The organism is Agrobacterium tumefaciens str. B6, from assembly GCF_001541315.1.
GTDB lineage: Bacteria > Pseudomonadota > Alphaproteobacteria > Rhizobiales > Rhizobiaceae > Agrobacterium > Agrobacterium radiobacter.
In genome coordinates, this window is sequence record NZ_LMVK01000034.1 from 57,672 (window position 1) to 173,014 (window position 115,343).

The window sequence follows — 115,343 nt, forward strand, 5'->3', positions numbered from 1 at the left end:
CCGGCGCATGGGCGCGGCGCTCACGGATGAAAAGCTCGATATCACCGATGATCTCCACGCCCGCTGCCTTCGCAAGGTCAACCGACCAGTGCGGCTTCGGATGCGTCAACGGCACGCCGGGCGCCAGCACAAAGGAAGAAAACGAGGCCCAGTCTATCGTGTGCAGGTCCGCCGTGGTGATGCCTTCGGCCTCGGCCTTCGCGACGCTGTCGGGATTGTCGTCGAAAGCCACGACATCAGCACCGCCGGCAACCAGCGCCCGGGCGGTAACGAGGCCCGAACCGCCGAGCCCGAAGAGAGCGACTTTCTTACCCCTAAACGACGTGACCGGGATCATCGCTCACCTCAGCTTCAGGGTGGCGAGGCCGAGCAGCGCAAGGCCCACGGAGATGATCCAGAAACGGATCACCACCTGGCTTTCCGTCCAGCCTTTTTTCTCGAAGTGGTGATGGATCGGCGCCATCAGGAAAACGCGCCTGCCGGTGCGCTTGAACCAGAATACCTGGATGATGACCGACAGCGTTTCCATCACGAAGAGACCACCGACAATCACCATGACGATCTCGTGCTTGGTGGCGACAGCGATCGAGCCGATCAGGCCGCCGAGCGCCAGCGAACCCGTATCGCCCATGAAGATGGCGGCAGGCGGCGCGTTGAACCACAGGAAGCCGAGGCCCGCGCCGATGACCGCGCCGACGATAACGGCAAGCTCACCCGTGCCAGGCACGAAATTGATCTGCAGGTAATTGGCAAAAACCGCGTTGCCGGCGAGATAGGCGATCACGCCGAAGGTAGCGGCAGCGATCATGACGGGCACGATGGCAAGCCCATCGAGACCATCCGTCAGGTTCACCGCGTTACCCGCGCCGACGATGACGAAAGCACCGAAGAGCACGAAGAAATAACCGAGATTGATCACGAGTTCCTTGAAGAAGGGAAAGGCGATGGAGCTGCCGAGCGTGCCGCCATGCGGTGCGGAAGCTAGCGCCATCTTCATCATGAAGAACACGGCAATCGCCGCAATCAGGAATTCGATGCCGAGACGGGCCTTGCCGGAAAAACCCTTGTCGCTCTGTTTCGTGACCTTGAGATAATCGTCGTAAAAGCCGATTGCCCCGAAACCGAGCGTCACCATCAAAACGGCAACGACATAGACATTCGAGAGGTCGCCCCAGAGCAGCGAACCGCCGAGGATACCGGCAAGGATCATCAGCCCGCCCATGGTCGGCGTGCCGGCCTTCTTGAAATGCGTCTGCGGCCCATCGGCACGGATCGGCTGGCCCTTGCCCTGACGCACGCGCAGCGAGGTGATGATGGCCGGTCCAAACAGGAAGACGATCAACGCAGAGGTGAACATCGCCGCCCCCGCCCGGAAGGTGATGTACCGGAAGAGGTTGAAGACTTGAATTTTATCCGACAGTTCGACGAGCCAGATCAGCATAATTGCCCTTTCAAAAGGCTATTTCAGACTTGGCGTTCCGTCTCGGGGAATGCCGGATACTTGTCAAGCAGCGCGGCGACAATCTTGCCGAAACCGAGGCCAAGTGACGATTTTACCATCAGCGCGTCTCCCGGTTGCACCCATTGCAGGGCGAAATCGGTGAGTTCCGCCGTCGTCGGGAACCAGATGACGGTCACGCTATCAGGCAGCGCATCGCGCAGCGCCGCCATCGCCTCGCCCGCAAGCCACACATGTTCGATACCGGCTGCGAGCAACGGCCCGGCCAGTTCCTCATGCAGCTGCGCGGAAAACTCACCCATCTCCAGCATGTCGCCGAGAACCGCGACCCGCCGGCCGTGACCCTGCGTTTCCGTTTCCGCCAGCACGGCAATCGCGGCGCGCATGGAGGCCGGATTGGCATTGTAGCTTTCATCAATCAGCAGGAAGGAGCCGCCATTGATGGAGAGATGGTGGCGCTGGCCGCGCCCCTTCACCGCCTCGAGCGATCCCAGCGCCTCAAAGGCGCGGTCGAGATTGGCGCCTGTTACGGCAACCGCGCCAAGGACCGCCATGGCGTTATCGGCGATGTGCCGGCCGGGAATATTGATGTGCAACTCGCTGGTTTCGCCGTTCAGTATCGCCCAGATCGTCGAGCCCGTCGCCGTGCTCTCGAAATCCGCGAGGCGGAAATCCGCCTTGGCGTGCTGCCCGAAGGTGAGGATATGTTCGATGCCCTGTTCCTGCGCCGCCTCTTCAAGCTGCTCGAACTGGGCATTATCGCGGTTGAGGATGACGGAACCACCCTCCTCCAAACCTTCGAAAATCTCGGCCTTGGCTGCGGCGATCTCTTCGATATTCTTGAAATTGCCGAGATGGGCAGGCGCAATCGTGGTGATGATCGCCACATGCGGGCGGACCATCTTCACCAGCGGCCGGATTTCGCCGGAATGGTTCATGCCGATTTCGAACGCGCCGAATTCCGTATCGGCGGGCATGCGCGCCAGCGTCAGCGGCACACCCCAATGGTTGTTAAAGGAAGCCACTGCCGCATGCACCCGGCCGGATGGGGCGAGCGCCTGCCGCAGCATTTCCTTGGTCGTCGTCTTGCCGACCGAGCCGGTCACCGCGATGATGCGCGCTGACGTTCTTTCACGCGCCGCAATGGCGAGTTTACCGAGTGCGGTAAGAACATCTTCCACGACGATCATCGGCACCGTCAGACGGCCAAGAGCCGGCAGTTTGCCTTCGGCCACGACGAGCAGACTGGCCCCGTTGGCGACGGCAAAACTCGCATAGTCATGGCCGTCAACCCGGTCGCCCTTGATGGCGAAAAAGGCCTCGCCGGCTTTAACAGTCCGGCTGTCGATGGAAATGCCGGTGATTCCGGTCGACAGGTTGCCCACGGGGCGTCCTGCCGTAATGGCGATCATGTCGGCGACTGTCCATAACCAGCTCAAATTTTCGATCCTTCCAGCCCTGCCAGTGCAGCGCGCACCTGTTCATGATCGGAAAACGGCAGCGTCACGGAACCGACGATCTGCCCCTCCTCATGCCCCTTGCCCGCAACGATCAGCGTATCGCCATGCGACAGCATCGACACCGCATGCCGGATCGCCTCCGCCCTGTCGCCGATTTCCAATGCGCCGGGTGCCGCCGCCATGACTTCCGAACGGATCGTCGCGGCGTCTTCCGAGCGCGGATTGTCGTCGGTGACGATGACGATGTCGGAAAGCCGCGTCGCAACCTCGCCCATGATCGGGCGCTTGCCCTTGTCACGGTCGCCGCCGCAGCCGAAGACGGTGACGATGCGGCCAGAGGTGAAAGGCCGGACCGAGGTCAGCACGTTCTCCAGCGCATCCGGCTTGTGGGCGTAATCCACATAGGCGAGCGCACCGTTCCCCGTCTGGCCGACAAGCTCCAGACGTCCGGCAGCACCGATCAGCTTCTCAAGCGCCTTGAGCGCTGTTGTCGCGGCAACGCCGGTGGACATGGCGAGACCTGCAGCGACGAGAGCATTCGCAACCTGAAAATCACCCGCCAGCGGGATGTCGACTTCATGGATCACGCCGTCATGATGCACTTCGATCATCTGCTTGTGACGGAAGTGCTCCACCCGTTTCAAGGTCAAATAATCACCCTTGCGGCCGACGGTGCGCACATCGAGACCCGCTTCGCGCGCCGCCCGTATTGCTTGGTCCGACCACGGATCGTCAGCAAATATCACTGCGGGAGAGCCCTTCTCCATCAGCGTATCGAAGAGCCGCATCTTCGCGGCCATATAGTCCTCGACGGTCGGATGATAATCCATGTGGTCGCGGCCAAGATTGGTGAAACCGGCGGCTGCCAGCTTCACTCCATCGAGACGGCGCTGGTCGAGACCATGGCTGGATGCCTCCATCGCCGCGTGGGTCACGCCTTCGGCCGCAAGTTCGGCCAGAAGCGCATGCAGCGTCACGGGATCGGGCGTGGTGAGCGCGCCATAATCCTCGCGGCCGGGAGCGATGACACCCGTGGTGCCGATCTGTGCGGCGGCGTGGCCGGCGAAAGCCCAGATCTGCCGCACGAAGGAGGCGACGGACGTCTTTCCCGCAGTGCCGGTGACGGCGACCATGGTTTCCGGCTGTTTTCCGTAAAAACGGGAAGCGGCAAGGGAGAGATAAAGGCGTGGGTCCGTGACGGAAAGCACCGGCACATCAGCCTCCAGCGCGTGTCCGGAAACGACGGCAACCGCACCCTTGGCAACCGCGTCCTTCACATAGGCCGCGCCATCCGCCCTGGTGCCCGCAACCGCCACGAACAGGCTGCCGGGCGCAGCCTTGCGGCTGTCTGCGGTGACCCCCCCGATTTCGATCGCCCCGATCTCAGACAGGAGCAATTCTTTCAATTCCGGAAACGCATTTCCGGATATATCTCGCAAATTCATCGACTGTGTCCGTCTTGTCCCCCCGGCGCGAATCGCCGGAACATCATAAGCTAACAATCAATAAGACACGAGCAAGGCCGAGCCATCCTTGCCGAACTTCGGCTTCACGCCCAGCACCGCCGCCGTGCGGGTGATGATATCGCGCACCATCGGCGCCGCAGAGGTGCCGGCAAGCGCTGCGCCGTTGCCCTTGTCCGTCTTCGGCTCATCGATGAAAGACAGCACGACATATTGCGGATCGTCCATCGGAAAGGCCGAGAGGAAGGCGTTGAAGTTCTTGTCGTGCACGTAACGTCCGTTGACGACCTTGTCGGCCGTACCGGTCTTGCCGCCGACGTTGAAACCGTCGACGCGCGCATTGCGGCCCGAACCGTTGACGCCGTTCCACTCGAAGAGGAAACGCATGTCCTTGCTGGCGCCGGGCTTCAGAACCTGCTTCGCCACCTGATCGGCCTGTTCGCGGGTACGCGGCAGGAAAGTCGGTTCGATCAGTTTGCCGCCATTGACGAGTGCTGCACCGGCGACTGCCGTCTGCAGCGGTGTCGTGGAAACGCCGTGGCCGAAGGAAATGGTGATGGAGTTGATCTTCTTCCATTCGCGCGGCTGCGACGGCAGCGCCACTTCAGGCAATTCGGTCTGCATGCGGGTCAAAAGGCCAAGCCGCGTCAGGAATTCCTTGTGGCCTTCCGTTCCCACGGTGTCGGCGATCTTGGCCGTGCCGATGTTGGACGAAAACTGGAAGATTTCCGGCACCGAAAGCATTCGGCCCTTGCCGTGGAAGTCCTTGATGGTGAAACCGCCGATGCGGATCGGATAACGCGCATCGAAAGTATCGCCGAGACGGACGCGGCCCGAATCGAGACCCATGGCAATCGTGAAGGACTTGAAGGTGGAACCCATTTCGAACGTGCCGTTCGACATGCGGTTGAGCCAGCCTTCCTTGGCACCTTCGGCCGGGTTGTTCGGGTCGTAATCCGGCACGGAGGCCATGGCGAGCACTTCGCCGGTATGCACATCCAGAACCACCGCGCCAGCGCCGATCGCCTGGAACTTGGTGATGGCCGAGGTCACGACTTCACGGACAATGGACTGCACGCGCAGATCGATGGATAGCTTCACCGGTTCCAGCGGCTGGTCGCTGGTCATGCCGAGCGCCGTCAGATCGGCAAGGCCCTGGCTGTCGACGTAACGTTCCATGCCGGCAACGCCACGGTTGTCGATGTTGACGTGGCCGACGACATGCGCAGCGGTCGGCCCGCCGGGATAAAAGCGGCGCTTTTCCGGACGGAAGCCGACGCCGGGAATACCGAGCGCAAGAATCTGGCTTTGCTGCTTCGGCGTCAGCTGACGGCGCAGCCACTGAAAGCGCGAATTGGAAGAAAGCTTCTGATAGGTGCCGCGCTGGTCGAGATCCGGCAGGACAGTACGCAGCTTCTCAATGGCCTCGTCGATATCGACGATGCGATGTGGCTCGGCAAACAGCGAGACGGTGCGGATATCGGTGGCCAGAACCTCGCCGTTGCGATCAAGAAGATCGGGGCGCGACGCCATCAGCCGGTCTGCGGGCGCAATGCTCGACACTGTTTCCTGTTCCGCCATGCCATATTGCACGAGACGGCCGCCCACGACGGCATAAAAGGCGACAAAACCGAAAATCAGAAGGCCGACGCGGCTTTTCGCCTGGGCGGCCCGCTTCTTGCGGGCGCCCTCAAACGCCGCATGGTCGGTATAGACACCGGTGGTGCTGGCGGAAAAGTGAGCCTTGCTCTTCAAAACCATGACGCGGGAGAGAAAAGACATCAGCGGTTCACCGATCCTGTTATGGTTTCATCCATATCGCCGGTTTCATCACCAGCGGCGGCGGAGGCGACCGGTACAGGCGCCGGTGCCGGACGTGAAACGCGCGCACGTGGCGTGGGCACCGGAACGCCGTTGACAGCGATCTGGCCCGCAGGCGGCGATTTGGGCTTCGAAGCGCCACCGAGGGTAGCCCCCGGCTTGGAGCCATTGACGGCGGCGGCGATGACATCCTCGACGCTCATGCCTTCAGGCTCGGGCGGCTGCGGCAATTGCGAGCGCAGCATGGGCAACTCGCGCGGCTGCGCCAGCTGCGTCGGCAGCGTCGGTGAAAGACCAAGCTCCGTTTGATAGGCATTCACCAGCCGGTGCAGACGGTTCGGCTGCGTCAAGAGAGCCCAGTCGGCCCTCAAAAGATCGATCGTATCCTTTTCAAGCTTGATCTCGGCCTCCAGCTTGCGGACTTCCTCAAGCTTCAGATCGGCCTTGTGCTTGATCGAATAGGTCACCACAGCCGCAGCGACCATGACCCCCATCAAGATGACATCGAAAGTGCGCAGCATATCAGCCTCCCATCTTTTCAAGGCTGGCGAGATCAGGAAGCTCGAAAATCGAGAAATCTGCAGCGCGCGCCGGGGCTGTGGTGCGCAGGCCAGCGCGAAGCTTGGCCGAGCGAGCCCGCGGATTAAGTTCCGCCTCCTCGTCGCTGGCGGCGATCATTGGCTTGCCGATGTTCTCGAAAATGGCCGGCTTATCCTCCACCATCGGCAGATGCCGGGAACCGGCGGCCTTGCCCGAACGGTCGGAGAAGAATTTCTTGACGATACGGTCTTCCAGCGAATGGAACGTGACGACGACCAGCCTTCCGCCGGGCTTCAAAACCTGCTCGGCGGCAAACAAAGCCTGCGCCAGCTCGCCCAGCTCATCATTGACGAAAACGCGCAGCGCCTGAAACACGCGCGTTGCGGGATGGATCTTGTCCTTCGCCTTGCGCGGCGTGACGATCTCGATAAGGCCCGCCAGATCACGGGTGGTTCGGAACGGCTCTTCCGCCCTCTTCTTTTCAATGGCGCGGGCAATGCGGCCGGGCTGCTTCTCTTCACCGAGAAACCCGAAGATGCGGATCAGATCGCTGACTTTGGCGCGATTGACGACATCGGCCGCCGAGACGCCGGAAGCGGACATGCGCATATCGAGGGGGCCGTTCTTCTGGAAGGAAAAACCGCGCTCGGCCTCGTCGATCTGCATGGAAGACACGCCGATATCAAGAACGACGCCATCAAGCCCGCCTTCAGGCGCATGCTTCGCGAGCGCGGAAAACTGAGACTGAATAAGCGAGAGCCGGCCGCCATTGGCGGCAACCATGGCCTGGCCGCCGGCGATCGCAGTCGGATCGCGGTCGAGCGCGATGACATTGGCGCCCTGATCGAGAATGGCCTGGCTATAACCGCCGGCGCCGAAGGTACCATCGAGAATGATCTTGCCGGGCGCAGGCTCCAGCGCGGCAATGACTTCGCGAAGCAGGACAGGGATGTGACGCTGAGGTCCGCCATCGGCATCAGAAGATCGTCCGCCAGAATTCGCCGCCATCCCGTGTCCCCGTCCTAGGCGGGGCGAGCAGCCGAAAAACCGCGCCCCGCTCTTGCTTCCGCCTGCGCCGCCAAAAACGCATCCGGTTGCCAAAGCTGAAAATGATCCGCCCGCCCGACGAAGGTGACCTCGGTGGATATGCCGGTGAATTCCCGCACAAAATCCGTCACCATCAATCGACCTTCCTGGTCGAGCTTCATGAAAACGCCGCCGCCGTGAACCAGCAGCGACATTGCGTTCGCCTCTGGCGAGAAAGCATCCATGGACGCAATCTGCCGCTCGTAGCGCTCCAGCAAATCCGGACCGCCGACACTGATTGCCGGAAACGCAAAATCCTGGAGACAATAAAGCTCCTGAATGCCGCGCTTCGCCAGCACCGAACGAAACGGAGACGGAACCGAGACGCGCCCCTTGGCGTCGATCCTGTTCGTCACGTTCGATAAAAAGCGGTCCATTACTCAACTCGCCAAAACCGCATGCCGCAAAGCGATCCATCCGCTCCGCAGCCGACACCGGTACGCACGACACATCGCCAAGCGCCAGGGCGACATGCCCTGCAGCAGCCCCTCGTAGGCTCCTCACTCGTTTCAGCGATTGCGGGTCAAAAACACGACCCAATGTGGTGTGCATTTGGGATATCATGGGACACTATGGGCGTCAATGGGAGAAGCCGGCACGATACCGACTTCGCATCGGAAATTCATAAGCCGTTAAGTTTAACGAATGGTTTACTTGACGCGCGACGATGCGCTTTCGCTGCGTGAAAATTCGCCGCAAAACAACAATTTCTCTTTTATGAAACAACGGGATAACTAAATCCCACACGAGACCTGCACTTCAGTGCCGGAAAGGAAAATTCGCCAGTTGGCCTGTAAGCCGGGTTCTGTATGGCCCCGGTTTGACCCGGAACGTGGCAGCCATTCATCTGGGACGGCATTTGCATGCCGCCTCGCGCAACCCACCCGGATGACGGGCCTGGAAACCGGCTGTGAACGGGCTTTCGCCCATCCCGTGTCATCCCTATTCGGTCTTGCTCCCGGTGGGGTTTACCTTGCCGCCGCTGTTACCAGAAGCGCGGTGGGCTCTTACCCCACCCTTTCACCCTTACCATGCGATGCATGGCGGTTTGCTCTCTGTGGCACTTTCCCTGGGGTCACCCCCGCCGGACGTTATCCGGCACCGTATTTCCGTGGAGCCCGGACTTTCCTCACCTTACCGTCTTTCGACATTGGTAAAGCGCGGCTGCCCGGCCAACTGGCATGGGCTCCATAACCATGTTCCGAGGCGAAAGCCACTGAAAAGCGCAGGCAAGGATCAAAGAAATGCCGGTTTGAAATCCGTCGAAAAGGCCCCGTCAACGATTTCTCCGTCCCGCAGCAGCCCGGCGCCAAGCCGACCGATCTCGTCAGAGCTCTTGGCCGCCGTGCCGTTGCCGCCGGTCAGAACCGCGATGCGCGGCGAGGCGGTGAAACCGATGGCCGGATAACTGCTCCCCGTTTTGGAGACGACGCAGGCGGCCATCGAGACACGCGAGAGATCAATGGAAGGCACCAGCGTTCCGACGATGTCAGAGAGATGATCCCGCACGCTTTCACGTCCGCCGGAGCGGAACCATTCCCGGATTTCCGGATCGCTACCGAGCCTCTTGTCATCTGGATCGCCGCCGATCTTCAGGTAGAATTTGCCATCGGGATAACGCACTGGCGGCAGCAGATAGATATGTTTGGTCGGCTCACGCGGCTCATAGATCAGCGATGGCATGTCCGCATATTGCGCAAGGTCACCCTCGTCTATCTCGAAGAAAGCGACGGTGCGTGCATAGACATTAAGCGCCACCGGCTGCGGCAGAAGATCTTTCATGATCGAGAAGCCGCCGGCCGCCACCAACACCCGGTCTGCGGTATAAACCGCGCCCGAGGCCGTCTGAACCGATGCCCGGCCACCCTCTTCCCGCGTCGAAACGACGATATCGTCAATAAGCGTGACACCTGTTTTTTCAGCGAGAATAGTTTGCGCCTTCACCAGCGCCCGTGGATTGACGTATCCGGCATTGTTCCTCTCGAACACTCCCTCGCAACCCGGCTCGAAGGAGAAATAGGGAAAGCGGTTTTCGAGGCTTTGACCGTCCAGCAGTTCCGTCGAAACGTCGAGCCGCGCCGCCGCCTTGCGGACATCGTCAACAAAGGAATTGTCACCGCCCCGCTGAGGCCCCACCATCAGGCAGCCGACCGGAGCATAAAATTCAACGCCGCTTCTGGCCGCAATATCGGCATAACGCGCGATCGAGCGGTTGGCGAGCAGCGCCCAGTCTGCGTCACCATCGATGGTGCGGGTAATCCGCGCTTCGTCATAGTGGCTGGCGAAAACACCCTGATGCGATTTGATGTCGGCAGGTTCACCGGGACCGATCAGCGCGACGCCATCCACCGTTTCCGCCAGATGGCGGGCGGCGGCCGCACCCATCATGCCGCGACCCACGACGATATATTTGAAATGCTCCGACATGCCGCCCTCTTTACCCGCTCACTTCCGTCGCAACCTTTTAGCCGCTTCGTCCGTAAATGTCAGACGAAAACCGGCGACATTTCAGCGGCGAATTCATCCTCGGTCAGCTGGCCGTTCAGAAGCAGCACAGCACCCAGCCGTCCAATCTCGTCCGAAGACTTGGCGGAGACGAAATTGCCGCCGGTCAGAACCGCGATATTGGAGGATTGCGTATAGCCGATATAGGGATAGCCGCTACGGGTAATGGAGGCGACACAGGAGCCGGAGGTCACGGGGCAGCCGGCAAGCTCCGGCATCAGGGATAGCGCCCGCTTTTTCAAAAATTCCACCTCACCCGGCGTACCGTCCGAGTGGAACCAGTCTACCGCTTCGGTGAGCGTTTCAAGCCTGCCCTTCTCGCTTTCTCCGCCGATCTTCAGATAGACATTGCCATCGGGATAACGCACCGGCGGCAGGATATAGACGATGTCGTCCTCGGTTTCCGCGAGCACGATGGTGGAAGGCATCGCACCGAACAGGGCCTGCCTCGCCTCATCCAGCTCGAAAAACACGATGGTACGGCCCGTTGCCGCCATATCGACCGGCGATGGAAGAAGTTCCGCCATGTTGGTAAAACCGCCCGCCGCGACAATGACCTTTTCGGCGGTATGGACGGCCCCTTCGCGGGTCGAAACCTCCACGCCATGGGAGGTGTCGCGAATATGCGCCGCCGTCTCACGCAGCAGTTTCGCGCCCTGCACCTCGGCAACGGCGCACTGCGCTTTCACCAGGGCGCGTGGATTGACGTGACCGGCATTCTGCGCCTCGAAATAACCGTCGTGATCGGCCGGCAGGGAGAACATCGGAAACCGGTCTACCAGCACATCACGGCCCAGCGTCTCTACGCCGAGACCAAGACGGTCGGCCGAGGAAAGGGCGCGCGAGACATAATCTCCCGCAAGACCCTTGCCGTTGCCGGTGAAGAGGCAGCCTGCTTCGGTGAAAAAGCGGATGCCGCTTTTGGCCTCAATTTCCCCATAACGGCGGATGGAGCGCTGCGCCAGTTCCGCCCAGACCGGATCGCCGTCAAACCCACGGGTGATGCGCGCCTCATCGTAATGACTTGAAAACACACCTCGATGGGTCTTGCGATCGGCGGGCTCGCCCGGTCCGATCAGCGCCACGCCATCCGTTTGTGCTGAGAGATGCCGCGCCGCGGCGGCTCCCATCATCCCGGCCCCGACGACGATATATTTGAAATCCGGCATGTCATGCTCCGTATCAGCTTTGCTTCTGACTACAGCATGCTAGGCCGAACCGGAATCGCTTTTCGCAATTTAACAGACAATACAAACCGGCCTCAGCCGGCCAGCAGCGCCTGCACCTTGCCGCAATAACGCTTGGAGACCGGGTTCATACGGGTGGCGCCGTGGCCGGCATTGTAACGCAGGATCGTGCTGCAGACCTGGCCCCCGCCCAGCTGATGCGCCGTCGCCAGATATTGCATGCCCCAGCGAATATTGGTCTCGGGATCGTAGAGCGCCTTGGTGGTGCCGCGATAGCCCATCATCCGCGCCGTTGCCGGCTTGATCTGCATCAGCCCGACCTCGCCTGCGCTGCCGCGGGCCTTCGGATTGAACTTGCTTTCGACCGAAACCACGGCATGCGCCAGATTGGTGGGAACGCCGTAACGCTTGGCATATTTGACGATCAGATCGGAATAATCGTTCCTGAGCGAGGAAGGCAGGCTCTTTTCGGGGATGGGATAACCGGGCTTGCGGAAGAAGGTCTCCAGCGTCACGGTTTTGGTCTTGACGTCCTCGTCTTTGGCAAAAGCAATCCCCGCCTGCGAAGCGAGCATAACAACGCCCGCCACGACAGCAACAACAACCCTGTTCATATGTAGAAAAATTCTCCAGATCGGATGACCGGAACAATGAAACGACACAAATAGTCTGCGCCCGGAAAGTCGATCGCGACCTTCCGCTGTCCGGTCTCCTTGATTGATATTGACGGTAAGTTCCCCTGAAGAACGACACCGCATGCAGTGACGTTCTTAAACTTCCTCAATGCGGATTAACTGTGGCACAAGAAAAAAAGCGACTTGAACACGCTGGAAAAGCGGGAATGCTTTTCCAGAATCGGCGGTTAAGCGCCCGAAAATCTCGGCAGGCTGGCGATCAGCCGGTGCAGCGTGTCAATGGTGGAGAAATCGGCGATGCCATCCACCAGAGCAGGGCGGAAATGCCGCTGGAAAGCAGCCACGGCGCCTTCGGTTTTTTCGCAATAAGCGCCTGTTATTTCAACGCCATAACCATAAATGGACAGCATCGACTGCAGCGCTTCGACCGGCTGGCCATGGTCCCCGCGCTGAAAAAAGCGCCCGCCACGGATCGGCGCAGGCTCCACCCAATGGCCGACACCCTGCTGCGACAGGATGTCCCACGGGAATTTTTCACCCGGATCGACCTTGCGGATCGGGGCGACATCCGAATGCGCCAACACCCTTTCAGGGGCGATATTCCAGCGCTGGCCGCAATCGCGACACAATTCGATGACGGCTTCGATCTGCTTTTTCGGAAATTCCGGCAGGCCGCCTGGATGGCCCTGGTTGGCGATCTCGATACCAATAGAGCGGGAATTGATGTCTTCGTCCCCCGCCCAGGTACTTTTGCCCGCATGCCAGGCACGGCGGGTTTCCGACACGAGCTGGATGACGCGCCCGTCCTCGAAGACGAAATAATGGCTGGAGACCTGGCTTTCGGGATTGCAGAGCCATGACAGCGCACCATCGGCCGTCGTCATGCCGGTATAGTGCAGAAGAATGATATCAGGACCGGCTACACCCAGCCTTTCGCCATGATTAGGCGAAGGCGCAACGGCCGCGCCCCCGAAATCCGGGGTAAAATCCGGCAGACATTCACTCATGCGACGCGGCGTTCTTTTTCAATGGCCGCATAAGCGGCGTTGAGAGCCGCCATACGCTCATTCGCGGCCGCATGCAATTCCATGGGAACGCCGCGGGCGATGAGCTTGTCGGGATGGTGTTCGGCAACCAGCGTGCGGTACCGCTTGCGGATATCCAGAAAATCGTCCGAAGGTGAAACACCGAGTACGCGGTAAGGGTCGCGCCCGTCCATATGCACATGCCGCGCCATGATCGTTTCGAAATGATCTTCGGTGATACGGAAGATTTCCGCGATCCGGCCGAGGAAGGCCAACTCCCGCTCGTGGATCAGCCCGTCGGCCTTGGCGATGTGGAACAGGCCGTCGATGACACTTTCCAGCATCTCGCAATTGGCGTGCCCGGAACCACAAAGACCCGCCAGCCGCTCCGCATAGGCTTCGTAACCGGCAACGTCCTGACGCGCGAGGTTATAAAGACGAGCGACGTTCTTGGCTTCTTCTTCCGGGAAATCGAAAATCTGCCGGAAAGCGCGAACCTCGGCATCGTTGACGACCCCGTCGGCCTTCGCCATCTTGGCGGAAAGTGCAATGATGGCCACGGAAAAGGAAACCTTGCGGCGGGTTTCCGGATCACCTTCGAAAAGGGTGCGGATGGCTTCCACCACGCGCCCGAGTGCACCGCCTGCCGCGTCGCCGATTGCGCCGAGCAGCCGTTCCCACAGGGATGAAATTTGCAGACACGCGAAATCGAACATCATGCGACAAGCATGACGGGATATTGCCGCGAATGCAATATGTCCAGCGGTCCGGCGGCATTAACTTTTATTCATCTTTGCGACAGTTTTGCTTCAGGAACAAGAGTGCGGCAGACGATGGGACCACGGTTTTCCACAGACGGCGGATAGCCGGCCACCGGCTATGCCGATTGAAACGATTATATTTCGCCACTTTGCTCAAGCCGCTGAAAAACCGCGAGAAATCCGCGTTTTTCTTCATAAATTCACTTTACACCTACACGCGGCTGTCGCATCCATTTGCCAGACATGTCTTTGGGTATATGTGAAAAGGAGAGCCATGATGGCCAAACAGAAAGTCGCAATGCTGACCGCGGGTGGCCTTGCGCCCTGTCTCTCTTCGGCCGTGGGCGGCCTGATCGAGCGTTACAGCGACATTGCGCCCGAGATCGACATCATCGCTTACCGCTCGGGTTATCAGGGCGTGCTTCTGGGTGACCGTATCGAAATCAACAAAGACATGCGGGAAAAGGCGCATCTGCTGCACCGTTACGGCGGCTCGCCGATCGGCAACAGCCGCGTCAAGCTCACCAATGCCGCCGATTGCGCCAAGCGCGGTCTGGTCAAGGAAGGCGACAATCCGCTGCGCGTCGCCGCTGACCGGCTGGCGGCCGACGGCATCACCATTCTCCACACCATCGGCGGTGACGACACCAACACGACGGCTGCGGACCTTGCCGCCTATCTCGGCGCGAACGGCTATAACCTCACCGTCGTCGGCCTGCCGAAGACGGTGGATAATGACGTGGTGCCGATCAAGCAGTCGCTCGGCGCCTGGACGGCCGCCGAAGTCGGCGCCTCCTTTTTCGACAATGTCAGCAACGAGCAGAGCGCTGCACCGAAGACCTTCGTCATCCACGAAGTCATGGGCCGCCATTGCGGCTGGCTGACGGCCGCCACCGCCCGCGCCTATATCCAGAAGACCAGCGGCAATGAATATGTCGAAGGCCTGATGATGAACACGCAGATGAAGAACATCGACGGCATCTACCTGCCGGAAATGGCCTTCGACATCGAGGCGGAAGCCGAGCGCCTGAAGGAAATCATGGACAAAAACGGCTATGTCACGCTGTTCGTGTCGGAAGGCGCCGGCCTTGATTCGATCGTTGCCGAACGCGAAGCGTCCGGAGAGGCCGTCAAGCGCGACGCCTTCGGCCACGTCAAGATCGACACGATCAATGTTGGCGGCTGGTTCCAGAAGCAGTTCGCCAGCCTCATCGGTGCTGAACGCTCCATGGTGCAGAAATCAGGCTATTTCGCCCGCTCCGCCGCCGCCAATGGGGACGATCTGCGCCTCATCCAGGGCATGGTCGATCTCGCGGTCGAAAGCGCGCTCAACAAGGTCTCCGGCGTCACCGGCCATGACGAAGACCAGAATGGCAAATTGCGGACGATCGAGTTTCCGCGTATCAAGGGCGGAAAGCATTTCGACCTCTCTGCAAAATGGTTTACCGAAGTGATGGAACACGTCGGTCAGCCGTTCACAGCGGCCTGATTTTACGATAGTCTAAAATAAGACGGCGACAGGGAGGGCAAGGAGGAAGAGAATGTCTGGACAGGCCTGGCTGATTTTTTGTGCAGCATGTGCCGTTGTGTTCGCACTCCCCTCTCCCCTTGTATTCTCTGTTGCCTCCTATGCCGCCATCCGCGGCAAAAAGACGGTCTTCGCCTCCGCTGTCGGCGGCGCGCTCGGCATCGTCACGTCCGTGACGATTTCGACCATTCCGGTGGCCGGTCTCGCCTATCTGCCGCAATCCTTCGTGGAAATCGTGCAATGGGCCGGCATCGGCTGGCTGATGCTGTTTCTGTTGTGGACCTTCGCCACGCCGGCCGCCCAGGCGGCCAATGCCGACAATGACAATCTGCCGGGCAAATCCTGGAGCGGCATTTTCCGCGATTGTTACGCCATTGCCGCTTTGCGCCCGCGCTACTTCACTTTCTTTCTGGCGTTGCTGCCACAATTCGTTTCCACGTCAGGCAACACAATTGAAACGCTCGCCATGGCGCAGGCCGCCATCCTGCTTCTGGCGCTTGTGATTCTGACCGCGCAGGCGCTGTTTGCCGGCCCGACGCTCGCGCTGGTGCGCCGCATGTCGGGCGACAAGAAAATCCGGCCGAAATACCGCACTCACTTCATTTCCGGCCGCGCTGTCAGCGCCGGATACAGGCGCATCGCAGCCTGAAAAACCGGGTCGCCACGTCCCGGCTTGCCGCTATCCTTACAATAGGTTAATGAAGGCTCGACGGGACACTGCCTGCTTCGCTCGACGCGGGGGTATCGAAAGACAGGCATAACGAAGGCGGCAACATGCGAAATTCGGGCAAATTCCGCGGAAGAAGTGCACTTCTTCTGTCTTCCACCGTGGGTCTGGCACTGGCATTGAGCGCATGCACAAGCGTCGAATATACCGCGAAGGAAGGGCCTAACGGCCCGAAGATCGCGACGGTCAATCCCGCTACCACTCCTGCGCAAACATCGACGCAGCCGGCAACGGCCGAAGCCGCAGCGGGCGCAACCTCTTCCCAGCCAGCAGCACTTCCCACTGCCGTCGCCGTCAAGGGCGGACGCGTGGCCCTGCCGCCGGCGTCCGAAATCGCAGCCGCCGCAGCCATCACCGCCCAGATGCAGCCGCACCAGACGGAAGTGGCTCAGGCCGCAGGGGCGACATCCGCACCCACCGCCGTTGCAGCGCTCGCACCGACAGGCGCTGCTCCCGCGGCAGCAGCCATCGAAACGGCGGCCAAGCCGGCCGCCCACAATCGCGCCGCCGATCTGCCGCAGGTGGTTGCCATCAAGGGCAGCTTCCCTCCCGCACCGCCGCCGCCCGGCTCGCCCTCCATCGGCACCGAACTGACGGCGGAACGCAAAGTCATTCCGCTACCGAAGCCGGACAGCACGGTTCTGGCCTATGCCGCCGGCCCCACCAATGCCGCACTTGCCGCCATCCGGCAGAACGAATCAATGACGGCGCCGCTCAATTCCGCGCCGGCTGGACGCGAAAAGCTGAGCGGCCTTATTACCAAATACGCCACCATGTATGATGTGCCGGAAGATCTGGTTCACCGCGTGGTGCAGCGCGAGAGCCGATACAATCCCGGCGCCTATAGCAGCGGCAATTTCGGCCTGATGCAGATTCGGCACGCCACGGCCCGCTCCATGGGCTTCGATGGCCCCGCCTCCGGCCTCTTCGATGCCGAAACCAATCTCAAATACGCCGTCAAATATCTGCGCGGCGCATGGGTTGTGGCTGGTAACGACCGCGACAATGCCGTCCGGCTTTACGCACGCGGTTATTATTACGATGCCAAGCGCAAGGGCATGCTGCACGTTCTGCGCAAGTGATGGCCTCTGGCGGCGCTGGGAGCGCCGTGCAGCTAAGCGGCCTTTCCAAATAAACGCCGCGACGTTTTTTTCGTCATCCTCGGGACCAGCCCGAGGATGACGCCGTATCCAATGGAAGCTTATCGGCAATCCGAGATACGGGCTGGTTTTCCACCGTCTCCTTTATTCCCCGCCTTTGCCCACAGCCCCTGTCATCAAATTGTAGTGTCACGGCTGTAGACGCCTCTCAATCGACTGAGAGGTGAACATATGACGAGTGCGGCACCCAAGACCGGCTTCAGCAAGAACACAAAACTGAAGTCCGCATTGCTCCAGCACAAGGCGCTCTCCAAAAGCGGATTGTCCGAGCGCTTCTTCGGCGTCCTCTTTTCCGGCCTCGTCTATCCGCAGATCTGGGAAGACCCTGAGATCGACATGGAAGCGATGGAGCTTGGCGAAGGCCACCGAATCGTCACCATCGGCTCAGGCGGCTGCAACATGCTGGCCTATCTCTCCCGCAACCCTGCCAGCATCGATGTGGTTGATCTCAACCCGCATCACATCGCGCTGAACAAGCTAAAGCTTGCCGCGTTTCGCCATCTGCCGGCCCATCAGGATGTGGTGCGCCATTTCGGCCGCGCCAACACCCGCAGCAACAGCCACGGTTATGACCGCTTCATCGCCGAGCATCTCGACGCCACGACCAAGGCTTACTGGTCGAAGCGCACCCTTTCCGGCCGCCGCCGCATCTCGGTGTTCGACAGGAATATCTACCGTACCGGCCTGCTCGGCCGCTTCATCGGCGCCGGCCATCTCATGGCCCGGCTGCATGGCGTGAAACTCACCGAAATGGCCAAGACCCGGACGCTGGACGAACAGCGCCAGTTTTTCGACAGCAAGGTCGCACCGCTATTCGACAAGCCGGTGGTGCGCTGGCTGACGAAGCGCAAAAGCTCGCTTTTCGGCCTCGGCATTCCGCCCCGACAATATGACGAGCTGGCAAGCCTTTCCGACGACGGCACGGTTGCCTCCGTGCTGAAGGAGCGGCTCGAAAAGCTCGCCTGCAACTTCCCGCTCAGCGACAATTATTTCGCCTGGCAGGCCTTCGCGCGCCGTTACCCCGAGCCGCATGAAGGCGCACTGCCTGCCTATCTCAAGCCGGAATATTATGAGACGATCCGCAACAACACGGCGCGCGTCGCAGTGCACCACGCCACCTATACCGAGCTTCTCTCGCGCAAGCCGGCAAGCGCCGTCGACCGCTACATCCTCCTCGACGCACAGGACTGGATGACGGACGTGCAGCTCAACGAATTGTGGTCGCAGATCAGCCGCACCGCCGCCTCGGGCGCACGCATCATCTTTCGCACCGCCGCCGAAAAGAGCGTCATCGAAGGTCGGCTTTCCCCTGATATCCGCAATCAGTGGGTCTATCTCGAAGAGCGCTCCAACGAGCTCAACGCCATGGACCGCTCGGCCATCTACGGCGGCTTCCATATTTACGAGAGGGCTATGGCATGAAAACCATCGGCGAGAATGTGGGCCTTGCAGACAGCGCGCATGCGAGCCTGATGGACCGCATGTATCGCCACCAGCGGCATATCTACGATATCACCCGCAAATATTACCTTCTCGGCCGCGACAGGACCATTTCCAGCCTCAACGTGCCGAAGGGCGGCACGTTGCTGGAAGTGGGCTGCGGCACCGGTCGCAACCTGCTGCTGGCCAGCCGCAAGTTTCCGGACGCGAAACTGTTTGGCCTCGACATTTCCGCCGAAATGCTGCTGACCGCATCCGAGAATTTCGCCGGCAAGGCGGAACGCCCCATTCTGCGCGTGGCCGATGCCACCGCCTTCCGTGCTTCTGAATTCGGCCAGTCCGAAGGCTTCGACCGCGTCATGATCCCCTATGCGCTGTCGATGATACCGGACTGGGAAAAGGCGATCGAACAGGCGCTCACGGCGGTAAAACCAGGCGGTTCGCTGCATATTGTCGATTTCGGCCAGCAGGAACAGTTGCCGAATTGGTTCCGCACGCTTCTGCAAGCCTGGCTCACCCGCTTTCACGTTACGCCCCGCGCCAATCTCCGCTATGTTCTGGCCAATATGGCCGGCCGTTTTGACGGTAACCTCGAATTCGAGGAAATCGCCCGGGGCTATGCGTGGCGGGCTGTCATCACACTTCCGGTCGTTGAAGCGCAGCAGCCGAAAATCCACCGCATATTGGCCGACGCCTGATTCCCGGGGGCGGTGCGAATCTTTGGGGGCCAAAGGGGGGGCGACCTCAAGGCTCCTGCCGGGCCAGATTTCGGCGTTAAAACCGCAAACCGCTTCGAATCCAGCGACTTGCGGGGTGCAAAAAGCACGTTGCCCCTTGCCATATCAGTTTGTTTACCATGTTATGCATAAATCGGGAGATACGGCGCGCCATTTTGCGGCCGTGGGATGGGCAACATTTTCATCAGGATTCCAATGCGGCTGCGTTTATCGGCACTATTGTCGGCTTTGCTGTTGATCGGCGGCTGCACCTCCACCAGCTATGACCTGCTGGAAACCGCATCCGTTTCCAAACCGAAGTTTTCCGATACCGATCCGCAGGATTTCGGCATGAACAACCCGCACCGTCATGAGGTGCACGGCATCGACGTGTCCAAATGGAATGGTGATGTCGACTGGCAGACCGTCCGCAAGTCAGGTGTTTCCTTCGTCTTCATCAAGGCGACAGAGGGATCAGACCGCATCGATCCGAAGTTCGGCGACCATTGGCGCAGCGCGGCAGCCGCGGATATTCTGCACGCGCCCTATCATTTCTATTATTTCTGCTCGACAGCGGATGCCCAGGCGGACTGGTTCATTCGCAACGTGCCAAAGGATGCCGTCACCCTGCCGCCGGTTCTCGACGTGGAGTGGAACCCCTCCTCGCCCACCTGCAAGACGCGCCCGGCGCCGGGCGTCGTTCGCACCGAGATGCAGCGTTTCCTTGATCGTATCGAGGCCCATTATGGCAAGCGCCCGATCATCTATACCTCTGTTGATTTCCACCGCGACAACCTCGTCGGTCAGTTCAAGGATTACCATTTCTGGGTGCGTTCCGTTGCCGCCCATCCGGCCAAGATCTACGAAGATCGCAAATGGGCCTTCTGGCAATATACGGCAACCGGCGTCGTGCCCGGCGTAAACGGTCCAACCGACATCAATGTCTTTGCCGGCACGGAGAAAAACTGGCGGAAATGGATTGCTTCGGCCAAATAAGACGGCCAAGAAGCAACACTTTCGAAAAATCGGCGTTGTTCTGCAACGTCAGATCGCACGGTCCGTTTTTTTGTCGCAAACATATGGGTAAAGCGGGCTAACAACCTATCGAGGAAATTCCCATGCCCACGTTCCGGTCGCGCAGCATCGTTTTTGCCGCCGCTTTGTCGCTTCTTTCCACCGCCTCCGCCTTTGCCACCCCGCCCGTTGCCTCGCCTGAGGATCCCAAGCAGGTTGCCTGCGGCGGCGATCTCGGCGCATTCCTTGAAGGCGTGAAAGCCGATGCGCTCGCCAAGGGCATTCCGGCCGATGCTATTCAGAAGGCGCTTGCGGGCGCGCAGATCGATCCGAAAGTGCTCTCGCGTGACCGCGCCCAGGGCGTCTTCCGCCAGACCTTCCTGGAATTCTCCCAGCGCACCGTCAGCCAGGCCCGTCTGGATATCGGCCGCAAGAAGCTGCAGGAACTCTCCTCCACCTTCGCCCGCGCCGAAGGTGAATATGGTGTACCGGCCGGCGTCATCGCCGCCTTCTGGGCCATGGAGACGGATTTTGGCGCCGTGCAGGGCGATTTCAACACCCGTAACGCGCTGGTGACCCTTTCGCATGATTGCCGCCGCCCGGAACTCTTCCGCCCGCAGCTACTGGCATTGATCGAAATGGTCCAGCATGGCGATCTCGATCCCGCTGCCAACACCGGTGCGTGGGCCGGTGAAATCGGCCAGGTGCAGATGCTGCCCAAGGACATCATCGCCTTCGGCGTCGATGGTGATGGCGACGGTCACATCAACGTCAAGAGCAGCGCCCCGGATGCGATCCTGACGGCTGCGAAATTCATCCAGCATCTCGGTTTCAAGAAGGGCGAACCCTGGATCCAGGAAGTGTCGCTGCCGGAAAACCTGCCCTGGGAAAAGTCCGGCCTTGGCGGCCCGCTGACCGCCGGTGACTGGTTCGCGCTTGGCGTAACCCCGCGCGACGGCAACAAGAACTTCGCCACCCTGCCCGCGGCCCTCATCATGCCGCAGGGGCGCAAGGGACCGACCTTCATCACCTATCCGAACTTCAACATCTATCTGGAATGGAACCAGTCGTTCATCTACACGACCTCGGCCGCGTATTTCGCCACCCGCCTGATGGGCTCCCCCGTTTACAACAAGGGCAATCCGGAGCCCGGTTTCGATGACGCGACGATGAAGGAGCTTCAGACCAAGCTCGAAGCGCGCGGACACAATGTCGGCAAGGTGGATGGCATTCTCGGTTCCGGCACCCGCGTCGCCATCCAGAAGGAGCAGCAGCGTCTCGGACTGCCCGCCGATGGCTGGCCGTCTACCGCACTTCTGCAGGCGCTTTAAGCAATCTTAACGGCGCCTTCCGGCCTTTAATCTATCGGCCGGAATCAAGGCATAAAGTGTTAATCTCGACCTGATGACTGGGGATAACACCCCGGTCATTTACTTTTTTTAAACATATGAAGCACTGCGTGATAAGAAAATAATCTTTTATTTTCAATTAATTACAGAAAATCCTTTTTTATATCGCCTGGCGACGTGCTGCACTGCATCACAAAAACCGCTTTTCAACCGCCACAAAACGGTCATATTATCGAACCTGTCAACAAGAGGAGGCACCCATGGGACTTACAAAATCTCTCAATGCCTTGGCAGTCGGTTTGGCGTTTTTGTTCGTAGCGATGATGCTTTTCATCTGACGCGACGTGAAGACCAAACGCAGATAAGAACCGTAGATGACACGAGTTTAAAAAGCGCAGGCCCCGAGGGACCTGCGCTTTTTTCATGTCGGTACTCTGCTGCTTTAAGTCAGGCGGCGCTGCGGCGCAGACGCTCCAGCCCAAGATTTTCAAGCACAGCGTCGACCAGGGGCGCGCGGTTCATGGTGTAGAGGTGGAACTCATTGACACCGCGACGCTGAAGATCGGCGATCTGTTCGGCGGCAACCTCCGCAGCCACGCGGGCACGACCCTCCAGATCGTCGTCATAGCCTTCAAAACGCTCATCCAGGAAACCGGGAACGCTGGTGCCGCAACGGCCGGCGAAACGCTTGAGCTGGGTGAGGTTCTGGATCGGCATGATGCCCGGAACCACCGGTATGGTGATCCCCGCCGCCGTCACCCGCTCCATATAGCGCTCGAACACGTCGTTATCGAAGAAGAACTGCGTCAGCGCACGCGTCGCGCCATTATCCGCCTTGCGCTTCAGCATATCGATATCAACGGCATCGCTCGCGCTCTCGGGATGTTTTTCCGGATAGGCCGAAACGGAAATCTCGAAATCGCCGATCTCGCGCAGTCCCTTCACCAGAGCCGCCGCGTTCTCGTAACCTTCCGGATGCGGCTGGTAAGCCGTGCCGATGCCGGTGGAGGGATCGCCACGCAGCGCCACGAAATGGCGAACGCCGGCGTTACGGAACTCTTCTATGACCTGATGCACGTCCTCACGGCTGGCATCCACGCAGGTCAGATGTGCTGCGGTCGACAGATGGCTGTCACCGATCATGCGGCGCACCGCATCCAGTGTCGGCGCTTTTGTGGATCCACCGGCGCCATAGGTGACGGACACGAAATCCGGATCCCACTTCTTCAGCTCGGCAACCGTTTCCCAGAGCTGGGTTTCCATCTCGGCATTCTTGGGCGGGAAAAATTCGAAAGACAACCGGATATCGCCATCACGGCGTGCGGTTTCCGACCTCAACATATCATGCCCTCCCGGCAGCAAGTAAAACGGCCTCTTGCACCACATCGTCTGCCATCAGCAGCCGCTGGTTTCGGGCAACCCAGATCGTCACGTCCAGAGCTTCGTCAGACGCTTTTTCAGAATGAAGATCGACGGCGCGGTCCGGAGCAAGTCCGGCCTTTTTCAGCCATTCTTCCATCAGCGGATGCGAGAAACCGAGCCGCACATGCGCATGTTCATCGCGCAGATATTCGAAGGAATGCGGCGCAAGGTCGATGACGATCAGCCGCCCACCGGGACGCAGCATGCGCGCGGCTTCCGAAAGCGCGATTTCCGGCTGGTCGAGGAAATGCAGGACCTGATGGATAACAATCAGATCGAAATCCTGTCCTTCCAGCGGCAGATTGAGAATATCGCCATGACGGACCGAGGCATTGACCACGCCCGCCTTGTCGAGATTGGCACGCGCCACCGACAGCATGTCACGGCTGGCATCGACGCCGATCGCGCGGCGATAGATGCCGCTCAGAAGCTGCAGGATACGGCCGGTACCGGTGCCCAGATCGAGAAGCGAATCGACAGGCGTGGTGCCCACCAGCTTCAGGAGCGCGCCTTCCACGGCCTCGTCACTGACATGCAGGCGACGCAGTTCGTCCCAGGCGGAAGCATTGCGGCTGAAATAATCCTGCGCCCGCTCCGCCCGCACCCGCTTGACAGTGGCAAGCCGTTCACTGTCACGCTGGAGAACGGCATCCGACGGCGACGCGGCGCCAAGCAGCTGCCGAACGACACCCGCAGGTTCGCCATCCTGCCGCAAACGGAAATAGGCCCATGCGCCTTCCTGATAACGCTCGATAAGCCCCTCTTCCGTCAAAAGCTTGAGGTGACGGGAGATACGCGGCTGCGACTGGCCGAGGATTTCGGTAAGATCGGTAACCGTCAGATCGCCTGCCGCCAGAAGCGCAAGCAAGCGAAAGCGTGTCGTCTCACCCGCCGCTTTCAACAGATCCACCAATTTGTCCAGACCGAACGTCACTCTGCCGTGCCTCGCAAGCTAATCAAGATATAAAGATATCTTTATGTCGATGTGGCGTTCGATGCAAGCGTAAAGTGTCGTGCGAGACGATCATGTCCACTTATTGCACGGAAAAAGGCCCGCTTTACGGCGGGCCTTTCTTGAAGAGATGATGAAAGGATCAGCGTGTCAGGCGCTTGTAGCTCACGCGGCCGGGCTTGATGCTTTCCGGGCCGAGGCGGCGGACCTTATCCTTTTCGTAGTCTTCGAAGTTGCCTTCGAACCATTCCACGTGGCTGTCACCCTCGAAAGCGAGGATGTGTGTGGCCAGGCGGTCGAGGAACATGCGGTCGTGGCTGATGATAACGGCGCAGCCGGCGAAGGCTTCCAGCGCTTCTTCGAGCGCTGCCAGCGTTTCCGTATCAAGGTCGTTGGTCGGTTCGTCGAGCAGCAGCACGTTGCCGCCGGCCTTCAGCATCTTGGCGAGGTGCACGCGGTTACGCTGACCACCCGAGAGGTTACCGACCTTCTGCTGCTGATCGCCGCCCTTGAAGTTGAAGGCGCCGCAATAGGCGCGCGAGTTCACTTCGAACTTGCCGAGCTTGATGATGTCGTTGCCGCCGGAGATTTCCTCCCAGACGGTCTTGTCACCCGCCAGCGTATCGCGGCTCTGGTCGACATAACCGAGCTGAACCGTCTCGCCGACAGTTACCGAACCGCTATCCGGCTGTTCCTGACCGGTGATCATCTTGAACAGCGTGGACTTACCCGCACCGTTCGGACCGATAACGCCGACGATGCCGCCGGGCGGCAGCTTGAAGGAAAGGTTTTCGATCAGCACGCGGTCGCCATAGGACTTGGTGAGGTTCTCGGCCTCGATGACAACGCGGCCAAGACGCTCGGCAACCGGAATAACGATCTGCGCGTCGCCGGGACGGCGGTTTTCAGCTGCTTCCACCAGTTCGTCATAGGCCTTGATACGGGCCTTGGATTTCGTCTGGCGTGCCTTGGGGCTGGAGGCGATCCACTCGCTTTCGCGGCTGATTGCCTTCTGGCGCGATGCATCTTCGCGGGCTTCCTGCTGCATGCGCTTGGCTTTCGCCTGCAGGTAAGCGGAGTAGTTGCCTTCATAGGGAATGCCGCGGCCGCGGTCGAGCTCGAGAATCCAGCCCGTGACGTTGTCGAGGAAGTAGCGGTCGTGGGTGATCATCATCACGGCGCCGGGATAGTCGCGTAGGTGCTTTTCAAGCCACGCGATGGTTTCCGCATCAAGGTGGTTGGTCGGTTCGTCGAGCAGCAGCAGGTCCGGCTGCGACAGCAGCAGGCGGCAGAGCGCCACACGGCGACGCTCACCACCGGAAAGGCCTGTTACGGCTGAGTCACCGGGCGGGCAACGCAGGGCGTCCATGGCCATTTCAACCTGGTTTTCCAGATCCCACAGGTTCTGGCTGTCGATGATGTCCTGAAGCTTCGCGCCCTCATCCGCCGTTTCGTCGGAATAGTTCATCATCAATTCGTTGTAACGGTCGACGATTGCCGTCTTGCTCGCCACGCCTTCCATGACGTTTTCCATCACGGTCTTGTTTTCGTCGAGCTTCGGCTCCTGCTCGAGATAACCAAGCGTCGCGCCTTCGGCCAGCCATGCCTCGCCGGTATATTCCTTGTCGAGACCGGCCATGATCTTCAAAACAGTCGACTTACCGGCGCCGTTCGGGCCGAGGATACCGATCTTGGCGTCGGGGTAGAAGGAGAGATGAACGTTCTCCAGAACCTTCTTCGCGCCATAGGCCTTGTTCAGCCCGGCCATGTGATAGATGAATTGACGTGCCATTGTAGCGAATGCTCCACATCGGATTTTTAAGAGTACGTATCGGGAAATTTGCCGCTATGTAGGGTAAATAGGACCTTGGGGCAACCTCTGGCACGATTATGACCCCATGATTATGACAAGGGATGTTATGGCAGGACAGGCGCGATCATGAATGAAACGACCGACGACTTGGCCTTCAGCCGTATTGAGAGACTGGAAGCCCCCTCCGGCGCATCCATCGCCTTTCGCCACCAGCCCTCCGCCCTTTCCCCGGCGCGCGGCGTGCTGATGATCTGCCATGGGCTGGTTGACCATGCAGGCCGCTATCGCCGGTTCGTGGATGTGATGTCGAAGCAGGGTTTCGAAGTCTATGCCCACGACCATCGCGGCCATGGCCGCACGAGAGCGGCAGATGCGCCTCTCGGCCGTTTTGGCTGGAAGGACGGCGCGGAAAAGGTCGTTGCCGATGTCATGGCGATGCGCCGGATGGTTGGCGAAAGGCACCCCGGCCTGCCGGTGATCCTGTTCGGCCATTCCATGGGCGGCCTCGTGGCGCTCAACACCGCCGTCAGCCATCCGGATGCCTTCGACGGCCTGTCGATCTGGAATTCCAATCTCAATGCCGGCCTCATGGGGCGTGTCGCACAGGTTCTGCTGCGGCTGGAAAAAATGCTGAAAGGCTCGGATGTGCCGAGCGCCATTCTGCCGAAGGCAACCTTCCGCGTATGGAATGCCCGAATGCCGGAAAAGCGCACCCATGCGGATTGGCTTAGCCATGACAAAGCGGCAGTGGACGCCTATGTGGAAGATCCGCTCTGCCAGTTCGAGGCCAGTGTTTCCCTGTGGCAGGATGTTTTCCAAATGTCCTTTCGCGCACCGAAACTCATCGGGCGCCTGCCAAAAGCCTTGCCGCTTCTGCTTGTCAGCGGCGATCAGGACGCCGCCACCAATGACGGCCAAGAGATCGTCTGGCTGGCGGAGCGTTTCCGGGAGGCCGGCTTCAGCCATGTCGAGCACACGATCTACAAGGGCATGCGGCACGAGACCTTGAACGAGATCGGCTGGCAGGCCGTGGCGGCGGATTTCGCCGCCTGGTGCGGGCGCGTCGTCGGCGATTGAGGCGGCCTTTGCCGAAACGGAATAAGTCCATGAGATAAAATCACATGCGACGCGGCAAGCAGCGGTCTATAAACCGGCAGACACAAATACCGGGGGACAGATGACCGACATGCCGAACAGGAAACCGCCGCTATCAGGCATTCGCGTCATCGAGCTGGCGCGTGTTCTGGCCGGTCCCTGGGCGGGGCAGATGCTGGCCGATATGGGCGCCGACGTCATCAAGGTGGAAAACCCTGAGGGCGGCGACGATACCCGCGCATGGGGACCGCCCTTCGTCGAAGATGCCGATGGAGAAAACCTCTCTGCCGCCTACTATCACGCCACCAATCGCGGCAAACGCTCCATCGTTGCCGATCTGAAGACGCCCGAGGGTTGTGAGCTGGTGCGCCGGCTGGTGCGCACCGCCGATGTCGTCATCGAGAATTTCAAGCGCGGCGGGCTTGCCAAATATGGCCTCGATTACGAGAGCCTGCGGGCGCTCAATCCGAAGCTGATCTATTGCTCCATCACCGGCTTCGGCCAGACCGGGCCTTATGCCGATCTCGCCGGATACGACTATATCGTGCAGGGCATGTCCGGCTTCATGTCGATCACGGGCGAAGCCGACGGACAGCCGATGAAGGCGGGTGTTGCGGTTGCCGATATCTTTACCGGCATCTATTCCGTGTCAGCCATTCAGGCAGCCCTGATCCACGCCATTCGATCAGGCGAAGGCCAGCATATCGACATGGCGCTTCTCGACGTGCAATCGGCCGTGCTGGCCAACCAGAACATGAATTACCTGATTTCCGGCAAGCCTCCCGTCCGACTCGGCAACGCCCACCCGAATATTTCCCCCTATGAGGTGGTGCCGACGGCCGATGGCTTCCTCATCCTTGCGGTCGGCAATGACGGCCAGTTCCGCCGCCTCTGCAATATTCTCGGCATCGGTGCGATTGCCGATGACGAGCGTTACGCGACGAACAAGGCCCGCGTGGCCCATAAGGTCGAGGTGCGGCAGATCGTGTCCACGGAAACCTTGAAATGGCAGAAGCGCGATCTTCTGACCGCCTGCGAAAAGAACGCCGTCCCGGCCGGGCCGATCAACTCCATCGAGGAAATGTTCGCCGATCCACAGGTTCAGGCACGTGGCCTTCGCATCGATCTGGAGGCCGAAGACGGCACCGTCATCCCCGGTGTCCGCACACCGATTATCATGTCGCAAACGCCGCTGCGCTATGAACGCCCGAGCCCGAAGCTCGGCGAACATCAGGCGCAGGTGCTGGCCGAACTGGAAAACATCGAAAGGACCACGACGCCATGACTGCAGCCGGAATGAAAAGAACAGGCGGGCAATTGATCGTCGAAGCGCTGAAGGCCAATGGCGTCTCCCGCGTTTCCTGCGTTCCGGGGGAAAGCTATCTCGCCGTGCTGGATGCGCTTTATGAAAGCGGCATCGAAACCGTGGTCTGCCGCCAGGAAGGTGGTGCCGCCATGATGGCCGACACCTGGGGCCGGCTGACCGGCGAACCAGGCATCTGCATGGTGACCCGTGGTCCGGGCGCAACCAACGCCTCGGCCGGCCTGCATATCGCAAGGCAGGATTCCATTCCGATGATCCTCTTCATCGGCCAGGTGCAGCGCGAAGCGCGTGAGCGCGAGGCCTTTCAGGAAGTGGAATATCGCCGCGCCTTCACCGAATTCGCCAAATGGGTGGGCGAGATCGACGACGCCCGCCGCATTCCCGAATTCGTCACCCGCGCCTTTGCCGTCGCAACCTCCGGCCGCCCCGGCCCGGTGGTGCTGACGCTGCCCGAAGACATGCTGGTGGAAGAGGTCGAAGCGCCCCAGGCGAAGCCCTACACACCCGTCGAGGCACATCCCGGCCCGTCGCAGATGGCCGCCTTCACAAAAATGCTTGATGAGGCAAAGCGCCCGGTCTTCATCATCGGCGGCACGCGCTGGTCCGAGGAAAGCGTCGCAGGCTTCAAGGCTTTTGCGGAAAAGCACAAACTTCCCGTCGGCTGCTCCTTCCGCCGCCAGATGCTGTTCGATCATCTGAGCCCCTCCTATGCGGGCGATGTCGGCATCGGCATCAACCCGGCGCTGGCCAAGGAGATCAAGGAATCCGACCTCGTGGTTCTGCTCGGCGGCCGCCTCTCCGAAATGCCGTCTTCCGGCTATACGCTGCTCGACATCCCCTACCCGTCGCAGAAACTCGTCCATATCTATCCGGAAGCGGAAGAACTTGGCCGCGTCTATCGACCGGATCTGGCAATCTGCGCCGCGCCGGATGATTTCGTTAGCGCCCTCTCCTCGCTCACGCTTTCTGCAAATGCCGCATGGGCGGATCGCACCGCCGCCATGCATGCGGCCTATCTGAATTGGTCCGCCCCACCGCAGACCGGCCCCGGCGCGGTGCAGATGGGTCCGATCATGGACTGGATCGAGGCCAATGTGCCCGAGGATGCGATCTTCACCAATGGCGCGGGCAACTATGCGACCTGGGTGCATCGCTTCCATCGTTTCCGTCGCTACAACACGCAATCGGCGCCAACATCAGGCTCGATGGGTTACGGCCTGCCGGCGGCGGTTGCCGCGAAGCACCTTTTCCCGGAGCGTGAGGTGATCTGCTTTGCAGGTGACGGCTGTTTCATGATGCACGGACAGGAATTCATCACCGCCGTGCGTTACGGGCTGCCGATCATCACCGTACTGGTCAATAACGGCACCTATGGCACCATCCGCATGCATCAGGAGCGGGAATATCCCGGCCGTGTCAGCGGCACCGATCTCGTCAATCCGGATTTCAACGCCTTTGCCAAGGCCTATGGCGGCCACGGCGAAACGGTGGAAAAGACCGAAGACTTCGCCGCCGCCTTCGAACGGGCCCGTGCAAGCGGCAAGCCGGCCATCATCGAAGTAAAGCTGGATGCGGAAGCGATCACGCCGACACGTACCCTGACGCAGATCAGGACCCGAACCTGACATTGCCCTCCGATATTGGTGATAGACACGGCTCCGGCATGGTGTAAATCCTGACTGAGACTCACAGCTTAGGATACGACATGCCGGCCGCAGCCCCGCCCGTCCTCACTCCACGCGGCGCGAAGATCGACCCCTCGGCCGGCGCGCCTTTCGAGGCGGTGCGCGTACCCCGCGACGTGCTGCACACATCCCGCACGGCAGCGCTCGCCACTCTCGATCCCGTCAGCGGTTATCCCTATACGACCGCAACCAATATCGGCATCGAGCCGGATGGCACGCCGTTCTTCTTCGCGGCCGGGCTGACGCTGCACGCCCGCAACATGGAGGCCGACCCGCGCATCTCGCTGACACTCGCGCCGTTTGGCAAGGGCGATGCGTTGACGCTGCCAAGGCTGACACTGGTGGGCAAGGCGGAACAAATCGGCCCGGATGAAGTGCCGCTCGCCATCGGGCGCTACATTGCCCGTTATCCCAAGGCCAAGCTCTATCTCTCCCTGCCCGATACGCGGCTTTACCGGCTGCGGACAGAGGGCGTGCAGATCAATGGCGGCCCGGCCCGCAATGCCAGCAACATCACCCCGGCCGATCTGCGCACCGATCTATCAGGCGCGGAAGAGTTGATGGCTGCGGCGGAGAGCGAAGCGACCCGCCTCAACGCCATCAGGGGCGAAGCGGCCCGGCTTGCCGTTCTGGCCGGCGCAAAATCAGGCCGCTGGACGATCACCTCCATCGACCCGGATGGCATCGATCTCGCCTCGGCCAGCGGTCTGGCGCGGCTGTGGTTTGCTGAGCGGGTGACGACGTTGAAGCAATTTGAGAAGGCGCTTGCTTAGCCGGTGAGGTGACAGGCGCAAGCGATTCAAAAACCATGAAATTGCTTCTACTTGGCATTTTGTGGCCATGTCGCCCCATCACCCCGGACTGGATCCGGGGTCCAGCGCGATCAAGTCTTTGATCGCAAAAGACTCTTTTTACGGCGCAGGCGCGGCGTGGCTGGATGCCGGGTCAAGCCCGGTATGACGGGGAGAGTTTTTTGACCCCATCCCATCAAAAAAGGCCGGGCTGCAATCCGCAACCCGGCCTTTTCTCAGAAATCAAACCGTTGCTCAGAGAGCAGCGGTCACGATGAACTCGACCTTGTAGTCCGGCGTTGCCAATGGTGCACCGCTGGTGGCGCGGGCCGGCGGGTTTGCCGGGTCGATCCAGCCTTCCCAGACGGCGTTCATTTCGCCGAAGGTGGACATGTCGGAGAGATAGATGATCGTCTGCAGGATCTTCGACTTGTCGGAACCGGCAGCGGCCAGCAGGCGGTCGACTTCAGCGAGAGCAGACTTGCTCTGTTCCGTAACGCTCGTGCCTTCGCCAACCTGGCCGGCCAGATAAACGATGTTGCCGTGAACGACGGCGCCGCTCATGCGCTTGCCCGGCTCGATACGCTTGATGGTCATGAAAAACTCCTGTTGATTGGCATTAAAAATCTAGATGCGCGGAAAATCAGCCGCGCAGGTGATGGGTCTTTTCGTAGATGGCCGTTGAGCGCGCGCCGGAGCGGCAATAACCAAGCATCGGGCGCTGCAATTCGTCCAGCGCATCCACCATGCCCGTAACGGCATCGGCGTCGACGCCGTAACGTCCAACCGGCACATGCATGATGGTGAGGCCAAGCTGCTCGGCACGCTCGGCAATATCGGCAAAAAGCGGCTGGCCCTCTTCTTCGCCGTCAGGGCGGTGGCAGACAATCGACTTGAAGCCGAGCGCCTTGATCTCGTCCAGATCAGCAACGCTGATCTGTCCCGTTACCGAATATTCGTCGTCTATGCGCCTGATATCCATGTCATACCTCCGCTGAAACCGGCGTCCGCGCCGCTGGCTGTCATCCTTAAATCCGCATCCGATGTAAGCGGTCAAACCCCATGCGTCAATGATGCGCGGCCTTCATTCGGTACGGCTCAGAGGATGGAAAAGCGCAGGCCGAAGGAACGGCTTTCGCCCGGCTGAAGAATATTGAACTCGCCCGCCGCCTCAAGCTCGCTACGCCCCACCCAGCGATGCGAAACCGGCTCGATGCCGAGCACATTGGCAGGCTCCTGCTGGTTACGCCACATTTGCAGATAGGGCAGCGTCTCCGTGCGAAAACGCACGGTCAGCGTCTTCCCGCCGATGGCCGCAATCGGGCCAAGCTTCAATTCCGCCCATTCGTCCTTGCCGGCGGAAACACAGAAAACATTGCCCGGCTCCTCGCCAAAACGCCAGCCATGGCCGCCGCCCTCCAGCATCGCGCCTTCGAGCCGCACGGCATCATCAAACAGGCGGGCGCCGACATTCATGTGATACATCAGGAACACCGGGATCGGCCGCTCGGACGTATTGACGATCCTGTCATCAAGGCTGACTTCACCGCTTTCGCCATCGATGCTCCATGTCCGTTCCAGCAGCGCTGTGCCGCCATCGGCAAGCTTCACGGGAACCTCGACACGCGCCAGCGCATTGGACTCTTGAACATCGAAGACGATGATCGTCGCGGGATGCGAGGAGAAGGAGCCATGCAGCGGATATCGACGCCCCTCACCGTCGCCATCGATCGGTTCGGGATGGCGGATATGGTCGGGACCGCAGGTGAACAGAAAGCCTTCCAGCGAATGGTCGATACGCGCATCGCCATCATCGGGAATGGCGCGGCCGGGCGCGATATCAATGCCATCGACGACGCAGGCGCCGATATCGAAAACGGAGGTTTCATCGAGGAAAATGCGTGGCGACCTGCCAGCCTGAAACGAACGCAAGATAACCTCCCTGTGGCACTAAAAACGCATGGTTCACGGAAACGCTACTAACCGTGACGGAAATTAAGATTGCATTAACCGCGAATTCACCTTTTTCACAATAGGGTCAAGATTGCGGTGTGTTTATCGGTGAACAAGCAAGGGATAGCAGAATCGTGAAACAGTTTCTTAACGCAGCTCTGGGTCTGACGGTCGCGCTGGTGGCGGTTTTCGCCCCGCTGCAGGCTGGTGCGCAGCAGCGTTATGGCGACCAACAGCAGACAATGCTGGTCACTCCGGACGGTCGTGTGCTCGACTTCATGCCGGAGCGCGGTGATATCGTCATCAGCCGTGATGCGATGGGTCGCACGGTGTTTTACGACCAGTACGGCAATCTCCTGGCCACCGAAATGCCCTCCGGTTATCAGCAGCGTCAGCAGGCACGCCAGCGCGACACCACCTATTATCCGCCCGCCCCCGGCGGCCAGTATCGCGAGCCGCAGCGCGACTATGGCTATCAGGACAATGGCAGCGTGCGCGATTACCGCGAATATCGCGGCGACGGCTCCGACGACAATTTCTATACCGGTTCCGTTCCCGCGCCCGGCGCGGTTGAAAGCGGCCCACTCGGTCAACCGATGCCCGGCGAGAGCACCACGGCCGCCGTTCCGCAGCCGGATCACCTGATTGAGCGGCATACGCCGGTGACCACACCTGTCAACCGCTCGCGTCAGGAAATCGTCGCGCTGCAGACCTTCCTCGATCGCGAGGGCATCTCGCCCGGCGTCATCGACGGCAAGATGGGCGACAACGTCAACAAGGCGATTGCCGCCTGGCAGGACATGACCGGCGAAAAGCTCGATCCGAACAACTCCGATGATATTCTGGAGCGGCTGCGCGCCTCCGGCGGCATGCCGATCGTGGATTATACGATTACCGCCGCCGACGCCGCCGGTCCCTATGTCGCCTCCATTCCGGACGACTATGCCGCAAAATCACAATTGCCGGCCCTCTCCTTCACCTCCACGTCCGAGGCGCTGGCCGAACGCTTCCACATGGATGAGAACTACCTGAAGGAACTGAACCCCGGCATCGATTTCTCCGTGCCCGGCACCATCATCAAGGTGGTCAATCCGGGTGAGACGAAGAAGGGGCAGGTCGCCCGTATCGTTGCACACAAGGGCATCAAACAGGTCTTCGCTTATGGTCAGGACGGCAATCTGATCGCCGCCTATCCCGCCACCATCGGCTCCACGGATACGCCGTCGCCGAGCGGCACGCATACGGTGGAGCGCATCGCGCTCAATCCGGGCTACACCTATAATCCGAAGATCAACTTCAAGCAGGGCCAGAACGACAAGATCCTGCAGATCCCGCCGGGTCCGAACGGCCCGGTCGGCACGGTCTGGATTGCCCTGTCGAAGCCGACCTACGGCATTCACGGCACGCCGGAACCGTCCAAGATCGGCAAGACCAACAGCCACGGCTGTATCCGCCTGACCAACTGGGATGCGACCGAACTGGCGAAAATGGTCCGTCCCGGCGTGGTGGTCGAATTCGCGGAATAGATTGACTGGAACAAAAAAAGAAAAAGCCCGGCGGTTTGGTCCGCCGGGCTTTTTTCGTTGATGGAGTTTCAGTCGCGCTTTTCCGTCAGGAAATATAGAAGGGCCGCCACCGGCAAGGCGAAGCCGATCCACGAGGCGGCCTGCCATTCGCCGACAGCATAGGCCCAGCCGCCCACGGCGGAACCGATCGCACCGCCCATGAAGAACGTCGCCATGTAGATGCCGTTCAGGCGGCTGCGGAATTCCGCTCCGAGCGTAAAGATCGCCCGCTGGCCGAGCACCAGATTGGTGGTGACGCCGAAATCCAGAACGATGGCAGCGACGACCAGAATGGCGAGCGCCAGATGTGAGCCTTCAGGCGCCAGATGGGTGACGGCGAAGGAGAGCGCCACCGCCACCAGTGCAAAGAAGGTGGCCGCACGCGTCCAGCCGCGATCGGCCATCCGCCCGGCGATTGGCGCGGCCACGGTGCCGGCCGCACCGGCCAGTGCAAAGAGCGCAATCTCACCCTGGCTCAGATTAAAATGCGGTCCGCTCAGATAAAGCGGCGTCGTGGTCCAGAACAGGCTGAAAGCCGCAAACAGGAAGGCATGATAGATCGCCCGCCGCCGCAGGATCGGCGTGTGAAGCGCCAGCCGGCCCATCGAGGCCATCAAGGCCCCATAGCTCAGCCGCGCATCGGGCATGCGGGTGGGCAGAAGCCGGAAAAGCACCACGGCAAGAAGCGCCATGACTGCCGCAGATGTCAGAAAAACACCGCGCCATGACACCACTTCCGACAGGAGGCTGGATACCGGCCGCGCCAGCATGATGCCGGCCATCAGCCCGCTCATGACATTGCCGACGACCCTGCCGCGAATGGCGTGCGGCGCCATATGGGCGGCATAGGGAACGATGACCTGTACCGCGACCGAACTGACGCCGACGAGAAAGGCCGCAATCAGAAACGGGGCCGCATGCGGCGCGAATGCCGCTCCCACAAGGGAAAGCACCGCCATCGCGACGGAACTGACGACCAGCTTGCGGTTTTCAACGAGATCGCCAAGTGGCACGACAAACAGCAGACCGATACCGTAACCGATCTGAGTCAGGGTTACGATAAGGCCGGTAGCGCCGGCGGAAAGACCAAGTTCCGCCCCGATAATGCCGGCAAGCGGCTGGCCATAATAAAGGTTGGCGGCAATCAGTCCGCAGGCTGTCGCCAGCAAGAAAGTCAAAGCCGGGGAAATGGATGTTGCCTCAACATCATCCCCTTCAATTACACGCGTCGTCATCATTTTCTCCAATATGGAAACAATCGTTTCCTAAATAATCACAAAAATCAATCGGCAAGCTTCATGGCGATATCCACCACGGCCACCATGTCTTTGAGGCTGCGCCCCGTCTTTCCCACCACGCGCATGCCGTACATCATGCACAACATCGCCCGGGCGAGATCATCGGGATCAGCCTTTGAACGCACGGAACCATCCTTCTGCCCGTCGGCAACGAGACGGGCGACAATGCGCTCTCTCGCCTTCACGGCCCGCTCGACCACAACTGCAATGTCGTCGTCCAGGGCCGCCAGATCGGCAGCAGCACCAACCACCAGACATCCATCAGAACCGACACCGCCATGCGACCGTTCAGCATAGAACATCAGGCCTGCCCTAAGACGCTCGTAACCGGTATCGAAACCGGCCACCGCTGCCTCGAAACGCTCGGTCTGTACGATCCTGTAGCGCTCCATCGTGGCGATGAACACGGCCTTCTTGTCCTTGAAGGCCTTGTAAAGACTGCCCTGCGCCAGTTCCATCGCATCGGTGAGATCGCCAACGGAGGTGGCGTGGTAACCGCGTCTGGAAAAGACACCGATCGCGCCATCAAGCGCATGATCGAGATCGAACTCGCGTGGCCTGCCGCGATGGCGCTGTTCCTGAGAATTGGGTTGGGCGATATTGGTCATGGCCGCAATATAGGAAACGATCATTTCCAAATCAAGCAGATAATTTGTCGCCTGCGCCCGGTTAGTCGGATGAAGCCGGGCGTCTCGCTATTTCCCGATACAACGCCTCGGCAGAAACGCCTATTTCAGCTGCGAGGCCCTTCCATTGACCCTTGGGCGGAAGCCTGCCTTCGTTGACGGTGATCCATGCATCGAGCCGCGCACTGACCGAGCGCAGCGCCAATATTTCCGCACGCGTTCTGACATTTTTCAGCTCGCCGGAAATATGGCTTATCCATTCCAGCGCGAATGCTGGCTCGCGTTCAAGCAATTGCCGCAGCGTGCCGATTGGCACGAACAATGCGCGCCCTGCCGTCATCGCAATGGCGTCGCAGTGATATTGCTGCGAGAAGACCGAGGCTTGGGCAAGAATCGCCAGGGGCCCCGCGCGCTGCAACACCGCACTATGTCCATCCGCCTGAAACCGCATCAGGTGGACGTAACCCTCGGCGACCAGCGCCAGCATGTGAATGGGGTCGCCCTGATGAAAAAGGTATTCACCTTTTTCAAAGGATCTGGAGATGGACGCCCTCGGGCGAAGCTGGTCAAAAATCGAACTCGACATGATTTCTATCATGTCCGGCAAACCGGCCGGCTGGCAAGCTCAGGGGATCGCAACAGCTCGGACAGCACCCATGAAATTCACGGTTCCTGTATTCCTCACCGCCCTTATCCCCCTCTCCGCCATGGCGGAAGAGCAGCATCGCCACCAGTCTCCCTATGCGGGCCAGCAGAGCCGAACCATCAAAAGCCTGTCGGCCGAGGATATGGCCGAACTGGAACAGGGAGGCGGATGGGGCTTTGCGAAGGCCGCCGATCTCAACGGCATGCCGGGTCCCTCACATGTCGGAAAGATGGCGACCGAACTGGCGCTGACGGTGGAGCAGAACACCGCCGTCGAGCAGCTGTTTCAAACCATGCGAAAAGATGCCGCGACAGAAGGCAGGCAAATGATCGCCGGCGAAGCGGCGCTGGATGCGAGCTTCCGTAACGGCGCAATCGATGCGGATCAACTGCGCGCGCAGCTCGACCGTATTGAAGAAAGCCGCGCCAGGCTGAGATACATCCACCTTGCCGCTCATCTCGAAACGGTGAAGCTGCTGACCAAGGAACAGATCGCACGTTACAACAAGCTGCGCGGCTATGCGCCTTGACGAGCCGGAGATGTCCTCTGGCCTTAAGCAGGCGGACGGAACCGTCCCTGCGTTTACGGCAGCTCCGGCTCTCAGGCGGCTTTGCGGGCGAAGAGGCGCGCAGGTTGCGTGCCGAGCCGCAGAAGCCATTGCGGCAGAAGGTCGACGACCTCAGTCGCGAAGGCTTTCGCGTTCTCCACGGCCTTGTCGATATTGCTGACCTTGTCCTTGTCGAGACAGAGAAGCGTGCCGCCATAATCGAAAATATCGCGATAGGCCGCTCTCTCGACAATCGGCGTATTCAGAACCGATACGTTCTTTTCCGCGAGCAGCATCTTGACGAGAAGCAGGGAGCGTGTCGCCACCATGGCATTGACCCGCGTCAGCACGATGGAATGGGCGATCGCCTTGCCCATCTTGCGGTTCAGGAATTCGATATGATCGAGAACCTCGGCAGCGCCGCGCGCATCCATGGCTGAGCCCTGTACCGGGATCAGCACATGGTCGGAAATACCGAGCGCCATGGTCAGAAGCGGGTTTTTCGCGCCCGGCAGGTCGATAATGAAACAGTCAGTGTTGGCCTTGTTTTCGCGAATATGGCCCTCGAGCGAGGCCATCGTCACATGCGAAATCACCGAGAGATTTTCGATGTCGCCTGATAATTCGTGCCAGCGGGAAATCCACAATTGCGGATCGGCATCCAGCACCGTCACACGGTGGCCGCTGCGGGCAAGTTCGGTTGCCAGAAGCAGTACGGCGGTGGTTTTTCCCGCGCCGCCCTTGGTGTTGGCAAAAGTAATGACAGGCATGATATTCCCGATTGATCAGAGCCGTTTCATGCTCATTCACGCACCGAAGCAATTCATGGTGCTTTCCGTAATCTTAACGAACAGGGTTAATAAAAGGCTAAGAACGGTTATGCCGCGCAACGAAAAGCCCGCGATGGAGTATCGCGGGCTGTCGATAATTGGCAGCGTCCTCTTCGGGCTTACATCGCACGGCGTGAAGGCGCGGCATATTTCCTCTCCCCGCTGGGGAGAAGCCTCTCGAGCTCTCACAAGCCTGACGAATAAAGGCTATCCCTAAAAGCAGTCCTCGAACAGTTTCCTGGTATTCTCCAGCGTCATCGGCACCGGATTGCCGCCGCAGCTCGGATCCTTGATCGCTTCCGCCGCCAGCTCATCGATGCGATCAGGCTTGATGCCCATGGCGGTCAGGTTATCAGGCACGCCGAGTTCCTTGCGAAGCTCCAGCACATAGTCATAGAACCCATCGAAACCGCCGGAAATGCCGAGATAGGCAGCCGCGCGGGCAATCTTGTCTTCGATGGCCGGGCGATTGAAGCACAGCACCGCAGGCATGACAACAGCATTGGTCATGCCGTGATGGGTGTTGTAGACCGCACCGATCGGATGCGAGAGCGAGTGAATGGCGCCAAGTCCCTTCTGGAAGGCAACCGCCCCCATCGCTGCCGCCGCCATCATATTGGTGCGTGCTTCGATATCCGTGCCGTCCTTATAGGCGCGCGGCAGAAATTCCTTGACCAGACGCAGGCCTTCAAGCGCAACGCCGGCGCTCATCGGATGGAAGAACGGCGACGAATAGGCTTCGAGGCAATGGGCAAAGGCGTCCATGCCCGTGCCTGCCGTGATGACCTTCGGCATGCCGACAGTCAGTTCCGGATCGCAGATGACGACGCCGGGCAAAAGCTTAGGATGGAAGATGATCTTCTTCACATGGGTCTGCGAATTGGTGATGACGCTGGCGCGGCCGACTTCCGAACCGGTGCCCGCCGTCGTCGGAACCGCGACGATGGGCGCAATCTTCGAGGCGTCCGCCCGCGTCCACCAGTCACCGATCTCCTCGAAATCCCGGACCGGGCGCGTCTGCCCGGCCATGAATGCGATGGTCTTGCCAAGATCGGGGCCGGAACCCCGCCGAAGGCGACGACGCCGTCATGGCCGCCATCGCGATAGGCTTTTACGCCGGCTTCCATGTTGATTTCGTTGGGGTTCGGATCGACGTCGGCGAAGATCGCCCGGCCGAGCCCAGCCTCTTCCAGTACATCGAGCGCATGCGCGGTAATCGCCATATTGGCAAGGCCGCGATCCGTGACGAGAAGCGGCTTCTTGATGCCGAGCGTCTTGCAGGCTTCCGCCAGTTCCTTGATCCGGCCACGGCCAAGCTTGACGGCGGTGGGATAGCTCCAGTTGGCGACGATATTCATTTCGTGACTTTCTTCAGATGGTAGGATTTCGGTCGGGTCAGGTTCTGGAAACCGAGAACGGAGAGCGAGCCGCCACGGCCCGTTTCCTTCACACCTGTCCAGCAGAGCGCGGGATCGAGATAATCCGCACGGTTCATGAACACGGTGCCGGTTTCGATCTCACGGCCGATACGCCCGGCACGCGCTGCATCCTGCGTCCAGAGCGAGGCGGTGAGGCCATATTTGCTGTCATTCATCAGGGCGATGGCCTCGTCGTCGTTCTTCACCTTCATGATGCCAAGAGCGGGGCCGAAGGTTTCTTCGGTCATGAACTCCATGGAATGATCGACATTGACGAGCACTTGCGGAGCGACGTAAGCGCTCTCGCCGTCATCGGCAGGGAAAAGCTTGGGATCGACCAAAGCCTTGGCGCCCTTTGAGACGGCATCAGCGATCTGTGCGCGCACCACCTTGGCGAAACGCTTGTTGGCCATCGGCCCGAGTGTCGTTTCCTGTTCCAGCGGATTGCCGAGCTTGTAGTTGGACACCCACGCCACGGACTTCTCGACGAATGCGTCATAGAGGTTTTCGTTGACGTAGATACGCTCGATGCCGCAGCAGCATTGCCCGGAGTTATAGGTCGCGCCATCCATCAGCGTATCGACGGCAGCGTCGAGATCAGCATCCTCCATCACATAGCCGGGGTCCTTGCCGCCGAGTTCAAGCCCGAGACCGGTGAAGGTGCCGGCAGCGGCGCGCTCGATGGCCCGGCCGCCTTCCACCGAACCGGTGAAGTTGACGAAATTGAACAGGCCCTCGGAAATCAGCGCCGAGGTCGTGGCATGATCGAGGAAGACGTTGATGAAGACATCTTCCGGTACACCAGCCTCGACGAAAGCCCGCACCATGCGCTCGCCGACCAGAAGCGTCTGCGCCGCGTGCTTGATAACAACCGTATTGCCGGCCATCAGGGCGGGCGCGACGGTGTTGATCGCCGTCATGTAGGGGTAGTTCCACGGGGCGATGACGAAGACCACGCCATGCGCCTCACGCTCGATGCGGCGTTCGAAATTGCCGCTCTCCTCGATGACGAGCGGTGCCAGTGCATCTGCCGCGATGGAAGCGACATAGTTGGAGCGCTCGTTGAAACCCTTGAACTCGCCGCCATAACGAACCGGACGGCCCATCATATGCGCCAGTTCCGGCACGACTTCCGCCACCATTTCATTGAGGCGCGCAACACCCTTCAGAACCAGCTGAACGCGGTCCTCAAGCGGACGTCGCGCCCAGTCCTTTTGCGCCTTGCGCGCTTTCGAAACGGCGGCGCGCGCCGCTTCCAGCGACATCGCCTCCCGTTCGGCATAAACCGAGCCGTCGATGGGCGAGATATTCTGGATCATGGTCATGATGTTTTCCCGTAATGATTAGGCTCGTTCGAAACCGCGCGCCACTTCCCAGTCGGTCACGCGGCGGTCGTATTCTTCCTGTTCCCACCGTCCGGCATGGACATAATGGTCGATCACGTCGTCGCCGAAGGCCTTTCGCAGCATTTTCGATCCGTCCAGAAAGGCGGTGGCGTCACGCAGGGTCTTGGGTATCTCGCGCACGTCCTTGCCGCCATAGGCGTCGCCGACAAAAGCGGGCTCAAGTTCGAGTTTATTTTCGATGCCGTCAATGCCTGCCGCAAGCAAAGCCGCCATGGCGAGATAGGGATTGAGATCGGAGCCGCCGACGCGGCATTCGATGCGGATGCCCTTGGTGCCTTCGCCGCAGAGGCGATATCCCGCCGTGCGGTTGTCGAGGCTCCAGATCGCCTTGGTGGGCGCAAACGTGCCAGCCATGAACCGCTTGTAGGAATTGATATAGGGGGCGAGAAAATAGGTGATCTCGCTGGCATGAGCGAGAAGCCCGGCAACATAATGCCGCATCAGCTCCGACATGCCGTGCTTGGCGTCCTTGTCGAGGAAAGCAGGCGTCTTGCCGTCGACGCTCCACAGCGACTGATGAATATGCGAGGAACTGCCGGCGGCATTGTAGTTCCACTTCGCAAGGAAGGTCACAGCCTTGCCCTTCGACCAGGCGATCTCCTTGGTGGCGTTCTTGATGATGGCGTGCCGGTCGGCCATGGTCAGCGCATCGGCGTAACGAACGTTGATTTCCGCCTGGCCGGCGGATGCCTCACCCTTGGAATTTTCGACCGGAATACCCGCACCCTGCAGGCCCTTGCGCAGCGCCCGCATGACGTCCTCTTCCTTGGTCGTCTGGAAGATATGATAGTCTTCATTATAACCGCTGGCGAGGTTCAGCCCCTTGTAGCCGTTGGCACGCGCCGCATCGAAGGTCTGGTCGAACAGGAAGAACTCCAGCTCGGTCGCCATATAGGCTTTCAGCCCCATGGCCTCCAGCCGCGCCACCTGCTTTTTGAGAAGCGCGCGCGGCGAATGCGGCACTTCCTCATGGGTGTGATGGTCAAGCACGTCGCACAGCACCAGCGCCGTGCCTTCCAGCCAGGGCACACGCCTCAGCGTCGAAAGATCGGGCTTCAGCACATAATCGCCGTATCCCTTTTCCCAGCTTGAGGATTTGTAACCGGGAACGGTTTCCATCTCCATGTCGGTGGCAAGCACATAGTTGCAGCTATGGGTTTCCTCAAAGGCGCTTTCGACGAAGAACTCCGCCTGGAACCGCTTGCCCATCAGACGCCCCTGCATGTCGACAAGGCAGGCCAGAACCGTGTCGATGCGCCCCTCGGCGACATCCATTTTAAGCGCGTCGAATGTGTAGCTCGTCATTTTTGTCCGTTCCCTTTTATTGTGGCGACCGGGCGGCCGGGATGCGGCCGCCCGTTTGTTTGTGCATCAGGCCTTTGCAGCCGCTGCGGTAACCGCAGCCTGCTTGTGCTCCATCGCGAATTCCTCTTCCGGCGACAGGATGAGGCGATGGCGTCCGACAAAGGCAAAATAGGCGATCGCCACGGCAAACCAGACGGCGACCCAGAGCACGCCCTTGGTGAAGTTTGGATCTTGGATCTGGTAAAGCAGCGTGACGATGGCGATGATAACAGTCAGCACCGCGCCCGGAATGCCGAAGGGCGAGCGGAACGGCCGCTCGATATGCGGCAGGTTCTTCCGCAGCAGAATGAAGGAAATCGCCTGCATGATGTAGGAGAACATGGCGCCGAACACTGCCATGTTCAAAAGCACGCTGCCGATGATGCTGCCGCCCTGTTCCGCACCCAGCGAGAACCAGATGACAAGCATGACAGCGAGGCCGACAATCGCGCCGGAGATATTGGCGACATAGGGTGTGCGGTATTTCGAGTGGGTGATCGACAGCACGGTCGGGAAATAACCCGCACGCGACAGCGAATAGATCTGCCGGCCCTGCGCATAAAGGATCGTATGGAAGCTGGCGATCAGGCCGGTCAAGGCAACAAGACCCAGCACCACCACGCCGCCATCGCCGTAGATCGCCTTGAAGCCATCAAGCAGCGGCTCGAGCGAGGAGCTGAGATGGAAGGCGCCAACGCCCGGCAGGGATGGGTTGAGCAGCACGATCATGAAGGCCGAGACCATCAGCGTCACCATGCCGAGAATGATGCCCTTGGGCATGTCTCGTTTGGGATCGACTGATTCTTCAGCCGCCAGCGGCAGCTGCTCGATGGCGAGGAACAGCCAGACCGCGAAAGGCAGCGTGGCGAGAACGCCCGAGAAACCGAAGGGGAAGAAGGAACCGCCACCTTCCGGCAGCTCCACCGCCTTGCCATCAGGTCCGACACCGATATTGAGCGCGAAACGCGAAAAATCGATATTGGGAATGGCGCTGATCCAGAAGAACACCAGAACGGCGAGCGAAATCAGTGTGATAACAAGTGTGACCTTGAAGGAAAGCTCAAGTCCGAAGACATTGAGCGCAAGAAAGATCAGATAGAACGCTATCCACACGAAGGGTGAATAGGCCGGATCAAGGCCGAGAATGGAGTTCACATAGGCCGTGATGAAGGTGACGACGACCGCCGGCGTCAGCACATATTCGACATTCTCGCAAAGTCCGGTGATGAACCCGCCCCATGGACCCATGGCCGTGCGGGCAAAGGAATAGGCCGCACCCGTATGCGGCAAGGCCGGGCTCATTTCCGCGATCGAAAATGTCAGCCCGAGATACATGATGGCGATGATGATGCCCGCCACCAGCATGCCGCCCCAGCCGCCGGTGGAAAAGCCGAAATTCCATCCGGAAAAATGCCCGGATATGACCGCGCCGACGCCGAGTGACCACAGCGACCACACGCCCGCATAACGGGATAGTCCGCGTTTTTCGAAATAGGATGCATCAGCCTTCTTGTAGCTGACGCCTGATGATGAACTGTCCATGCCCTTCTCTCCTGATAAGAAAAAAACAAGCCAGTCAGCCGTTATTGGCCGATTGTGCCCCAGTTTCCGGCTTCACGCGGGTGCTTCCCTCGCTCTGCCGCACGCACTTGCTGTTCCCTTGCCGCTTCGCGCCTTTCCGGCTTTATTGAATGGCGGCAGTCTCGTCTCAATGGCCGGCCCCGGTGCTTTCACCATCGGCCAGCCCTTGCTCCCTCACCCGTCAATCGATGAGAGCGCCTTCTCCATGAGCTCATGGAGAAAACCGGCAATGGCCGCCTGATCTCCTTCATTGGCGATGAGATCGTTGCGGATTTCGATCATGACGTTCAAAAGCCCGTCCGGCAGCGCATGCAGCCGTAGCGTATGCGTCACACCGTCTTCCGGGCCATAAGGATCATTGCGATTGACCCTGAGCGAAGATCCTTCGGCGCCCGCCAGCATCGCATCCGCCAGGCGGCTGTCGCTATCGTGCAGGATGCCGATCTCAACCTCGCGGAACCGGCCGTGATAAACGGGCGTGAAACTGTGAATGGTTACCACAACCGCCTTGCGGCCATCCGCCTGCCGCTTAGCGATGATCTCGCTCACCCGATCATGAAACGGCACATAAAGCGCTGAGGTGCGGGCGAACCGCTCCGCTTCGCTGAGCTCGAAATTGCCGGGAATATCGTAAATCTCGCTTTTCACCGGCATGGCGGAAGGCGATTCGGGCGGCCGGTTACAATCATAAACGAGACGCGAAAACCGCTGGTAGACGAGCGTGGCGTCAAATTTTTCAGAAAGCAGCCGGGCAGCGGCGAGAGCGCCCGGATCCCAGGCCGCATGGCTCGAAAGCACCCCCGGCGAAAGCCCCAACGTGCCGTATTTCTGCGGGATGGTGGCGGAGGCATGCTCGCAGACGAGAAGGACATCGCCTTTCGCCGCCGCATTCTCAACGCCGACGGCCTGCCCTTCCGCTTCTGTGAAAAACCGTGAACGCACCGTCATGCACGAACCCCACCCGGAAACCCCGTGTTCCGCCAATGACGAAAAGAATTCTTCACATTATTGCGAGTGTCAAATGGAATTTTGAAATTTTCTCTTCATTTTCCCCATTGACTCGATAGCTGGCACAGATGTTTATTTTAGCCATGCACCGGCAGAAGACCGGAAAGGGGAAAAATTTGCGCAGCACGACGGCGACCGTGTCGGATGTCATCCATGCCCATTACGGCGCGCTGACCCGTTCGGAAAAACAGCTGGCGGAAAGCCTGCTCGGCAACTACCCCGTCTCCGGCCTCGGCAGCATCACCACGATCGCGGAAAATGCCGGCGTTTCGACGCCAACGGTGGCGCGCATGGTGCAGAAACTCGGTTATAAGGGCTATCCGGAATTTCAGGCGCATCTGCATCAGGAACTGGAAGCAACGATCTCCGGACCCGTCGCCAAACACGACCGCTGGGCCACCAATGCGCCCGGCCTGCACATTCTCAACCGCTTCGCCGACGCCATTACCGGCAATCTGCGCGATACGCTGAGCGATCTCGACACCGCCGTCTTCGACAATGCCGCCGCGCTGCTTTCCGACCGCAAGCGCAGCATCTATTTCGTGGGTGGGCGCATCACCGGCGCGATTGCCGAATATTTCTTCACCCATATGCAGGTGATCCGCCCGAAGACGACGCTGATGTCGTCCAATTCCAGCGCCTGGCCGCAATATATGCTGAATATGAGCGCCGGCGACGTGCTCGTCATATTCGACATCCGACGCTACGAGCACGACATGACGACGCTCGCCGAGGTGGCCAAGGCCAACGGCGTGCAGATCATCCTCTTCACCGATCAATGGACATCGCCGGTGGCGCGCCATGCGCTGCACATTTTCCGCGTCAGGATCGAGGCTCCCTCGGCATGGGATTCCTCCGTTGTCACCCTGTTCGTGGTCGAAGCCCTGATCGAGGCGGTGCAGAGCGGCACCTGGGATGAAACCAAGGAACGCATGAACGCGCTGGAAGGCCTGTTTGAACAGACACGGCTGTTCCGCAGGCCGGAAAGAACATGAATTTGCATAGCCGGCATACGACTTGACGCGGATGCCGCACGCTGATTGGATACCTGTCATCGCCACCAGCACGATAAAACAGGGGAAAACACCAAGCTGGGGAACGCATCTGGTCTAACGGACGACAACGGGCAACTCCCGCAATTACAGGCATACAATCCTGATAATGGCGGAAAACGAGTGTAAAGTGGCGGAATCCGGATAAATAATTTGTAATCTGGCCGTCACATTAGCTTCATCGAGAATCCGTATCAGCGTCCGCAATATGAGAACACGAAGAGGAGAAAAAAGTGATCTCTCCCTGCCGCCGACTGCTTGCTACGACCACCGCGCTGGTCATTGCCTCCACCGCGATTGCCGCCGCTGAACCGAGCGCCGAACTGATCGCCGCCGCCAAGAAGGAAGGCATGTTGACCACCGTCGCGCTGCCGCACGACTGGTGTGGTTACGGCGACGTGATTGCCGCTTTCAAGGCAAAATACCCGGAAATCACCGTCAACGAGCTGAATCCCGACGCCGGCTCCGCCGATGAAGTCGAAGCCATCAAGGCGAACAAGGACAACAAGGGCCCGCAGGCTCCTGACGTCGTTGACGTCGGTCTCGCCTTCGGCCCGCAGATGAAGGCCGAAGGCCTGCTGCAGCCTTACAAGGTCTCCACCTGGGACGAAATTCCTGACAATGTGAAGGATCCGGAAGGTTACTGGTACGGCGACTATTACGGCGTCATGTCGATGTTCGTGAACAAGGACCTCGTCAAGAACACGCCGAAGGACTGGGCCGACCTGCAGAAGCCGGAATATTCCGGTCAGGTAGCGCTTGCCGGCGATCCGCGCGCCTCCAACCAGGCGATCCTCGGCGTTCTCGCCGCCGGTCTTTCCACCGGTGCGAAGTCCGGCAAGGAAGCCGGTGAAGCCGGCCTGAAGTATTTCGCCGACCTCAACAAGGCGGGCAACTTCCTTCCGGTCATCGGCAAGGCCGGCACGCTGGCCCAGGGTGCGACCCCGATCATCATCGCCTGGGACTATAACGCCCTTTCCTGGAAGAAGACGCTGAACGACAACCCGCCGACGGAAGTTGTCGTTCCTGAGAAGGGCGTTCTCGCCGGCGTGTACGTTCAGGGCATTTCCGCCTACGCACCGCATCCGAACGCTGCAAAGCTCTGGATGGAGCATCTCTACTCCGACGACGGTCAGCTTGGCTGGCTGAAGGGCTATTGCCACCCGATCCGCTTCAACGCCATGGTCAAGGCCGGCAAGGTTCCGCAGGAACTGATCGACAGCCTGCCGCCGGCAGCAGCCTATGAAAAGGCGATCTTCCCGACGCTCGAGGAAGTGGACGCCAACAAGGCTGCCGTCACAGGCGGCTGGGACAAAGTCGTCGGCGCGAACGTGAAGTAAACTGTTGAAAAAGCACCCCGGCCGATCAAAGCCGGGGTGCTTCTTTTATAATGAATACCTTAATAGACAGACCGTTTTGAAAGCGGCGTTTGGGGACAAGGCATGTCATCGACCAACACCGGCGGACCATCCGATGCGGGCAGGAAACTGCCTCTTCACTGGATAGGGATCGTACCTTTTGCCGTTTTTGTTCTGCTGTTTCTGATCCTGCCGACGATGAAGATCGTCATCGGCGCGTTTCAGCAGACGGATGGCAGCTTCACGCTGGAAAACATTGCCGGGCTTTTCACCTCATCGATCCTTGCCGCTTACTGGATTTCGATCAAGATCAGCCTTGCCTCGGCAGCGCTCGGCTGCCTGATCGGCTTTGCCGTGGCCGCAGCCGTGGTGCTGGGTGGCCTGCCGCAGCGCATCCGCGGCCCGCTTCTCACCTTTTCCGGCGTCGCTTCGCAATTTGCCGGCGTGCCGCTCGCCTTTGCCTTCATCGCCACGCTCGGTCCGGTCGGCCTGCTTACCGTTTTTCTGAAGACGCAGGTCGGCGTTGATCTCAGGCTTTTGGGCTTCAACATCCTGTCTTTCTGGGGCCTCACCGTCACCTATCTGTTCTTCCAGATACCGCTGATGATCCTCATCATCACGCCGGCACTTGATGGCCTGAAGCGCGAATGGCGCGAAGCGGCGGAAATTCTCGGTGCAACCGGCCTGCAATATTGGCGCATGGTTGCCTTCCCCATCCTTTTGCCGTCGTTGCTTGGCACCATGTCGCTGCTGTTTGCCAACGCCTTCGGCGCGGTGGCAACCGCGATCGCGCTCACCGGTTCCTCGCTCAATATCGTTCCGATCCTGCTTTTCGCGCAGATCCGTGGCGACGTTCTCGGCAATCCGCATCTCGGTTATGCGCTTGCCTTCGGCATGATCGTCGTCACAGGCATCGCCAATGCACTTTATATCTGGCTTCGCGCCCGCAGCGAAAGGTGGCTGAAATGAAGCGTTTCTTCGCCTGGGGCGCGCTGATTTTCGGCCTGCTCTATTTCGCCCTGCCGCTGATCGGCATGACCAACTTCTCGCTGAAAATGCGGCGCGGCGAATATTCCTTCGACGCTTATGCAAAGGTGCTTACCGATCCGCGTTTTCAGGAGACCTTCAGCTATTCCGTCGTGATGGCGCTGTTCACCATCGTCTTCGGCGTTCTGCTTGTTGTGCCCACCGCCTATTGGGTGCGGCTGAAACTGCCGGGCCTGCGGCCCTATATCGAATTCATTACTCTTCTGCCGCTGGTTATCCCGGCCATCGTCATCGTGTTCGGTTACATCCGTCTCTACAACACCTCGAGCTGGCTGCCGCTGACCGGCACGACCTTCGGCACAAACCTTCTTCTGATGTTCGGATATGCCACGCTTGCCCTGCCCTATATGTACCGCGCCGTCGACACCGGTCTCAGAACCATCGACGTCTCGACGCTGACGGAAGCAGCCCAAAGCCTTGGCGCGGGCTGGACGACGATCCTGTCGCGCATCATCCTGCCCAATGTTCTGGTCGCCGTGCTCTCGGGCGCGTTCTTGACCTTCGCCATCGTCATCGGTGAATTCACCATGGCGGCCCTTTTGAACCGCCCGGCCTTCGGCCCCTATATGCAGCTGCTCGGCGCCAACCGCGCCTATGAACCGGCGGCCCTTGCCGTGATTTCCTTCGGCATCACCTGGGGTTGCCTGGGTCTGATCCAACTCGTTTCACGCTACCAGAAGGGCGCGCCTCCCAAGGCCTGAGGACAAGATTTTCATGAGCTTTTTGACACTTAGCAATATCAAGAAATCCTTCGGCTCCGTGCAAGTCGTGCATGATTTCAACATGGCCATCGAAAAGGGCGAATTCGTCTCCTTTCTCGGACCATCGGGCTGCGGCAAGACCACCGTGCTGCGCATGATCGCCGGTTTTGAAATTCCGACCGGCGGATCGATCGTCATCAACGGGAAGGACCAGACGGCGCTCCGCCCCAATCAGCGCAATATCGGCATGGTGTTCCAGGCCTACGCGCTTTTCCCCAACATGAACGTCTATGAAAACGTCGCCTTCGGGCTCAAAGTCGCCGGCAAGCCGAAAGCCGAGATCGATGCGCGCGTGAAGGAAATGCTCCAGCTTATCCATCTGGAACATCTGGCGGACCGCTACCCCTATCAGATGTCGGGCGGCCAGCAGCAGCGCGTGGCGCTTGCCCGCGCTCTGGCCCCGAAGCCGGAAGTCCTTCTGCTCGACGAACCGCTTTCGGCGCTCGACGCCAAGATCCGCGTCTCGCTGCGGGAGGAAATCCGCCAGATCCAGCAGAAACTCGGCATCACCACCATTTTCGTGACCCACGATCAGGAAGAGGCCCTGTCGATTTCCGACCGGATCGTTGTCATGAATGGCGGCCGCGCCGACCAGATCGGCTCGCCCTTCGATATTTACAACAAGCCCGCGACCCGCTTCGTCGCCTCCTTCGTCGGTACGCTCAACCTCATCGACGCGACCATCGTGGATTCCTCCTCCAACACCATCCGTGTCGGAGAGCAGCAGATCACCCTCCACAAGCCGGTCGATGCGGCGAACGGCGAAAAAATTACTCTTGCCCTGCGACCGGAAGCGGGCTCGCTCGGCAGTGATGCGAAAGGCGATGTCGCCATTTCCGGCACGGTCACCTCCAGCCAGTTCCTCGGCTCCGTCATCCGCACCCGCCTCGATCTTGGCGGCTCGACCCTGTCTTTCGACATGTTCAACGATCCCGGCACAGCGCCCCCCGCCGTCGGTGAGCCGGTGACGCTGAAATTCGCGGCCGGCGACCTGATGGTCATCAAGGACTGAACCACCTTTCCGGATGCAAAACCGCTCCGCCCCCTTGCTGGAAATGGTAGAGCAGGTATCACTTCGAACCTGCATACCAACGATGTGAGGCCATGATGCGCGCGCTTTATTACGAACGATTCGGCGAAACCCCGGTAGTCGCATCCCTGCCCGATCCGGAACCGACCGATGGCGGCGTCGTCATCGCGGTGAAAGCGACGGGCCTGTGCCGGAGCGACTGGCACGGCTGGATGGGGCATGACCCGGATATTCGCCTGCCGCACGTTCCCGGCCACGAATTTGCCGGCGTCATCGCCGCGGTCGGCAGACACGTCACCCGCTTCAAGACCGGCGACCGCGTTACCGTTCCTTTCGTCTCCGGCTGCGGCCATTGCCATGAATGCCGTTCCGGCAACCAGCAGGTCTGCGAAGCGCAGTTCCAGCCCGGCTTCACCCATTGGGGTTCCTTCGCCGAATATGTCGCGATCGATTATGCCGACCAGAACCTCGTGCACCTGCCTCAATCGATGAGCTACGCCACCGCCGCCGGCCTCGGCTGCCGTTTCGCCACCTCCTTCCGTGCCGTGACCGATCAGGGACGCCTGAAGGGCGGCGAATGGCTGGCGGTTCCTGGCTGCGGCGGCGTCGGCCTCTCCGCCATCATGATCGGCGCTGGTCTTGGCGCGCAGGTCGTCGCCATCGACATCGCCGAAGACAAGCTTGAGATGGCCCGGCAGCTCGGCGCGACCGCGACAATCAACAGCCGCACGGTTGCCGATGTTGCCGAAGCCGTGCGCGAGGTGACAGGCGGCGGTGCGCATGTCTCGGTCGATGCGCTTGGCCACCCGCAGACGTGCTGCAACTCCATCAGCAACCTGCGCCGGCGTGGACGCCATGTGCAGGTGGGCCTCATGCTCGCCGACCATGCCATGCCCGCCATTCCCATGGCCCGGGTGATCGCCCATGAGCTGGAAATCTACGGCAGCCACGGCATGCAGGCGTGGCGTTACGGGGACATGCTGGCCATGATCGAAAGCGGGAAGCTTGCACCGGAAAAGCTGATCGGCCGCCACATCACGCTTTCCGAGGCCGCAACCGCCCTGCCCGCCATGGATAGCTTCAGGGAAAGCGGCATCAGCATCATAGACCGGTTCGAATAGTCCCGGTCCTGTGACGGTTCGCGGACGGAGCCGGGTCAGGCTCAGGCGTTCCTGCGCCCGAAAGCCCGGACAGGAGCGCCGGCCCGGGACGGCGCCTGCTCTGAGGAAGGTGCCGGCACACTTGCGCCCGGACTAGCCTGGTTGTCGCTCCACTGGCGGTTCATCAGTTGTTTCTTGCGTATCTCCAGCGGATCGGACACGGCGTCCGCGGAGCCATTGTCAGTGACGGCTGGTGTCGTCAGTGACCGCGCAAACCACCGTATGATCTGTAGCCCCTTGTGGATGAAAACCAAAAAGCCGACCGCAAGCACGGCAATGAAAATCACCAAGCCCCAGCGGCTGTTCTGCTCGTCACGGGCTGCGCGTTCCATGCGGTGTTTGGTCGTTGGATCAAAACCAAGCGTCGCCTTCAGGCTCGCAATATCCGCATGGCTGAGCTTGGTATAACGGTCGCCGTGATACAGAACATAGCCGCTAGTGCTACCATTCAGATAACCGAGATCGAGCGCCTTCCCGTCCCGGAGGAAAGCTGCGGTGTTCGGCAGATCATAGACGAGATCGATCGTCTCACCGCCGCCAAATCCGGGTATGGCAAATAATCGAACCTTCCGCGCCTCTGCCCCACTCGCGAATATCGCGGAAAAAAGGGTCACGGCGGAAAATAGTGCAATGTAATTCATCCATTCCCCACAACAGCAATGAGAATGCATGACGATTGACACCACTGTATTAATACGGAGTATATATCTGGTTTAGTCTTTTAATTACACAATAGTTATTATGTCCAATCGTATATACGAAATCATACTATATTACAAGTTATGAATTATTATTTTATAATACACTAAGAAATATAGCCCTGCAAAGCCGAATTGAGACCGAACAGTCCGGCGCCATTGGCGCAGGCCGCAGACCACGTTAAACTGCAGTCCTACTGACACACCTCGGGTCTCCAAGACGCGCCGAGGCTCACCACCTCCGCACAGGATGGATATTGGCAAGGACTGCGACATGCTGTTTCTCGACAGCGTAACCATGAAGGAAAGCACGGGCGGGAGGGATGATTACCCTTTCTCGGTTCCGGCGCTGCGCCATCTGGAACGCCTCGAATTCAAGACGCCAATCACCTTTTTTGCCGGCAATAACGGCTCCGGCAAATCGACGCTGCTGGAGGGGCTGGCGGCGGGGATGACGGCTTATGCCATCGGCAATCACGGCCAGGTGGCCGGCGACCTCTATCTCCAGCATGCCGAGACCGTGGCGAAGTCTTTCTATTTCGCCCGTAAGAAATATCCGAAGATTCGCATGTTCCTGCGCGCGGAAGATGTCCTCGGTTATGTCCGTCGCCAGAATGAGGAGGCGCTGGACGATTTTCGCTGGGAGCGGGAGAAGGCTCTGAAAAAAGGCGAAGACTTTCCCGAGGAAACTCCGGAGACGTTTCGCGGGATCATCAGGAACAATGCCATAGACCGGCGGTCGCATGGCGAGGGTTTTCTCGACATTCTGCACCGGCGGGTCCATGGCGCCGGCCTCTATTTTCTCGACGAACCGGAAAGCCCGCTTTCGCCGCAAAAACAGCTCGAACTGGCGGCCCTCATCCGTGACGCCGCCGATAGTGGCGGCCAGTTGATCATCGCCACCCATTCACCGGTGCTCTTGGCCATTCCCGAGGCGACGATTTATTGTTTCGATGAGGATGGCGTCACCGAGCGCCTCTATGACGAGCTGGAGAACATCAGCTTCCTGCGACGCTTCCTCGACCGTCCCTCGAAATACCTGAGCGATTGAACATCGATAAGGCTTGAAATCGCGCTGCGCTTGCCGCATGCCCATAAGTAATACGTAATTTAGAAAAGAAGCAGCTTCATGTCTCCCACCACCACACCGGCAGCAGCCCGGCCACTCAACAGCCAGGATTACAAAACTCTCGGTCTTTCGGCCCTGGGCGGTGCGCTCGAATTTTACGACTTCATCATTTTCGTATTTTTCGCGACTGTCATCGGCCATCTGTTTTTCCCGCCGGAAATGCCCAACTGGCTGGTGATGATCCAGACCTTCGGCATCTTCGCCGCCGGTTATCTGGTGCGGCCGCTGGGCGGCATCGTTCTCGCGCATTATGGCGACCGTTATGGCCGCAAGCGCGTCTTTGCCTTCTCGATCCTGCTGATGGCCCTCTCCACGCTGGGCATGGCGCTGATGCCGACCTACGCCACCATCGGCGTCGCCGCCCCCATCCTGCTCATCATCCTGCGCATGCTGCAGGGTGCTGCCATCGGCGGTGAAGTACCGGGGGCCTGGACCTTCGTTGCCGAACACGTGCCGTTCCGCCGCGTCGGGCTTGCCTGCGGTTTTCTCACATCCGGCCTCTCTTTCGGCATCATGCTGGGCTCGCTAATCGCTTTCGCCATCAACTCGCTCTTCACACCGGAAGACGTGGCCGGTTACGCCTGGCGCATTCCCTTCCTGCTCGGCGGCATTTTCGGCCTGATCGCTGTTTATCTGCGCCGCTGGCTGGAAGAAACGCCGATCTTCATGGAGATGAAGAAGTCAAAATCGCTGACGGACAAGCTGCCGCTCGGGCTGGTACTGAAGCACCATATGCGTGGCGTGATCATCTCCGCTCTGCTGACATGGGTTCTGTCGGCCGCCATCGTCGTCACGACGCTGATGACCGCCACCTTCCTGCAGAAGCTCTATGGCTACACCCCGACGCAGGCGCTCGCCGGCACCAGCTTCGGCACGCTGTTCCTGATCTTCGGCGTCATCATCGCCGGCGCCCTGATCGACCGTATCGGCTCCGGCCTCTTCTTCATGGGCGCGAGCATCTTTTTCGGCATCGCCACCTTCACCTTCTACAGCTACGCCGGCACCTCGCTTCAGACCATGTTCGTGCTTTATGGCGTGATGGGCCTCTCGGTCGGCATGGCGGGTGCGGTGCCCTATGTCATGGTTCGCGCCTTCCCGGCATCGGTCCGGTTCTCCGGCCTCTCCTTCGCCTACAACGTCTCCTATGCCGTCTTTGGCGGGCTGACGCCAATCGGCGTGACGACGGCGCTTGCGATCAATCCGATGGCCCATGCCTGGTATCTCGTCTTCATCGCCGTTCTCGCCTTCGCGATCGGTCTTTACCTCTACCTGCGAGGCAGTGAGGTCGAAAGCCACGTCGGCATCGAGGAACTGGCGGCGTTAAGGTCGTAAGTTTAACAGTTCACAAAAAAAGCGCGGGCAAAACCCGCGCTTTTTTATTTCAGCGACGATGAGTGAAACCTCACGCAGCGCTGTCGATTTCCTCGGCAGCATTCGTCGGCACGTAGTTGAGAACAGGCCCGAGCCAGCGCTCCACCTCTTCCACCGGCATATCCTTGCGGCGTGCATAATCCAGCACCTGGTCGCGCTCCACCTTGGCGACGCCGAAATAATAGCTCTCGGGATGGCCGATATAGAGGCCTGACACCGACGAGCCGGGCCACATGGCATAGCTCTCCGTCAGTTCCACGCCCGCCGCATTGGTGGCGTCGAGCAGGGCAAACAGCGTCTTCTTTTCGGTGTGATCGGGCTGGGCCGGATAACCGGGCGCGGGGCGGATACCGGCATAGGCCTCGCCGATCAGCTCGTCGCCGGCAAACGCTTCGTTCGGCGCATAACCCCAGAACTCCTTGCGGACGCGCTCATGCATGCGCTCGGCAAAAGCTTCCGCAAAGCGGTCGGCCAGCGCCTTGACGAGGATGGACGAATAATCGTCATTCGCCCGCTCGAAACGTTCGGCAATCGCCACTTCCTCGATACCCGCCGTCACCACGAAACCACCGACATAATCGGCAACGCCGCTATCGACAGGCGCCACGAAGTCGGACAGCGCCACATTGGGACGACCGTCGCGCTTGGAAAGCTGCTGGCGCAGCGTGAAGAAGGTCGCAAGCTCTTCCTTGCGGCTCTCATCCGTGAACAGCCTGATATCGTCGCCCACCGCATTGGCGGGCCAGAACCCGATTACCGCGCGCGGACGGAACCAGTTCTCTTCGATGATCTTCTTCAGCATGGCCTGCGCATCGCTATAAAGCTGACGCGCCGCTTCACCCTGCTTTTCATCCTCGAGGATCGCCGGGAAACGGCCCTTTAACTCCCAGGTCTGGAAGAACGGCGTCCAGTCGATGTAACGGGAAAGCTCCTCAAGATCGTAGGTTTCGAACACCTTGGTGCCGAAGAATTGCGGCTTGACGGCGCTATAGCTCGACCAGTCGATCTTGTGCGCATTCTCCCGGGCACGGGAAAGCGGCAGGCGCAGCTTTTCGCGCTCGTTGCGGGCATGGGCCTCCGCCACCTTGGCATATTCGCTGCGAATGCCATCGATATAAGCGGGCTTCTGCTCGGCGGAGAGAAGTGCCGACACGACGCCGACCGCGCGCGAAGCATCGGTGACGTAGATCGCCTGACCCTGCTCGTAGCGCGGATGAATTTTCACGGCCGTATGCACGCGGCTCGTCGTTGCACCGCCGATCAACAGCGGAATGTCGAAACCCTGCCGCTCCATTTCGGCCGCCACATGCACCATCTCATCCAGCGATGGCGTGATGAGGCCCGAAAGGCCGATCACGTCAACCTTTTCGGCAATAGCCGTTTCAAGGATTTTCGTCGTCGGCACCATCACGCCGAGATCAATGATCTCGTAATTGTTGCAGGCGAGAACGACACCAACGATGTTCTTGCCGATATCGTGCACGTCGCCCTTCACGGTCGCCATCAGCACCTTGCCGGCAGCACTGCGCTCAGACCCGCCATTGAGGCGTTTTTCCTCTTCCATGTAAGGAAGCAGCACGGCCACGGCCTGCTTCATCACGCGGGCGGATTTCACCACCTGCGGCAGGAACATCTTGCCCGAACCGAACAGGTCGCCGACCACATTCATGCCGGCCATCAGCGGCCCTTCGATGACGTGCAGCGGGCGCTCCGCCTTCTGGCGCGCCTCTTCCGTATCGGCCTCGATGAAATCGGTGATGCCGTTAACCAGCGCATGCTCCAGACGCTTCTCGACGGGAAGTTCGCGCCAGGAGAGATCCTGCACCTTGGTGTCCTTGGCGCCTGTGCCGCGGAAACGCTCAGCCACCTCGAGCAGACGCTCCGTCGCGTCGTCGCGGCGGTTCAGCACCACGTCCTCGCAGGCCTCGCGCAGTTCCGCATCGATATTGTCGTAAACCGCAAGCTGCCCGGCATTGACGATGCCCATATCCATGCCGACCTGAATGGCGTGGTAGAGGAACACGGCATGCATCGCCTCACGCACCGGCTCGTTGCCGCGGAAGGAGAAGGACAGGTTGGAAACACCGCCGGAAATATGCGTGAGCGGCATGGTTTCGCGGATGGTCTTGGTGGCCTCGATGAAATCAACGCCGTAATTATTGTGCTCTTCGATACCCGTCGCCACCGCAAAAACGTTCGGATCGAAGATGATGTCCTCAGGCGACAGGCCGGCCTTTTCGGTCAGCAGCTTGTAGGCGCGCGAGCAGATTTCCACCTTGCGCTGATAGGTGTCGGCCTGCCCGACCTCGTCAAAGGCCATGACGACGACCGCCGCACCGTAATTGTGAACGAGCCGCGCCTGCTGGAGAAACTTCTCCTCGCCTTCCTTCAGCGAAATCGAGTTGACGATGGGTTTGCCCTGAACGCATTTCAGGCCTGCTTCGATGATCTCGAACTTCGACGAGTCGATCATGACAGGCACGCGGGCGATGTCAGGCTCGGCGGCGATGAGGTTCAAAAACTCCACCATCGCCTTTTCGGAATCGATCAGGCCTTCATCCATGTTGATGTCGATGATCTGTGCACCGTTTTCCACCTGGTCACGGGCAACGGCGAGAGCCGCCGTGTAATCACCGGCGGTGATGAGCTTACGGAACTTGGCCGAGCCGGTGACGTTGGTGCGTTCGCCGACATTGACGAAGGGAATGTCCTTGGTCAGCACGAGGGGCTCAAGGCCGGAAAGCGACATGAAGGGCTTGTGCTCGGGAATCGGGCGCGGCTTGTAATCCTGGACCGCTTCGGCAATCGCCCGGATATGCTCGGGCGTCGAACCGCAGCAACCGCCGACAATGTTGACGAGACCGTCGCGCACGAAGCCTTCCACCTGCCGCGCCATCATCTCAGGCGTTTCGTCATACTGACCGAATTCGTTCGGCAGGCCGGCATTGGGATAGGCGCAGACGAAGGTATCGGCGACGTCAGACAGTTCCTGCAGATGCGGACGCATCGCATCCGCACCAAGCGCACAGTTCAGGCCGATGGTGAAGGGGTTGGCGTGACGCACCGAATTCCAGAACGCCGAAGGCGTCTGACCGGAAAGCGTGCGGCCGGAGAGGTCGGTAATCGTGCCTGAGATCATCACCGGCAGGCGGATGCCCTTGGCCTCGAAACGCTCCTCGCAGGCGAATATCGCCGCCTTGGCGTTCAGCGTATCGAAAATCGTCTCGATGAGGATGATATCGGCACCGCCGTCGATCAGGCCGTCGATCTGCTCGCCATAGGCAATGCGCAGATCGTCGAAGGTGACGGCGCGGTAACCGGGATTGTTCACGTCAGGCGAAATAGAGGCCGTGCGGTTGGTCGGGCCGATGGCGCCGGCCACGAAACGGCGGCGGCCGTCTTCCCGCTCGGCGCGCTGGGCGGCGCGGCGGACAATCTGCGCCCCTTCGCGGTTGAGATCGTAGACCGCATTTTCCATCTCGTAATCGGCCTGCGCGATGCGTGTGGACGAAAACGTGTTGGTCTCGAGAATATCCGCACCCGCCATGGCGTAGCGGTAGTGAATTTCTTCGATGGCGTCGGGCTGGGTCAGGATCAGAAGGTCGTTATTGCCCTTCTGGTGACAGGCGCAGCCGATGAAACGGTCGCCGCGAAAATGGTCTTCGTCAAAACCCAGACCCTGGATCTGCGTGCCCATGGCACCGTCGAGAATGAGGATGCGTTCGCTGGCAGCCTCGCGCAGCGCCTTGAAAATTTCCGCGCCGTCGCGCTTTGCCCCTTCAGGGCCAAACAGATCGTCAAACACGGGCACACTCCTCATTTCGATTTGCAAGATCGCAAGTCGTCAAGTCACATAAAGATATGTTTATGTCAATATATCTTCAAGGGACAGGCATGGCTTTGCGTCGTTGCGTCACGTTACGAAATATCGCTGACAGATGACAGGTTTATACGGCAAGGATATAAGCCGAAGCAGCAAACGCATGGAGGACGCAATGCCCGAAGACGATCACAACAGCCGCAACTGGAATACCCTGCCCTGGCACCGCCAGTGGCTGGTGAAACAGGCCGAGGGTCTTTTCGACTTCTTCCAGTATCGCGCCCTCAATCCCGCCGGCGGTTTCTTCGATCTCGACGCCAAGGGCGCGCCGCTGCAGGCAAACGATCCCGTGCGCGGCATCCATGCCTCCGCGCGCATGGTGCATTGCTTCTCCATCGGCCACCTGCTTGGCCGGCCGGGCTGCGGTGATATCGTCGATCACGGCATGACCTATCTCTGGAACAAGCACCGCGATGGCGAACATGGTGGTTATTTCTGGCAGGTGAACGATGCCGGCCCAGTGGACGCCACCAAGCAGGGTTATGGCCACGCCTTCGTGCTTCTGGCCGCCTCTTCCGCCAAGACCGTCGGCCACCCGCTGGCCGACCCGATGTTGGCTGATATTACCGAAGTGCTGGAAAGTCGTTTCTGGGAAGAAAAACATGGCGCCATCGCCGAGGAATTCAATCGCGACTGGTCGCCCATCGACAATTATCGCGGCCAGAACTCCAATATGCACCTCACCGAAGCGCTGATGGCCGCCTATGAGGTGACCGGCGACAATAACTATCTCAGCAAGGCCGAACGCATCGCCGATCTCGTCATCCGTCGCCGCGCCGGCGAGCTGGATTTCCGCGTGCCCGAGCATTTCGACGACAACTGGACGCTGGACAAGGACTATCGCGGCAACGAAATGTTCCGCCCCTCCGGCTCCACCCCCGGTCACTGGCTGGAATGGGCGCGCCTCATCCTGCAATTGTGGATACTGGGCGAACGCCGCCACGACTGGATGCCTGTCGCGGCCAAATCCCTCTTCGTGCAGTCCATGGCGCTGGGCTGGGACCGGGAAAAGGGCGGCTTCTTTTATACGCTGGACTGGAATGACAATCCCGACAAGCGGGCAAAGCTCTGGTGGCCCATGTCCGAGGCGGCGGGTGCGGCCCATTTCCTCAACGAGAACCTGCCGGCGGATGGCTTCTACGAAGACAGCTATCGTCGCATCTGGAGCACCATCGCCAACAACTTCATCGACCATGCCAATGGCGGCTGGCACGAGGAACTGACGGAAGATCTGGTTCCCGCCCACACGCTATTCCCAGGCAAGGGCGATATCTACCATGCGCTCCAGGCCTGCCTCATCCCGCTTTTCCCGGCGACGGGCAGCCTGACGAAGGTGATCAAGGAAAGCGGCGGGGATTATTAAGGCGCGCTGCGGCCAATAGCCCCTCTGCCGTCATGCTCGGGCTTGTCCCGAGCATCTGCGGCCTATGTATCGGACGCAAAGTGGTTAGATCCTCGGCACAGGGCCGAGGATGACGTCGAGCATAAAGCAACCCTCAAAACCCGATGGTTTCCTCGAAATCATCCCATGACTGGTACATTTCATAGCGCCCGATTCCGGGGATCGGCACATGCCCGTAATAGGGCGAAAGCTGAAACTCGGCTGCCGCCTCGCCCTTGCCGGCCACAGCAGCCACATAGATGGCGGAGGCAAGCCCGGTGCGGTTGGCGCCATGTTCACAGTGGATGAGAACAGGCTTTTCCGCATTGCGCAGCACGGCCGCCAGCGTTTCCGAATCCTCCACCGAGACCTTTTCGCTTGAACTCAGCGGATAATCGACAAGCCGGATGCCATTGTTTTTCGCCGCGCGGCTTTCGGCTTCATACCAGCCTTCACGCTTTTCATCGCGCAGGTTGATGATCGTCTTGATGCCATAGGCCTTGGCATAGGCCGCGATGTCCTTGCCGCTCGGCTGGGCCGAACGATAGAGTTCGCCGGGAATGACTTCGTGGAAATTTCCGGTCAGCTGGCCGATGCCCATATGCGCACCCGCCAGAACCGGCAGGGCGACAAGGCCAATGGCCGTTATTTTCAGAAACTTCAGAACAATACGCAAAACATCAACCCGCGACATCAATCGAATGAAGGGGGAAGTGGCATTGCAAATGGACGAAAACAAGTCAGCGACCATCCCGACCCGTTCCGGCGCGGACGATGGAAGTTGACCTTTCCGCCCGAAGCAACTGTGATGCAAGGGTTTTACGACGGCCGCTCACCGGAGCGAAAATTCTCAAAATACCGTGATCGCCGGAAGCAGTCGAACCGTTCAGTCGAATTCTGCGGATATGACGGTAACGCGCCATTCCAGACGTTGCGGCTCTACCCTTTCATTGTTGCGCAGCCGGAAGGAACGGCAGGCCGCGAACGTCTCCCCAGCCTCGATCCGTCTTTCGCTAACCTGATAGGGATCGAAGGTGACGGAGGCACGGAAGGCCGGTTCGAACCCTTCGAGCGTATAGGTCAGCCGCTGCACCGCGACATTGTTGTCATTGCGGAAGCTGAGGCGGATTGGCAATGCCGCATCCGGGCAGGCCACGTCGAAGCCGGCGGTCGCGACGATATGGTCGAGCCGCTGGTTGCCGCGCCGCCAGTCATAAATCACAAAGGCGGCGGTGGTCGTCCAGATCAGCAACAGGCAGATGACAACGGATTTGAGATGCCGCGGAAACGCAATGAGGGTGAGGAGAAGAATGGCGCTGAGAACGGCTCCGACAATCACGTCGTCCCTCCTCCGCTAAAATAATGCCTCATGTGAACTCATCCTCCCATGCCCTTTCCGCCCGCTACGATCCCCCTCACCGGGAGGTCGCAGCGGTGTACTCTCAGCCGCAGCTTATGCCGCTTCTGGCGCAGCGCAAAGCCCCGCCCCCGCCGTAGTCAACCACAACTCTATGGTCGCGTCCCCCGCTGTCAAGACAACCAAGCGTGACACCCGCCCACCGCCTTTCCGGACCTTTGACGAAACACCAAAGGGAACCAAACGCGGCTGAAGGCGTTCGCAGCATCAGAACAGCATGGCGGGGCGATAAAACGCCGCGAACCGGGGCAAGACGGCAGCAACGCCGGGAGGACATGAGCGCCTCTTGGAACCGCCGAACCCCGCCCCATATTAAAAGCAGCTAATCTATGCTATGGATGTCAGTCAGCTCAGGGAGAAAAACGATGAAAACGCTGATCGTAACGTCACTCCTGGCCCTGTCGGCCAGCACCGCAATGGCCGCGGATGCCGTCTACGAAACGCCAGCACCTCCGGTCGCGCAGGAAACCCTGCCGGTCTTCACCTGGTCTGGCCCCTATCTTGGTATTCAAGGCGGCGCGGGCTGGGCAAATGGCGATTTTTCGGCCGGCGGCCCGGTCGCCTCGGATAATTTCGATGGCGGCATTCTCGGCGCCTTCGTTGGTTACAATTACCAGTTCGACAATAATCTGGTGCTCGGCATCGAAGGTGATGTCGATTATAACTGGAACGACAATGACTATGCCGGCGTGCAGATCGGTACCGACTGGCAGGGTTCCGTTCGCGGCCGCGTCGGCTATGCCTTCGACCACGCCCTGCTCTATGCCACCGCTGGCTGGACCGCGACACGCGGCTTCATCGAAACGCCCGGAGCCGGCAAGGACAGCACCACGTTCAACGGCTATACCGTGGGCGCCGGTCTGGACTATGCCTTCACCGACAACGTGTTCGGCAGGCTGGAATATCGATACAACGACTATAGCGACAAGGACATCTTCGGTATCAACACCGATGTCGACCAGCACACGGTTAAAGTGGGTCTCGGCGTGAAGTTCTGATCGCGACCGAAGGATTTCGACAAGAAGCCCGGCCGTCCGCCGGGCTTTTTTATTGCGGAAAGCGTGCATCTTCCGCGATCCTGCAGTCGGAAATCAGGAAAATATGAACCGCTTGAAAATGAGATATTCACAGGCCGTTCACCCGTCCCGTGCCATCATCCGGGCATAATGAGCCTCTATCTCCCGAAGCAGGCTTATGGAGTAGCCCCCGATGAAAAAGATAATTCTTTCCACCATTGCCGCGCTGGTCGCCACCGGCAGCATTTTTGCATCCTATGGCACCGCTGCCGCGCAGGACTATCCCTATCGCCCGCGCTACGACCGGGGTTATGACCGTGGCGGCCCACCTCCGCCGCCCTACCGCGAACATCGCCGCCACAATGATGGCGCAGCGATTGCCGGCGGCCTCGCCGCAGGCGTCATCGGCGGCCTGATCGGCGGCGCCATCGCCAACGGCAACGGCGGCCCCCGCTACTACGAACCGCCACCGCCGCCCCCGCCGCGCTGCTGGTTCGAAGACCGCCGCGTTCCCAATTCTTATGATGGCGGCTGGCATACGGAGAGTATGCGGGTTTGTAACTGACCCGATAGCCGAAAATTTAATCTTGATGATCCGATCAGCCTAACCGGCTGGTCGGATTTTTGTTGGATGGAACAAAAAATCCAGAAGAGGGCAATGATCGATGAAATAGGGATCCGCTGCCTGGAATCTCGCTATTTTGTCTAAAATATGAGGAAAATGGTGGGCCCGGAGAGACTCGAACTCCCAACCAAGCGGTTATGAGCCGCCGGCTCTAACCATTGAGCTACAGGCCCTTTCGGAAAACCGATCCGAAACACCGGCTTCGCAATGGTTCGAATCCGGTGGTCACGCTCTAACGTAATTTTTTGAGCCCGACAAGCCATTGATGCTTTCCCAAAACAGCGCCGCCGTATTAGCTACACAATCTAAGGCAATACCCTTCAAAGGGACTCAATCAACGAGGAAACACCATGAAGACAAAAACGGCCCGCCTTTTCGCACTCACCGCAATGACCGCAGCTGCCATGATGCCGCTTGCCGCCCAGGTGTCTGCGCAGGAGGCTTCCCCGCGCGAAGCCACCATCAGTGTTTCCGGTGAAGGCCAGGCGGCCATTGCCCCTGATATGGCGATCCTGTCCTTCAGCGTCGTCAAGCAGGCGGAGACTGCGGCTGCGGCTCTTACCGAAAATTCCAAGGCGCTCGCCGACGTTCTGAAAGCGCTGAAAGAGGCCGCCATTGAAGACCGCGACCTGCAGACCAGCAATTTCTCCGTGCAGCCGCTCTACAAGCACTATGAACCCAAGGACGGCGTCTATGTTGCGCCCGAGATCACCGGCTATCAGGTATCCAACGGCCTGACCGTGCGGGTGCGCGACCTGAAGAAGCTCGGCACGATCCTCGATACCTCCGTCAAGCTCGGCATCAACCAGGGCGGCGACATCACCTTCACCAATGACAAGCCCGAAGCGACGGTGACCGAGGCCCGCAAGCAGGCCGTCGCCGATGCGCTGGCCAAGGCGAAGACGCTGACGGAAGCGGCGGGCGTGAAGCTTGGCCGTGTCATTCAGATCAGCGAAAACTCGCAGCGCCCGATGCCGGTACCGGCGGGCGTGATGCGTGCTTCGATGATGAAGGAAGCCGACAGCGTGCCGATCGCGTCGGGTGAGAACAGCTACAGCGTGGTGGTCAACGTCACCTTCGCTCTCGAGCAGTAAGATCGGCGGCGGGCGGCACTCCTGTGCCGCTCCTCCTCCATCCTGAATTCAGCCATTGGCATGATGCAAAACGAAATGCCCCTCGCCTGCCTTTCCGGACAAGCGAGGGGCATTTTTTAATCGTTCTGCCCGACGGGGATATCAGCAGATCGATAAGACTGGCCGCTGTTAGCGCCGGATCACCGGGCAACCGCGCTCATTGGCGAAAACGATACGATCACGGCCGCGACGGTCAAAGCCTGCCACCACGACCCGGCGCGGCGATACATCAACCACGCGGGCACGGCGAAGACCCATGCGGCTTGCCTTTTCTTCCGCAAGCGAAACCGAGCAGCCGCGGCGCGGGCGGTCCGGACGGCCCCAGCCGGGACGATGACCATAGCCGTCCTGAACCTGAACTCTGAACTGGACATCCGAGCCTGCGGAAGCCGCTGGCGCCGTAAAGGAAATTCCACCGAGGGCTATGAGGGTAGCCAGGCCGGCTTTTGCAAAGGTGCTGAACATGAACTTCACTCCGTTTGTTTCTTTGCCGACAGGGGAACATCCCCCGGCGATTGACGAGACCCTAGACCCGCCCGTCTGAATATCAGCAGAACCGAATGTTCAGCAGGCGTTCAGAGAGGTTAACGCGCAATACATCAATCCGGATCCAGACATCACGGCGAGATATGCAGCACGATTTCCCGCCGATGCGGCTGGTCGCGATGTTCGAAAAGATAAAGGCCCTGCCAGGTGCCGAGCACAAGCCTGCCGTCGCTGATCGGCACACCGATGGAAACCGTGGTCAGCGCCGATTTGATATGGGCGGGCATATCGTCGGGGCCTTCCAGCGTGTGGATGATCCATCGCATGGAAGGATCATCGGAAGGCGGCACGAGCCGGGAGAAAAACACCATGAGATCACGCCGCACATCGGGATCGGCATTTTCCTGAATAAGCAGCGAGCAGGATGTGTGCCTGACGAAGATTGTCAGCAGGCCTTCCTCCACCCCGGCATGATTGACGAATGCCCTGGCCTCGGATGTGAACTCGTAAAGGCCCTGTCCATGGGTGGGGACGATCATCTTCTTCTGCGGCACAATTTTTCCTTCAAATAACTTGGAACAAAATCGACGCTGCCAACGTTGCAACATGTCAAATTGTATCCGATGACATCACGGATACGACAATCGCATGACGGCGGCTCATAAAAGCACAACGGAAAACCGGCGTCACAGTTGCAAAAATCGGGGAAGGGTTGGCACTATCAGAATGGACTATTCAGGCTTTCCCATCTCACGACAACCAGATTATCTTCGGCACAGACAGACACAAGGTGCGAAAGACTGATTCATGGCACCCAGTGACTATCAAGTCGACCTGACCAATTGCGACCGCGAACCCATCCACATCCCAGGCTATATTCAACCGCATGGCTGTCTCATCGCCTGCGATAACGCCATGCGCATGGTGGTGCGGCATTCCGAAAACTGCCGCGAACTGCTGGGCATTGACGGCGATATCAATGGCAAAACCGCCGAGGACGTGCTCGGTAAAAAACTCGTCCACGATCTTCGCAATGCGCTGACCGTCACCGGCAGAACCACGCGTCCCGCCATGCTGCCGGCCATGGAAATGAGCGACGGCCGCAGCTTCGATATTTCGCTTCACCGCTACAAGTCCACCACGATCATCGAATTCGAGCCCTCCGGCAGCGAAACGCAGCCGCTCGGCACGGCGCGCAAGATGGTGGACCGCATCCGCGAGGCGGACAGCCTCGAAAGCCTGATTTCCAGAACGACGCGGCTGGTAAAGGCGACGCTCGGTTACGACCGGGTGATGATCTACCGTTTCGAGGAAGATGGCGCCGGCAAGGTCGTGTCGGAGGCGAAGCAGCCGGAACTGGAAAGCTTTCTCGGGCAATATTTCCCCGCCAGCGACATCCCGCAGCAGGCCCGTGCGCTCTATCTCAAGAACACGCTTCGCATTATCTCCGATGCCAGCGGCGCCCGCGTTCCCGTCCTGCCGGCCGTCGATGCATCCGGCGAGCCGCTCGATCTGTCCTTCGCGCATCTGCGCAGCGTCTCGCCCATCCATTGCGAATATCTCCGCAACATGGGTGTCGGCGCTTCCATGTCCATTTCGGTGATTGTCGACGGGGCTCTGTGGGGCCTCATCGCCTGTCATCACTATTCCCCGCGCGTGCTGACCATGCCGGTCCGGATCGCCGCGGAAATGTTCGGGGAATTTTTCTCCATGCATCTGCAGGTCCTGAAACAGAAGCGCAGGCTCGATACCGTCAACCACGCCCATGCCGCGCTCGACCGTTTCCTGCGGCTTGCCGCGCATCACGCCAATATTGAAGAACTGCTGATCGACAGTTTCCAGGATTTTGCCGATCTGATGCCGTGTGACGGCGTTGGCCTGTGGGTGGGAAACAACTGGCACTGCCATGGCGCAACGCCGCCGCATGACGCCATTCCAAGGCTGGCGCGTTTCGTCGCCTCGGCTTCCGAAGGCAAGGTCTGGGCGACCCATGCGCTGTCACAGGCCATACCGGAAGCGGAAATCTACGCCGGCACCGCGGCCGGAATGCTCGCCATTCCGCTCTCGCAGGTAAAGAACGACTATCTCCTGTTTTTCCGCAAGGAGATCGTGCAGAACCTGAACTGGGCCGGCAATCCGGAAAAATCCTATGAGACCGGCCCGATGGGGGATCGTCTCACGCCGCGCAAAAGCTTTGCGATCTGGAAAGAGACGGTGCGTCTGCAGGCGCAACCCTGGTCGGAAGCCGATCGTGAAATCGCCGAAGCCGCCAGAATTGCGCTGGTCGAGGTTGCATTCCATCACAGCGAGCTGATGGCTGGCGAAAGGGAACGCGCCGAAGTACGCCAGCGCATGCTGAACGAGGAACTCAACCACCGCGTCAAGAATGTTCTCGCCATCATCAAATCGCTGGTCGGCAATCCCTCGCAGGAGGGCAAGACCCTGCAGGAATATGTCACCGCGCTGAAGGGCCGCATTCAGGCATTGTCCTTTGCTCATGACCAGATCATCCGCGGTGAAGGCGGCGGCGCGCTTCGCGATCTTCTGGACGCCGAATTGTCGCCCCATCGCTCGCCGGAAACGACGGTGAAACTGGAGGGGCCTCAGGTCACGCTCGATTCACGCGCTTTCTCCGTGATGGCGCTGGTTCTGCATGAACTGGCGACGAATGCCGCCAAATACGGCGCGCTTTCGCAAAATGGCGGGCAATTGCATGTGCGCTGGCAGATCAGCGAAAACCGCGATTGCGAGATTGGGTGGCGCGAAATCCTGCCCACCAAACTGCCTACCCCGTCGCGCGCCGGTTTCGGCACGGCGCTCATCAGCCGCAGCATCCCCTACGATCTCGGCGGGCGCAGCACGATGCGCTATTTGCCTGATGGGCTGGAGGCGGAAATTTTCCTGCCCTCCCGTCACGTCTCATCGGCGACGGTTGCCTCCAGCTCGCAAACCGAGGATGAAACCGCACCGCAGCCCAGACGCTATAACCGGGAGGAGCCGTTGAAAGTATTACTCGTCGAAGATCAGATGCTGATCGCCATGGATGTCGAGAACATGCTGGAGGATAACGGCATCAAGACTATCGAAACGGCAACCTCGTCGGCAATGGCGATTGAAAAGCTGAAGAGCTATGTGCCTGACGTGGCCATTCTCGACATCAATCTCGGCTCAGACACCTCGATCCCGGTCGCGAGAGAACTTCACCGCCGCGGCGTCCCGTTCCTCTTCGCCACCGGCTATGCGGATGGCAGCATGGTGCCGGATGAATTCGGCAATGTGCCGGTTATCCGCAAGCCCTATGATGAGGATGCGCTGATGGCGGGCATTGGGCTACTGGTGGGTGATACGGAGCGGGTGTGAGGTAGCTCTCTAAGCACGCACCCCTTGCAGCCACATGGAGTACGACACGATGCTTCCCGGCTGGTGTATAGGGAGGCCGTTTTGCAGCGCACTTCCCTCCCTCATCTCTGTGCTTGTCACAGAGATCCAGCCAGCCCAAGTCCTTGGGCTGAAAGGACGTTCTTCGCCGCGCGGACGCGCGCCGGCTGGATTCCTGTGACAAGCGCAGGAATGAGGGAGAAGGGATGGAATCGACGAATGGAACATTTGTTTCACTTACCCTCGCGAGGGACAAATGGTCTGCTACCGCCCCGTGAAACCTCGTTTCTTTGCTTCAGCCGCCGTAATGACATCACCTATTTTAAATCTGAAGGCCGTCACCGCGTAATTCTCGACATCCACCTCACATTGAAACGTGACATCGCGCCAGACGTCGCCGACGTTGAATGCACCTCCGGTAGCGTCAAGTAGATTGCCGGATATGCGTCCACCGGTGTCGGAAAAGCCGTACATGCCTCGGGTGGCCGTATAAACCTCTCTTATTTGGGCCAATGCTTCCGCCTGACAAAGTTGCACGATGCGACGACGGGGCGGTAGATCGCCAAAAATCTGCCGTCGCTGCGCTGGAGTTAACACAGCAGACGACAATAAGCTTTTGGCCGCCGGAAGTTTCGCGGGCTTCTCTTCCGCCACCTCCGCAGGCTTTTCCTCAACCGGCTTTGCCTGCGGCACTGGCGGCTGATCCGGCTGCGATTCTTCCTTGATAGGTGAAACCGCGATTTCCCCCTGCGCGGCGGAAGCCTGAAGATCGCGGTTGGCGGCGGGCGGCGCGGGCTTTTCCTCGGCCGCCTTTTCAGGCTGGCTTGCGGGCTCCTCGGAAGGCTCGGTCTTTTCCGCTTCTTCCGCCTTTCCCGGCTTGTCCTCGCGATCCGCCTGCATTTCCTCAGGCCTCATGGCGATGGCCGGCAACGTCGCCTGCGGCTGCGGCAAAGGTTTTGCCTCTTCCGCCGGTGGGGCCGGCGGTGGTGGCGGCGGTTGCGGCTTTTCCTCTTTCGCCTTCTCTTCACCCGGTGGCGGCGCCTCTTCCGCCTTTTTCTCCTCGGGCGGCGGCACCAGATCGACGCTGATGCTCTCCGGCTCCTGCGGTTCGACTATCCGCTCGGGCAGTTCGAAAAGGAAGATCGCAACAACGGCAAGATGCAGGAGAACGGAGACGGGCACAGCCCATCCCTTCCACCGCCATCTGCCTGCCGAAACCTGTTGCATCTCATCGAACCAAATCGAACCGGAGCATTTCCAATAAAAGCGGAATGCCTGTTTTCACACATAAGGCTTGTCGCAGAGTTCGCCAGTGCGGGAAACAAAAAACCCGGCCAGAGGTGACTGACCGGGTTCAATTTTAAAGGAAGCAAAAGCTTAGCTGTCGAGGAAGCTGCGGAGCTTTCTGGAGCGGCTCGGATGCTTCAGCTTGCGCAGCGCCTTCGCTTCGATCTGACGGATACGTTCGCGGGTAACCGAGAACTGCTGGCCGACTTCTTCCAGCGTATGGTCGGTGTTCATGCCAATGCCGAAGCGCATGCGCAGAACACGTTCTTCACGCGGCGTCAGCGAGGCCAATACGCGGGTCGTCGTTTCGCGCAGGTTCGCCTGAATGGCGGCGTCGATCGGCAGCAGCGCATTCTTGTCCTCGATGAAGTCACCGAGATGCGAATCCTCTTCGTCACCCACGGGGGTTTCGAGCGAAATCGGCTCCTTGGCGATCTTGAGAACCTTGCGCACCTTCTCAAGCGGCATGGCAAGCTTCTCGGCCAGTTCTTCCGGGGTCGGCTCGCGGCCGATCTCGTGCAGCATCTGGCGCGAGGTACGAACGATCTTGTTGATCGTCTCGATCATGTGCACCGGAATACGGATCGTGCGCGCCTGGTCGGCGATGGAGCGGGTGATCGCCTGCCTGATCCACCATGTCGCATAGGTCGAGAACTTGTAACCGCGGCGATATTCGAATTTGTCGACCGCCTTCATCAGGCCGATATTGCCTTCCTGAATGAGATCGAGGAACTGAAGACCACGGTTAGTGTATTTCTTCGCAATCGAGATCACGAGACGCAGGTTGGCCTCGACCATCTCCTTCTTGGCGATACGCGCTTCGCGCTCACCCTTCTGCACCATCGAAACGATGCGGCGGAATTCGGCGATGGAAATGCCGGTTTCCGTGGAGAGGTTCTGGATTTCCTGGCGGATTTCCCGGATCGTGTTGCTTTCCTCGCGCGCGAATTCCTTCCAGCCGCGGGCGGCCAGATTGGCGATCGACTTCATCCAGTTCGGATCAAGTTCCGCACCGTGATACTGCTCGAGGAAGCTGTCGCGCTTGACGCCGTAGGATTCGGCAAGGCGCAGCAGACGGCCTTCGTTCTGCATCAGGCGCTTGGAAATGTCGTAGAGCTGCTCGACAAGGCTGTCGATACGGTTCTGGTTCAGCGACAGCGACTTGACGGCCGTGATCAGCTGATCCTTCAGTTCCTTGTAACGACGCTCCTGGCCGGAAGACAGGGTGCCGGTGCAGGCAAGACGCGCCTCGACCTGCTGGTCCTGAAGCTTGCGCAGCTTCTTGTAGGTGTCAGCGATAGTGTCGAGCGTTTCCATGACCTGCGGACGCAGTTCGGCTTCCATCGCGGCAAGCGAAAGATTGGACTCGTCGTCGTCCTCTTCTTCCTCTTCCGGCGGAAGGCCATCGCCACCCACATCAGTCACATCCTCGTCACCGGTCGGCGCACGCAGCTTGCGGGTCTTTTCCTTCTCTTCGGCAGCCTTGCGGTCAGCCTCGATCTTTTCCGGGCTCTGGAACTGCGGAGCCGCCTTGGCTTCCGGACCGGAATAGGTCGTTTCGAGATCGATGATCTCGCGCAGCAGCGTAGTGCCTTCGTTGAGTTCGTCGCGCCAGATGATCAGCGCCTGGAACGTCAACGGGCTTTCGCAAAGGCCCGAAATCATCGTTTCGCGGCCGGCCTCAATACGCTTGGCGATGGCGATTTCGCCCTCGCGCGACAGAAGCTCGACGGAACCCATTTCGCGCAGATACATGCGCACCGGGTCATCGGTACGGTCGGTCGGTTCTTTCTTCTTTGCGGTCGCAAGCGCGGTGCCGCCGGAGGGGGCGAGTTCGCCACCTTCGGACTCTTCGCCGTCGGAATCGCTGTCGTCGTCGCTCGCGGTTGCTTCCTCGGCATCCTCGTCCTCGATGACATTGATGCCCATGTCGGACAGCATCGCCATCGTGTCTTCGATCTGCTCGGAAGTCACCTCTTCGGACGGCAGGACGGAATTCAGCTCGTCCATCGTCACATAGCCGCGCTTCTTGGCGGCCTTGATCATTTTCTTGACCGCGTCATCCGAAAGGTCGAGAAGCGGGCCGTCCGTCGCACCGTCGCGTTCGTTTTCTGCTTCTTCGTTTTCTTTGACTTTGGTTGCCATCTATCTCGTCGCTTTCCCTGACGCTAACACCTGTTCCGCCGCATCGCCGTCCGCCCCTTGAGCATCCAGCGGTTTGCCGCGAATCACTGTCAGACACCTAACGGAGTGATCTTTAATTGCCGATTAACCACGGCAGCCTCAGGCAGAACGCAAAGACAGTGCACCCGGAAATGCTTGCTCATGCAATTTCTATCCGCCAAGGCTCATTCCACCTTACTTTTCCTGAAATGGTGATTCCCGCTATTTCCCGCCCCGTCAAGCCTTTGCGGGCGAGACAGACACGGAAATTCTTAAAAAGAGCCGCATTTTGCGGGTTATCACCAAACTATCCCCTATTTAGGACGCTTGCCGCAAAAGGCAACCCCAAACACCTTTCAATTCTGCCGACCATCATCAGCCATGGCCAACAGCCGGCCCCTTCACCCGGCCGGACATGACCCCGAAACCATCGATGATCGCTTCCTGGTTTTCCATGCGGCCGATTTCCAGCTGGACCTCGGCCAGAGCGCGCACCAGAAGTGTGCCGCGCTCATCATCCGTCGCTTCGGCTATTTCCCGCTCCAGCTCGCGTTTCTGCCAGAGCAGGGATTTTGTCCGTTTGTGGAGGGAAAGCGCCTGCACGTAACCTTCACGCGCATCCTCCATCGCCGCCTGTTCAGTCGCGGTCCACAGGCGGGCATTGCGTACCTGCTGGTCCATGGCTTTCAAAAGCACCTCGAACTCGTGCTGCGACAGCCGCTCGATCAGCCCTGCTCGCGAAATCTCCGCAGCACTTTCCGCCGCATAGGTCAGCACCGTCGACCACAGGCGCTGCAGATCGCGGTTCTCGTAATCGATAGCGGCGATCTCGTCATATTCCTCGAGCAGCAGTTCGGGATGGTTGACGATGGTGATGGCGAGAACGCTTTCCCGGAGCGAAGGCTTGGTCTGATAGCCCCTGACAAGGCCCGATTGCGCCAGGCGATCGGAAATGCTGCTGGTTGGTGCTGCCATCGCCCCGCCACGCCCTGGCGCATTGCGCTGGAAGCCACGTCCCGCGGGCTGCGCGCCATTGCGGCGGAAATTGCCGTTCTGTGTCCCGCCCTGCTGAAAACGTGGCTGGAAAAAGCCATTCAGCCTGTCACGCATATCCTGCTGGTAAAACCGCCGCACGGCCTCGTCGCCGATCACGGCAACAATCTGCCGCAGCCGGCTTTCGAGCTGGGCGCGTTTTTCCGGCGTATCAAAGGTGACGCCTGACGTCTCGCGGCTCCAGATCATCGCCGCAAGCGGCTTGGCTTCGGACAATACCCGGTCAAACGGCGCGCGCCCCTCCAGCCGCACGAGATCGTCCGGATCCTTGCCATCGGGCAGCAGCGCAAAGCTGACCGACCGATCCGGCTTGATATGCGGCAAAGCGAGATCGGCGGCACGGTTGGCGGCGCGAATGCCGGCACCGTCACCATCAAAGCAGAGGATCGGCTGCGGCGACATTTTCCAGAGGAGATCGAGCTGGCTTTCCGTCAGCGCCGTGCCGAGCGGCGCGACGGCATTTTCGACACCCGCCTGATAAAGCGCGATGACGTCCATATAACCTTCGACGGCAATGACAGAACCGCCTGCCGCCTGCGACGCACGCCGGGCGCGGGCAAAATTGTAGAGAACATTGCCCTTGTGAAAGAGCTCAGTCTCGTTGGAGTTCAGATATTTCGCCACCGCATCCGAAGCCATCGCGCGACCGCCAAAGGCGATCACCTTTTCCCGCGAGGACAGGATCGGGAACATGATGCGATCGCGAAACCGGTCATAGGAGACCGGTACGTTCTCATGCACCACCAGCCCGCAGGCCTCCATCTGTTCCTTCGACACGCCCTTGCTTGCCAGATGCTCTTTCAGCGCATTACGGCTATCCGGCGCATAACCGAGCCGAAAGGTCTCGATGGTGCGCCCGGTCAACCCGCGATCGCGCAGGTAAGCCCGCGCCCGCGCGCCAAGCGCCGTCTGCAGCTGGTCCTGAAAGAACAGGGTCGCCATTTCCATGACGTCCTGAAGAGAGGTCCGCTCGCGCTCGCGCTTTTCCGCCTGCGGATCGGGCTGCGGCATGGAAATGCCGGCCATATCGGCGATCTGCTGCACGGCCTCCGGAAAACTCAGACCCTCAAGCTCCGTCAGAAAACGGAAATGGTCGCCCGAAACACCGCAGCCAAAGCAATGGTAGCGGCCCTTACGGTCCTCGCAGTGAAAGCTCGGGCTTTTCTCGCCATGGAACGGGCAGCAGGCCCAATAATCCCCACGCGACGTGTTGGTCTTCTTCTTGTCCCAGGACACACGTCGGCCGATCACATCGGAGATGTGCACGCGGTCGCGTATCTCATCGAGGAAAGAATTGGAAAAACGCATGGGTTACCTGTTCGAGGCCAGTCTTTCATATAAGCGCATAAGAGCCGCAATACAAAATGGAGAGATAAACAATACCCACTATTCACAGGCGGAATTGACATCGGTGTATATACAGAAGAATATACGAGTGTATATACATACTCGGTGCATGAGTGCCTATGAACTGACATCAGTTGTAGGCAGCGCATGGAAATCGTGATGAAGGATTTCATCTCCTTTGAATGGGATGAAAACAAGCGGTTGATCAATATCGAGAAACACGGGATCGACTTTCTGAGAGCGGCAAAAGTTCTGTCGATGCCCCATCTGGAAAAGAGATCTGACCAAAACGGAGAGAGCCGGGTTCTGGCCATATGTCCGGAAACGGACACATTGATCGCAATTGTGTATACGATGCGTGGAGACGTGTGCCGGATCATATCGGCAAGAGCGGCGAGACAAAATGAGCGAAGAACGTACCGTCAGCTATTCCCTGGATGAAATCCAAAAGAAGATTGCCAAGGGCGACGACCGAACGGACTGGAAACGCGTCGATGCCCTGACCGACGAGGATATCGACCGCGCCACGCGCGACGATCCAGATTGGGCCGGCTTTGAGGATATCGACTGGTCGAAGGCCGAAGTGGTTTTCCCTACTCCCAAACAGTCAATTTCCATTCGCGTCGATCAGGATGTCGTGGATTTCTTCAAGGCCACCGGGAAAGGTTATCAGACCCGCATGAATGCCGTCCTGCGCCACTATGTGCATGAGCAGAAAAAGCGGCAGGGCTAAGCGTGGTAACGCCCTTTGCGCCTGCTTCGGGCAAATTTGTGGCGCTGCAACATCACCAAAAATTATGTTTTTGTAATTTGAGTGCCACGCAGCGGCGATGTAAAAACATCAGCGAAGGCAGCAATTGACCTCCGTATAATCTGCCGACGCCCGCAGGCACGTCCCCCGAAAAAAGCCTGCGCTTGAGAGCATTCTGATCCGCCGGAATGCGTTTCGTCGACAGAAAAAAGGCAGGGCAGTTCACATCTGCCCTGCCTTTACTTTTTCGGAGCACCGAAAATTACTTTAGCAAATCCTTCACAACACCGGAGGCCTTCGCGAAGTCGATCTGGCCCGGATAACGCTCTTTCAGCGCATTCATGCACTTGCCCATGTCGCGCAGGCCGGAAGCGCCGGTCTCCGTGATGACGGCCTGGCAGAGTTCGCGCACCTTCTCGGCCGGGATTTCTTCCGGCATGAATTCCTTGATGATGACGATTTCCTCGCGCTCCTGAGCGGCAAGCTCGGGACGGCCGGCACCTTCGTAGATGGTGGCGGATTCTTCCCGCTGCTTTACCATCTTGGTCAGGATCTGCATGATATCTTCATCGCTGACGGGGTCCTTGCCCACGCCGCGATTGGCGATATCGCGATCCTTGATGGCCGTCTGGATGAGACGCACGGTCGATGTACGTCGGGCGTCACGAGCCTTCAGCGCATCTTTCAAAGTATTAGCGAACACGTCGCGCAGCATTTTTCTTCTCCTTGGGAAAGCCCGTTCCACAGCTTCCTGATCGGCAAACTTTCCGCCTTATTTTTCGCAACGACATAAACGAGCAAACACGCTCAAGCAAATCAATTGCATAAGCCCTTGAATCTACGACAGCTTAAATCCGCGTAAATCTTGGACCTGCGGTTGACCGCTTGGGCTGCTTTCGTTATTTTCCGGCACCTGCACGAGATTTTAACGAAGGGTCGGAACGCGAGCTTTATCGCGCGCCCCTTTATGTCACGAAGCCTGCGACAAAAATGGCCCCTTACCCCCTGCCTTTCAAGAGGCGGGGTGCGAAGCGGCAGAAACGGAACGAGATGACCGAGACAGCGCCCTGGACTACCCGCAAACCGACCGCAATGCTTGTTCTTGCCGATGGCACAGTGATCGAGGGAACAGGCATCGGCGCAACCGGCAAGGTTCAGGCCGAAGTCTGCTTCAACACGGCGCTCACGGGTTACGAGGAAATCCTCACCGACCCTTCCTATCTCGGCCAGATCGTCACCTTCACCTTCCCGCATATCGGCAATGTCGGCACCAATGAGGAAGACATTGAAGACCTGACGCCTGCCGCCCGCCGCGGCGCTGTCGGCGTCATCTTCAAGGCCGACATCACCGATCCCTCGAACTTCCGCGCCGCCAAGCATCTGGATGCCTGGCTGAAGGCCCGCGGCGTCATCGGCCTTTGCGGCATCGACACGCGCGCGCTGACGGCATGGATTCGCGAAAACGGCGCGCCGAACGCGGTCATCGCCCATGACCCGAACGGTGTCTTCGACATCGAAGCGCTGAAGGCGGAAGCCAAGGCGTGGAGCGGCCTCGTTGGTCTCGATCTCGCCATCGAAGCGACCTCCGGCCAGTCCTCCACCTGGACTGAAACCCCCTGGGTCTGGAACAAGGGTTACGGCACGCTCGGTGAAGCCGATGCCAAGTATCACGTCGTCTGCGTCGATTTCGGCGTCAAGCGCAACATCCTGCGCCTCTTTGCCGGTTTGGATTGCAAAGTCACCGTCGTTCCAGCCCAGACTTCGGCCGAAGACATCCTGGCGCTGAAGCCGGATGGCGTGTTCCTGTCCAACGGCCCGGGAGACCCGGCCGCGACGGGCGAATATGCCGTGCCTGTTATCCAGAACCTCATCAAAAGCGATCTGCCGATCTTCGGCATCTGCCTTGGTCACCAGATGCTCGGCCTCGCCGTCGGCGCCAAGACCGAAAAGATGCATCAGGGCCACCACGGCGCGAACCATCCGGTCAAGGACTTCACGACAGGCAAGGTGGAAATCGTCTCCATGAACCACGGTTTTGCGGTCGATACCAAGTCGCTGCCCGAAGGCGTCGAAGAGACCCATATCTCGCTGTTCGACGGCACCAATTGCGGCCTGCGCATCGTCGGCAAGCCGGTCTTCTCCGTCCAGCACCATCCGGAAGCATCGCCCGGCCCGCAGGACAGCCATTACCTCTTCCGCCGCTTCGTCAACCTGCTGCGCGAGAACAAGGGTGAGGCAGCGCTCGCCGAGCGCTGATTACCTCCGGAGATCAGGAAAGATTATGCGGCCCGCTTTTCAGCGGGCCGTTTGCATTTCACGCTTCACCAGAAGCACGAAGCGAATGGTGAGCAGAACAGCCGCCGTTGAAAGGCCGATCACGAAACCGAACCAGACGCCGCGTCCGCCAAAGCCGAGCGGAAAAGCCATGATCCAGGCAAGCGCCAACCCGATCGGCCAATAGGAAATCAGCGCCAGCATCGCCGGAATGCGCGCATCCTTCAATCCGCGCAGCAGACCTGCCGTCACAGCCTGAATGCCGTCGACCAGCTGGAAGATACCGGCGATCACCACGAGGCTGCTGGCATAGGCAAGCACTTCCGCCGCCTCGGGCAATTTCGCATCCAGGAACCACTTCGCCAGAAATTCCGGCACGGCCGCAAACAGGATGCCACCGCAAATCGCAATACCGCAGGCGATCGCATAAATCATGATGGCGGCGCGGATGAGATTCTTGAAATCGCCCTGACCGCGGGCGATGCCCACCCGCACGGTCGCCGCCTGCGACAGGCCGAGCGGTATCATGAAGGCGATGGAAGCAAGCTGCAGGGCAATGCCATGCGCCGCAAGCTGCACGGTACCGATTTGCCCCATCAGGATCGAGGCGGCGGCAAACAGCGTCACTTCGGCGAGAATGGTGATGCTGATCGGCAGGCCAAGCCGCAGCACTTCGAAGAGCGCATGCCAGTCCGGCCGCCAGAAGCGCACGAACAGCTCGTATTTCTTCGTCTCCTCGCGCGTCTGCACATAGGCGACGATGAAAATGAAGCTGAAGGCATTGACGATGACGGCAACGACGGCCGCGCCGTTCATGCCCATCACCGGTAATCCGAAATGGCCGAATACCAGCATATAGGCCAGCACGCCGTTCATCACGAGCATGATGATGGTGACATAAAGAATGATGCCCGCACGCCCGATGGCGCTGACGAGACTGCGCAGCACGTAAAACAACAGCGCCGGCAGGAGGCCGAACTTGGCGATGGCAAGATAATGCCCGGTCAGCGCCGCAACATTGGGGTTCTGCCCGAGCGAAACGAGAATGCGCTCCGCATTAAAGAAGATCGGCAGGGCAAGCAGCCAGTAGGCGATGGCCACCCACATGCCCATGCGAAGCGAGCGACGGGCCGCCGTCGCATCACCCTGCCCGTAGGCCTGCGCCACCATCGGCACCACGGCGACGGAAAAACCAGAGCCGAAAATGAAGACGACAAAGAAGAACTGCCCGGCCAGCACCATGGCCGCCAGTTTTTCGGCGCCAAGCTGGCCGACGATGATCATGTCAGTGGTGTGGATGCCAAGCTGCGCGAGCTGAGCGCCGATGAGCGGAATTCCCAGCACAAGCGTAGCCTTGAAATGCGAAAACCACGACCCCGATCCGGACGGAACGGTTCCTGCAACAACCGACGAAGACATTGTAATTCACCTGAACCTTGGCCGTTGCCCGCGAATTGCGCAACGGCAGCATGGTGATGAATAAAATATTCCCTTCCTGCACGCAACCTTTGCAGATCGATGATCAAAATTTACGCAAAACGGCAATCTGGCGCGCCGCGGCCGAGCCCGACTGACATAAGACAAATTTAGCTGAATTTTACCATTTCGCTTTACTTATTAGAATATCGCGTAGTTCTTCTAAACCACAAGCTGCATGACGCAGAATATTCCCGCCTTTGAGGCATGTCTTTCCCACCATTTTCCAAGATGAGCCGAACGGGTTCACCCGGTTTCAAGGACGTGTAGCTTGCCCAAAAAAACCAATCTCATGACGCGCATTCTCGTTGCTGCGTCGTCACTTGTCGTCGCCGCCTTTGCCGGTTTCTCTTTCTACATCGACAGTCTTCAGCACCGGGTCACGACGGAAGCGGTGGCGGAGAATATCGATTCTTCCGGCAAGCAGGCCGCGCAAAGCATCGCCAACTGGCTGAATGGCCGCATCATGCTGACCGAAACGGTGGCAAAGACGCTCGCCAAGCTGCCTGATGACGAGGCCAAGCTGCGGTTTCTGGAAAACGACGTTCTCACCGCCCAGTTCATGTCGACCTATTTCGGCAATGCCGACACCGGCAGCTTCACCACCTTCCCGAAAACACCACTGCCTGAGGGTTATGATCCTCGCAAACGCCCGTGGTATCTGGATGCGGTGAAAGCCGGTAAGACCGTCCTGACCGAACCCTATAATGATGCATCGACCGGCGGCCTCATCATCACCGCCGCCATTCCCGTTTCCATCGATGGCAAGCTTGCCGGCGTGACGGGCAGTGACTTCTCGCTGGATTCGCTGGTGAAGATGATCAAGTCGGTGGATGCCGGCACGGATGGATACGCTTTCCTCGTCAGCAAGGATGGCAAGATCCTCATCCATCCCGATCCGAAATTCGTCGACAAGCCGCTGGCCGACCTCTTCAAGGTCGACACACCGGCTATTTCCTCCGCCATTTACCAGACCGAGATCGACGGCAAGGGCAAGATCACCAGCTTCATTCCGGTCGCCGGCCTGCCCTCGGTTGACTGGTATCTCGGTTTCGTCGTCGATTCCGATGTTGCCTACAGCGCAATCGGCCAGTTCCGGTTGGCGGCAACCATCGCCACGATCCTCGCAGCCACGATCATGATCGGACTTCTCGCAACCGTCCTTTCACGCTTCATCGTCCGCCCCGTCACGCAGATGACCTCGGCCATGGAAGGCCTTGCAGCCGGCAATCTCGATGTCGTCATTCCCGGTCAGGAACGCACCGACCAGATCGGCTCGATGGCGGCGGCGGTTGCCGTGTTCCGGTCGAACGCCATGGAACGTCTGCGCCTCGAAGGCGATGCCGAGCAGAACCGCACGCTTTCCGAACAGGAACGTAGCGACCGCGAGAGACTGGCGGCAAAAGACGCGGCGGACATCCAGTTCGCGGTCGATTCGCTTGCCAAGGGACTGGCTCATCTTTCGAACGGCGATCTCAACTATCGCATCGACACGCCCTTCGTGACCCGCATCGACCGCCTGCGCGACGATTTTAACAATTCCGTCGCCAAGCTGAACGCAGCGCTCAGCACCGTCGGCCAGAATGCCCGCGCCATCGATGCCGGCGCGGGAGAAATTCGCCAGTCGGCGGATGATCTCGCACGGCGCACCGAACAGCAGGCAGCCTCCGTGGAAGAAACGGCGGCGGCGCTTGAGGAAATCACCACGACGGTGAAGGATTCCGCCCGCCGTGCGGAAGAAGTCGGCCGTCTGGTCGATCGCGCCCGCAACAATGCCGAACAGTCAGGCGTCATCGTGGAAGATGCCGTGCGCGCCATGGAAGGCATTGAAAAGTCATCATCGGAGATCAGCAACATCATCGGTGTGATCGACGAGATCGCCTTCCAGACCAACCTGCTGGCGCTGAATGCCGGTGTGGAAGCCGCCCGCGCCGGTGAGGCGGGCAAGGGCTTCGCCGTCGTCGCACAGGAGGTGCGCGAGCTCGCCCAGCGCTCCGCCAATGCGGCCAAGGAAATCAAGACGCTGATCAACGCCTCGACATCGCAGGTACAGTCCGGCGTCGATCTCGTCGGCAATGCCGGCAAGGCGCTGGAAACCATCGTCCGCGAAGTGCAGGAGATCAACCGTCATATCGACGCCATCGTGACCTCGTCGCGCGAGCAGTCGACCGGGCTTCAGGAAATCAACACCGCCATCAACACCATCGATCAGGGCACGCAGCAGAATGCCGCGATGGTCGAGGAACAGACGGCGGCAAGTCATGGGCTGGCGTCCGAAGCGGCGGCGCTTAACGATCTGCTCGCACAGTTCCAGCTCGCCACGGCCACGCGGCGGCAGGCGGAATATGGGCGTGCTGCTTAAGGAACCGCCTGATCGTTTGGCGGAGGCAAAGCATACAAACGCCGTCACCCCGGACTTGATCCGGGGTCCAGCGCGATCAAGTCCTTGATCGCGAAAGACTCATTCCCCACGGCGCAGACGCGCCGTGGCTGGATGCCGGATCGTCCTCGGGCTTGTTCCGGGGACCGGCATGACGGAGGAGAGGTTTCAACCTCTTTCATGGCCGGAGCGATCCGGCCATTTTTATTTGCCGCGCGAACGATACCCGGTTCTCTCTACCGGCCCGATCCGCTAGAGCTTGATCGATCATGATTTGCGGAGGGATCTATGCTGGATTTGATTTGGCGCGGCATTGCCATGGGCATTGGCGGTACCGTGTTTATGGATATATGGGCAATCATACTGCACCGGTTTTTTGGCCAGTCCGCCCCCAACTGGGCGCCGGTCGGCCGCTGGTTCTGGCATGTGCCGAAGGGCAGGATATTTCACGACAGCATCGCCACGGCGGCACCTTACGAGCATGAGCTCGCGCTCGGCTGGATTTCGCATTACGCCGTCGGCATTCTCTACGGCATCATTCTTGCGCTGGTGGTCCCGGCCGCGTGGTTTGCAAACCCGTCCTTCATTGAGCCGTGGATCATCGGCATCATAACGGTGGGCGCGGGCTGGTTCCTGCTGCAGCCGGGTCTCGGCATTGGCTGGGCCGCATCGAAAACGCCGAACCCCACGAAGGTTCGCGTCCTCAACCTCGTGGCCCATACCATCTTCGCCCTCGGCATGTATGCCGTAGCGCTTTTGATGCGTTGAATGAAAAGGGGGGGCTGAAAAGCCCCCTCTCCTTAAATATTCGCCGAGAACGTATCGCAATCCTCGACACGGCCGCTCTGGAAACCGCGCTTGAACCATTCCGCGCGCTGTGCCGAGGTGCCGTGGTTGAAGCTGTCAGGCACAACATAGCCTTGAGTCTGCTTCTGCAGCGTATCGTCGCCAATCTGGTGGGCGGCATTAAGCGCTTCCTCGAGGTCGCCGGTTTCGAGAATGCCCTTCTGTTCGGTAAACTTGCCCCAGATGCCGGCATAACAATCAGCCTGAAGCTCGACTCGCACCGACATCTTGTTCGCGTCCACCTGGCTCATGGACTGGCGGCGGCGGTTGAATTCCGGCAGAACGCCGGTCAGGTTCTGGATGTGGTGGCCCACCTCATGCGCAATCACGTAAGCCTGTGCGAAATCGCCGGCCGCACCGAAACGCTTGTCCAGTTCATTGAAGAAACTGGTGTCGAGATAGACCTTGCGGTCACCCGGGCAATAGAACGGGCCGCTGGCGGCAGAGGCATAACCACAGGCAGAAGACACCTGCCCGGAGAACAGAACCAGCGTCGGTTTCTGATAGGTCTCCCCGGCGGACTGGAAGATGCCGCTCCAGGTATCTTCCGTCTCAGCCAGCACGGTGCGCACGAAAGCCGTCGTCTCGTCCGACGATTCGCCCTGCGGGCGTGTGCCGGATTGCTGGGTGCCGGATTGTTGCGTCGTGCCACCGCCATCCATCGAGATGTCGCCGCCCGTAAGCAGCGTCAGCGGGTTGATGCCAAGCACCCAGCTGATCAGCAGGATGACAACAATACCGCCAATACCGATGCCGCCACCGCGACGCCCGATCGGCACGCGCATTCCGCCACGGGCAAAAGGATCGTTACCGCCTGGCCCCGATCCCGCCGACATGCCACGCCGATCCTCGATATTGTCCGACTGGCGGCGCCCTCTCCATTCCATGCTATTCTCCCGGCGGATACCGCCTTAACAAGCTGCCATATAACGGCACTATAATACATCTTGTTCCGGAAGAAAGCAGAGGCGGCGAACGGAGTCTCTCAAGCGGCTCTGCGTCTTTGTTTCAATACGGTCAGAAACAGGAAGGCAAACACGAGAGCGCCGGCGGAAAGGGCCGCAAAACCGGCTTTGCCATCACCAAAAGCAACCTCATGCATGAGGCGACCGGGAACGAAGGTGAAACCTCCGGCAACAACGATGCCGCCGAGATAAACGCTCTGCATGATGCGCATATGGCGTCTGATATCGCCGCGCCGGGCGAAATAGACCGATTGCAGACAGCCATAGAGGGTGAAGGCCGAGAGCAGATGGATCGGGCTGAAACCGTAAAACACCCTCAATTCATGGATGAAGAACGTCGAAACGGAAGTCGTGACCATCAGCATCACCCAGATCTTGCCGAGCAGCCGGTGGATGGCGGTTCCCTTGCGGCGCAGGAAGATGAAGGCGCCGAGAATGGCTGCGGGCACGACGGTGGCGACATGGAATTGCACGGCGAGCGGTGCGTCTAACAATGGCTGGAATGACATGGTTGCTGTTTCGGCTCGGTTGAAATCACCGGCAATTTCGGCAAAACATGCGCTCAAGAAAAACGGATTGACGCCAACCGCAGGAAAACTTCGTGGATCACCCGTATCTGCAATCCACGCTTCGTGAAATGCACGCCGTCCTGCAATCGCGCAGGCTGTGGCTGACATTTCTCGCCGTGCTGGCGATCTTCATCGTGACCGGGCCTTTCGGGACGAGCGAAACCATGAGTTTCGCCGACCGGCTGCTTTACTGGACAATCATTCAGGCCGGCGCCTGGACATTCGCGATATCCTTTTCCATCATCGCCAACAGCATCCTCGCCGGCCGCATCGGAAACATGCTGGCGCGCATGATGATCGGTTCGCTGACGGCGGCCCTGCCGATCGGGCTCCTGCTTACCGTCACGAACCGGGTATTTTCAGGTAAGGAAATGGGTTTCGGCCCCTTTTTAGAAAGCAGCCTGTCGGCCCTGCCTCTCTGTGCCATCTTCTGCCTGCTGAGTTATCTCACTACCGGCCAGTCGCTCGAAACAACGGCCAACGCCGTTACGGACACAGACGATGATACCAAGCGTGAGGTGAAAGGCGTCGCGCCGCTGCTGGAGCGGCTGCCACCGCTAAAGCGCGGAGAATTGCTGCGGCTTTCGGTGCAGGACCATTATACGCAGATCGTCACCACGCGCGGGCATCAGCTCGTTCTGCTGCGTTTTGCCGATGCGCTGAAAGAAATTGGCGAGACGCAGGGCTTGCAGGTACACCGGTCGCACTGGATCGCCGATGCCGATGTCGTCGCGCTGCGTAAACAGGCGGGTCGTCTACTTCTCATGACAAGGGACGGTTCGGAAATCCCCGTCAGCCGCTCTTATAATGCAGCGGCGCAGGCCCGTTTTGCGGCCCTTGCCCCAGCCCGTTAAGAGTTTCTGTCGATTCCGGAATTTATGGGGTTCCGTTCTCAAAAACATTTGCCTATAAGCCGCTTCTAGCCTGAAAACTTTGAATTGCGCGCCCCGGCCGGTGATCCTTCACCCTGGCTGGTGTTTTGCGCAACCAAAAAGCGGAACGAGAGAGCCCATGCCGAAGCGCCAAGATATCAAGTCCATCCTCATCATCGGCGCGGGACCGATTGTCATCGGCCAGGCATGTGAATTCGACTATTCCGGCACGCAGGCCTGCAAGGCGCTTAAGGAAGAGGGTTACCGGGTCATTCTGGTCAACTCCAACCCGGCCACCATCATGACAGATCCGGGCCTTGCCGACGCCACTTACGTTGAGCCGATCACGCCTGAAGTCGTCGCCAAGATCATCGCCAAGGAGCGCCCGGACGCGCTTCTGCCGACCATGGGCGGCCAGACCGCGCTCAACACCGCGCTTTCTCTCAAGCGCATGGGCGTTCTCGACCGCTACAATGTGGAAATGATCGGCGCGAAGCCCGAAGCCATCGACATGGCTGAAGACCGCGCCCTCTTCCGCGAAGCGATGGCACGCATCGGCCTCGAAACGCCGAAGTCCATGCTCGCCAATGCGACCGAAATCAAGGACGCCGACCGCAAGAAGCACGAAGCCGCCCGCACTGAACTGAAGGGCAAGCTTTCCGGCCCCGATCTCGACAAGGCGCTGGACGACCTCGAAAACCAGTGGAACCTCGGCGAAACCGACCGCAAGCAGCGTTATATGGCGCACGCCATGGCAATCGCCGCCCAGGCCATCGACCATGTCGGTCTGCCCGCCATCATCCGCCCGTCCTTCACGCTCGGCGGCACCGGCGGCGGCATTGCCTATAACCGCTCGGAATTCTTCGACATCGTCTCCGGCGGCCCCGACGCTTCGCCGACGACAGAAGTTCTGGTCGCAGAATCGGTTCCCGGCTGGAAGGAATATGAGATGGAAGTGGGCCGCGACACCGCGGACAATTGCATCATCATCTGCTCCATCGAAAACAGCGATCCGATGGGCGTCCACACGGGCGATTCCATCACCGTTGCGCCGGCGCTGACGCTGACCGACAAGGAATACCAGATCATGCGCAACGCCTCCATCGCGGTGCTGCGCGAGATCGGCGTGGAAACCGGCGGCTCGAACGTGCAGTTCGCCGTCAACCCGAAGGACGGCCGTCTCGTCGTCATCGAAATGAACCCGCGCGTCTCGCGCTCTTCGGCTCTCGCTTCCAAGGCCACCGGCTTCCCGATCGCCAAGATCGCCGCCAAGCTCGCCATCGGCTATACGCTCGACGAGCTGGAAAACGATATCACCGGCGGCGCGACGCCTGCCTCGTTCGAACCGTCGATCGACTACGTCGTCACCAAGATCCCGCGTTTCGCCTTCGAGAAGTTCCCGGGCGCCTCGCCGATCCTCACCACGGCCATGAAGTCCGTCGGTGAAGTCATGGCCATCGGCCGCACCTTCGCAGAATCGCTGCAGAAGGCGCTGCGCGGCATGGAAACCGGCCTCACCGGTCTCGATGAAATCGAAATCCCCGGCTTTGAAGAGGGCGAAGGCTCCAAGAACGCCATCCGCGCCGCCATCGGCACGCCGACGCCGGATCGCCTGCGCATGGTCGCCCAGGCGCTGCGCATGGGAATGACGGAAGAAGAAGTCCACGAAAACTCGAAGATCGACCCCTGGTTCATCGCCCAGTTCAAGGCAATTGTGGACATGGAAGCCCGTGTCCGTGAGCAAGGCCTGCCGCAGGACGCAGAGAACCTGCGCATGCTCAAAGCCATGGGCTTTTCCGACGCCCGCCTGGCAATTCTGACGGGCAAGCGCCCGAAGGAAGTGGCCGAGCTGCGCAACAGCCTCAATGTTCGCCCGGTCTTCAAGCGCATCGATACCTGCGCGGCAGAATTCGCCTCGCCCACCGCCTACATGTATTCGACCTATGAAATCCCCTTCGTCGGCGCCGCCCGCTCTGAAGCGCAGGTTTCCGACCGCAAGAAGGTCGTCATCCTAGGCGGCGGTCCGAACCGTATCGGCCAGGGCATCGAGTTCGACTATTGCTGCTGCCATGCTGCCTTCGCGCTGAAGGATGCAGGCTTCGAAGCGATCATGATCAACTGCAACCCGGAAACGGTTTCGACCGACTACGACACTTCCGACCGCCTCTATTTCGAACCGCTGACGGCCGAAGACGTGATCGAGATCATGCGCGCCGAACAGGAAAAGGGCGAACTGGTCGGCGTCATCGTGCAGTTCGGCGGCCAGACGCCGCTGAAGCTGGCCGAAGCGCTGGAAAAGAACGGTATCCCGATCCTCGGCACCGCGCCTGACATGATCGACCTTGCCGAAGACCGCGACCGTTTCCAGAAGCTGCTGATGAAGCTCGACCTCGCCCAGCCGAACAACGGCATCGCCTATTCGGTTGAACAGGCGCGCCTCGTCGCTTCGGAAATCGGCTTCCCGCTGGTCGTGCGTCCTTCCTATGTTCTGGGTGGCCGCGCCATGCAGATCATCCATTCGGAAGGCCAGCTCCAGACCTATCTGCTCGACACGGTTCCGGGCCTCGTGCCAGAGGACATCAAGCAGCGTTACCCGAACGACAAGACCGGCCAGATCAACACCCTGCTCGGCAAGAACCCGCTTCTGTTCGACAGCTACCTGACCAACGCCGTCGAAGTCGACGTCGATGCACTGTGCGACGGCGAAAACGTCTTCGTGTCGGGCATCATGGAGCACATCGAAGAAGCCGGTATCCACTCGGGCGACTCGGCCTGCTCGCTGCCTTCCCGTTCGCTGAGCAAGGAAACCCTCGACGAGCTGGAACGCCAGACGACGGCGCTTGCAAAGGCGCTCAACGTCGGTGGCCTGATGAACGTTCAATACGCTATCAAGGACGGCACGATCTACGTTCTCGAAGTCAACCCGCGCGCCTCGCGCACGGTGCCCTTCGTTGCAAAAACCATCGGTGCGCCGATCGCCAAGATCGCTGCCCGCGTCATGGCCGGCGAGAAGCTTGATGCGGCGATTGCCGCCTATGGCCAAAAGCCTGATCCGCGCAACCTGAAGCACATTGCCGTCAAGGAAGCCGTATTCCCCTTCGCGCGCTTCCCGGGCGTCGACATCCTGCTCGGACCGGAAATGCGCTCGACCGGTGAAGTCATCGGCCTCGACACGGATTTCGCGCTGGCCTTCGCCAAGAGCCAGCTCGGCGCCGGCGTCGATCTGCCCCGCTCCGGCACGGTCTTCGTTTCCGTGCGTGACGACGACAAGGAAGGCGTTCTGCCGGCCATCCGCATTCTGGTGGAAAGCGGCTTCAAGGTTCTCGCAACCGGCGGCACCCAGCGTTTCCTTGCTGAACAGGGCATCAATGCCGAAAAGATCAACAAGGTGCAGGAAGGTCGTCCGCATATCGAAGACGCCATCCGCAACCGTCAGGTCCAGCTGGTCGTCAACACCACCGACAGCAACAAGGCGATCTCTGACTCGAAGTCGCTGCGCCGCGCGACGCTGATGCAGAAGGTGCCTTACTACACGACGATGGCCGGTGCGGAAGCAGCAGCCCTTGCCATCAAGGCGCTGAAGGCCGGCAATCTGGAAGTGAAGCCGCTGCAGAGCTACTTCAACTAAGCTTTCTGCGGGAGAAGCCCGCAAGATTGAAACCAAAACGCCGCGGATCCCCATGTCCGCGGCGTTTTGCATCGCGTAATCCCGCTGCAATCCGTTTCGGGTAGCAAAAAGACATCATCCCACGCGAGGCCCATGATGTCTTTTCCTACGCCTGAAAAATCCGCTTCCGCCATCGGTCGCATCATTTCCCTGAACTTGAAGCTGCAGGGTTAACTCATGGCTGGACGTCCGCCAGGCCCGGAGCGCGTGGCTTTTCCGCTGCGGATCGAACCCGCGATATTGAATCAAATCCGCCACACCGCGAGCGATGAACTGCGCAGCATCAATGCCCAGATCGAGATATTGCTGAAAGAAGCCTTACGGCATCGCGCCGCGATGGATACGAGCGCGCCAAGAGGCTGAACCGCAAGCTGTCAGCCGCAGAAACGAGGATGCCCCTAGGCGGCCATCGCCTCGCGAACGCAATTGCGCCCTTCGGTCTTCGCGCGGTAAAGCGCACGATCCGCCATTTCGGCAAGCGTCTGGAGATCGCAGCGCATGTCGCCGGTGGCGGCAACGCCGATGCTGATCGTCACTCCGACACGCAGACCGCCGCAGTCGACCTCGCTGACCGCAATCGCATCGCGAATACGTTCGCCGATCATGCAGGCCTTGTGAACGCCGGCGCCAGGCAGATAGATGATGAATTCCTCACCACCGTAACGCGCCAGCACATCCCCACCACGAATGCTACCGCCAATGCGCTTTGCCACTTCCTGCAGCACGCTATCGCCGACGGCGTGGCCGAAACGGTCGTTGATCGACTTGAAGTGATCGATATCGAGCAACATGGCCGCGTCGGCGGGATGAGGCGTCGCGGGCATGGTCTGGAAGAAGAAGCGCCGGTTCTTAACGCCGGTCAGGGGGTCCGTATTGGCAAGAACCAGCAATTTCCGTTCCGACCGCTCGGCAACCAGCATCATCACGAACAGGGCGATCGCGAAGTTCAGCATGATGATGAAGAAAAACGCATTGACCAGATTGGGGGTGGCATAGCCGGGAAAAAGCACGCTTTTCATCACCGCCAGCGAAATGAGACCGGAGACGCCAGTAATCGCACCCAGCGCCAGACGGGAAAGCAGCGGCTCCCTGCGCCATCCGGCAAAAAGCACCAACGCCCCGGCGATATAGGCCAGCGACGCGCAGCCATTGAAGAGCGCCGCGCGAAGCGCATTATTGTCCGCCACCTGATGCGCGACGACCATCGTCAGCACGGCGATAAAACACAAAAAGGATAGGATTCGCCGGTCGACAGCGCGTCCGTCGCTCAACGTCTTCAAGCCGAGCCAGATCAGCGCATAACCCACAACACCAAAAACGACACTGCCCAGTTGCCATAAAGCCGGCGACAATATTCCCCATTCTCCGTAACCGGCAAGCGTGGAGCCAATCGCCATCGTCGCAAAACCCGCCGCGAGAGGAATGGGACCGCGCAAATCGCGATTGGTCATTTTCAGGTAGATAAAACTCAAAAGCCCAACGATGTAGGAACACTTTTGCATCAATATGACTGTCGTAAGGTCGAGCTCACCCAACATGATTTGTCCATATAAATTCGGAGGACTTAATTATAATATTAAGTATAAAATTTTAATAAAAATAACATATAAATAATCCATAAATTATACTACTGTAAGTTAATATTCGCCTATTGAAATAAATCTCCAATCGCAGATAGAAATCTATTCGAACGCTCTAATAAACTGCATATCCTTTGTGAATTTTGCCATTTCCGCCTCTTTCGCCTGCGTATCGACAAGGCGCAGTAGATAGGACGGGTGCACGGTGACAAAAAGCGTCCGGCCCTCCTCCATTGGTAAAGGACGCCCCCGTATCTCCGTGACCTTTTCCTTGCCGCCGGTCAGCGCATAAAGCGCCGTTGCGCCCATGGCAACGATCAGTTTTGGCCGAACAAGCGCGATTTCCTGATTGAGCCACCAGCGGCATTGCTCCACTTCGCCCGCATTCGGACGCTGATGAATGCGCCGTTTGCCGCGCGTTTCGTATTTGAAGTGCTTGACGGCATTGGTGACGTAAAGCTTTTTGCGTTCGATGCCGATTTGGGCGAGAGTCCGGTCAAAGAGCTGGCCGGCCGGGCCGACGAAAGGTTTGCCGGCGAGATCCTCGTGATCGCCCGGCTGCTCGCCCACGATCATGATGTTCGCATCTTCCGGGCCAGAGCCGAAAACCGTCTGCGTGGCGTTGCAATGCAGGGGGCAGCGGGTGCAATGGCCCGCCTCCCGCGCCAGCGACGCGAGCGTACCATCCGGCGCCGGTTGCGGCGTCTCCCGTGCAGCGGCCGCAGCCTGCAGGCGGTGGTGAAACGGCTGCGGCTGGCTTGCCGCTTTGGCGGCCATCTCCAGCACCCGCGCCTCTGCTCCGAGAACCAGACCGGGAATAAGATCGGCTTCCGGCAGGTTCTTCCAGTATTTCTTTGGCATCTCCGCCGTCATGGCTTTGATCTTCAGGCGGGCCGGATTGAATATATTGGCATAATAGGTCCGCCAGAGTTCATCCGTCTCGTCCGTCAGATCAGGCTTTTCCGCCGCTTCCCGCGATGTCTCCAGCGCGTTTCCGTCCCACCGTGCAGAGCCCTTCGGCGTGGCGATCAGCCAGTCCATGTCGGTAAACCGCCGCTGGAAAAACGCGGCCGTGCGCTCGACGATGAAATGGTCAGGCTCAAACCAGGCAATAAACCGCCGCCGCCCGCCCTGCCCCTGAGGCAAGGGCACTTCCTTGAAACGGACAAAAGCAGTCATCTTGTGACAATCGCGTCTGACGGATTTCTCAAGCAGCCGGACCTCTGAAACATCCGGATCGGACTTGAACTGCAACAGTGCGCGACCCTCCCTCAGCCGCCACAACAGCCGGTAAAGCAGTGCAAAACGGCCTGCATCGCCATGACAGATGACGGCCTGCGCCAGCGCCACGAACGAAGCTGGAACAGAAACCTGCCCGGACCCAGAACCGGCCGCCGGCAAGGGCTCGCCGGCAAAATCCAACAGCCCTGCCCCGTCATCCCGCAACCGCCAGTCAATCATCTCGGGTCGAATATCGGCGGCAAGCGCCGCGCGGGCGGCATCGCGCCACTCGCCGAAATCACCCCGCCCTTCCAGAACCGGGCCGTACATCACAGGAGCGACAATTGCTCGGGCTGCGGCGCAAACATCGCCCGCAAATCCGGCCGCTCGGTCACCTTGCCCGGCGGCCACCCCTCTGCGACGATGAAGGCCTTCCCCTTTTTCCGGGAAACCCCAAAGCGGGCGATACCCCCCAGCCGCAACCGCCGGAACCGTCGCGACGACAGAATGGATGCGACCGTTCTCGTCCCGAAACCGGGCACGCGCCGCCGCGTTTCCCGCTCCGCCACGTTGACGTCCACAGGGAACCGCGCGCGATGCTTCAGCGCCCAGGCGAGCTTCGGGTCGATATCGAGATCGAGCATGCCATCGCCCCCGATCGCGGTTATCTCACCGATGTCGAAGCCATAAAAGCGATACAGCCAGTCGGCCTGATAAAGCCGGTGTTCACGCATGAGCGGCGGCTTGATGAGCGGCAGGTTCTTCGACGAATCCGGAATGGGGCTGAAGGCCGAATAATAAACGCGCCGCAAACCGTAGCTGCCATAAAGCCGGGCGCTGGTGGAGAGAATGGTGCTATCGTCTGCGCCATCGGCCCCCACGATCATCTGCGTGCTCTGACCGGCCGGCGCAAAGCGCCTGGTCTTGCGTGTCCGGACGGTCGGCTCCCCCGCCTCCTCGATCTTCAAACGGATATCGGCCATGGAGCGGCGAATATTGGCGGGCTGCTTTTCCGGCGCGAAACGGCCAATGCCGCTATCGGTCGGCAATTCGATATTGATCGAAAGACGATCCGCATAAAGCCCCGCCTCCTCGATCAGCCTGGGCGACGCTTCGGGAATGGATTTCAGGTGGATATAGCCGCGAAAACCATGGGTAACGCGCAGTTCACGCGCCACGCGCACCATCTCTTCCATCGTGTGATCGGAGGAGCGGATGATGCCGGAGGACAGGAACAGCCCCTCGATATAGTTGCGCCGATAAAACTCCAGCGTCAGCCAAACCACTTCTTCTGGCGTAAACCGCGCTCGCTCGACATTGCTGGAAGAGCGGTTAATGCAATAGGCGCAATCATAGATGCAGAAATTGGTCAGCAGAATTTTCAGGAGCGAAATGCAGCGCCCGTCCGGCGCATAGGCATGGCAGATGCCCGACCCTTCCGTGGAGCCCAGACCGCCTGACGCTGCGGAGTTGCGTTTTGTCGTGCCGCTCGATGCGCAGGAGGCATCATATTTCGCCGCGTCGGAGAGAATGGCCAGCCGTTGCCTGATCGACTTCTTCATAGCTATGTTCACTATATGTTCCATTGAAGAATGTCAATAATGGCAGTCAAGCCTTTGATTGAATGAGGAAATACTCACACCTCAAATTTGCTGGCATTTCGCTGTCGTCTTCTGATATAGTCGGCTCAGTTATGATTTTGGCATGGTTCCGGAGTTCCTCTCCGGAACCTGTTTCTTTTTGTGTCTGCAAGTAAAGCGACCGGAATGCGAAGGATAAAAAAATGGTAGAAAAAGTACCGATGACTCAGGGTGGATTCGTAAAGCTGCAGGAGGAGCTGCGCTTTCGCCAGCAGGAGGAGCGTCCCCGTATCATCGAGGCAATTGCGGAAGCGCGCGCCCATGGCGACCTTTCGGAAAACGCCGAGTACCATGCTGCCAAGGAAGCCCAGAGCCACAATGAAGGCCGCATCACCGAACTCGAAGACCTGACCGCACGCGCGGAAGTCATCGACCTGTCCAAAATGTCCGGTTCCAAGATCAAGTTCGGCGCCACCGTCAAGCTGATCGACGAAGATAGCGACGAGGAACGAACCTACCAGATCGTCGGCGACCAGGAAGCCGATGTGAAGGCTGGCCGCATCTCCATCTCCTCGCCGATTGCCCGCGCCCTGATCGGCAAGGAAGTCGGCGACAGCATCGAAGTCAACGCGCCCGGCGGCGCCAAGGGCTACGAGATTCTCGCGGTACAGTGGGGCTGATTGCCCCGACGTGCAATGCGCCCCACGCGGGCGCATTGTTTTTTGACGTATTGAATCTCCAAACCAGCCGCAGAGACGGAAGCCCATCTTGTCCCACGTCAGTCTGAAAGATGTGCAGGTGCTTGCGCCGAACTTCAAGCGCAGGCTCTCCGGCGTCACCTCCACCATCGTCCAGCTGATACCGGTGCAGAACCGGCTGAGACAGAAGGTGGCCACCATCGGCCCCGGCCTGCCACCGCATCTGCCGCATGTGCGCTTCCGCGATCTGTGGCGGCTCTGGCAGAATGGCCCTGTCGGCAGCCCGCGCATCTGGCATGCCCGCCGCAATCTCGAAATGTTGCCGGGTCTTCTGATGCGTGATGTGCTGCGCATGAAGGTGAAGCTGCTCTTTACCTCCGCGGCACAGAGGCGGCATTCCGCCTATACCCGTTTTCTGATTTCGAAGATGGATGCCGTGGTTGCGACCAACGCCCGCTCCGGCTCGTTCCTGGAAGTGCCCCATCGCGTCGTCATGCATGGCGTCGATACCGACCTTTTCCACCCGGCCACCGGTCCGGAAGATACGATCGCGGCAACCGGCCTGCCGGGCCAATATCTGATCGGCTGTTTCGGACGCGTGCGCCACCAGAAGGGCACCGATCTATTCGTGCGCGCCATGATCGAACTTCTGCCCAACCATCCGCAATGGACAGCCGTAGTGTCCGGCCGCGTCACGGCGGAACACAAGGCCTTCGGTGATGCGCTCAAGGCCGATGTCGCCGCAGCCGGCCTTGCCGACCGCATCGTATTTCAGGGCGAAGTTGACGACATCAAGCCCTGGTACCGGCGGCTGACGCTCTATGTCGCCCCATCCCGCAATGAAGGTTTCGGCCTGACACCGCTCGAAGCCATGGCCTCCGAGACGGCCGTTGTCGCCAGTAATGCCGGCGCTTACGAGGAAATGATCTCCACGGGCGAGACCGGGGCGGTTGTCGATGCGGGTGACTATGCCTCGCTGAGAGACGCGATAAAGACCTATCTCGCCGATCCTGCTCTGGCCAAAGCCCACGCAAGCGCTGGACTTGCGCATGTGCGCAGCACTTTTCCGCTGGAAAAAGAAGCGACAAGTCTCGGCGAAGTCTATGAGGCGTTGCGGCGGGGGGAATGCCCCCCGAAGCCGACAAAAAGCCGGCCGATCAGATTTCCACCAGACCGACGCGCTTGACCTGACGGATGGTGAGCATGGTGCGCACCGTATCGACATTTTCGTCCGCCGTCAGAACCTCGATGACGAAATCCTGAAATTCCGTCAGGTTCTTGGCGACGCAATGCAGCAGGAAGTCGCTTTCGCCCGACACCATCCAGGCCTGCCGCACCAGCGACCAGCCGGCGGTTGCCGCCGCAAAAGCCTTCAGATTGCTGTCCGACTGGCGTTTGAGACCGATCATGCAGAAGGCGACGAGGTCGAAACCGAGCTTCGGGGCGTTCAACATGGCGTGATAACCCTCGATCACGCCCGCCTCCTCCAGCTTGCGGACCCGCCTGAGGCATGGCGGCGCGGAAATACCGACCCTTTCGGCCAGTTCCACATTGGTCATGCGCCCGTCGCGCTGCAATTCGCGCAGGATTTTGAGATCGATGGCATCGAGTTCGACGCTGGTCACGGAGCAGTACCTCGTTAAGCTGGAGAACTTCCTTGTACTATTCGGCGCGGGATTCGCAACATTATGCCGCCGCCCGGTCACAAAATTGCGCGCGCATCCACAACTGCCTTGTTGGTAACGCAAGGCTGCCCTTGAATAAAGACACTAGACAACCTTAAATACCGGGCAATGAAGGGGTTGTGGCCTGTCCGCCGTGTTGCGGCTGGAAGGTCTTGCTGCTGAAAGGCCCCGCTACCGTAAAAAGGAATGTTTCCATGTCTGCCCGCCATACCAAGGTATTGATCATTGGCTCTGGTCCCGCCGGTTATACCGCGGCGATCTACGCGGCCCGCGCAATGCTGAAACCCGTGCTGATTGCCGGCATGGAACAGGGTGGCCAGCTGATGATCACCACCGATGTCGAGAACTATCCGGGCTTTGCCGATCCGATCCAGGGCCCTTGGCTGATGGATCAGATGCTGAAGCAGGCGACCCATGTGGGTGCGGAAATCGTCAGTGACCTCGTCACCGAAGTTGAAACCAATGTACGGCCTTTCGTGGTCAAGACCGATTCCGGTCAGGTCTGGACCGCCGACACGCTGATCATCGCAACCGGCGCCAAGGCCAAGTGGCTGGGTATCGAGAGCGAACAGCATTTCCAGGGCTTCGGCGTTTCCGCCTGCGCCACCTGCGACGGCTTCTTCTATCGCAACAAGGATGTGATCGTGGTCGGCGGCGGTAACTCCGCCGTGGAGGAAGCGCTCTATCTCGCCCATATCGCTAAATCTGTGACCGTCGTGCACCGCCGCGACAGCTTCCGCTCGGAAAAAATCCTTCAGGAACGGCTGTTCGCGAAGGAAAACGTCAAGATCCTGTGGAACACGGAAATCGCCGAAATCACCGGCGCTCCCGCCAAGCCGCCAATGCCGCCCTCCGTCTCGGGCGTGAGGTTGCGTGACACCAAGACCGGCGCGATCAGCGACACGCCGATCGACGGCGTCTTCGTCGCCATCGGCCACGCGCCGGCGGTTGAACTGTTCAAGGGCAAGGTGAAGCTCAAGGACAACGGCTATATGTGGACCGCACCCGATTCCACCGCAACCGATGTTGAGGGCATTTTCGCTGCCGGCGACGTCACCGACGACATCTACCGTCAGGCAATCACCGCCGCCGGCATGGGCTGCATGGCCGCCCTCGAAGCAGAACGGTACCTCACCGCGCAACAACCGCTCGCGGTAGCAGCGGAATAACCGAAAGGCAGGATAGGCATGGCAATGCCATTGGACTGGGATAAACTGCGCATTTTTCATGCCGCAGCCGAAGCGGGGTCTTTCACCCATGCTGCCGACAAGCTGCATTTGTCCCAGTCGGCCATCAGCCGTCAGGTCAGCGCGCTGGAACAGGATGTCGGCGTCAAGCTGTTCCATCGCCACGCCCGAGGCCTGATCCTCACCGAACAGGGCGAGCTGCTTTATCGCACCGCCCATGACGTGCTGCTGAAGCTCGAAACCGTCAAGATGCAACTGACGGAGACGACGGAGAAGCCGAGCGGCAAGCTGCGCGTGACGACGACCGTCGGTCTCGGCCAGGGCTGGCTGACGGACAAGGTGCAGGAGTTCCTGCAGCTCTACCCGGAAATGTCGATCCAGCTCATCCTCGACAATGAGGAGCTGGACGTGAACATGCGCCACGCCGATTGCGCCATCCGCCTGCGCCAGCCGCAGCAGTCGGACCTCATCCAGCGCAAGCTGTTCACGGTGCATATGCACGTCTATGCCGCGCCGTCCTACATCAACCGTCACGGAGAGCCGCAGTCGATCGAGGATCTCGACAACCACCGCATCATCTCTTTCGGCGAGCCGGCGCCCAACTATCTCCTTGATGTCAACTGGCTGGAAAATGCCGGACGGTCTTCCGACAATACGCGCACGCCGCATCTGCAGATCAACAGCCAGACATCGATCAAGCGCGCCTGCCTGTTGGGAATCGGCATCGCCTGTTTGCCTGACTATATCGTCGGGCGCGATCCCGGCCTCATCCAGCTGTCGCTCGCCGCAGATATTCCGTCATTCGATACCTACTTCTGTTATCCCGACGAGATGAAAAACGCTGCAAAGCTGAAAGCCTTCCGCGACTTCATCGTCGCCAAGGCGCGGAACTGGAACTTCTGACGTTAAAATAGACGGTGCTTGGCTATCGCGCTTTAATTTCAACAGCTTACGCAAAGCGTTGCGTGAGCGGAATGCTTGCGCTCTCCGGCAGCATTGCACATAAAATATACCGGAAATATCGAGGGCTGCGTGGTACGCATGCCTGACCTGCACAAAAAAGAGTTGTTTCGTGCACAAAAAAGCACCATATCGCTCTCAGCTGATGCACACGGTGGCTTTTCCTCCCAGTTCCACCGCATCAGCTGTTCCCCTCTGGAGGTTTTTGACCTTCACACTTAAAGGGCCCTGGATCTATCCGGCGGCCCTCTTTTTTTACCCGCAAGAATTTTCTCCAAATTGGCGAAATATCGCATGATGCAACCTTGTTTTGCATTATTGCCGCTCCCATATTTTAGTTGGCTGTCACGCTCGCCCAAGGCACGCGACAGCTGTTCCCCTCTGGAGGTTTTGACCTTCAAACTTGTCAGGCCGCGGAGACATCCAGCGGCCTTCTTTTTTGGAACCGCCTGCCCACTCCCCACGGTCCTCACAGAGACGTGACTTGTATATCGAAAATGACCGATATAAATATCGTTCATGTCAGATATTAAAGAAACCCAGATGAACCCGGAGGAAATCCTCAAGGCCCTTTCGCACCCTGCAAGGCTGAAATTTCTGGAATGGCTGAAGCGCCCGGAAAGTCACTTCTGTCAGGAGCACCCGCTCAGCATGGGGGTGTGCGCCAACCAGTTTCAGATCAGCGGCCTGTCGCAATCCACCGTCTCGTCGCATCTGGCGGTGTTGCAGACAGCCGGTCTCATCAGGTCGAAAAAGGTCGGGCAATGGGTGTTTTTCGAACGCAACGAGGAAACCATCGACGCTTTCCGCAATTATCTGCAAGCCAATCTCTGAGCCTCCCAAGCTTTGAGCCCCGGGGTGCCGGACAGGAACCGCAACGCGGGTTTCGATCCGGCACCCGACCCAGATAGCGCGCCTGCCGCGCAATTTCGCCAACCGACCAGAAAGTGAAGTCGCATGACCAGTCTTTTCGAACCGGCACAGGCCGGCGATATCGCACTCGCCAACCGTATCGTCATGGCCCCCCTCACCCGCAACCGCTCGCCGGGCGCAATTCCCAACAATCTCAACGCCACCTATTACGAGCAGCGCGCCACAGCCGGGCTGATCGTCACCGAAGGCACGCCGATTTCCCAGCAGGGTCAGGGTTATGCGGACGTTCCGGGTCTATACAAGCGGGAAGCGATCGAAGGCTGGAAACAGGTCACCGATGGCGTGCATTCAGCCGGCGGCAAGATCGTCGCGCAAATCTGGCATGTGGGCCGCATTTCCCACACCTCGCTGCAGCCGCATGGCGGTCAGCCGGTTGCTCCTTCCGCCATTCCCGCCAAGTCGAAGACCTATATCATCAATGATGACGGCACCGGCGCCTTTGCCGAAACCTCAGAGCCCCGCGCGCTCACCATCGACGATATCGGCCTCATCCTCGAGGATTACCGCAGCGGCGCACGCGCGGCTCTGGAGGCCGGTTTCGACGGCGTCGAAATCCATGCCGCCAATGGCTACCTGATCGAGCAGTTCCTGAAATCCAGCACCAACCAGCGCACGGATGAGTATGGCGGCTCGATCGAAAACCGCGCCCGCTTCCTGCTGGAAGTTGTCGATGCGGTGGCGGAAGAGATTGGCGCGGGCCGCACCGGCATCCGCCTTTCCCCCGTTACCCCCGCCAACGATATTTTCGAGGCCGACCCGCAGCCGCTCTACAATTACGTGGCGGATCAGCTCGGCAAGCGCAATCTCGCCTTCATCCATGTGGTTGAAGGCGCAACCGGCGGTCCGCGCGATTTCAAGCAGGGCGACAAGCCTTTCGATTACGCAGCCTTCAAGGCCGCCTATCGCAATGCCGGCGGCAAGGGCCTGTGGATCGCCAATAATGGTTACAACCGCGAGAGCGCCATCGAAGCCGTCGAAAGCGGCAAAGTCGATGCCGTGGCCTTCGGCAAGGCATTCATCGCCAATCCGGATCTGGTGCGCCGCCTGAAAAACGATGCGCCGCTCAACGAGCCGAACCAGCCGACCTTCTATGGCGGCGGAGCCGAGGGTTATACCGACTATCCGGCGCTCGCCTGATAAAGGACCAAGCAAATACGCCGCACTGCTTGAGAGCGGTGCGGCGTATTTCTTTCAGCGCAGGCTTCGCGCCTGCCGTGCGGCAAAATCGGAAAACGCGCCCATGACGAAGGCGTTGGGCACATGCAGCGCCTGCAGAAAGCCATTGCCCGTTTCCCGGCCGATGCTCATCAGCGCCACCTGAAGACAATAAAGACCGAGCAGGACCAGCGCGCGGGCAAGGTTAGGCCGCAGCTCGTCATATCGCAGAGCGAGGACCATCAGCGACAGGATCGGAACGGCGATCAGGAAACCGAGCCCCTTGTGCAGCGAAAGCAGCGATCCATCATAATAGAGCGACAGCCCGGCCAGCAGCACCTGCGCGAAGATCAGCACCGGCACGCTTGCCGAAATTACGGCAAACAGGCGACGCCGAGCCGACATTCCATTCGCAGCCGTCGCCATCACACCCTGCCCCCGGCATCCGCCGGATGAGGAAGGCTCGTCGGGTCCTGCCTCTGCTCAAGGCAGCCGAGGCTCGCCAATGTCGTCGATACCGCGACATCGATTGGTGTTTTGGGTTCCGTTCCAAGGAAATCCGTCAGCTTGCGATTGCTCATCCGGATCGGCATCTGCCAGAGATATTGCATTTCAAGCACTTCGCGGAACAGGGGAACGAAAGGCGCGGCCAATTTGATCCCCGGCCAGAATAGCCGCCGCCGCTTGACCGGATGCCCCACAACCCGCTCGATCGCGTCAATCAGCTGCAGCCCATCGAAATCCCAGAAACCTTCCATGTGATAGACGGCGAAAGCCGGAAGCTCGCCTGCCCGGGCCAGCAGCCGGCCAATCGTCTCCGCCACGTCAGGCAGATAGGCCCATTGATGCCCCGCATGAGGGGCGGCGGGATTCTGGACGCTGCGGACCGGCTTTCCCGGCCTTACCAGCATCTGCGAAAACCAGTTATTTCTCGCATCCGGCCCAAAGAAATCCCCCGCCCGGACAATCAGCACCGGCACACCACGCATCGACGCCATTTTCAGCCGCCGCTCCATTTCCACACGCAGCGTGCCCTTGCGGGTAAAGGGCTTTTGCGGGCTCTCTTCCGTCAGGAGGGGAAAAGCATCCGGGCCGAAATTATAGACGCTGCCCGGAAAGACGATCCTCGCCCCGCAGGCCTCGGCGGCGGCGATGGTATTGTCCAGCATCGGCAATACCTGCCTGTCCCAGTTGCGATATCCCGGAGGATTAACCGCATGGACGATCAGCCGCGCATCCCTTGCCGCGTCCAGAACATCCTGCCGGTTCATGGCGTCTCCGGTTACGAACTCGACATCACCATTTGTACGGGACGCCGTTTGCTGCCGTGTCATCGCCCTCACCCGCCAGCCGCGTTGCTGCAGCATCCTGGAGACCTGACTGCCGACACCGCCATTCACCCCCAAAATCAGGGCCAGAGGCCGGTCATTCGCCGCTGTATCTGCGTTGTTTTCATATATCATCGCCGTACTCCTTGTTGTGGGCTGGAGTATCGTCCCGTTCTACGATATACGAAATTATCCAAATGAGTGGAGCAGCTATACAAAATCTTATGACCAGAAGCCGTGACATCAGCTGGGATTTTTATCGCACCTTCCTCAGCGTGCTGAGCGACGGTTCGCTTTCCGCCGCCGCGCGCGAACTCGGCATCACCCAGCCGACGGCGGGACGCCACATCGGCGCTCTGGAAGAAGCCGTCGGTTTTCCGCTGTTCATTCGTTCGCCCCATGGATTGATGCCGACGGAAGCAGCGCTTGCGCTCCGTCCCTATGCGGAAAATCTAGCGGCGACGACCGCAGCCCTCATGCGCGCGGCCTCCGGTGAGGTCGGCAAGATCGAAGGCACCGTGCGCATCAGCGCCTCTGATATCATCGGCGTGGAAATGCTGCCGCCGATCATCACGGCCATGCAGGAGGTGCACCCGCGGCTTGAAATCGAGCTTTCGCTTTCCGATACGCTGGAAGACCTTTTGCGGCGTGAGGCCGATATCGCCATTCGCATGACCGAACCGCAGCAGGATGCGATCGTCATGCGTTACATCGGTAATTTCCGTCTGGGATTTCACGCGACGCGCGACTATCTCGCGAGAGCCGGCGCTCCGAAGAGCATGGAAGATTTGAACCATCACCGCATGGTCGGCTTCGACCGCAAGACGCCTTTCATCCGGGCGGCCATCCAGCGGATGCGCTCGCTCGATCCTGAAATACCCGATATTGAGGAAATTTCCTTCGAAATCCGCGCCGACAGCAACCTCGCCCAGCTTGCCATGATCCGCGCCAGCGCGGGCATCGGCGTCTGTCAGATCGGTCTGGCGCGCAAGGACCCTCGGCTTGTGCAGGTGCTTCCGAAAATCGACATCCCGCTCCACACCTGGGTCGCGATGCATGAAAATCTCAAGACTTCACCGCGATGCCGTGCCGTCTTCAGCGCCCTCGTGGAAGGCCTCAAGGGTCATCTCAAAGAAACCGATCCGGGTGCTCCGCCGAAACGGCGCTAGCGCCAGTCCAGCATCGATACCGCAAAACTCGCTCATCAAAACGGTCTGGCCGGCTGTGACGTCTTGTCGACCACCTCGGCTTCCGGCCGGTCGCCGCCCTGGCTATATTCCTCATGCCAGTGGCCGCTCTCATCCTGATAGCTGATTTCCTCGTCATCGCCTCCCACCTGCTGTTCGGCGGCAACGATGCGCGCGGCCTCGACCGCATCGGCATAGGTAGGAAATGTTTCGGAATAAGCGCCGTTCATGCGGTAGGCGAAGCCTCCGTCATGTTCGACGATTTCATACACCACTTTGGTCATGCATGGTCCTCCTGTCTCGGTAGGCGACATGGCAACCACAACCGCGTTTCAAGCATTGCACCCAATGGGACAGCGCGGCATGAGCAGCATGTCCTGCAACACCACTATCCTACCAAAAGCATTCAAGCGCAAATCCTGCTTGATCTCACGGACGATACGTCACAGCCTGGGTCTGACAGGGGAAGGGAAATCAATGGCGGGTTCTATTCTGAAACAGGAGCGGCTGCTGCTTCTCGCGATACCGGCGGCAATCATCGCCTATATGACCGAGCATGCCATATTCGAAGCCGGAAAAACGGCGGCGCTCATTGCCGCAATCTTGCTGATCGGACTGATCGTTCTCATCTCGATGCGGGTCGCCCACCACGCCGAAATCCTCGCCGCCAAGGTCGGCGATCCCTATGGAACGATGATCCTCACCCTCTCGGCGGTCGCCGTGGAAGTGCTGATCCTCGCCATCATCATGAGCGAATCCAGTTCACCCACCCTCGTGCGCGATACGATCTATTCCGCCGTCATGATCGACATCAACGGCATTCTGGGCCTCGCCGCCCTGCTCGGTGGCCTGCGCCACGGCGAGCAGCCCTATAATGACGATTCCGGCAAGACCTATGGCGTGATGATCCTCACGGCCATGGGTATTTCGATGATCGTGCCGGAGTTCATTCCAGAGCAGAGCTGGCACGTCTATTCCGCCTTCACCATCGTCGCGATGATCGCGCTCTATGCGCTCTTCCTCAAAATGCAGGTTGGCCCTCACAGCTATTTCTTCAGCTACGCCTATCCCCGCAAGGCGCATCCGGCCGGCCAGCCGTCACACGGTCATGCCGAGGAGGAAGACGAAGGCAGCGTTCCGCTTTCCATCGGCCTCATCATCGCCGGCGTGGTGCTGATCGGCGTGCTGGCGGAATTCATGTCGACCTTCCTGAGCGAAAGCCTCGAGGGCACCAGCGCACCGCCCGCACTGATGGCGGTCGTGGTGGCAACAATCTCGGCATCACCGGAAATCCTCACCGCGCTCCGCTCCGCATTGCGCAACCGCATGCAGGCCGTGGTCAATATCGCCATGGGCGCATCGCTCTCGACTGTTATTCTGACCGTGCCTGTCATGGAGGGCATCGCGCTCTATACCGGCCAGCCCTTCATCATGGCCATGACGCCGGCTCAGACCGTCATGGTCTTCATCACCCTCATCGCCGCCGCCATCAACCTCAATGACGGTGAAACCAACGCGATCGAGGGAATGACGCATTTCATCCTGTTCGCCACCTTCATCATGCTGCTGTTTCTTGGGCTTTAAAAAACGGGCGTCGCGCCTGGATTTCAGGCATCTGACAAGGCGTAGAAACCTCTCCTCCGTCATCCTCGGATCAAGCCCAAGGATGACGTCTAGCGTGCGGAAGCCCCATCGAACAAAAAAGCCCGGCATCGCTGCCGGGCTTCTTTCAAGACTGTATCAACCGATCAGCGGCAATCGGCGCAGAAGCGCTGGATGCGCTTGCAGGCTTCTTCCAAGAGCGCTTCCGACGTGGCGTAGGAAATGCGGAAGTTCGGGCCGAGGCCGAAAGCCGATCCCTGCACGACGGCGACGCCTTCGGCTTCCAGAAGCTCGGAAACGAAATCCACATCCGACTCGATGACCTTGCCCGACGGCGCGGTCTTGCCGATCATGCCGGCGCAGGACGGATAGACGTAGAAGGCGCCTTCCGGTGCCGGGCAATTGATGCCCTTGGCCTGGTTGAGCATGGAGACGACGAGATCACGACGACCTTCGAAGATCTTCTTGTTGGTCGGAATGAAATCCTGCGTGCCGTTCAGCGCTTCGACAGCTGCCCACTGTGCGATGGAGCTCGCGCCCGAGGTCTGCTGGCCCTGGATCATGTCCATGGCCTTGATCAGCGGCAGCGGGCCGGCTGCGTAGCCGATACGCCAGCCGGTCATGGCATAGGCCTTGGAGACGCCGTTCATCGTCAGCGTACGGTCATAAAGCGAAGGCTCTACTTCCACCGGGGTGACGAATTTGAAATCGCCATAGGTCAGGTGCTCATACATGTCGTCAGTCAGCACCCAGACATGCGGATGCTTGACCAGCACGTCCGTCAGCGCCTTCAGCTCGTCATGCGAATAGGCAGCGCCCGAGGGGTTGGACGGCGAATTGAAGACGAACCACTTGGTCTTCGGCGTGATCGCCTTTTCCAGCGCTTCCGGCTTCAGCTTGAAATTGTCTTCGAGCGTCGTGTCGACAAAAACCGGCGTACCACCGCAAATCGCCACCATTTCCGGGTAGCTCACCCAGTAAGGCGCGGGAATGACAACTTCATCACCCGGGTTCAGCGTGGCCATGAAGGCGTTGAAGAGGATCTGCTTGCCGCCCGTGCCGACAATCGTCTGCTCCGGCTTGTAGTCCAGGCCGTTTTCACGCTTGAACTTGTCGGCAATGGCCTTGCGCAGTTCCGGAATGCCGGAAACAGGCGTGTATTTCGTTTCACCGCGCTTGATGGCGTCGATGGCCGCTTCCTTGATATTTTCGGGCGTATCGAAATCCGGCTCGCCGGCGCCAAGGCTGATCACATCGCGGCCCTTCGCTTTCAGCTCACGGGCTTTCTGGGTAACAGCGATGGTGGCGGATGGCTTTACGCGGGAGAGAATGTCGGCAAGGAAGGCCATTTTTAATCGGTCCTATTGGGGTTGACATCAGCAGAGGTTGGAAAACTTGTCATCTGCGGCATTTTCTATGTCGAAAGACAGGCCTTCTTTCAAGGTCAAAAGCCGGCTTATGTGCCGCTGCAGAGAATTTAACCTTCCTTAACCCGGAAGTAACGCTTGATACGCTACATTCGCGAGCCTAGAGGTCGTGTCTCTATAGCTGGTTGAAAAATGGCGCTCAAAAGCATCTTTTCCAGTCTTGTCCGCGAGGTCGATGGCACATGGTCCACGGCCTATCGCACCTTTAACCTGAAATCGGCACTGCAGCCCATTTTCCGCCGCACGATGAGCGGGGTGCTCGACATCGATTCCTTCGAGGGTCTTGTGCGTCCCCACCGCAATGGCGAGCCGGTGACGCCGGGCGAATTTTTCTCGCTGGTCGCGCCGGAAGACATCGAAAATATCGACAGCATCCTGCGCACGATCCATATTCTCAACACCGGCAGGCTCAACCGTTCCCGCGCCCGCATCTTCGTCAACTTCCATCCGGGCCTGTTCCAGACGCCGGCCAAGATGCGCCAGGAAGTAGAGCGCATGCGGCTTGCCGCCCACGAGGCCGGCATGACGGCGGATCGCATCGTCTGCGAAATCTCCGAGAAAAAGGCCTCCGACACACAGATGGTCGCGGACTTCGCTTACCACATGCACGATATCGGCTTTCGCGTGGCGCTTGATGACTATGGCGCCGGCGATTCCGACATCGACCGGGTAAAACTCATCAAGCCGGACTATGTGAAATTCGAAGCGGGCTGGGTGCGCGATTTCATGCAGAATTCGGCGGGCGCCGCCCTTCTGCGCGTCATCGTCCACCAGTTCCGCGACGATGGGATTGAGCCGGTCTTCGAAGGGCTGGAGACAGGTTGGCAAGTCGATCTCTGCGAGGAACTCGGCGTCCTGCTCATGCAGGGTTACGTGCTGGCGAAGCCCGAACTTGCCCCGACCAGTTTCGACGCACGTTTCCCGGAACTCGGCAGTGAATATTTCGCCCCGTCAAGGGCGGAGAGAAACGCTGCACCAACCGCATTTTCTCGGGAAGACCGCCCGGTCGATCCGCATCCTCTGCGCCAGGTCAGGACCTTCGGAAAACGCGGCCTCTGACGTCATATCCGGCCAAAAGGACGCCATATCAGGCTTTGCCACAATATTGCCGCAATAAATGCCGCGGAACGCCAGAATTCGGTCTCCAAGCCGTCCATTTCGAAGCCTCTTTTATCCTTTAAGAACAGGGACAAGAGGCGACAGCCATGTTTACCAACGATCGGACTTCCGTTGAAAGGTTAAGGGCGCAGAGAACGCTGTTTTCCCTCTGGATGGCCGTTGCGGCTTTTCTTGTCATCGTCACCATGGCCGCCGGCATCGCAACCTCGGCCAATGCGGCTGCTCAGGCGATCGACACCCTGCACACATCCGCTATCCCTCAGGTAGCGGCAACCACGAAGGCCGGCCCTCACATCCTGCTCATCGTCCTGTCAGCCGCAGCCTTCATCGGCCTCGGCATTGGCGGCCTGACGCTCACCCGGCGCAGCCTGAAGGACGAGGCCCGCCGCTACAAATAAGCGGCCTTCCCCTCGACTTGCGGCCTCGGCATGTTGCTGCTAAAGCACCCGGGAACAGTCGTCCGCGTCGCCGGATCGACATTCCAGAAATCCCCTGTTTGCCACGGCCGTGACTGAATGATCTCTCGGCCCTGCTCTGCTGGTGCCAACAATGACGCGTATTCAGGCCAATATGCTGCTTCTGCTCGCCGCAGCAATCTGGGGAGGCGGCTTTGTCGCGCAATCCTCCGCCATGGCCTCGATCGGCCCGTTCTGGTTCGTCGGTCTGCGTTTCGCCATTGCCGCCATCGCCGTGCTGCCCTTCGCGCTCATGGAAACACGGTCGCTGAAATCGCCGCCGCGCCGGCGCGAAATCGGCAGTTTCATTCTCGTGGGCCTCGCCCTGTTCGGCGGCGCCACCACCCAGCAGGTCGGGCTCCTGACCACGACCGTCACCAATTCCAGCTTCCTGACCGGGCTCTACGTCATCTTCGTGCCCGTGATTGCCGTCGTGCTTTACCGGCGTCATCCCCACTGGATCGTCTGGCCATGCGCGCTGATGATGCTGGGCGGCATATTCCTGCTCTCCGGCGGCGCCTTCGAGACGCTGACAACGGGTGATATTCTCAGCATCATCTGCGCCTTCTTCTGGGCGATCCAGATCACGCTGGCCGGACGCTTCGTTTCCGAAAGCGGAAGGCCGCTGGCGCTTTCCTGCACCCAGTTCGCCGTTTGCTCCCTTCTTAGTTGCATGATCGGTGTCGTGTTCGAACCGATCAGCATGGCCTCCATCGAGGCTTCGCTCGCGGAAATCCTCTATGTCGGCCTCGTCTCCTCCGGCCTCGCCTTCGTGCTGCAGGTCATCGGCCAGCGTTACACCACGGCCCCGCAGGCTGCGATATTCCTGTCTTCGGAGGCGCTTTTCGGCGCTTTGCTGGCCTCGATTTTCCTCAAAGAAACCATTTCGGGCGCCGGCTACATCGGTTGCCTGATCATATTCGTCGCGATCCTGATCGTCGAACTGGTGCCGGAACTGACGCGCAAACGGCAAAAACCCATGGCCGGAGCGGCCTGACGCAAAAAGAACTTATTTTTCTTATTCCGCCATAAATGCGGGGTACGGCATTCAAATTTTGCCGTGAAATCCTGCGGCAAACGGCAATTATTTCATCAATTGTCGCCCCTGCAGAAAAAATATGCGATTGCGCGATGTTATTCTACCGCAGGTTTTTTATCTGACAAAAAGCCCGTGAAAACTTTTGCTTGCCAATTTTTGATAAACGCATCACTCTACCGCGGTTCGGGCAATTTGCGAGCATGGGAAGGCCTATAAATTTGCGCACTGGGGACGCTATAAACCTCGGGCGGTGGGACGAAAAACGTTGGATGAGAACGCCATTACTTCCCGCTGCGAAGGTCCATTTTCTCAATAGTCAAAAACTGCCTGCCAACGCCCACGCGGGGCAAAACTGTAATGCTGCCTGTAGCTGAACGCGGGCAGAGCGAAAAGGACCTGATGCATGGCCGAAACTGGCACCGTAAAATTCTTCAATACAGACAAAGGCTTCGGCTTCATCAAGCCAGACAATGGTGGCGCTGATATCTTTGTTCACATCTCTGCTGTACAGGCTTCCGGCCTGTCCGGACTTTCAGAAAATCAGAAAGTGAGCTTCGACACGGAACCGGATCGTCGCGGCAAGGGCCCGAAGGCAGTCAATCTGCAGATTGCTGGCTGACCCTAAAACGGCTTTCTTTTCTAGTTGAAGCCCGGCAGGAATGCCGGGTTTTTTTGTGCCGTCCATAGGCGTAAATCGCCGGGACCTCAGATACCCTTGAGATAGGGATTGTTACGCCGCTCTTCGCCCAGCCGCCCACCGGGGCCATGGCCGCAAATGAAGCCGACATCATCGCCGAGCGGCAGCAGCTTGTCGCGAATGGACGCCATCAATTGTTCGTGGTTTCCGCCCGGCAGGTCCGTGCGCCCAACCGATCCCGAAAACAAGACGTCGCCGACATGGGCGAATTGCTGGTCGCGGTTGTAGTAAATGACATGGCCGGGTGCGTGGCCCGGGCAATGATAGACCTCGAAGACGTGGTCTCCGAAGGATACCTTGTCGCCATCCTTCAGCCATTTGTCGGGCACGACATTCTTCAAACCGCTGATACCGTATTTTTCGGCCTGCACCTCGATCCTCTCGAGCAGCGGCCGGTCGTCCTCATGCGGCCCGATCACCGGCAAAGAGAGCTTCTCGCGCAGTTCGTCGGCGCCGCCGGCATGGTCGAGATGCCCGTGCGTCAGCCATATTTCCTTGAGCGTGATGCCGTTTTCAGCAACGACCTGAAGAATGACGTCCACATCCCCGCCGGGATCAACGACGACGCCCTCCTTGGTGTCCTGATCGAACAGGATGGTGCAATTCTGCTCGAATGGCGTGACCGGAATAATGCCCGCCTGCAACTTTCCCATATCCTGCATCTCCTGTCTGAAAGGTTGCGCCTCCTATAGCCCGCGACCGCCTGCGGCACAATGGCGGCGGAAATGACACCCGCTTTCAGCGACCCACCCATTCTAAAAATAACCATGAAATACAGCGCGATAACAAGAAGTCCTCCGCACGTGGCGGGAATTGCCGGCGAAAAATGTGGAACGCCCTGATGGCTGCGACGTTCTAGCTCCAGTCTTGAAAAGGAGTGAGACACATGGACAAGACGCTTAAAATGCTCATGGCTGGCGGCGCCTTCGCCCTGATGGCTGGTTACGCGAACGCCGCCATGGTCGCCACGACAGCATCGGATATTTCCGTTCGCTCAGGGCCCGGTGAAGACTATCCCGAAGTAGGGCTGGCCACACGCGGCAGCAATGCGGTTCTGGATGGCTGCATGGAAGGCAGCAGCTGGTGCCGCATCGAAGTCAACGGTCTGCGCGGCTGGGCTCATGCGGATTATCTGAATGTCATGTATGAGGGCTCTCCGGTCATTCTCGAACAGCGCCGCTCGGACCTCAGCGTGCCGGTGGTCACCTATGAAAAGACCTCGAGCGTACAGGCCGAACCCAATCCCGGCGATCCAAACCTCGGCCGGGTTGGCGAGGTGGACCCGCCGCAATCGGTGATAACCTATATTGACGAACATCCCGCCGACACCGTTACCTATGACGGCGACATAGCCATCGGGAGTGTATTGCCGTCAGATACACGTCTCGTCGAAATCCCCGACTATCAGTATCGTTATGTCCGGGTGAACGATGTGCCGGTTCTCGTCGAACCTTCAACACGGCGGATCGTCTACGTTTACCAGTAGAGGTTTCTGCCGGGCAAATCGCCCATCGGGCGACATGAAACAAATGAAGGGCGCGGGCTTTCCGCGCTCTTTTCTATTTCCGGTAAAGGCCACTCAGGATTCCAGTTGCACCGGCACCCGCAGCATATTATCCACCGCAACAGAAAATGATCGCGGCATTCTCCCGAGCGGACGCATTTTCGGCTATGTTTACAGAATATTGGCGCATCGACGTATGTCAGCCGCAGAATATGAAGGAACCGCAGTGCCACCGCAATCGCTCAAAACCGCAGCCGCCAGACAGACACCGGCACTTCCGAAGGTGGACGACGGCAAGATCGACTTCGACACGATCGAGGCGCTGTTTTTCGCCTATCGCGATTTCGTCTCCGATCCCGATGTCATTCTGTCGAAGCTGGAATATGGCCGGGCGCATCATCGGGTGGTCTATTTCGTCAGCCGGCAGCCGGGCATGACGGTGGCGGATTTGCTCGACACGTTACAGATCACCAAGCAGAGCCTTGCCCGCGTGCTCAAACAACTGATCGACGACGGTTACATCCGTCAGATGGCAGGCCCGGAAGACCGTCGCCAGCGCAGGCTTTATCCGACGCTGACGGGCCGCGAACTGGCGCTGGCGCTGAGCGAGCCGCAATCGCGCCGCATCGACCGGGCGCTGGAAGGGCTCGGGCCTGACGCCCGTGCCTGCGTGCGCAAATTCCTGGCGCAGATGCGCAGCCCGACAAACGTGGAAGGCGAGTGACGATGGCGCAAGCTCCGACAAAACGACCGCCAGCGGATGACGATGCGGCCCATCTCCTGATCGTCGACGACGACGCCCGCATTCGCGATCTCCTGCAGCGCTTCCTTGGCGACAAGGGTTACCGCATCTCCGTGGCAGCCGATGCGGCCGAAGCACGGCGTAAAATGATAGGCATCCGCTTCGATCTGCTCATCCTCGATGTGATGATGCCGGGCGAAAACGGGCTTTCGCTGACCCGCTCGCTGAACGAGGATAAATCCGTACCGGTTATTCTTCTGACCGCCCGTTCGGAGGCGGACTCCCGCATTGCCGGGCTGGAAGCGGGCGCGGACGACTATCTCGCCAAGCCCTTCGATCCGCGCGAACTTGTCCTGCGCATCAACAATATCCTGCGGCGCAACACCTCGCCTGACACGCCCAAGATCGAACAGATCATGTTTGGTCCCTACAGTTTCTCCATTCCGAAGAAGGAATTGCGGCGCGGCCCCGAAACGATCCGCCTGACGGATCGCGAACAGGAGATCATGCTGCTTTTCGCACTGCGCGCCGGCGACACCATTCCACGCCACGAACTGGTGGAAGCGGAATCGGAAGTGGGCGAAAGAACCATCGACGTGCAGATCAACCGTCTTCGCCGCAAGATCGAGGACGACCCTGCCAATCCTGTCTATCTGCAAACGGTGCGCGGCATCGGTTACCGCCTGAGCGTGGACTGACGAGCACCAAAGGAAAGGCGAACGCACGGCCATGGCGAGCCTCGATTTTCTGAGCACGGTCAAAAAAAGCGGCGTGGCCAAGGCCTGGCGCCTTTCCGGTAGATGGTTGCGCCACTGGCTGCCCACCGGCCTTTACACACGCTCGCTGCTCATCATCATTCTTCCGATGATTTTGCTTCAGGGCGTGGTCGCGGCAGTCTTCATGGAACGCCATTGGCAATTGGTGACCGAACGCCTCTCCTCTGCCGTGACGCGCGATATCGCCGCAATCATCGAGCTTCTGCAGACGGACCCCGAGGAAGACGACTATCAGCGCGTCATCCGCATTGCGCGCGACAAGCTCGGTCTGAGCGTCTATATCGAACCAAAGGCGGATCTGCCTGCTCCGAGACCTGAGCCGCTGTTTTCGATCCTCGACAGAATTCTGGCGGATCAGTTGACGCAGCAGATCGGCAGGCCGTTCTGGATCGATACCTATGGCAACGGCTCGCTGGTCGAAATCCGCGTCCAGCTGGAAGACAAGACCCTGCGCGTCTTTACCAGCCGCAGCGCGGCCTATGCCTCCAACACGCATATCTTCCTTGTCTGGATGGTGGGTGCATCGCTGGTGCTGATCGCCATCTCCATCCTGTTCCTGCGCGGCCAGATCAAGCCCATCGAAGCGCTTGCCAAGGCTGCCGAGAACTTTGGCAGAGGCCAGAAGATCACCGCCTATTCCCCGCGCGGCGCGGACGAAGTGCGGCGTGCGGGCCTCGCCTTCATATTGATGCGCGAGCGTATCGAGCGGCAGATGGAGCAACGCACCGCGATGCTGAACGGCGTCAGCCATGACCTGCGCACCATCCTCACCCGCTTCAAGCTGCAACTGGCGCTCGCCGGCGACAATCCCGACCTTGAGGGGCTCGACAAGGATGTCGAGGACATGCAGTCAATGCTGGAGGCCTATCTGACCTTTGCCCGTACTGATGTCGAAGAGGATGTCGGCACGCTGGAGCTTCCAGCCCTTCTCGAAAAAATCGGCCATGATTTCGAGCTGCACGGCAAGAAATTCAGCTACGAACTCTATAATATCGAGCGGATCATCGCGCGGCCAAATGCGCTTTCACGGCTCGTCGCCAATCTCGCCGAAAATGCGCGGCGCTATGCCAGCAACCTCCACGTCGATATCCGCAAGGCGCCACGCTCCATCATCATGACGTTTGACGATGATGGCCCCGGCATTCCGGAAATCTCACGCGAGGATGTGTTCAAGCCGTTCTTCCGGCTGGACGAGGCGCGCAACCTCAACGCCTCGGGCACGGGCCTTGGCCTCTCCATCGTTCGCGATATCGCCCGCAGCCATGGCGGCGACGTATCGCTGGATGAAAGCCCGATGGGCGGATTGCGGGTAATCGTCAAAATTCCGGCTTAGCGGCATAGCGCCGGTCAGCACATCTTCTCGCCGTTCGGCACCGGCCGCTCAACCGCGGCAAGCACGATATCGCCATTGGCATCGGCAAAACCTAGCGTCAGCACTTCGGACCGGAAAGGGCCGATCTGGCGCGGCGGAAAATTCACTACGCCCAGAACCTGCCGCCCGACAAGACTTTCCGGCGTATAATGCACCGTGATCTGCGCCGAGGATTTCTTGATGCCGATGTCCGGCCCGAAATCGATCTTCACCTTGAAGGCCGGCTTGCGCGCTTCGGGAAAAGGTTCTGCTTCGACAATGGTGCCGACGCGGATATCGACCTTCTCGAAATCGGCATAGGAAATTTCACCGCTCATCGCTCGCCCCTTCAGCCCGCCAGCTCTTCGGCGCGCGTTTTCGCGGCAGCGACCGCCCTGTCGAACAGGGGCTGCATGCCGTCCTCAGCCATCAGCACGGACAGCGCCGCAGCTGTTGTGCCGCCCGGCGAGGTCACATTCTGGCGCAGGCGCGCCGCCTCGTCGGAAGACTGGTGCAGGAGTTCGCCAGCACCGGCCACGGTTTCACGCGCCAGACGCATGGCGACATCCGCCGGCAGGCCGGCCTTGCGCCCAGCCTCGGCCATGCATTCCACGAGATAAAAGACATAGGCAGGGCCACTACCCGAAACCGCAGTCACCGCGTCGATACCGCTTTCGGCATCCACCCATTCAACCGGACCGCTGACCTTCAGCAACCCGTCCACAACGGTTTTAAGCTCGGGCGTCACCAAGTCGTTGGCATAGGCCCCCGTCACGCCGCGGCCGACCATGGCCGGCGTGTTGGGCATGGCCCGCACAGCGGCAACCGAACCGAAATGCGAAACGAAGGTGGCAATGGTGGTGCCCGCCGCGATGGAGACCACAACCGTTTCCGGGCCCAGCAGAGGCTTCAGCGACGGCAGCACGGCTTCCATCATCTGCGGCTTCACCGCCACGAAAAGAATGCCGGCCTTCACGCCCCCAGGCACGCTTTCGGCATGGGTGGCGCCGGCTTCCGCAATCGTCGTGCGCATGGCGTCGGAAGGGCGCGGGTCGATGACGATGACCTGCGATCCCGGCACACCCTTTTTCAGCCAGCCTGAAAGCATGGCGCCGCCCATATTGCCGGCGCCAACGAGGACGAGAGGCCCGGAAGCCTTGTACACCATGTTACGCTTCTCCCACGGTCTCAAACATGACCGCTTCGATTGCACTTTTCGCATCCAGCCCCGACCAGACGACGAACTGGAATGCCTGGTAATATTGCTCGCAGGCCTCAAGCGCGCTGGAAAGCAGCACTTCAACCTGCTGGTTGTTCGGTTCGGCGCCGCCGGCCAGAAGCAGGGACTGGCGGAAGATCACCACGTCTTCCTGCCGCCACAGATCGAAATGACCCATCAGCACCTGACCATTGACCTGCGAGAGCAGACGAATGACTTCGTTGACGCGCTGGTCCGGCACCTTGATATCGAAGGCGCAGGCCAGATGCAGCGCCTCGAATTCTTCCATCCATGAAAAGGAGACGTGATAGTCCGCCCAGTGACCAGCGACAGTCATGGCGATCTCGTCTTCACCGGAGCGCTCGAAAGACCAGTCGTTCGAGGCAGCGACAATCTCGATCATGTCCACGGGATTGGACTGACGCTCAATTTCAAATTCTATCAGACTCATGCGGCACCTTCTCAGCCGGTAGGGATGTCCTGTTTTGAACGCCGGGCACAAAACGCACATACAAACCGGGATAAACATTTGAGACGATTGCCCGACACCACCAGAATTACGCATTCACCCTGTCTGGAGCTTACCAGGTCTTTTCGAATCATCATTTAAAATCAGTGTATAATGGCCGAGTCCTGCTGCCACCCCTTCCCCGCCATTTTTGCTTTTTGAACAGTGGATATCTTCTCCCCCATCACCTCAGGCGAGATACATAAGCGACTCTGCCGACTGCGTTTTTTGGAAGTGTCCACAGGCCCAAAAAATTCGCGTCCCAGGCCCGTTTTTTAACAACCGGGAGTCATTTCGGGCGCTATGAGCCGCAAATAAAAAGTCCCGGAATCGCAAGCGATCCGGGACCCGTCAGAAAAGGCGCTAAAAAATCAGTCCTTGGCGGCGGAAAGCTTCGCTTCCAGAGCCTCGATACGGGCGCGCAGCGCATCGTTTTCATCACGCGCCTGAATGGCCATTTCGCGAACCGCATCGAATTCCTCGCGGCGGACAACGTCCAGACTGTTCAGCCAGCGATCCGCCTGGGCATGAAAAGCCGCTTCGGCTTCCTTGCGCACGCCCTGCGCCGCGCCGGCCGCGTCGGTCATCAGCTTGGCGAATTCATCCAGAAAACGATTGGTGCCTGTCGTGCTCATGGCGCTTGTCCTTCGTCGGTTCAGGGGCATCGTCTTGCCCGCTGTTGATAGTCTTCAGGTAGGCACTCCACCGCCGCCTTGCAAGCGAAATCGAAAAATCGCAAGAGCTTGCGTGGCCTTCGGTATCTTAAGCAGCAGCTTGAAGAATCACCTTGACCGCCGCCACCGCAATCGCCATTTTCCTTGGCGTCAGGGAGACCGGTGAGCATCATCGCCCGGCCCCTCTTGAGGCAATGGATCTTTCCGTTGTCCGCCCAGCAACGATGACGGAATATACGGATTGTTAGCCGCTCCCACCCAACTCGCCATCATGCCCTTCCCCAATATCGATCCGGTGGCGCTGTCCCTCGGCCCGCTCTCGATCCACTGGTACGGCATTGCCTATGTTGCCGGCATCATGCTCGGCTGGTTTTACGCCCGCCGCCTCGCCCGCACGGATCGCCTGTGGCCGAACGATGTGTCGCCCGTCTCGGCGCAGCATCTTGATGATTTCATCCTCTGGGCAGCCGGCGGCATCGTACTCGGCGGGCGCATCGGTTACATCCTGTTTTACGATATGGCAGCCGTGGCCGCCAACCCCATCAGGGCGATCGAGATCTGGAATGGCGGCATGTCGTTCCATGGCGGCCTGATCGGCACGACGATCGCCATGATCCTCTTCGCCCGCAAGAACGGTATTCCGGTCTGGAGCATGTTCGACGTCGTCGCCGCCGTCGCGCCCATCGGCCTGCTGTTCGGGCGCATCGCCAATTTCATCAATGGCGAATTGTGGGGACGCATCGCCGATGTGCCATGGGCGGTCGTCTTCCCGACCGGCGGCCCCTTCGCGCGGCATCCGAGCCAGCTTTATGAAGCGGGCCTAGAGGGCCTCGTGCTCGTCATCGTTCTGGCAATCGCCATCTATGCCTTCAGGGCGCTGAAGACGCCTGGCACCGTCACCGGCATTTTCGTCTGCGGTTATGCGCTGTCACGCATCTTCGTGGAATTTTTCCGCGAGCCGGAC

At 59.5% G+C, this 115,343-nt stretch carries 104 protein-coding genes, 1 tRNA gene, 1 other RNA gene and 1 pseudogene (2 of these 107 cut by a window edge); 51 read left to right on the plus strand and 56 right to left on the minus strand.

Annotation, left to right across the window (positions count from 1 at the left end; genetic code table 11):
• The 14 genes from murD to ASB65_RS19465 form a co-directional block, all read right to left on the minus strand.
• Positions 1-337, minus strand: partial view of a UDP-N-acetylmuramoyl-L-alanine--D-glutamate ligase gene (murD, locus tag ASB65_RS19400; protein WP_060725096.1) — the start only. Its footprint begins 1,073 nt before the window's first position; the window shows 337 of its 1,410 coding nt (coding positions 1-337); the start codon lies at positions 335-337; its stop codon lies off the left edge, out of view.
• A 3-nt stretch (positions 338-340) separates the two neighbouring features.
• Entirely contained in the window at positions 341-1,441 is a 1,101-nt protein-coding gene (gene mraY / locus ASB65_RS19405; protein ID WP_060725097.1) for a phospho-N-acetylmuramoyl-pentapeptide-transferase, read from the minus strand.
• Between the two features lie 23 nt (positions 1,442-1,464).
• Positions 1,465-2,898, minus strand: a complete 1,434-nt coding sequence (locus ASB65_RS19410) for a UDP-N-acetylmuramoylalanyl-D-glutamyl-2,6-diaminopimelate--D-alanyl-D-alanine ligase (RefSeq protein ID WP_060725098.1) — start codon at positions 2,896-2,898, stop codon at positions 1,465-1,467.
• Positions 2,895-4,364 (minus strand): UDP-N-acetylmuramoyl-L-alanyl-D-glutamate--2,6-diaminopimelate ligase, encoded by a 1,470-nt coding sequence (locus ASB65_RS19415; RefSeq protein ID WP_060725099.1) that lies wholly within the window; start codon positions 4,362-4,364, stop codon positions 2,895-2,897. Before ASB65_RS19415 ends, ASB65_RS19410 begins: the two co-directional genes overlap by 4 nt.
• 57 nt (positions 4,365-4,421) lie before the next feature.
• The gene (locus ASB65_RS19420) at positions 4,422-6,164 is read right to left on the minus strand and encodes a peptidoglycan D,D-transpeptidase FtsI family protein (protein ID WP_004430740.1); all 1,743 of its coding nucleotides are present in this window, start codon (positions 6,162-6,164) and stop codon (positions 4,422-4,424) included.
• Complete coding sequence (gene ftsL / locus ASB65_RS19425) at positions 6,164-6,724, minus strand: cell division protein FtsL (protein ID WP_004430738.1); 561 nt, start codon at positions 6,722-6,724, stop codon at positions 6,164-6,166. The genes ASB65_RS19420 and ftsL overlap by 1 nt, the downstream gene beginning before the upstream one ends.
• A 1-nt stretch (position 6,725) precedes the next feature.
• Positions 6,726-7,751, minus strand: coding sequence for a 16S rRNA (cytosine(1402)-N(4))-methyltransferase RsmH (gene rsmH / locus ASB65_RS19430; RefSeq protein WP_060725100.1), 1,026 nt, complete (start codon positions 7,749-7,751; stop codon positions 6,726-6,728).
• A gap of 14 nt (positions 7,752-7,765) precedes the next feature.
• Positions 7,766-8,206: a division/cell wall cluster transcriptional repressor MraZ gene (mraZ, locus tag ASB65_RS19435; protein ID WP_004430734.1), complete on the minus strand. Its 441-nt coding sequence runs from the start codon at positions 8,204-8,206 to the stop codon at positions 7,766-7,768.
• 401 nt (positions 8,207-8,607) lie between these two features.
• An RNA gene (rnpB, locus tag ASB65_RS19440) (RNase P RNA component class A) lies at positions 8,608-9,009 on the minus strand.
• Between the two features lie 56 nt (positions 9,010-9,065).
• Positions 9,066-10,256 (minus strand): FAD-dependent oxidoreductase, encoded by a 1,191-nt coding sequence (locus ASB65_RS19445; protein WP_060725101.1) that lies wholly within the window; start codon positions 10,254-10,256, stop codon positions 9,066-9,068.
• A 59-nt stretch (positions 10,257-10,315) separates the two neighbouring features.
• Positions 10,316-11,503 (minus strand): FAD-dependent oxidoreductase, encoded by a 1,188-nt coding sequence (locus ASB65_RS19450; RefSeq protein WP_060725102.1) that lies wholly within the window; start codon positions 11,501-11,503, stop codon positions 10,316-10,318.
• Between the two features lie 92 nt (positions 11,504-11,595).
• Positions 11,596-12,135: a lytic transglycosylase domain-containing protein gene (locus ASB65_RS19455; protein WP_003522187.1), complete on the minus strand. Its 540-nt coding sequence runs from the start codon at positions 12,133-12,135 to the stop codon at positions 11,596-11,598.
• A gap of 248 nt (positions 12,136-12,383) precedes the next feature.
• The gene (locus ASB65_RS19460; protein ID WP_060725103.1) at positions 12,384-13,163 is read right to left on the minus strand and encodes an N-acetylmuramoyl-L-alanine amidase; all 780 of its coding nucleotides are present in this window, start codon (positions 13,161-13,163) and stop codon (positions 12,384-12,386) included.
• A complete protein-coding gene (locus tag ASB65_RS19465; protein ID WP_004430712.1) occupies positions 13,160-13,900 on the minus strand; it encodes a J domain-containing protein in 741 nt (246 codons plus the stop codon). Before ASB65_RS19465 ends, ASB65_RS19460 begins: the two co-directional genes overlap by 4 nt.
• Before the next feature lie 319 nt (positions 13,901-14,219).
• Here ASB65_RS19465 and ASB65_RS19470 point away from each other — a divergent pair, with 319 nt between their 5' ends.
• The 7 genes from ASB65_RS19470 (at position 14,220) to ASB65_RS19500 (ending at position 21,858) form a co-directional block, all read left to right on the plus strand.
• The gene (locus tag ASB65_RS19470) at positions 14,220-15,431 is read left to right on the plus strand and encodes a pyrophosphate--fructose-6-phosphate 1-phosphotransferase (protein ID WP_004430709.1); all 1,212 of its coding nucleotides are present in this window, start codon (positions 14,220-14,222) and stop codon (positions 15,429-15,431) included.
• A gap of 52 nt (positions 15,432-15,483) precedes the next feature.
• Complete coding sequence (locus ASB65_RS19475) at positions 15,484-16,119, plus strand: LysE family translocator (RefSeq protein ID WP_060725104.1); 636 nt, start codon at positions 15,484-15,486, stop codon at positions 16,117-16,119.
• A 125-nt stretch (positions 16,120-16,244) separates the two neighbouring features.
• Entirely contained in the window at positions 16,245-17,279 is a 1,035-nt protein-coding gene (locus ASB65_RS19480) for a lytic transglycosylase domain-containing protein (protein WP_060725105.1), read from the plus strand.
• Positions 17,280-17,528: 249 nt separating this feature from the next.
• Positions 17,529-18,779 carry a DUF3419 family protein gene (locus ASB65_RS19485; RefSeq protein WP_060725106.1) on the plus strand — a complete coding sequence of 417 codons (1,251 nt, stop codon included), beginning with the start codon at positions 17,529-17,531 and terminating at the stop codon, positions 18,777-18,779.
• On the plus strand, positions 18,776-19,495 hold the full coding sequence (locus ASB65_RS19490) for a class I SAM-dependent methyltransferase (protein ID WP_020009276.1): 720 nt from the start codon (positions 18,776-18,778) through the stop codon (positions 19,493-19,495). The genes ASB65_RS19485 and ASB65_RS19490 overlap by 4 nt, the downstream gene beginning before the upstream one ends.
• A 234-nt stretch (positions 19,496-19,729) precedes the next feature.
• Complete coding sequence (locus tag ASB65_RS19495; protein ID WP_060725255.1) at positions 19,730-20,509, plus strand: GH25 family lysozyme; 780 nt, start codon at positions 19,730-19,732, stop codon at positions 20,507-20,509.
• 122 nt (positions 20,510-20,631) lie between these two features.
• Positions 20,632-21,858, plus strand: a complete 1,227-nt coding sequence (locus ASB65_RS19500; protein ID WP_004430698.1) for a lytic murein transglycosylase — start codon at positions 20,632-20,634, stop codon at positions 21,856-21,858.
• Positions 21,859-22,323: 465 nt separating this feature from the next.
• Here the strand turns inward: ASB65_RS19500 and metF are convergent, their stop codons facing one another.
• From metF to ettA, 3 genes are all read right to left on the minus strand, one after another.
• The gene (metF, locus tag ASB65_RS19505; protein WP_004430696.1) at positions 22,324-23,217 is read right to left on the minus strand and encodes a methylenetetrahydrofolate reductase [NAD(P)H]; all 894 of its coding nucleotides are present in this window, start codon (positions 23,215-23,217) and stop codon (positions 22,324-22,326) included.
• 1 nt (position 23,218) lies between these two features.
• A complete protein-coding gene (locus ASB65_RS19510) occupies positions 23,219-24,232 on the minus strand; it encodes an ArsR/SmtB family transcription factor (RefSeq protein ID WP_060725107.1) in 1,014 nt (337 codons plus the stop codon).
• 160 nt (positions 24,233-24,392) lie between these two features.
• A complete protein-coding gene (gene ettA, locus ASB65_RS19515; RefSeq protein WP_004430692.1) occupies positions 24,393-26,042 on the minus strand; it encodes an energy-dependent translational throttle protein EttA in 1,650 nt (549 codons plus the stop codon).
• Between the two features lie 147 nt (positions 26,043-26,189).
• Between ettA and ASB65_RS19520 the strand changes: the two genes are divergently transcribed.
• The 4 genes from ASB65_RS19520 to ASB65_RS19535 all read left to right on the plus strand — a co-directional run bounded on the left by ASB65_RS19520 (position 26,190) and on the right by ASB65_RS19535 (position 30,940).
• Complete coding sequence (locus tag ASB65_RS19520; RefSeq protein WP_060725108.1) at positions 26,190-27,140, plus strand: alpha/beta fold hydrolase; 951 nt, start codon at positions 26,190-26,192, stop codon at positions 27,138-27,140.
• 100 nt (positions 27,141-27,240) lie between these two features.
• Entirely contained in the window at positions 27,241-28,443 is a 1,203-nt protein-coding gene (locus tag ASB65_RS19525) for a CaiB/BaiF CoA transferase family protein (protein WP_004430689.1), read from the plus strand.
• Positions 28,440-30,107 (plus strand): thiamine pyrophosphate-binding protein, encoded by a 1,668-nt coding sequence (locus ASB65_RS19530; protein ID WP_060725109.1) that lies wholly within the window; start codon positions 28,440-28,442, stop codon positions 30,105-30,107. Before ASB65_RS19525 ends, ASB65_RS19530 begins: the two co-directional genes overlap by 4 nt.
• 80 nt (positions 30,108-30,187) lie before the next feature.
• Positions 30,188-30,940, plus strand: a complete 753-nt coding sequence (locus tag ASB65_RS19535; protein WP_060725110.1) for a HugZ family protein — start codon at positions 30,188-30,190, stop codon at positions 30,938-30,940.
• 273 nt (positions 30,941-31,213) lie between these two features.
• Here ASB65_RS19535 and ASB65_RS19540 read toward each other — a convergent pair whose 3' ends face one another.
• The 3 genes from ASB65_RS19540 to ASB65_RS19550 all read right to left on the minus strand — a co-directional run bounded on the left by ASB65_RS19540 (position 31,214) and on the right by ASB65_RS19550 (position 32,890).
• Positions 31,214-31,555 (minus strand): RidA family protein, encoded by a 342-nt coding sequence (locus ASB65_RS19540; RefSeq protein ID WP_020813574.1) that lies wholly within the window; start codon positions 31,553-31,555, stop codon positions 31,214-31,216.
• A gap of 46 nt (positions 31,556-31,601) precedes the next feature.
• Positions 31,602-31,940 (minus strand): TIGR01244 family sulfur transferase, encoded by a 339-nt coding sequence (locus ASB65_RS19545; protein WP_004430682.1) that lies wholly within the window; start codon positions 31,938-31,940, stop codon positions 31,602-31,604.
• Positions 31,941-32,056: 116 nt separating this feature from the next.
• A complete protein-coding gene (locus tag ASB65_RS19550; RefSeq protein WP_060725111.1) occupies positions 32,057-32,890 on the minus strand; it encodes an aldose 1-epimerase family protein in 834 nt (277 codons plus the stop codon).
• Positions 32,891-33,045: 155 nt separating this feature from the next.
• On the opposite strand from ASB65_RS19550, the gene ASB65_RS19555 reads away from it, so the two are divergent.
• Complete coding sequence (locus ASB65_RS19555; RefSeq protein ID WP_004430680.1) at positions 33,046-34,437, plus strand: L,D-transpeptidase family protein; 1,392 nt, start codon at positions 33,046-33,048, stop codon at positions 34,435-34,437.
• A gap of 68 nt (positions 34,438-34,505) precedes the next feature.
• On the opposite strand, the gene ASB65_RS19560 is transcribed toward ASB65_RS19555, so the two are convergent.
• From ASB65_RS19560 to ASB65_RS19570, 3 genes are read right to left on the minus strand one after another with little or no spacing between them, the layout of a single operon-like run.
• A complete protein-coding gene (locus tag ASB65_RS19560; protein ID WP_004430678.1) occupies positions 34,506-35,711 on the minus strand; it encodes an MFS transporter in 1,206 nt (401 codons plus the stop codon).
• A 47-nt stretch (positions 35,712-35,758) separates the two neighbouring features.
• Positions 35,759-36,406 carry a TetR/AcrR family transcriptional regulator gene (locus ASB65_RS19565; RefSeq protein ID WP_060725112.1) on the minus strand — a complete coding sequence of 216 codons (648 nt, stop codon included), beginning with the start codon at positions 36,404-36,406 and terminating at the stop codon, positions 35,759-35,761.
• Between the two features lie 37 nt (positions 36,407-36,443).
• The gene (locus ASB65_RS19570; protein WP_004430675.1) at positions 36,444-36,998 is read right to left on the minus strand and encodes a Crp/Fnr family transcriptional regulator; all 555 of its coding nucleotides are present in this window, start codon (positions 36,996-36,998) and stop codon (positions 36,444-36,446) included.
• A 58-nt stretch (positions 36,999-37,056) separates the two neighbouring features.
• On the opposite strand from ASB65_RS19570, the gene ASB65_RS19575 reads away from it, so the two are divergent.
• The gene (locus ASB65_RS19575; protein ID WP_004430673.1) at positions 37,057-37,575 is read left to right on the plus strand and encodes a Spy/CpxP family protein refolding chaperone; all 519 of its coding nucleotides are present in this window, start codon (positions 37,057-37,059) and stop codon (positions 37,573-37,575) included.
• Positions 37,576-37,646: 71 nt separating this feature from the next.
• Here the strand turns inward: ASB65_RS19575 and ASB65_RS19580 are convergent, their stop codons facing one another.
• The 6 genes and pseudogenes from ASB65_RS19580 to ASB65_RS19610 form a co-directional block, all read right to left on the minus strand.
• On the minus strand, positions 37,647-38,363 hold the full coding sequence (locus ASB65_RS19580; RefSeq protein ID WP_060725113.1) for a ParA family protein: 717 nt from the start codon (positions 38,361-38,363) through the stop codon (positions 37,647-37,649).
• Positions 38,364-38,636: 273 nt separating this feature from the next.
• A pseudogene (locus ASB65_RS19590) lies at positions 38,637-39,781 on the minus strand (iron-containing alcohol dehydrogenase).
• The gene (locus tag ASB65_RS19595; protein WP_060725115.1) at positions 39,778-41,166 is read right to left on the minus strand and encodes an aldehyde dehydrogenase family protein; all 1,389 of its coding nucleotides are present in this window, start codon (positions 41,164-41,166) and stop codon (positions 39,778-39,780) included. Before ASB65_RS19595 ends, ASB65_RS19590 begins: the two are co-directional and overlap by 4 nt.
• Before the next feature lie 18 nt (positions 41,167-41,184).
• On the minus strand, positions 41,185-42,552 hold the full coding sequence (locus tag ASB65_RS19600) for a glutamine synthetase family protein (protein WP_004430664.1): 1,368 nt from the start codon (positions 42,550-42,552) through the stop codon (positions 41,185-41,187).
• A gap of 66 nt (positions 42,553-42,618) precedes the next feature.
• The gene (locus ASB65_RS19605; RefSeq protein WP_004430663.1) at positions 42,619-44,133 is read right to left on the minus strand and encodes an amino acid permease; all 1,515 of its coding nucleotides are present in this window, start codon (positions 44,131-44,133) and stop codon (positions 42,619-42,621) included.
• A 213-nt stretch (positions 44,134-44,346) separates the two neighbouring features.
• Positions 44,347-45,120 (minus strand): N-formylglutamate amidohydrolase, encoded by a 774-nt coding sequence (locus ASB65_RS19610; protein ID WP_060725116.1) that lies wholly within the window; start codon positions 45,118-45,120, stop codon positions 44,347-44,349.
• A 176-nt stretch (positions 45,121-45,296) separates the two neighbouring features.
• Here ASB65_RS19610 and ASB65_RS19615 point away from each other — a divergent pair, with 176 nt between their 5' ends.
• The 6 genes from ASB65_RS19615 to ASB65_RS19640 all read left to right on the plus strand — a co-directional run bounded on the left by ASB65_RS19615 (position 45,297) and on the right by ASB65_RS19640 (position 51,549).
• Positions 45,297-46,175 carry a MurR/RpiR family transcriptional regulator gene (locus ASB65_RS19615; protein WP_060725256.1) on the plus strand — a complete coding sequence of 293 codons (879 nt, stop codon included), beginning with the start codon at positions 45,297-45,299 and terminating at the stop codon, positions 46,173-46,175.
• 290 nt (positions 46,176-46,465) lie between these two features.
• Positions 46,466-47,572 carry an ABC transporter substrate-binding protein gene (locus tag ASB65_RS19620; protein WP_060725117.1) on the plus strand — a complete coding sequence of 369 codons (1,107 nt, stop codon included), beginning with the start codon at positions 46,466-46,468 and terminating at the stop codon, positions 47,570-47,572.
• 102 nt (positions 47,573-47,674) lie between these two features.
• Entirely contained in the window at positions 47,675-48,559 is an 885-nt protein-coding gene (locus ASB65_RS19625; RefSeq protein WP_004430658.1) for an ABC transporter permease, read from the plus strand.
• Positions 48,556-49,338, plus strand: a complete 783-nt coding sequence (locus ASB65_RS19630) for an ABC transporter permease (RefSeq protein WP_004430656.1) — start codon at positions 48,556-48,558, stop codon at positions 49,336-49,338. The genes ASB65_RS19625 and ASB65_RS19630 overlap by 4 nt, the downstream gene beginning before the upstream one ends.
• A gap of 13 nt (positions 49,339-49,351) precedes the next feature.
• Complete coding sequence (locus tag ASB65_RS19635) at positions 49,352-50,410, plus strand: ABC transporter ATP-binding protein (RefSeq protein WP_060725118.1); 1,059 nt, start codon at positions 49,352-49,354, stop codon at positions 50,408-50,410.
• Between the two features lie 95 nt (positions 50,411-50,505).
• The gene (locus ASB65_RS19640) at positions 50,506-51,549 is read left to right on the plus strand and encodes a zinc-dependent alcohol dehydrogenase family protein (RefSeq protein WP_060725119.1); all 1,044 of its coding nucleotides are present in this window, start codon (positions 50,506-50,508) and stop codon (positions 51,547-51,549) included.
• Between the two features lie 41 nt (positions 51,550-51,590).
• On the opposite strand, the gene ASB65_RS19645 is transcribed toward ASB65_RS19640, so the two are convergent.
• A complete protein-coding gene (locus tag ASB65_RS19645) occupies positions 51,591-52,229 on the minus strand; it encodes a hypothetical protein (protein WP_060725120.1) in 639 nt (212 codons plus the stop codon).
• Positions 52,230-52,560: 331 nt separating this feature from the next.
• On the opposite strand from ASB65_RS19645, the gene ASB65_RS19650 reads away from it, so the two are divergent.
• Positions 52,561-53,337, plus strand: a complete 777-nt coding sequence (locus ASB65_RS19650; RefSeq protein WP_060725257.1) for an AAA family ATPase — start codon at positions 52,561-52,563, stop codon at positions 53,335-53,337.
• A 78-nt stretch (positions 53,338-53,415) separates the two neighbouring features.
• Complete coding sequence (locus ASB65_RS19655; RefSeq protein WP_060725121.1) at positions 53,416-54,747, plus strand: MFS transporter; 1,332 nt, start codon at positions 53,416-53,418, stop codon at positions 54,745-54,747.
• A gap of 70 nt (positions 54,748-54,817) precedes the next feature.
• On the opposite strand, the gene metH is transcribed toward ASB65_RS19655, so the two are convergent.
• Complete coding sequence (gene metH, locus ASB65_RS19660; RefSeq protein ID WP_060725122.1) at positions 54,818-58,591, minus strand: methionine synthase; 3,774 nt, start codon at positions 58,589-58,591, stop codon at positions 54,818-54,820.
• 178 nt (positions 58,592-58,769) lie between these two features.
• On the opposite strand from metH, the gene ASB65_RS19665 reads away from it, so the two are divergent.
• Positions 58,770-60,029: an AGE family epimerase/isomerase gene (locus ASB65_RS19665; protein ID WP_004430639.1), complete on the plus strand. Its 1,260-nt coding sequence runs from the start codon at positions 58,770-58,772 to the stop codon at positions 60,027-60,029.
• Between the two features lie 133 nt (positions 60,030-60,162).
• Here the strand turns inward: ASB65_RS19665 and ASB65_RS19670 are convergent, their stop codons facing one another.
• Positions 60,163-60,723, minus strand: a complete 561-nt coding sequence (locus ASB65_RS19670) for a dual specificity protein phosphatase family protein (protein ID WP_035212709.1) — start codon at positions 60,721-60,723, stop codon at positions 60,163-60,165.
• Positions 60,724-60,933: 210 nt separating this feature from the next.
• Positions 60,934-61,386 carry a hypothetical protein gene (locus tag ASB65_RS19675; RefSeq protein WP_004430635.1) on the minus strand — a complete coding sequence of 151 codons (453 nt, stop codon included), beginning with the start codon at positions 61,384-61,386 and terminating at the stop codon, positions 60,934-60,936.
• Positions 61,387-61,829: 443 nt separating this feature from the next.
• Here ASB65_RS19675 and ASB65_RS19680 point away from each other — a divergent pair, with 443 nt between their 5' ends.
• Positions 61,830-62,462: an outer membrane protein gene (locus tag ASB65_RS19680; RefSeq protein ID WP_004430633.1), complete on the plus strand. Its 633-nt coding sequence runs from the start codon at positions 61,830-61,832 to the stop codon at positions 62,460-62,462.
• Positions 62,463-62,673: 211 nt separating this feature from the next.
• On the plus strand, positions 62,674-63,045 hold the full coding sequence (locus tag ASB65_RS19685) for a hypothetical protein (protein ID WP_004430631.1): 372 nt from the start codon (positions 62,674-62,676) through the stop codon (positions 63,043-63,045).
• A gap of 157 nt (positions 63,046-63,202) precedes the next feature.
• Here the strand turns inward: ASB65_RS19685 and ASB65_RS19690 are convergent.
• Positions 63,203-63,278, minus strand: a tRNA-Ile gene (locus ASB65_RS19690).
• 177 nt (positions 63,279-63,455) lie between these two features.
• Here ASB65_RS19690 and ASB65_RS19695 point away from each other — a divergent pair.
• A complete protein-coding gene (locus tag ASB65_RS19695) occupies positions 63,456-64,199 on the plus strand; it encodes an SIMPL domain-containing protein (RefSeq protein ID WP_004430464.1) in 744 nt (247 codons plus the stop codon).
• 168 nt (positions 64,200-64,367) lie between these two features.
• Here ASB65_RS19695 and ASB65_RS19700 read toward each other — a convergent pair whose 3' ends face one another.
• Both ASB65_RS19700 and ASB65_RS19705 read right to left on the minus strand, forming a co-directional pair.
• The gene (locus ASB65_RS19700) at positions 64,368-64,703 is read right to left on the minus strand and encodes a hypothetical protein (protein WP_004430463.1); all 336 of its coding nucleotides are present in this window, start codon (positions 64,701-64,703) and stop codon (positions 64,368-64,370) included.
• Positions 64,704-64,855: 152 nt separating this feature from the next.
• The gene (locus tag ASB65_RS19705) at positions 64,856-65,278 is read right to left on the minus strand and encodes a secondary thiamine-phosphate synthase enzyme YjbQ (RefSeq protein ID WP_060725123.1); all 423 of its coding nucleotides are present in this window, start codon (positions 65,276-65,278) and stop codon (positions 64,856-64,858) included.
• A 253-nt stretch (positions 65,279-65,531) separates the two neighbouring features.
• On the opposite strand from ASB65_RS19705, the gene ASB65_RS19710 reads away from it, so the two are divergent.
• On the plus strand, positions 65,532-68,084 hold the full coding sequence (locus ASB65_RS19710) for an HWE histidine kinase domain-containing protein (protein ID WP_060725124.1): 2,553 nt from the start codon (positions 65,532-65,534) through the stop codon (positions 68,082-68,084).
• A 282-nt stretch (positions 68,085-68,366) separates the two neighbouring features.
• On the opposite strand, the gene ASB65_RS19715 is transcribed toward ASB65_RS19710, so the two are convergent.
• The 3 genes from ASB65_RS19715 to dnaG all read right to left on the minus strand — a co-directional run bounded on the left by ASB65_RS19715 (position 68,367) and on the right by dnaG (position 73,913).
• The gene (locus tag ASB65_RS19715; RefSeq protein ID WP_060725258.1) at positions 68,367-69,284 is read right to left on the minus strand and encodes a DUF930 domain-containing protein; all 918 of its coding nucleotides are present in this window, start codon (positions 69,282-69,284) and stop codon (positions 68,367-68,369) included.
• 195 nt (positions 69,285-69,479) lie between these two features.
• Positions 69,480-71,534, minus strand: coding sequence for an RNA polymerase sigma factor RpoD (rpoD, locus tag ASB65_RS19720; protein WP_003494761.1), 2,055 nt, complete (start codon positions 71,532-71,534; stop codon positions 69,480-69,482).
• 393 nt (positions 71,535-71,927) lie between these two features.
• Complete coding sequence (gene dnaG, locus ASB65_RS19725) at positions 71,928-73,913, minus strand: DNA primase (protein WP_060725125.1); 1,986 nt, start codon at positions 73,911-73,913, stop codon at positions 71,928-71,930.
• A gap of 198 nt (positions 73,914-74,111) precedes the next feature.
• Here dnaG and ASB65_RS19735 point away from each other — a divergent pair, with 198 nt between their 5' ends.
• Both ASB65_RS19735 and ASB65_RS19740 read left to right on the plus strand, forming a co-directional pair.
• The gene (locus ASB65_RS19735) at positions 74,112-74,393 is read left to right on the plus strand and encodes a BrnT family toxin (protein ID WP_020808729.1); all 282 of its coding nucleotides are present in this window, start codon (positions 74,112-74,114) and stop codon (positions 74,391-74,393) included.
• Positions 74,356-74,685 (plus strand): BrnA antitoxin family protein, encoded by a 330-nt coding sequence (locus ASB65_RS19740; protein ID WP_060725127.1) that lies wholly within the window; start codon positions 74,356-74,358, stop codon positions 74,683-74,685. Before ASB65_RS19735 ends, ASB65_RS19740 begins: the two co-directional genes overlap by 38 nt.
• 280 nt (positions 74,686-74,965) lie before the next feature.
• Here ASB65_RS19740 and ASB65_RS19745 read toward each other — a convergent pair whose 3' ends face one another.
• Positions 74,966-75,418, minus strand: a complete 453-nt coding sequence (locus tag ASB65_RS19745) for a GatB/YqeY domain-containing protein (RefSeq protein ID WP_004430448.1) — start codon at positions 75,416-75,418, stop codon at positions 74,966-74,968.
• 335 nt (positions 75,419-75,753) lie between these two features.
• On the opposite strand from ASB65_RS19745, the gene carA reads away from it, so the two are divergent.
• A complete protein-coding gene (gene carA, locus ASB65_RS19750) occupies positions 75,754-76,959 on the plus strand; it encodes a glutamine-hydrolyzing carbamoyl-phosphate synthase small subunit (RefSeq protein ID WP_004430447.1) in 1,206 nt (401 codons plus the stop codon).
• A 39-nt stretch (positions 76,960-76,998) separates the two neighbouring features.
• On the opposite strand, the gene ASB65_RS19755 is transcribed toward carA, so the two are convergent.
• Positions 76,999-78,396 carry an MATE family efflux transporter gene (locus ASB65_RS19755; protein WP_060725128.1) on the minus strand — a complete coding sequence of 466 codons (1,398 nt, stop codon included), beginning with the start codon at positions 78,394-78,396 and terminating at the stop codon, positions 76,999-77,001.
• 328 nt (positions 78,397-78,724) lie between these two features.
• On the opposite strand from ASB65_RS19755, the gene ASB65_RS19760 reads away from it, so the two are divergent.
• Both ASB65_RS19760 and ASB65_RS19765 read left to right on the plus strand, forming a co-directional pair.
• Positions 78,725-80,815 (plus strand): methyl-accepting chemotaxis protein, encoded by a 2,091-nt coding sequence (locus ASB65_RS19760; RefSeq protein ID WP_060725129.1) that lies wholly within the window; start codon positions 78,725-78,727, stop codon positions 80,813-80,815.
• Between the two features lie 306 nt (positions 80,816-81,121).
• A complete protein-coding gene (locus tag ASB65_RS19765; protein ID WP_020808734.1) occupies positions 81,122-81,601 on the plus strand; it encodes a DUF2938 domain-containing protein in 480 nt (159 codons plus the stop codon).
• 32 nt (positions 81,602-81,633) lie between these two features.
• On the opposite strand, the gene ASB65_RS19770 is transcribed toward ASB65_RS19765, so the two are convergent.
• The gene (locus tag ASB65_RS19770) at positions 81,634-82,566 is read right to left on the minus strand and encodes a neutral zinc metallopeptidase (protein WP_060725130.1); all 933 of its coding nucleotides are present in this window, start codon (positions 82,564-82,566) and stop codon (positions 81,634-81,636) included.
• A gap of 98 nt (positions 82,567-82,664) precedes the next feature.
• The gene (locus ASB65_RS19775) at positions 82,665-83,153 is read right to left on the minus strand and encodes a DUF2306 domain-containing protein (protein WP_060725259.1); all 489 of its coding nucleotides are present in this window, start codon (positions 83,151-83,153) and stop codon (positions 82,665-82,667) included.
• 92 nt (positions 83,154-83,245) lie between these two features.
• On the opposite strand from ASB65_RS19775, the gene ASB65_RS19780 reads away from it, so the two are divergent.
• From ASB65_RS19780 to ASB65_RS19790, 3 genes are all read left to right on the plus strand, one after another.
• Entirely contained in the window at positions 83,246-84,067 is an 822-nt protein-coding gene (locus ASB65_RS19780; protein ID WP_060725131.1) for a LytTR family DNA-binding domain-containing protein, read from the plus strand.
• Positions 84,068-84,224: 157 nt separating this feature from the next.
• A complete protein-coding gene (gene carB, locus ASB65_RS19785; RefSeq protein ID WP_060725132.1) occupies positions 84,225-87,713 on the plus strand; it encodes a carbamoyl-phosphate synthase large subunit in 3,489 nt (1,162 codons plus the stop codon).
• A 216-nt stretch (positions 87,714-87,929) separates the two neighbouring features.
• Positions 87,930-88,115, plus strand: coding sequence for a hypothetical protein (locus ASB65_RS19790; protein WP_035212676.1), 186 nt, complete (start codon positions 87,930-87,932; stop codon positions 88,113-88,115).
• Between the two features lie 35 nt (positions 88,116-88,150).
• On the opposite strand, the gene ASB65_RS19795 is transcribed toward ASB65_RS19790, so the two are convergent.
• The 3 genes from ASB65_RS19795 to ASB65_RS19805 form a co-directional block, all read right to left on the minus strand.
• Positions 88,151-89,290: a GGDEF domain-containing protein gene (locus ASB65_RS19795; protein ID WP_060725133.1), complete on the minus strand. Its 1,140-nt coding sequence runs from the start codon at positions 89,288-89,290 to the stop codon at positions 88,151-88,153.
• 144 nt (positions 89,291-89,434) lie between these two features.
• A complete protein-coding gene (locus tag ASB65_RS19800) occupies positions 89,435-90,883 on the minus strand; it encodes a UdgX family uracil-DNA binding protein (RefSeq protein WP_060725134.1) in 1,449 nt (482 codons plus the stop codon).
• Positions 90,883-92,115, minus strand: a complete 1,233-nt coding sequence (locus ASB65_RS19805; protein ID WP_060725135.1) for a putative DNA modification/repair radical SAM protein — start codon at positions 92,113-92,115, stop codon at positions 90,883-90,885. Before ASB65_RS19805 ends, ASB65_RS19800 begins: the two co-directional genes overlap by 1 nt.
• 221 nt (positions 92,116-92,336) lie before the next feature.
• Between ASB65_RS19805 and greA the strand changes: the two genes are divergently transcribed.
• On the plus strand, positions 92,337-92,813 hold the full coding sequence (gene greA, locus ASB65_RS19810; protein WP_004430419.1) for a transcription elongation factor GreA: 477 nt from the start codon (positions 92,337-92,339) through the stop codon (positions 92,811-92,813).
• An 88-nt stretch (positions 92,814-92,901) separates the two neighbouring features.
• Positions 92,902-94,017, plus strand: coding sequence for a glycosyltransferase family 4 protein (locus ASB65_RS19815; protein WP_245301399.1), 1,116 nt, complete (start codon positions 92,902-92,904; stop codon positions 94,015-94,017).
• Here ASB65_RS19815 and ASB65_RS19820 read toward each other — a convergent pair.
• The gene (locus tag ASB65_RS19820; protein WP_004430414.1) at positions 93,989-94,456 is read right to left on the minus strand and encodes an Lrp/AsnC family transcriptional regulator; all 468 of its coding nucleotides are present in this window, start codon (positions 94,454-94,456) and stop codon (positions 93,989-93,991) included. The two genes, ASB65_RS19815 and ASB65_RS19820, sit on opposite strands and share 29 nt — an antisense overlap.
• Before the next feature lie 254 nt (positions 94,457-94,710).
• Between ASB65_RS19820 and trxB the strand changes: the two genes are divergently transcribed.
• The 4 genes from trxB to ASB65_RS19840 all read left to right on the plus strand — a co-directional run bounded on the left by trxB (position 94,711) and on the right by ASB65_RS19840 (position 98,733).
• Positions 94,711-95,685, plus strand: coding sequence for a thioredoxin-disulfide reductase (trxB, locus tag ASB65_RS19825; RefSeq protein ID WP_004430412.1), 975 nt, complete (start codon positions 94,711-94,713; stop codon positions 95,683-95,685).
• A gap of 24 nt (positions 95,686-95,709) precedes the next feature.
• Positions 95,710-96,606 carry a LysR family transcriptional regulator VtlR gene (locus ASB65_RS19830; protein ID WP_020011327.1) on the plus strand — a complete coding sequence of 299 codons (897 nt, stop codon included), beginning with the start codon at positions 95,710-95,712 and terminating at the stop codon, positions 96,604-96,606.
• Positions 96,607-97,206: 600 nt separating this feature from the next.
• Positions 97,207-97,497, plus strand: coding sequence for an ArsR/SmtB family transcription factor (locus ASB65_RS19835; protein WP_004430405.1), 291 nt, complete (start codon positions 97,207-97,209; stop codon positions 97,495-97,497).
• A 123-nt stretch (positions 97,498-97,620) separates the two neighbouring features.
• Positions 97,621-98,733: an alkene reductase gene (locus ASB65_RS19840; RefSeq protein ID WP_060725136.1), complete on the plus strand. Its 1,113-nt coding sequence runs from the start codon at positions 97,621-97,623 to the stop codon at positions 98,731-98,733.
• A gap of 54 nt (positions 98,734-98,787) precedes the next feature.
• On the opposite strand, the gene ASB65_RS19845 is transcribed toward ASB65_RS19840, so the two are convergent.
• Entirely contained in the window at positions 98,788-99,177 is a 390-nt protein-coding gene (locus ASB65_RS19845) for a DUF6220 domain-containing protein (RefSeq protein WP_004430402.1), read from the minus strand.
• Entirely contained in the window at positions 99,177-100,214 is a 1,038-nt protein-coding gene (locus tag ASB65_RS19850) for an NAD-dependent epimerase/dehydratase family protein (RefSeq protein WP_060725137.1), read from the minus strand. The genes ASB65_RS19845 and ASB65_RS19850 overlap by 1 nt, the downstream gene beginning before the upstream one ends.
• 89 nt (positions 100,215-100,303) lie before the next feature.
• Between ASB65_RS19850 and ASB65_RS19855 the strand changes: the two genes are divergently transcribed.
• A complete protein-coding gene (locus tag ASB65_RS19855; RefSeq protein WP_004430398.1) occupies positions 100,304-101,248 on the plus strand; it encodes a LysR family transcriptional regulator in 945 nt (314 codons plus the stop codon).
• Between the two features lie 35 nt (positions 101,249-101,283).
• Here the strand turns inward: ASB65_RS19855 and ASB65_RS19860 are convergent, their stop codons facing one another.
• On the minus strand, positions 101,284-101,550 hold the full coding sequence (locus ASB65_RS19860; protein ID WP_004430396.1) for a DUF2188 domain-containing protein: 267 nt from the start codon (positions 101,548-101,550) through the stop codon (positions 101,284-101,286).
• A 193-nt stretch (positions 101,551-101,743) separates the two neighbouring features.
• Here ASB65_RS19860 and ASB65_RS19865 point away from each other — a divergent pair, with 193 nt between their 5' ends.
• The gene (locus ASB65_RS19865) at positions 101,744-102,850 is read left to right on the plus strand and encodes a calcium:proton antiporter (protein ID WP_060725138.1); all 1,107 of its coding nucleotides are present in this window, start codon (positions 101,744-101,746) and stop codon (positions 102,848-102,850) included.
• Positions 102,851-103,014: 164 nt separating this feature from the next.
• Here ASB65_RS19865 and ASB65_RS19870 read toward each other — a convergent pair whose 3' ends face one another.
• Positions 103,015-104,217, minus strand: coding sequence for a pyridoxal phosphate-dependent aminotransferase (locus ASB65_RS19870; protein ID WP_004430390.1), 1,203 nt, complete (start codon positions 104,215-104,217; stop codon positions 103,015-103,017).
• A 210-nt stretch (positions 104,218-104,427) separates the two neighbouring features.
• Here ASB65_RS19870 and ASB65_RS19875 point away from each other — a divergent pair, with 210 nt between their 5' ends.
• The 4 genes from ASB65_RS19875 to ASB65_RS19890 all read left to right on the plus strand — a co-directional run bounded on the left by ASB65_RS19875 (position 104,428) and on the right by ASB65_RS19890 (position 107,527).
• Entirely contained in the window at positions 104,428-105,354 is a 927-nt protein-coding gene (locus tag ASB65_RS19875) for an EAL domain-containing protein (protein WP_060725139.1), read from the plus strand.
• A 146-nt stretch (positions 105,355-105,500) separates the two neighbouring features.
• Positions 105,501-105,812, plus strand: coding sequence for a hypothetical protein (locus ASB65_RS19880; protein ID WP_080868451.1), 312 nt, complete (start codon positions 105,501-105,503; stop codon positions 105,810-105,812).
• A 151-nt stretch (positions 105,813-105,963) separates the two neighbouring features.
• The gene (locus ASB65_RS19885; RefSeq protein WP_060725141.1) at positions 105,964-106,866 is read left to right on the plus strand and encodes a DMT family transporter; all 903 of its coding nucleotides are present in this window, start codon (positions 105,964-105,966) and stop codon (positions 106,864-106,866) included.
• Between the two features lie 445 nt (positions 106,867-107,311).
• Positions 107,312-107,527 carry a cold-shock protein gene (locus ASB65_RS19890; RefSeq protein ID WP_003494703.1) on the plus strand — a complete coding sequence of 72 codons (216 nt, stop codon included), beginning with the start codon at positions 107,312-107,314 and terminating at the stop codon, positions 107,525-107,527.
• Positions 107,528-107,613: 86 nt separating this feature from the next.
• On the opposite strand, the gene ASB65_RS19895 is transcribed toward ASB65_RS19890, so the two are convergent.
• The gene (locus tag ASB65_RS19895; protein WP_060725142.1) at positions 107,614-108,258 is read right to left on the minus strand and encodes an MBL fold metallo-hydrolase; all 645 of its coding nucleotides are present in this window, start codon (positions 108,256-108,258) and stop codon (positions 107,614-107,616) included.
• Between the two features lie 233 nt (positions 108,259-108,491).
• On the opposite strand from ASB65_RS19895, the gene ASB65_RS19900 reads away from it, so the two are divergent.
• From ASB65_RS19900 to ASB65_RS19915, 4 genes are all read left to right on the plus strand, one after another.
• A complete protein-coding gene (locus tag ASB65_RS19900) occupies positions 108,492-109,091 on the plus strand; it encodes a DUF1236 domain-containing protein (RefSeq protein ID WP_060725143.1) in 600 nt (199 codons plus the stop codon).
• 214 nt (positions 109,092-109,305) lie between these two features.
• Complete coding sequence (locus tag ASB65_RS19905; RefSeq protein WP_060725260.1) at positions 109,306-109,833, plus strand: MarR family winged helix-turn-helix transcriptional regulator; 528 nt, start codon at positions 109,306-109,308, stop codon at positions 109,831-109,833.
• A gap of 2 nt (positions 109,834-109,835) precedes the next feature.
• Positions 109,836-110,549 (plus strand): response regulator, encoded by a 714-nt coding sequence (locus ASB65_RS19910; protein ID WP_020011341.1) that lies wholly within the window; start codon positions 109,836-109,838, stop codon positions 110,547-110,549.
• A 31-nt stretch (positions 110,550-110,580) separates the two neighbouring features.
• Positions 110,581-111,960 carry an ATP-binding protein gene (locus tag ASB65_RS19915; RefSeq protein WP_004430353.1) on the plus strand — a complete coding sequence of 460 codons (1,380 nt, stop codon included), beginning with the start codon at positions 110,581-110,583 and terminating at the stop codon, positions 111,958-111,960.
• Between the two features lie 14 nt (positions 111,961-111,974).
• Here the strand turns inward: ASB65_RS19915 and ASB65_RS19920 are convergent, their stop codons facing one another.
• From ASB65_RS19920 to ASB65_RS19935, 4 genes are all read right to left on the minus strand, one after another.
• Complete coding sequence (locus tag ASB65_RS19920; RefSeq protein ID WP_060725144.1) at positions 111,975-112,316, minus strand: tRNA-binding protein; 342 nt, start codon at positions 112,314-112,316, stop codon at positions 111,975-111,977.
• 11 nt (positions 112,317-112,327) lie between these two features.
• On the minus strand, positions 112,328-113,146 hold the full coding sequence (gene proC / locus ASB65_RS19925) for a pyrroline-5-carboxylate reductase (RefSeq protein WP_060725145.1): 819 nt from the start codon (positions 113,144-113,146) through the stop codon (positions 112,328-112,330).
• Between the two features lies 1 nt (position 113,147).
• Positions 113,148-113,648: a YbjN domain-containing protein gene (locus ASB65_RS19930; protein WP_003522870.1), complete on the minus strand. Its 501-nt coding sequence runs from the start codon at positions 113,646-113,648 to the stop codon at positions 113,148-113,150.
• Between the two features lie 428 nt (positions 113,649-114,076).
• Complete coding sequence (locus ASB65_RS19935) at positions 114,077-114,340, minus strand: accessory factor UbiK family protein (RefSeq protein ID WP_003522871.1); 264 nt, start codon at positions 114,338-114,340, stop codon at positions 114,077-114,079.
• 310 nt (positions 114,341-114,650) lie between these two features.
• Between ASB65_RS19935 and lgt the strand changes: the two genes are divergently transcribed.
• Positions 114,651-115,343, plus strand: partial view of a prolipoprotein diacylglyceryl transferase gene (lgt, locus tag ASB65_RS19940; protein ID WP_035212699.1) — the 5' portion only. 120 nt of this gene lie beyond the right edge of the window; 693 of the gene's 813 nt are visible here — the first part of the coding sequence; its start codon is at positions 114,651-114,653; its stop codon lies off the right edge, out of view.

Coding starts and splice junctions, on each gene's coding strand:
- ASB65_RS19765 (WP_020808734.1), top strand. CDS start 81,122: ATGCTGGATTTGATTTGGCGCGGCATTGCCATGGGCATTGGCGGTACC.
- ASB65_RS19695 (WP_004430464.1), top strand. CDS start 63,456: ATGAAGACAAAAACGGCCCGCCTTTTCGCACTCACCGCAATGACCGCA.
- ASB65_RS19520 (WP_060725108.1), top strand. CDS start 26,190: ATGAATGAAACGACCGACGACTTGGCCTTCAGCCGTATTGAGAGACTG.
- ASB65_RS19910 (WP_020011341.1), top strand. CDS start 109,836: ATGGCGCAAGCTCCGACAAAACGACCGCCAGCGGATGACGATGCGGCC.
- metF (WP_004430696.1), bottom strand. CDS start 23,217: ATGTTGAGGTCGGAAACCGCACGCCGTGATGGCGATATCCGGTTGTCT.
- ASB65_RS19915 (WP_004430353.1), top strand. CDS start 110,581: ATGGCGAGCCTCGATTTTCTGAGCACGGTCAAAAAAAGCGGCGTGGCC.
- carA (WP_004430447.1), top strand. CDS start 75,754: ATGACCGAGACAGCGCCCTGGACTACCCGCAAACCGACCGCAATGCTT.
- ASB65_RS19575 (WP_004430673.1), top strand. CDS start 37,057: ATGAAATTCACGGTTCCTGTATTCCTCACCGCCCTTATCCCCCTCTCC.
- ASB65_RS19475 (WP_060725104.1), top strand. CDS start 15,484: ATGTCTGGACAGGCCTGGCTGATTTTTTGTGCAGCATGTGCCGTTGTG.
- ASB65_RS19870 (WP_004430390.1), bottom strand. CDS start 104,217: ATGGCCTTCCTTGCCGACATTCTCTCCCGCGTAAAGCCATCCGCCACC.
- ASB65_RS19540 (WP_020813574.1), bottom strand. CDS start 31,555: ATGACCATCAAGCGTATCGAGCCGGGCAAGCGCATGAGCGGCGCCGTC.
- ASB65_RS19885 (WP_060725141.1), top strand. CDS start 105,964: ATGACGCGTATTCAGGCCAATATGCTGCTTCTGCTCGCCGCAGCAATC.
- ASB65_RS19525 (WP_004430689.1), top strand. CDS start 27,241: ATGACCGACATGCCGAACAGGAAACCGCCGCTATCAGGCATTCGCGTC.
- ASB65_RS19790 (WP_035212676.1), top strand. CDS start 87,930: ATGGCTGGACGTCCGCCAGGCCCGGAGCGCGTGGCTTTTCCGCTGCGG.
- ASB65_RS19600 (WP_004430664.1), bottom strand. CDS start 42,552: ATGACGAGCTACACATTCGACGCGCTTAAAATGGATGTCGCCGAGGGG.
- ASB65_RS19770 (WP_060725130.1), bottom strand. CDS start 82,566: ATGGAATGGAGAGGGCGCCGCCAGTCGGACAATATCGAGGATCGGCGT.
- ASB65_RS19535 (WP_060725110.1), top strand. CDS start 30,188: ATGCCGGCCGCAGCCCCGCCCGTCCTCACTCCACGCGGCGCGAAGATC.
- ASB65_RS19890 (WP_003494703.1), top strand. CDS start 107,312: ATGGCCGAAACTGGCACCGTAAAATTCTTCAATACAGACAAAGGCTTC.
- ASB65_RS19485 (WP_060725106.1), top strand. CDS start 17,529: ATGACGAGTGCGGCACCCAAGACCGGCTTCAGCAAGAACACAAAACTG.
- ASB65_RS19455 (WP_003522187.1), bottom strand. CDS start 12,135: ATGAACAGGGTTGTTGTTGCTGTCGTGGCGGGCGTTGTTATGCTCGCT.
- ASB65_RS19900 (WP_060725143.1), top strand. CDS start 108,492: ATGGACAAGACGCTTAAAATGCTCATGGCTGGCGGCGCCTTCGCCCTG.
- ASB65_RS19495 (WP_060725255.1), top strand. CDS start 19,730: ATGCGGCTGCGTTTATCGGCACTATTGTCGGCTTTGCTGTTGATCGGC.
- ASB65_RS19685 (WP_004430631.1), top strand. CDS start 62,674: ATGAAAAAGATAATTCTTTCCACCATTGCCGCGCTGGTCGCCACCGGC.
- carB (WP_060725132.1), top strand. CDS start 84,225: ATGCCGAAGCGCCAAGATATCAAGTCCATCCTCATCATCGGCGCGGGA.
- ASB65_RS19700 (WP_004430463.1), bottom strand. CDS start 64,703: ATGTTCAGCACCTTTGCAAAAGCCGGCCTGGCTACCCTCATAGCCCTC.
- ASB65_RS19580 (WP_060725113.1), bottom strand. CDS start 38,363: ATGCCTGTCATTACTTTTGCCAACACCAAGGGCGGCGCGGGAAAAACC.
- ASB65_RS19840 (WP_060725136.1), top strand. CDS start 97,621: ATGACCAGTCTTTTCGAACCGGCACAGGCCGGCGATATCGCACTCGCC.
- ASB65_RS19530 (WP_060725109.1), top strand. CDS start 28,440: ATGACTGCAGCCGGAATGAAAAGAACAGGCGGGCAATTGATCGTCGAA.
- ASB65_RS19625 (WP_004430658.1), top strand. CDS start 47,675: ATGTCATCGACCAACACCGGCGGACCATCCGATGCGGGCAGGAAACTG.
- ASB65_RS19710 (WP_060725124.1), top strand. CDS start 65,532: ATGGCACCCAGTGACTATCAAGTCGACCTGACCAATTGCGACCGCGAA.
- proC (WP_060725145.1), bottom strand. CDS start 113,146: ATGGTGTACAAGGCTTCCGGGCCTCTCGTCCTCGTTGGCGCCGGCAAT.
- ASB65_RS19665 (WP_004430639.1), top strand. CDS start 58,770: ATGGAGGACGCAATGCCCGAAGACGATCACAACAGCCGCAACTGGAAT.
- ASB65_RS19415 (WP_060725099.1), bottom strand. CDS start 4,364: ATGAATTTGCGAGATATATCCGGAAATGCGTTTCCGGAATTGAAAGAA.
- ASB65_RS19895 (WP_060725142.1), bottom strand. CDS start 108,258: ATGGGAAAGTTGCAGGCGGGCATTATTCCGGTCACGCCATTCGAGCAG.
- ASB65_RS19650 (WP_060725257.1), top strand. CDS start 52,561: ATGCTGTTTCTCGACAGCGTAACCATGAAGGAAAGCACGGGCGGGAGG.
- ASB65_RS19865 (WP_060725138.1), top strand. CDS start 101,744: ATGGCGGGTTCTATTCTGAAACAGGAGCGGCTGCTGCTTCTCGCGATA.
- mraZ (WP_004430734.1), bottom strand. CDS start 8,206: ATGGACCGCTTTTTATCGAACGTGACGAACAGGATCGACGCCAAGGGG.
- ASB65_RS19795 (WP_060725133.1), bottom strand. CDS start 89,290: ATGTTGGGTGAGCTCGACCTTACGACAGTCATATTGATGCAAAAGTGT.
- ASB65_RS19735 (WP_020808729.1), top strand. CDS start 74,112: ATGAAGGATTTCATCTCCTTTGAATGGGATGAAAACAAGCGGTTGATC.
- rpoD (WP_003494761.1), bottom strand. CDS start 71,534: ATGGCAACCAAAGTCAAAGAAAACGAAGAAGCAGAAAACGAACGCGAC.
- mraY (WP_060725097.1), bottom strand. CDS start 1,441: ATGCTGATCTGGCTCGTCGAACTGTCGGATAAAATTCAAGTCTTCAAC.
- ASB65_RS19445 (WP_060725101.1), bottom strand. CDS start 10,256: ATGTCGGAGCATTTCAAATATATCGTCGTGGGTCGCGGCATGATGGGT.
- ASB65_RS19630 (WP_004430656.1), top strand. CDS start 48,556: ATGAAGCGTTTCTTCGCCTGGGGCGCGCTGATTTTCGGCCTGCTCTAT.
- ASB65_RS19800 (WP_060725134.1), bottom strand. CDS start 90,883: ATGTACGGCCCGGTTCTGGAAGGGCGGGGTGATTTCGGCGAGTGGCGC.
- ASB65_RS19560 (WP_004430678.1), bottom strand. CDS start 35,711: ATGACGACGCGTGTAATTGAAGGGGATGATGTTGAGGCAACATCCATT.
- ASB65_RS19545 (WP_004430682.1), bottom strand. CDS start 31,940: ATGGATATCAGGCGCATAGACGACGAATATTCGGTAACGGGACAGATC.
- ASB65_RS19655 (WP_060725121.1), top strand. CDS start 53,416: ATGTCTCCCACCACCACACCGGCAGCAGCCCGGCCACTCAACAGCCAG.
- ASB65_RS19805 (WP_060725135.1), bottom strand. CDS start 92,115: ATGAAGAAGTCGATCAGGCAACGGCTGGCCATTCTCTCCGACGCGGCG.
- ASB65_RS19875 (WP_060725139.1), top strand. CDS start 104,428: ATGGCGCTCAAAAGCATCTTTTCCAGTCTTGTCCGCGAGGTCGATGGC.
- ASB65_RS19490 (WP_020009276.1), top strand. CDS start 18,776: ATGAAAACCATCGGCGAGAATGTGGGCCTTGCAGACAGCGCGCATGCG.
- ASB65_RS19905 (WP_060725260.1), top strand. CDS start 109,306: ATGTCAGCCGCAGAATATGAAGGAACCGCAGTGCCACCGCAATCGCTC.
- ASB65_RS19930 (WP_003522870.1), bottom strand. CDS start 113,648: ATGAGTCTGATAGAATTTGAAATTGAGCGTCAGTCCAATCCCGTGGAC.
- ettA (WP_004430692.1), bottom strand. CDS start 26,042: ATGGCACGTCAATTCATCTATCACATGGCCGGGCTGAACAAGGCCTAT.
- dnaG (WP_060725125.1), bottom strand. CDS start 73,913: ATGCGTTTTTCCAATTCTTTCCTCGATGAGATACGCGACCGCGTGCAC.
- ASB65_RS19460 (WP_060725103.1), bottom strand. CDS start 13,163: ATGAGTGAATGTCTGCCGGATTTTACCCCGGATTTCGGGGGCGCGGCC.
- ASB65_RS19680 (WP_004430633.1), top strand. CDS start 61,830: ATGAAAACGCTGATCGTAACGTCACTCCTGGCCCTGTCGGCCAGCACC.
- ASB65_RS19835 (WP_004430405.1), top strand. CDS start 97,207: ATGAACCCGGAGGAAATCCTCAAGGCCCTTTCGCACCCTGCAAGGCTG.
- ASB65_RS19880 (WP_080868451.1), top strand. CDS start 105,501: ATGTTTACCAACGATCGGACTTCCGTTGAAAGGTTAAGGGCGCAGAGA.
- ASB65_RS19470 (WP_004430709.1), top strand. CDS start 14,220: ATGGCCAAACAGAAAGTCGCAATGCTGACCGCGGGTGGCCTTGCGCCC.
- ASB65_RS19570 (WP_004430675.1), bottom strand. CDS start 36,998: ATGATAGAAATCATGTCGAGTTCGATTTTTGACCAGCTTCGCCCGAGG.
- ASB65_RS19480 (WP_060725105.1), top strand. CDS start 16,245: ATGCGAAATTCGGGCAAATTCCGCGGAAGAAGTGCACTTCTTCTGTCT.
- ASB65_RS19640 (WP_060725119.1), top strand. CDS start 50,506: ATGCGCGCGCTTTATTACGAACGATTCGGCGAAACCCCGGTAGTCGCA.
- ASB65_RS19610 (WP_060725116.1), bottom strand. CDS start 45,120: ATGACGGTGCGTTCACGGTTTTTCACAGAAGCGGAAGGGCAGGCCGTC.
- ASB65_RS19830 (WP_020011327.1), top strand. CDS start 95,710: ATGCCATTGGACTGGGATAAACTGCGCATTTTTCATGCCGCAGCCGAA.
- ASB65_RS19740 (WP_060725127.1), top strand. CDS start 74,356: ATGAGCGAAGAACGTACCGTCAGCTATTCCCTGGATGAAATCCAAAAG.
- ASB65_RS19745 (WP_004430448.1), bottom strand. CDS start 75,418: ATGCTGCGCGACGTGTTCGCTAATACTTTGAAAGATGCGCTGAAGGCT.
- ASB65_RS19450 (WP_060725102.1), bottom strand. CDS start 11,503: ATGCCGGATTTCAAATATATCGTCGTCGGGGCCGGGATGATGGGAGCC.
- trxB (WP_004430412.1), top strand. CDS start 94,711: ATGTCTGCCCGCCATACCAAGGTATTGATCATTGGCTCTGGTCCCGCC.
- ASB65_RS19420 (WP_004430740.1), bottom strand. CDS start 6,164: ATGTCTTTTCTCTCCCGCGTCATGGTTTTGAAGAGCAAGGCTCACTTT.
- ASB65_RS19755 (WP_060725128.1), bottom strand. CDS start 78,396: ATGTCTTCGTCGGTTGTTGCAGGAACCGTTCCGTCCGGATCGGGGTCG.
- ASB65_RS19775 (WP_060725259.1), bottom strand. CDS start 83,153: ATGTCATTCCAGCCATTGTTAGACGCACCGCTCGCCGTGCAATTCCAT.
- ASB65_RS19500 (WP_004430698.1), top strand. CDS start 20,632: ATGCCCACGTTCCGGTCGCGCAGCATCGTTTTTGCCGCCGCTTTGTCG.
- ASB65_RS19850 (WP_060725137.1), bottom strand. CDS start 100,214: ATGATATATGAAAACAACGCAGATACAGCGGCGAATGACCGGCCTCTG.
- ASB65_RS19595 (WP_060725115.1), bottom strand. CDS start 41,166: ATGACCATGATCCAGAATATCTCGCCCATCGACGGCTCGGTTTATGCC.
- ASB65_RS19635 (WP_060725118.1), top strand. CDS start 49,352: ATGAGCTTTTTGACACTTAGCAATATCAAGAAATCCTTCGGCTCCGTG.
- ASB65_RS19605 (WP_004430663.1), bottom strand. CDS start 44,133: ATGGACAGTTCATCATCAGGCGTCAGCTACAAGAAGGCTGATGCATCC.
- ASB65_RS19920 (WP_060725144.1), bottom strand. CDS start 112,316: ATGAGCGGTGAAATTTCCTATGCCGATTTCGAGAAGGTCGATATCCGC.
- ASB65_RS19645 (WP_060725120.1), bottom strand. CDS start 52,229: ATGAATTACATTGCACTATTTTCCGCCGTGACCCTTTTTTCCGCGATA.
- ASB65_RS19860 (WP_004430396.1), bottom strand. CDS start 101,550: ATGACCAAAGTGGTGTATGAAATCGTCGAACATGACGGAGGCTTCGCC.
- ftsL (WP_004430738.1), bottom strand. CDS start 6,724: ATGCTGCGCACTTTCGATGTCATCTTGATGGGGGTCATGGTCGCTGCG.
- rsmH (WP_060725100.1), bottom strand. CDS start 7,751: ATGGCGGCGAATTCTGGCGGACGATCTTCTGATGCCGATGGCGGACCT.
- ASB65_RS19565 (WP_060725112.1), bottom strand. CDS start 36,406: ATGATCGTTTCCTATATTGCGGCCATGACCAATATCGCCCAACCCAAT.
- ASB65_RS19845 (WP_004430402.1), bottom strand. CDS start 99,177: ATGGCGACGGCTGCGAATGGAATGTCGGCTCGGCGTCGCCTGTTTGCC.
- ASB65_RS19465 (WP_004430712.1), bottom strand. CDS start 13,900: ATGATGTTCGATTTCGCGTGTCTGCAAATTTCATCCCTGTGGGAACGG.
- greA (WP_004430419.1), top strand. CDS start 92,337: ATGGTAGAAAAAGTACCGATGACTCAGGGTGGATTCGTAAAGCTGCAG.
- ASB65_RS19855 (WP_004430398.1), top strand. CDS start 100,304: ATGACCAGAAGCCGTGACATCAGCTGGGATTTTTATCGCACCTTCCTC.
- ASB65_RS19935 (WP_003522871.1), bottom strand. CDS start 114,340: ATGAGCACGACAGGCACCAATCGTTTTCTGGATGAATTCGCCAAGCTG.